89 protein-coding genes and 4 tRNA genes (1 of these 93 running past the window's edge) are annotated in these 115,343 nt (G+C 41.7%); 52 read left to right on the top strand and 41 right to left on the bottom strand.

The window, feature by feature from the left end; genetic code table 11:
* The 14 genes from tssH to L4D20_RS20195 form a co-directional block, all read left to right on the top strand.
* Positions 1-305, top strand: partial view of a type VI secretion system ATPase TssH gene (tssH, locus tag L4D20_RS20260; RefSeq protein ID WP_428803400.1) — the 3' portion only. The gene continues 2,314 nt to the left of window position 1, outside the view; 305 of the gene's 2,619 nt are visible here — the last part of the coding sequence; its start codon lies off the left edge, out of view; it ends in the stop codon at positions 303-305.
* 79 nt (positions 306-384) lie between these two features.
* A complete protein-coding gene (locus tag L4D20_RS20255) occupies positions 385-2,940 on the top strand; it encodes an MFS transporter (protein WP_428803399.1) in 2,556 nt (851 codons plus the stop codon).
* Positions 2,937-3,947, top strand: a complete 1,011-nt coding sequence (locus tag L4D20_RS20250) for an ABC transporter substrate binding protein (RefSeq protein WP_428803398.1) — start codon at positions 2,937-2,939, stop codon at positions 3,945-3,947. Before L4D20_RS20255 ends, L4D20_RS20250 begins: the two co-directional genes overlap by 4 nt.
* Positions 3,937-4,674, top strand: coding sequence for an ABC transporter substrate-binding protein (locus tag L4D20_RS20245; RefSeq protein WP_428803397.1), 738 nt, complete (start codon positions 3,937-3,939; stop codon positions 4,672-4,674). Before L4D20_RS20250 ends, L4D20_RS20245 begins: the two co-directional genes overlap by 11 nt.
* Positions 4,675-4,762: 88 nt before the next feature.
* Complete coding sequence (locus L4D20_RS20240) at positions 4,763-5,731, top strand: FHA domain-containing protein (protein ID WP_428803396.1); 969 nt, start codon at positions 4,763-4,765, stop codon at positions 5,729-5,731.
* Positions 5,728-6,210, top strand: coding sequence for a type VI secretion system lipoprotein TssJ (tssJ, locus tag L4D20_RS20235; protein WP_428803395.1), 483 nt, complete (start codon positions 5,728-5,730; stop codon positions 6,208-6,210). Before L4D20_RS20240 ends, tssJ begins: the two co-directional genes overlap by 4 nt.
* 85 nt (positions 6,211-6,295) lie before the next feature.
* On the top strand, positions 6,296-7,627 hold the full coding sequence (gene tssK, locus L4D20_RS20230; RefSeq protein ID WP_428803394.1) for a type VI secretion system baseplate subunit TssK: 1,332 nt from the start codon (positions 6,296-6,298) through the stop codon (positions 7,625-7,627).
* A gap of 4 nt (positions 7,628-7,631) precedes the next feature.
* Positions 7,632-8,852: a type IVB secretion system protein IcmH/DotU gene (gene icmH, locus L4D20_RS20225; protein ID WP_428803393.1), complete on the top strand. Its 1,221-nt coding sequence runs from the start codon at positions 7,632-7,634 to the stop codon at positions 8,850-8,852.
* A 25-nt stretch (positions 8,853-8,877) separates the two neighbouring features.
* Positions 8,878-12,261 carry a type VI secretion system membrane subunit TssM gene (gene tssM / locus L4D20_RS20220; protein ID WP_428803392.1) on the top strand — a complete coding sequence of 1,128 codons (3,384 nt, stop codon included), beginning with the start codon at positions 8,878-8,880 and terminating at the stop codon, positions 12,259-12,261.
* A 10-nt stretch (positions 12,262-12,271) separates the two neighbouring features.
* Entirely contained in the window at positions 12,272-13,009 is a 738-nt protein-coding gene (locus L4D20_RS20215; protein WP_428803391.1) for a protein kinase domain-containing protein, read from the top strand.
* Positions 13,010-13,290: 281 nt separating this feature from the next.
* Positions 13,291-14,262, top strand: a complete 972-nt coding sequence (locus tag L4D20_RS20210; RefSeq protein WP_428803390.1) for a tripartite tricarboxylate transporter substrate binding protein — start codon at positions 13,291-13,293, stop codon at positions 14,260-14,262.
* A 286-nt stretch (positions 14,263-14,548) separates the two neighbouring features.
* Positions 14,549-15,046 (top strand): tripartite tricarboxylate transporter TctB family protein, encoded by a 498-nt coding sequence (locus L4D20_RS20205; protein WP_428803389.1) that lies wholly within the window; start codon positions 14,549-14,551, stop codon positions 15,044-15,046.
* Positions 15,047-15,060: 14 nt separating this feature from the next.
* A complete protein-coding gene (locus L4D20_RS20200; RefSeq protein WP_428803388.1) occupies positions 15,061-16,587 on the top strand; it encodes a tripartite tricarboxylate transporter permease in 1,527 nt (508 codons plus the stop codon).
* 316 nt (positions 16,588-16,903) lie between these two features.
* Positions 16,904-18,415, top strand: coding sequence for an EAL domain-containing protein (locus L4D20_RS20195; RefSeq protein WP_428803387.1), 1,512 nt, complete (start codon positions 16,904-16,906; stop codon positions 18,413-18,415).
* Between the two features lie 3 nt (positions 18,416-18,418).
* Here the strand turns inward: L4D20_RS20195 and L4D20_RS20190 are convergent, their stop codons facing one another.
* Both L4D20_RS20190 and L4D20_RS20185 read right to left on the bottom strand, forming a co-directional pair.
* On the bottom strand, positions 18,419-18,841 hold the full coding sequence (locus L4D20_RS20190) for a DUF3859 domain-containing protein (protein ID WP_428803386.1): 423 nt from the start codon (positions 18,839-18,841) through the stop codon (positions 18,419-18,421).
* Positions 18,820-19,212, bottom strand: coding sequence for an ATP-binding protein (locus L4D20_RS20185; RefSeq protein ID WP_428803385.1), 393 nt, complete (start codon positions 19,210-19,212; stop codon positions 18,820-18,822). The genes L4D20_RS20190 and L4D20_RS20185 overlap by 22 nt, the downstream gene beginning before the upstream one ends.
* Before the next feature lie 131 nt (positions 19,213-19,343).
* Here L4D20_RS20185 and metA point away from each other — a divergent pair, with 131 nt between their 5' ends.
* The 4 genes from metA (at position 19,344) to L4D20_RS20165 (ending at position 24,456) form a co-directional block, all read left to right on the top strand.
* Positions 19,344-20,285 carry a homoserine O-succinyltransferase MetA gene (gene metA / locus L4D20_RS20180; protein ID WP_428803384.1) on the top strand — a complete coding sequence of 314 codons (942 nt, stop codon included), beginning with the start codon at positions 19,344-19,346 and terminating at the stop codon, positions 20,283-20,285.
* Between the two features lie 180 nt (positions 20,286-20,465).
* Complete coding sequence (pilW, locus tag L4D20_RS20175; protein WP_428803383.1) at positions 20,466-21,191, top strand: type IV pilus biogenesis/stability protein PilW; 726 nt, start codon at positions 20,466-20,468, stop codon at positions 21,189-21,191.
* A 57-nt stretch (positions 21,192-21,248) separates the two neighbouring features.
* Positions 21,249-22,127: an acyl-CoA thioester hydrolase/BAAT C-terminal domain-containing protein gene (locus tag L4D20_RS20170; protein ID WP_428803382.1), complete on the top strand. Its 879-nt coding sequence runs from the start codon at positions 21,249-21,251 to the stop codon at positions 22,125-22,127.
* A gap of 424 nt (positions 22,128-22,551) precedes the next feature.
* Positions 22,552-24,456 (top strand): putative bifunctional diguanylate cyclase/phosphodiesterase, encoded by a 1,905-nt coding sequence (locus tag L4D20_RS20165; protein ID WP_428803381.1) that lies wholly within the window; start codon positions 22,552-22,554, stop codon positions 24,454-24,456.
* A 228-nt stretch (positions 24,457-24,684) separates the two neighbouring features.
* On the opposite strand, the gene rlmF is transcribed toward L4D20_RS20165, so the two are convergent.
* Positions 24,685-25,722 carry a 23S rRNA (adenine(1618)-N(6))-methyltransferase RlmF gene (gene rlmF, locus L4D20_RS20160; protein ID WP_428803380.1) on the bottom strand — a complete coding sequence of 346 codons (1,038 nt, stop codon included), beginning with the start codon at positions 25,720-25,722 and terminating at the stop codon, positions 24,685-24,687.
* Between the two features lie 7 nt (positions 25,723-25,729).
* On the bottom strand, positions 25,730-26,230 hold the full coding sequence (locus L4D20_RS20155) for a YgjP-like metallopeptidase domain-containing protein (RefSeq protein ID WP_428803379.1): 501 nt from the start codon (positions 26,228-26,230) through the stop codon (positions 25,730-25,732).
* A gap of 158 nt (positions 26,231-26,388) precedes the next feature.
* Here L4D20_RS20155 and L4D20_RS20150 point away from each other — a divergent pair, with 158 nt between their 5' ends.
* Entirely contained in the window at positions 26,389-26,616 is a 228-nt protein-coding gene (locus L4D20_RS20150; RefSeq protein WP_428803378.1) for a glutaredoxin family protein, read from the top strand.
* A gap of 18 nt (positions 26,617-26,634) precedes the next feature.
* Here L4D20_RS20150 and L4D20_RS20145 read toward each other — a convergent pair whose 3' ends face one another.
* Complete coding sequence (locus L4D20_RS20145) at positions 26,635-27,504, bottom strand: LysR family transcriptional regulator (protein WP_428803377.1); 870 nt, start codon at positions 27,502-27,504, stop codon at positions 26,635-26,637.
* A 122-nt stretch (positions 27,505-27,626) separates the two neighbouring features.
* Between L4D20_RS20145 and L4D20_RS20140 the strand changes: the two genes are divergently transcribed.
* Complete coding sequence (locus L4D20_RS20140; protein ID WP_428803376.1) at positions 27,627-28,850, top strand: MFS transporter; 1,224 nt, start codon at positions 27,627-27,629, stop codon at positions 28,848-28,850.
* Between the two features lie 59 nt (positions 28,851-28,909).
* Positions 28,910-29,464 carry a DUF1415 domain-containing protein gene (locus tag L4D20_RS20135; protein ID WP_428803375.1) on the top strand — a complete coding sequence of 185 codons (555 nt, stop codon included), beginning with the start codon at positions 28,910-28,912 and terminating at the stop codon, positions 29,462-29,464.
* Positions 29,465-29,484: 20 nt separating this feature from the next.
* Here L4D20_RS20135 and L4D20_RS20130 read toward each other — a convergent pair whose 3' ends face one another.
* On the bottom strand, positions 29,485-29,889 hold the full coding sequence (locus L4D20_RS20130; protein WP_428803374.1) for a hypothetical protein: 405 nt from the start codon (positions 29,887-29,889) through the stop codon (positions 29,485-29,487).
* 185 nt (positions 29,890-30,074) lie between these two features.
* On the opposite strand from L4D20_RS20130, the gene L4D20_RS20125 reads away from it, so the two are divergent.
* Positions 30,075-32,108, top strand: a complete 2,034-nt coding sequence (locus L4D20_RS20125) for a metallophosphoesterase family protein (protein WP_428803373.1) — start codon at positions 30,075-30,077, stop codon at positions 32,106-32,108.
* Between the two features lie 61 nt (positions 32,109-32,169).
* Here L4D20_RS20125 and L4D20_RS20120 read toward each other — a convergent pair whose 3' ends face one another.
* From L4D20_RS20120 to L4D20_RS20100, 5 genes are all read right to left on the bottom strand, one after another.
* Positions 32,170-32,976, bottom strand: coding sequence for an MBL fold metallo-hydrolase (locus L4D20_RS20120; protein ID WP_428803372.1), 807 nt, complete (start codon positions 32,974-32,976; stop codon positions 32,170-32,172).
* Between the two features lie 181 nt (positions 32,977-33,157).
* Positions 33,158-34,480, bottom strand: coding sequence for a CoA-disulfide reductase (locus L4D20_RS20115; RefSeq protein WP_428803371.1), 1,323 nt, complete (start codon positions 34,478-34,480; stop codon positions 33,158-33,160).
* A gap of 67 nt (positions 34,481-34,547) precedes the next feature.
* Complete coding sequence (locus L4D20_RS20110; protein WP_428803370.1) at positions 34,548-35,957, bottom strand: cation:dicarboxylate symporter family transporter; 1,410 nt, start codon at positions 35,955-35,957, stop codon at positions 34,548-34,550.
* 24 nt (positions 35,958-35,981) lie between these two features.
* Entirely contained in the window at positions 35,982-36,365 is a 384-nt protein-coding gene (locus L4D20_RS20105; protein WP_248010210.1) for a RidA family protein, read from the bottom strand.
* A 25-nt stretch (positions 36,366-36,390) separates the two neighbouring features.
* The gene (locus tag L4D20_RS20100) at positions 36,391-37,065 is read right to left on the bottom strand and encodes a helix-turn-helix transcriptional regulator (protein ID WP_428803429.1); all 675 of its coding nucleotides are present in this window, start codon (positions 37,063-37,065) and stop codon (positions 36,391-36,393) included.
* A gap of 366 nt (positions 37,066-37,431) precedes the next feature.
* Here L4D20_RS20100 and L4D20_RS20095 point away from each other — a divergent pair, with 366 nt between their 5' ends.
* The 3 genes from L4D20_RS20095 (at position 37,432) to L4D20_RS20085 (ending at position 42,406) form a co-directional block, all read left to right on the top strand.
* A complete protein-coding gene (locus L4D20_RS20095; protein ID WP_428803369.1) occupies positions 37,432-38,262 on the top strand; it encodes a substrate-binding periplasmic protein in 831 nt (276 codons plus the stop codon).
* Between the two features lie 233 nt (positions 38,263-38,495).
* Positions 38,496-40,112 carry an MFS transporter gene (locus L4D20_RS20090; protein WP_428803368.1) on the top strand — a complete coding sequence of 539 codons (1,617 nt, stop codon included), beginning with the start codon at positions 38,496-38,498 and terminating at the stop codon, positions 40,110-40,112.
* Between the two features lie 704 nt (positions 40,113-40,816).
* Positions 40,817-42,406 carry an amidohydrolase gene (locus L4D20_RS20085; RefSeq protein ID WP_428803367.1) on the top strand — a complete coding sequence of 530 codons (1,590 nt, stop codon included), beginning with the start codon at positions 40,817-40,819 and terminating at the stop codon, positions 42,404-42,406.
* Between the two features lie 345 nt (positions 42,407-42,751).
* Here L4D20_RS20085 and L4D20_RS20080 read toward each other — a convergent pair whose 3' ends face one another.
* Together L4D20_RS20080 and L4D20_RS20075 are read right to left on the bottom strand one after the other, a co-directional pair.
* The gene (locus L4D20_RS20080) at positions 42,752-43,246 is read right to left on the bottom strand and encodes a hypothetical protein (RefSeq protein ID WP_428803366.1); all 495 of its coding nucleotides are present in this window, start codon (positions 43,244-43,246) and stop codon (positions 42,752-42,754) included.
* Positions 43,240-43,995, bottom strand: coding sequence for a winged helix-turn-helix domain-containing protein (locus L4D20_RS20075; protein WP_428803365.1), 756 nt, complete (start codon positions 43,993-43,995; stop codon positions 43,240-43,242). Before L4D20_RS20075 ends, L4D20_RS20080 begins: the two co-directional genes overlap by 7 nt.
* Before the next feature lie 346 nt (positions 43,996-44,341).
* Here L4D20_RS20075 and L4D20_RS20070 point away from each other — a divergent pair, with 346 nt between their 5' ends.
* From L4D20_RS20070 to L4D20_RS20060, 3 genes are all read left to right on the top strand, one after another.
* Positions 44,342-46,012 carry a zinc-binding metallopeptidase family protein gene (locus tag L4D20_RS20070; protein WP_428803364.1) on the top strand — a complete coding sequence of 557 codons (1,671 nt, stop codon included), beginning with the start codon at positions 44,342-44,344 and terminating at the stop codon, positions 46,010-46,012.
* Positions 46,013-46,646: 634 nt separating this feature from the next.
* Positions 46,647-47,447 carry a hypothetical protein gene (locus L4D20_RS20065; RefSeq protein ID WP_428803428.1) on the top strand — a complete coding sequence of 267 codons (801 nt, stop codon included), beginning with the start codon at positions 46,647-46,649 and terminating at the stop codon, positions 47,445-47,447.
* A gap of 129 nt (positions 47,448-47,576) precedes the next feature.
* A complete protein-coding gene (locus tag L4D20_RS20060; RefSeq protein WP_428803363.1) occupies positions 47,577-49,199 on the top strand; it encodes an MFS transporter in 1,623 nt (540 codons plus the stop codon).
* A gap of 139 nt (positions 49,200-49,338) precedes the next feature.
* Here the strand turns inward: L4D20_RS20060 and ihfA are convergent, their stop codons facing one another.
* The 3 genes from ihfA to pheS all read right to left on the bottom strand — a co-directional run bounded on the left by ihfA (position 49,339) and on the right by pheS (position 53,511).
* A complete protein-coding gene (gene ihfA / locus L4D20_RS20055) occupies positions 49,339-49,635 on the bottom strand; it encodes an integration host factor subunit alpha (RefSeq protein ID WP_102405695.1) in 297 nt (98 codons plus the stop codon).
* A 468-nt stretch (positions 49,636-50,103) separates the two neighbouring features.
* The gene (gene pheT, locus L4D20_RS20050; RefSeq protein WP_428803362.1) at positions 50,104-52,509 is read right to left on the bottom strand and encodes a phenylalanine--tRNA ligase subunit beta; all 2,406 of its coding nucleotides are present in this window, start codon (positions 52,507-52,509) and stop codon (positions 50,104-50,106) included.
* Between the two features lie 18 nt (positions 52,510-52,527).
* Positions 52,528-53,511: a phenylalanine--tRNA ligase subunit alpha gene (pheS, locus tag L4D20_RS20045; RefSeq protein WP_428803361.1), complete on the bottom strand. Its 984-nt coding sequence runs from the start codon at positions 53,509-53,511 to the stop codon at positions 52,528-52,530.
* A gap of 245 nt (positions 53,512-53,756) precedes the next feature.
* Here pheS and L4D20_RS20040 point away from each other — a divergent pair, with 245 nt between their 5' ends.
* Entirely contained in the window at positions 53,757-54,236 is a 480-nt protein-coding gene (locus L4D20_RS20040; RefSeq protein ID WP_428803360.1) for a GNAT family N-acetyltransferase, read from the top strand.
* Positions 54,237-54,334: 98 nt separating this feature from the next.
* On the opposite strand, the gene L4D20_RS20035 is transcribed toward L4D20_RS20040, so the two are convergent.
* The 11 genes from L4D20_RS20035 to uvrY form a co-directional block, all read right to left on the bottom strand.
* Positions 54,335-55,567 carry a hypothetical protein gene (locus tag L4D20_RS20035; protein WP_428803359.1) on the bottom strand — a complete coding sequence of 411 codons (1,233 nt, stop codon included), beginning with the start codon at positions 55,565-55,567 and terminating at the stop codon, positions 54,335-54,337.
* 7 nt (positions 55,568-55,574) lie between these two features.
* On the bottom strand, positions 55,575-56,327 hold the full coding sequence (locus L4D20_RS20030; RefSeq protein ID WP_428803427.1) for an outer membrane lipoprotein-sorting protein: 753 nt from the start codon (positions 56,325-56,327) through the stop codon (positions 55,575-55,577).
* A gap of 180 nt (positions 56,328-56,507) precedes the next feature.
* Positions 56,508-58,886: an efflux RND transporter permease subunit gene (locus L4D20_RS20025; protein WP_428803358.1), complete on the bottom strand. Its 2,379-nt coding sequence runs from the start codon at positions 58,884-58,886 to the stop codon at positions 56,508-56,510.
* 183 nt (positions 58,887-59,069) lie between these two features.
* Positions 59,070-59,858, bottom strand: coding sequence for a TetR/AcrR family transcriptional regulator (locus tag L4D20_RS20020; RefSeq protein WP_428803426.1), 789 nt, complete (start codon positions 59,856-59,858; stop codon positions 59,070-59,072).
* A 395-nt stretch (positions 59,859-60,253) separates the two neighbouring features.
* Positions 60,254-60,329 (bottom strand) — tRNA-Gly (locus L4D20_RS20015).
* A gap of 34 nt (positions 60,330-60,363) precedes the next feature.
* A tRNA-Leu gene (locus tag L4D20_RS20010) sits at positions 60,364-60,450 on the bottom strand.
* A gap of 106 nt (positions 60,451-60,556) precedes the next feature.
* Positions 60,557-60,632: transfer RNA gene (locus tag L4D20_RS20005), tRNA-Gly, on the bottom strand.
* A gap of 3 nt (positions 60,633-60,635) precedes the next feature.
* Positions 60,636-60,709 (bottom strand) — tRNA-Cys (locus L4D20_RS20000).
* 231 nt (positions 60,710-60,940) lie between these two features.
* Positions 60,941-61,498 (bottom strand): CDP-diacylglycerol--glycerol-3-phosphate 3-phosphatidyltransferase, encoded by a 558-nt coding sequence (pgsA, locus tag L4D20_RS19995; protein WP_428803357.1) that lies wholly within the window; start codon positions 61,496-61,498, stop codon positions 60,941-60,943.
* 48 nt (positions 61,499-61,546) lie between these two features.
* Positions 61,547-63,379: an excinuclease ABC subunit UvrC gene (uvrC, locus tag L4D20_RS19990; protein ID WP_428803356.1), complete on the bottom strand. Its 1,833-nt coding sequence runs from the start codon at positions 63,377-63,379 to the stop codon at positions 61,547-61,549.
* A complete protein-coding gene (gene uvrY, locus L4D20_RS19985; RefSeq protein ID WP_428803355.1) occupies positions 63,379-64,023 on the bottom strand; it encodes a UvrY/SirA/GacA family response regulator transcription factor in 645 nt (214 codons plus the stop codon). Before uvrY ends, uvrC begins: the two co-directional genes overlap by 1 nt.
* A gap of 494 nt (positions 64,024-64,517) precedes the next feature.
* Here uvrY and L4D20_RS19980 point away from each other — a divergent pair, with 494 nt between their 5' ends.
* Positions 64,518-66,881, top strand: coding sequence for a DNA polymerase II (locus L4D20_RS19980; RefSeq protein ID WP_428803354.1), 2,364 nt, complete (start codon positions 64,518-64,520; stop codon positions 66,879-66,881).
* Here L4D20_RS19980 and L4D20_RS19975 read toward each other — a convergent pair.
* Together L4D20_RS19975 and L4D20_RS19970 are read right to left on the bottom strand one after the other, a co-directional pair.
* Positions 66,844-69,015 (bottom strand): EAL domain-containing protein, encoded by a 2,172-nt coding sequence (locus L4D20_RS19975; RefSeq protein WP_428803353.1) that lies wholly within the window; start codon positions 69,013-69,015, stop codon positions 66,844-66,846. The genes L4D20_RS19980 and L4D20_RS19975 overlap by 38 nt on opposite strands.
* Positions 69,016-69,210: 195 nt before the next feature.
* On the bottom strand, positions 69,211-69,978 hold the full coding sequence (locus L4D20_RS19970) for a nucleotidyltransferase domain-containing protein (RefSeq protein WP_428803352.1): 768 nt from the start codon (positions 69,976-69,978) through the stop codon (positions 69,211-69,213).
* A 131-nt stretch (positions 69,979-70,109) separates the two neighbouring features.
* Between L4D20_RS19970 and efpL the strand changes: the two genes are divergently transcribed.
* Together efpL and L4D20_RS19960 are read left to right on the top strand one after the other, a co-directional pair.
* The gene (gene efpL / locus L4D20_RS19965; protein WP_428803351.1) at positions 70,110-70,676 is read left to right on the top strand and encodes an elongation factor P-like protein EfpL; all 567 of its coding nucleotides are present in this window, start codon (positions 70,110-70,112) and stop codon (positions 70,674-70,676) included.
* Between the two features lie 4 nt (positions 70,677-70,680).
* Positions 70,681-71,022 (top strand): HI1450 family dsDNA-mimic protein, encoded by a 342-nt coding sequence (locus L4D20_RS19960; RefSeq protein ID WP_428803350.1) that lies wholly within the window; start codon positions 70,681-70,683, stop codon positions 71,020-71,022.
* Between the two features lie 114 nt (positions 71,023-71,136).
* Here the strand turns inward: L4D20_RS19960 and yqfB are convergent, their stop codons facing one another.
* Positions 71,137-71,454: a N(4)-acetylcytidine aminohydrolase gene (gene yqfB, locus L4D20_RS19955; RefSeq protein ID WP_428803349.1), complete on the bottom strand. Its 318-nt coding sequence runs from the start codon at positions 71,452-71,454 to the stop codon at positions 71,137-71,139.
* Positions 71,455-71,636: 182 nt separating this feature from the next.
* On the opposite strand from yqfB, the gene hutC reads away from it, so the two are divergent.
* The 6 genes from hutC (at position 71,637) to L4D20_RS19925 (ending at position 79,109) form a co-directional block, all read left to right on the top strand.
* Positions 71,637-72,350 carry a histidine utilization transcriptional repressor HutC gene (gene hutC, locus L4D20_RS19950; protein ID WP_428803348.1) on the top strand — a complete coding sequence of 238 codons (714 nt, stop codon included), beginning with the start codon at positions 71,637-71,639 and terminating at the stop codon, positions 72,348-72,350.
* Positions 72,351-72,459: 109 nt separating this feature from the next.
* Complete coding sequence (gene hutI, locus L4D20_RS19945; RefSeq protein WP_428803347.1) at positions 72,460-73,725, top strand: imidazolonepropionase; 1,266 nt, start codon at positions 72,460-72,462, stop codon at positions 73,723-73,725.
* Positions 73,709-74,767: a formimidoylglutamase gene (gene hutG, locus L4D20_RS19940; protein WP_428803346.1), complete on the top strand. Its 1,059-nt coding sequence runs from the start codon at positions 73,709-73,711 to the stop codon at positions 74,765-74,767. Before hutI ends, hutG begins: the two co-directional genes overlap by 17 nt.
* 90 nt (positions 74,768-74,857) lie before the next feature.
* The gene (gene hutU / locus L4D20_RS19935) at positions 74,858-76,555 is read left to right on the top strand and encodes a urocanate hydratase (protein WP_428803345.1); all 1,698 of its coding nucleotides are present in this window, start codon (positions 74,858-74,860) and stop codon (positions 76,553-76,555) included.
* Between the two features lie 122 nt (positions 76,556-76,677).
* Positions 76,678-78,210 (top strand): histidine ammonia-lyase, encoded by a 1,533-nt coding sequence (hutH, locus tag L4D20_RS19930; RefSeq protein WP_428803344.1) that lies wholly within the window; start codon positions 76,678-76,680, stop codon positions 78,208-78,210.
* Between the two features lie 173 nt (positions 78,211-78,383).
* A complete protein-coding gene (locus tag L4D20_RS19925; protein WP_428803343.1) occupies positions 78,384-79,109 on the top strand; it encodes a DUF3581 domain-containing protein in 726 nt (241 codons plus the stop codon).
* A gap of 74 nt (positions 79,110-79,183) precedes the next feature.
* Here L4D20_RS19925 and L4D20_RS19920 read toward each other — a convergent pair whose 3' ends face one another.
* Positions 79,184-79,645 carry a methyltransferase family protein gene (locus tag L4D20_RS19920; RefSeq protein ID WP_428803342.1) on the bottom strand — a complete coding sequence of 154 codons (462 nt, stop codon included), beginning with the start codon at positions 79,643-79,645 and terminating at the stop codon, positions 79,184-79,186.
* A 129-nt stretch (positions 79,646-79,774) separates the two neighbouring features.
* Positions 79,775-82,804: a D-2-hydroxyglutarate dehydrogenase YdiJ gene (ydiJ, locus tag L4D20_RS19915; RefSeq protein WP_428803341.1), complete on the bottom strand. Its 3,030-nt coding sequence runs from the start codon at positions 82,802-82,804 to the stop codon at positions 79,775-79,777.
* A 208-nt stretch (positions 82,805-83,012) separates the two neighbouring features.
* On the opposite strand from ydiJ, the gene L4D20_RS19910 reads away from it, so the two are divergent.
* From L4D20_RS19910 to L4D20_RS19885, 6 genes are all read left to right on the top strand, one after another.
* Positions 83,013-83,696 (top strand): DUF3334 family protein, encoded by a 684-nt coding sequence (locus L4D20_RS19910; protein ID WP_428803340.1) that lies wholly within the window; start codon positions 83,013-83,015, stop codon positions 83,694-83,696.
* Between the two features lie 226 nt (positions 83,697-83,922).
* Positions 83,923-84,606: a DUF2786 domain-containing protein gene (locus L4D20_RS19905; protein WP_428803339.1), complete on the top strand. Its 684-nt coding sequence runs from the start codon at positions 83,923-83,925 to the stop codon at positions 84,604-84,606.
* Positions 84,607-84,768: 162 nt separating this feature from the next.
* The gene (locus tag L4D20_RS19900) at positions 84,769-85,794 is read left to right on the top strand and encodes a J domain-containing protein (protein WP_428803338.1); all 1,026 of its coding nucleotides are present in this window, start codon (positions 84,769-84,771) and stop codon (positions 85,792-85,794) included.
* A 166-nt stretch (positions 85,795-85,960) separates the two neighbouring features.
* Entirely contained in the window at positions 85,961-86,143 is a 183-nt protein-coding gene (locus tag L4D20_RS19895; protein WP_428803337.1) for a hypothetical protein, read from the top strand.
* 207 nt (positions 86,144-86,350) lie between these two features.
* Complete coding sequence (locus L4D20_RS19890; protein ID WP_428803336.1) at positions 86,351-86,740, top strand: hypothetical protein; 390 nt, start codon at positions 86,351-86,353, stop codon at positions 86,738-86,740.
* A 224-nt stretch (positions 86,741-86,964) separates the two neighbouring features.
* Positions 86,965-88,068 (top strand): phosphoribosylaminoimidazolesuccinocarboxamide synthase, encoded by a 1,104-nt coding sequence (locus tag L4D20_RS19885; protein WP_428803335.1) that lies wholly within the window; start codon positions 86,965-86,967, stop codon positions 88,066-88,068.
* A 138-nt stretch (positions 88,069-88,206) separates the two neighbouring features.
* Here the strand turns inward: L4D20_RS19885 and L4D20_RS19880 are convergent, their stop codons facing one another.
* Positions 88,207-90,090 (bottom strand): methyl-accepting chemotaxis protein, encoded by a 1,884-nt coding sequence (locus L4D20_RS19880; RefSeq protein WP_428803334.1) that lies wholly within the window; start codon positions 90,088-90,090, stop codon positions 88,207-88,209.
* A 246-nt stretch (positions 90,091-90,336) separates the two neighbouring features.
* Here L4D20_RS19880 and L4D20_RS19875 point away from each other — a divergent pair, with 246 nt between their 5' ends.
* A complete protein-coding gene (locus L4D20_RS19875) occupies positions 90,337-92,226 on the top strand; it encodes a DUF294 nucleotidyltransferase-like domain-containing protein (RefSeq protein WP_428803333.1) in 1,890 nt (629 codons plus the stop codon).
* A gap of 10 nt (positions 92,227-92,236) precedes the next feature.
* Positions 92,237-92,953 (top strand): 3'-5' exonuclease, encoded by a 717-nt coding sequence (locus tag L4D20_RS19870; RefSeq protein ID WP_428803332.1) that lies wholly within the window; start codon positions 92,237-92,239, stop codon positions 92,951-92,953.
* A 231-nt stretch (positions 92,954-93,184) separates the two neighbouring features.
* Here the strand turns inward: L4D20_RS19870 and L4D20_RS19865 are convergent, their stop codons facing one another.
* Together L4D20_RS19865 and gyrA are read right to left on the bottom strand one after the other, a co-directional pair.
* The gene (locus tag L4D20_RS19865) at positions 93,185-94,762 is read right to left on the bottom strand and encodes a BCCT family transporter (protein WP_428803331.1); all 1,578 of its coding nucleotides are present in this window, start codon (positions 94,760-94,762) and stop codon (positions 93,185-93,187) included.
* A 420-nt stretch (positions 94,763-95,182) separates the two neighbouring features.
* Entirely contained in the window at positions 95,183-97,846 is a 2,664-nt protein-coding gene (gyrA, locus tag L4D20_RS19860; RefSeq protein WP_428803330.1) for a DNA topoisomerase (ATP-hydrolyzing) subunit A, read from the bottom strand.
* A 281-nt stretch (positions 97,847-98,127) separates the two neighbouring features.
* Between gyrA and ubiG the strand changes: the two genes are divergently transcribed.
* The 4 genes from ubiG to yfaE all read left to right on the top strand — a co-directional run bounded on the left by ubiG (position 98,128) and on the right by yfaE (position 103,117).
* Positions 98,128-98,838: a bifunctional 2-polyprenyl-6-hydroxyphenol methylase/3-demethylubiquinol 3-O-methyltransferase UbiG gene (gene ubiG / locus L4D20_RS19855; protein ID WP_428803329.1), complete on the top strand. Its 711-nt coding sequence runs from the start codon at positions 98,128-98,130 to the stop codon at positions 98,836-98,838.
* Between the two features lie 474 nt (positions 98,839-99,312).
* A complete protein-coding gene (gene nrdA, locus L4D20_RS19850) occupies positions 99,313-101,595 on the top strand; it encodes a class 1a ribonucleoside-diphosphate reductase subunit alpha (protein WP_428803328.1) in 2,283 nt (760 codons plus the stop codon).
* A 110-nt stretch (positions 101,596-101,705) separates the two neighbouring features.
* Positions 101,706-102,839, top strand: a complete 1,134-nt coding sequence (gene nrdB / locus L4D20_RS19845; protein ID WP_428803327.1) for a class Ia ribonucleoside-diphosphate reductase subunit beta — start codon at positions 101,706-101,708, stop codon at positions 102,837-102,839.
* A complete protein-coding gene (gene yfaE / locus L4D20_RS19840; RefSeq protein WP_428803326.1) occupies positions 102,839-103,117 on the top strand; it encodes a class I ribonucleotide reductase maintenance protein YfaE in 279 nt (92 codons plus the stop codon). Before nrdB ends, yfaE begins: the two co-directional genes overlap by 1 nt.
* 53 nt (positions 103,118-103,170) lie before the next feature.
* On the opposite strand, the gene L4D20_RS19835 is transcribed toward yfaE, so the two are convergent.
* Positions 103,171-103,425, bottom strand: a complete 255-nt coding sequence (locus L4D20_RS19835; RefSeq protein ID WP_428803325.1) for a hypothetical protein — start codon at positions 103,423-103,425, stop codon at positions 103,171-103,173.
* Between the two features lie 254 nt (positions 103,426-103,679).
* Complete coding sequence (locus tag L4D20_RS19830; protein WP_428803324.1) at positions 103,680-104,915, bottom strand: CinA family nicotinamide mononucleotide deamidase-related protein; 1,236 nt, start codon at positions 104,913-104,915, stop codon at positions 103,680-103,682.
* A 190-nt stretch (positions 104,916-105,105) separates the two neighbouring features.
* On the opposite strand from L4D20_RS19830, the gene L4D20_RS19825 reads away from it, so the two are divergent.
* Positions 105,106-106,020 (top strand): DUF3943 domain-containing protein, encoded by a 915-nt coding sequence (locus tag L4D20_RS19825; RefSeq protein ID WP_428803323.1) that lies wholly within the window; start codon positions 105,106-105,108, stop codon positions 106,018-106,020.
* 201 nt (positions 106,021-106,221) lie between these two features.
* Positions 106,222-106,734, top strand: a complete 513-nt coding sequence (locus L4D20_RS19820) for a glycine cleavage system transcriptional repressor (protein ID WP_428803322.1) — start codon at positions 106,222-106,224, stop codon at positions 106,732-106,734.
* Positions 106,735-106,843: 109 nt separating this feature from the next.
* Here the strand turns inward: L4D20_RS19820 and nspC are convergent, their stop codons facing one another.
* The 4 genes from nspC to L4D20_RS19800 form a co-directional block, all read right to left on the bottom strand.
* Positions 106,844-107,992, bottom strand: a complete 1,149-nt coding sequence (gene nspC, locus L4D20_RS19815; protein ID WP_428803321.1) for a carboxynorspermidine decarboxylase — start codon at positions 107,990-107,992, stop codon at positions 106,844-106,846.
* Between the two features lie 82 nt (positions 107,993-108,074).
* Entirely contained in the window at positions 108,075-109,319 is a 1,245-nt protein-coding gene (locus L4D20_RS19810) for a carboxynorspermidine synthase (RefSeq protein WP_428803320.1), read from the bottom strand.
* Positions 109,320-109,413: 94 nt separating this feature from the next.
* Positions 109,414-112,302, bottom strand: coding sequence for a pyridoxal phosphate-dependent class III aminotransferase (locus tag L4D20_RS19805; RefSeq protein ID WP_428803319.1), 2,889 nt, complete (start codon positions 112,300-112,302; stop codon positions 109,414-109,416).
* A gap of 486 nt (positions 112,303-112,788) precedes the next feature.
* Positions 112,789-115,343 (bottom strand): hypothetical protein (locus tag L4D20_RS19800; RefSeq protein WP_428803318.1); only part of this gene is annotated, 2,555 nt, incomplete at its 5' end.

The following is a 115,343-nucleotide window of genomic DNA, read 5'->3' as shown; positions in this document are numbered from 1 at the left end:
ACTACCCTCTAAACGATGATGAACTGTCTAAAATCACTGAAATCTCGTTGAACCGAATTAAGAAGAAACTCGCAGAACAGTACCAAGCAACCTTTAACTGGGATGAGAGTTTTATTGAGTTCGTTGTCAATCGTAACAGTGATCCAACAACAGGCGGTCGTGCAGTCGAACAGATCATTAACCGCTCATTGATGCCAAAACTGGCGGAAGAGTGCATATCTCGATTAAGCAGAAATGAACCAATTTCAGAAGTCGCTGTTGTTGGCAGTAGCTCCCCTGAAGGTTTTACATTAACTATTAGTTAAAGAGATTAGCTATTAGTTAATGACATTAACTCCAACAAACAAGAACTAAACTTAGTATTGCATAGGGAATTAGCAGTAAATGACGGTAGAAAAGAAGCATGCAACAGAAACGGGACTAACACTCAAAGTGAAGCTTATTTTTGCTATCACTTCAGTGTTGCTCTTTTCTATCGTCTTAAACACCACTCTAAACTATCTCAACTTTGAAAAGAGACTGAATGAGACTTCAGACTCAACCTACCAAATCGTGCTTGAGGAAACTCATAACGACATAAACCAAGCAATCAGCCTTGGTTTACCTCTCGCCTCGATCACCAACATTCAAAACCTGCTTGAGAGAAGAATTAAGCTGGTTGAAGGAATTTCTCATATATCGGTGACTTCAGAGTCAGGTGACACACTTTTCGGTGCAGGAACGAAGATCGAAAAAACAGAACGTCAGTTAAAGCTTGATATCTATAACACCTTCAATGTTAAAGAGGGCGAACTGTCGCTTCATTACGAAACTGCTCCGCTCAATTTGATTAAAGCGTCTCTACTGAAAGAGCAAATATTCATTGCTGCATTCTGGCTTTTCATCACAGCAGGTCTTGGCTTTATTGCGGTTAAAAACTTATTGGATGTTTTTTTGAAAAAGGTTAGCCAAGCTCACTCTGTTCTATCATCCGATGATAAAGAGACTAGCTCACAGACATTAGCGAACATAACCAAAGCACATCAGATAATTAATGCAACTGCGGCTCGTTCGCAATGGGCAAAATGGACAGCGAAACACTTTCCTATCGTCATCATCAGTATCACCGTAGGCTTAACGGTGGTTGCTAATGTAGGGCTCTCCTATCAATCCATGAACTCTTTTTCATCAGTCTATGAAAACAAACTAGAACAAAAATCAAACCTCATTGGCGACACCCTCTCTAGTGTCATCGAACGCCTAGTAAACAATGACATTCCACTTAATCGGCTAAATGGTCTTGAAGAAGAATTTTCAATCTATACCCATAGTCATCGAGAAATTCTCTCAATATCTTTAATTAACAATGGCCAAAGTGCATATCAATATCCTGAGCACTCTGTCGGTGAAGGTAGCGTACACACTTCACCAATTAACAGCATCGATAATGTATACGTAAAAGTTGTGACTGATGACAACATAATCCTAAACTTACTTAAAGAAAGCTTTATGGATATGGTGACAGTATTAATTGCTTCCTGCTTGGTTGTTATAGAGATCATCCTTTTTACTTGTCATTTTCTAATATTAGCGCCTTGGCAACAGCTTAAGCAGGTTTTCATGGCCGTCAACCGTGACATTGTAAATCACTTAGCAACCATTATTTCAAAAGACGAAATAGGGTTGTTACTTAAGAAATTGAATAACAGTGTTGTAAAGCTCAACCCAAATCAGCCAAACAAGAATCTATTTGCGCTTGATTATCGTTTTATACGACTGCCACTCTTTTTACTGGTGTTTGCAGAAGCGTCTTCACTCGCGTTTTTTCCAAATTTTGTTTCTAGCTTACCCAATAACCTAGATTGGATACCTAAAAGCCTAGAGACCAGTATACCAATATCTTTGTTTATGCTCTGTTGGGCACTTTCTCTTCCATTTGCTGGCTATTGGTCTGATAAAGTAGGTCGACGAAAGTCATTAATTACTGGCGCTGTCATCACTGCTGTCGGCCTTTCTCTCACTGCTTTTGTTCCTAATATGCTGACACTGCTGTTTGCAAGAGCAATAACAGCCGTTGGGTACGGGATTGTCTTTATTTCAGCGCAAGGTTATGTCACCGATACAACACACGATGGAAACAGAACTAAGGGCATGGCAACCTTCTTGTCTGCATTCTTCTCTGGTTCACTGTGTGGTGCAGCTATTGGCGGAATCATGGCTGACAAGTTAGGTTTCTCTACCACCTTTTTGTGTGCCGCGATGCTTGCTCTAATGAGTGCATTGTTAGTCTGGATCTTTTTCACTCAAAGAGAATCTCAAAACAGCAGCAAACCAGTTCGTTTGTCTGACTTTAAAGTTCTGTTAGGTAATAAATACTTCGCTCTTATCTGCCTTTTCAGTGCAATCCCCGCAAAGATTGTTTTGACTGGTTTTCTTTATTATATCTGCCCTGTCTATTTACAATTTTTGGGAGAAAGCAGTTCTGTTTCAGGGAGAATTATGATGACTTATGGGCTTTCACTTATTGTCATCTCCCCTCTTAGCGCAGCCCTCGTTGATAAGTATCGCAACAAAATGGTGTTTATCGTCTGTGGAGGTCTGCTTTCTGCGGTCGCTCTAATCAATATTCTAATACTGCCGGGGACGTATGGTCTCTTAATGATCGTAATTTTCATCGGCGTCGCTCATGGCATCTGTGTATCACCTCAAATTCCACTCGTAATAGAGCTGCTCCGCAATCAAGGAATAGACAAGGGAAAAACAATCGGAATTTTCAGGCTAATTGAACGAATAGGCAATGTGGCGGGGCCAATATTGGCAGGCTTTATTCTTAGCTTATTCGGTTTTGAAACGACCATACTGATCTTTGGTTTGACTCTACTCACAAGTTCCATTGTATTACTTAGCCTCTATACGCTGTTTACCAAGTCAGACAAACAGCAGCTGGAGGCATCACAATGATTCGACCTTTGTTAGCCATATTATTAATCATGCTGCCATCGCTATATTCTCCTATTGTTTCAGCCTCAGAGAAGAGCCATGTAGTTATGTTGCTATGGCGAGGCGTGACTGATGCTGAGAGAGGCTTTATGGAGTACCTCTCCAGTAAAGTCGATGTCGAGTATACAATTCTTGATGCCAATCGTGACAAAGCAGCGCTGTCTGAAAATATTCGCTCTATCGACAAACTCGATGCGGATCTTGTTTATACCTTCGGTACAACCGTAACGCTGTCACTTCTTGGCACTATCGAATCTCCATCTAAATTCCGCTCAGGTAATATTCCTGCGGTATTTAGCATCGTGAGTGACCCTATTGGTTCAAAGATTGTTTCTGAAAAATCGGTTTCTAGAAACTTCACTGGCGTAAGCCACATTGTTCCTCATGACGTACAGTTTAAATCCATCAGCAAACTTGATGGAATAGAAGCAATTGGAATTATCTATAATCCACTCGAAAACAACTCTGTTGTCACCGCCGAAAAAATGTTGGCGTTATCTGAACAATATAATAAGCGTGTTGTTTTATATCCATTGACCATTAATCAAGGGCAACCTAGCTTAGATTCAATTGACGATATCGTAATCAAAATGGATAACGATGGTATCGACCTTGCGTATTTGCCGCCCGACTCATTTATCATTTCGTCAGCAAAACGAATTGTGAATACTATGCATAGTCATAAGATCCCGACGTTTTCGTCTACTGAAACACCTATTCGAAACTCCCAAGCGTTAATCGGGATTGTCAGTCGTTACTATAATGTTGGTCAATTTACCGCCTACAAAGCCGAACAAGTTCTCACTTCAAGCATTAATATGAGAAATATCAGTGATATTCCTATTGAGCCATTAAGTCAGTACTCATATATTGTTAACATTGGAGCAACTAAACAATTAGACTATTACCCTCCGGTATCGGTGTTAAAAATATCTGAACTTATAGGGAATAACAGTGATGATAAATAGGTTTGCCTTATTGATATCCTTATATATTTTAGGGATAACTAATTTAAACGCTGAAGGTGTGACTAGCCAAAGTAGCGTCGGTCAAAATAACTTTGGCCCTACTCGCTTGTTGTTAACAACTCAGGACTGGCCACCATACCAAGAGTATAAAAATGGGCAAATGCAAGGTTTAGCACTTGGTAAAGTAAAGTGCGCACTGGGAAAAATGAGCCAGCCTTATCAAATTACAATGACTTCGTGGTCAGAGGCTCAACTAAAGGTACATAGTGGAACACAGCATGGTTTCTTCGTCGCAACAAACACCCAAGAACGAGACGAATATGCGACTCTTTCAAACGCGATTTCTGAGCAAAAACTATATTGGTACTTCGGACCTGGTGTCCCAGCAAAAATCGACGAGCTTTCGAAGTTAAACCTTAAATTTTCAGCAAAATTTGGGTCAAACAAGTGGTTTTGGCTAAAACGTAATGGATATAACGTCGTAAAGCAGCCACGTGATGCTAAAGTATTATTAAAGCTACTAAAAAGCCGAGAAATCGATATAGCTTTAGAAGATAAGCTTGTTTTTGATTCTGAGATAAAAACATCGCAATTACCCACTGATTACTTTCAGTCAGAATTGCTAGAGACGAAACCCATGGGCGTCTATTTTTCAAATCGATTTTTAAGTAAGTACAGCGGTTTTCTAGATAAATTTAACCTTGCCGTTGCGAAGTGTGCAGAGTAGCAAATCAAAAGACAGAACTGCAAAGAATAGTAGCAGGCAATGCGAGGCCGTAATTAGTGAGAGACAATATGAATGAGAGACAGTACTAATGACTATTAGTGTTCATTTAATTTCTATTCCTGAAGATGAAGTAGTCACATCACGAGTTGTCTACTTACCTGAAAATGGAGGTGAGTTTGGCCGCTCTCCTTCTTGTGATATTGCTTTGCCAGACCAAAGTAAGCGAATCTCTCGCGTACACGGTCGCATTTCTCTAGGCGACAAAGGTTATGTCGTTTCAAATCTAGGTAAAAATCAATCTTCACTGAACGACAAGCCATTAGTTTCAGGTAAGGAGTATCCACTTAACGATGGTGACATCCTTGTTATTGAAAAATACACTATGTTGATAAGCACCTTAATGAGCAGTAATAACGATTTAAAACAACCTCAAGCAGATGATTTCAATTTAAATGAGCCTGCATTTTCGCTGAATCTAAAAGATGATAATGTCGACTTTCTGGATCAAGTAAGCGAGCCTCCAGCAAAACAGCGTAACGCCAGTTTCTCCCAAACGAATGTATTGAGCGACGACCCGTTTTCTTCTGACCCTTTTGAAGACTTCACGTCCGCTGAAATTGAACCTCACATCGATGTTCAAGCCAATGTCGAAATTCATGAGGTGAGCCAAGAAGAGATCCAGTCTTCAACATCTGATTTAGAGTATCTGCCAATTAGCAGTGGCGACCAATCGACGCAGTTAGAGGAAACACTGAATAAACTTGTTTCGTTAACAGAAAAGAATCAACAATACTTGCAGAACCCGCCTCTGCAACATGACATTCTTTTTGAAGCTTTAGAAAAAACTGTTGATCAGTTCCTTAATGAGTTTGCTCCACAACAGTTAGAGCATCAGTTTAATAATTATATCTCTGGTGGATTGTTCTCGAGTAAAGAAAAAAAGTACTGGCGTATATACACGAAGCACTTTGAGCATAGAAAAGATAACGGTGAGTTTCGACGTCAATTCAAAGCCCTCTTTATGGAGAACATGCAAAAACAGGGAGAAGAGAATTGAAAGCGCAGTGGTTAGCATTAGCACTCTTAGCAATATTTATGTTTGGCTGCTCTTCCGATCCAGTTCCAACTTACACATCGCATAGTTTCGCAATAAAAGCAGATGACACGATCAATCCATCGAATTCCAGTAAAGGCAACCCAGTCGTGGTTAGGCTTTATCAACTAAACGAAAAACAGGCGTTCTTACAAGCTCAATTTATTGAACTCTATAACCAAGATGAACAAGTGCTATCAGCGAGCCTTATTTCAAAACAAGTGCTCCCAATTGTAATGCCAACTAGTACCAGCACCATCGATATTGATATCAACAAAAATACATTGTTTCTCGCCGTGCTTGTGGAGTTTGCTGATTATCAACAAAGCGAACCTAAAGTAGTCACCGTACTACCTACCGATGAAGAGCAATATTTACAACTGAACTTATCGGGAAACAAAGCCGAATTTGAGGTTATTACTCCTGATACAGGATGGTGGTAACAGTCTATGAATATCAATAAAAAACAGTCTCTAAGAAGCAGTTAGTTTAAAGAAATAAGTTGTCTCAACGACATAGGGAAATAGCGTGGACGCATTTAAAAAAGTAGTATGGCAAGAAGGAATGTTTATCGCTCCTCAGCACTTTCAGCAGCAGGATCGTTATGTACAAAACTACATTCGCCAAAATGTCGAAACCCTTGCTGGTATATCTCCATTTTATGGTGTGACAGAGCTAAGCATCAACCATGACCTACTAAAAATAGGCAAACTATCAGTATCACACTGTAGCGGTTTATTCCCTGATGGTACTCATTTCGATTTGTTAAACGAAATAGTGATTGATATCCCGCAGGGTACAATTGAAACCATCGTTTATCTAGCATTGCCGATCTCACTGCAAGGCAATAATGATTACAGCCAGAAAAACAGCGACCAAAGCCGTTACCTAACTCAAGCGATCAATGTCTTTGATACCTCTACCTCTGAAAACGCAAATGTCGAAATAGATGTAGCATTACTCAACATCAGCTTAAAGTTTAACAGTGACGATGTATCTGGCTTTACCTTAATCCCTGTTGCTAAAGTACTTGAATGCAGTGAATCCGGTGATGTAGTTCTCGACCGCTCGTTTATACCAGCGAGCTTGCATTACGGGGCATCTCTACTTTTAATTGAGCGAATCAAAGAGATCCATGCCTTAACAAATAACCGAGCAAATAACTTAATCAAACGTATACAAGCCGGACAGGGGCAGAAAAGCGCTCAATCAATGATGCAAGACTACCTATGGCTACAGGTTCTGAATTCATGGCTTCCGTGGTTTGACTTAACCATTGCAAACCCTAAGCTACAAACTCATAAGCTATACAGTAAGCTAAAGCAATTTGAAGCTCAGGTATTGGCTCTTACGCCAGCACTACCCGATACCTGTAAGCCTCTAAGTCAGCACGATCTCTACGAATGCTTCAATCCGTTATTTTCCAATCTTCGAAATATGCTCACCCTTGTGCAGCAAGACTCTGTATTGGAATATCACTGGGATATGTCGTTATTTGAAAAGCGTCGCTTACTAAGAACCATCATTAAAGATACATCTGCCGTCGCAAATCGTCGCTTGGTGCTCAGCGTTAAATCCAACATCAATAGTAGCGACCTTAACGAGCTTTTCCCTGTATCAGCTAAGTTAAGCAGTAATACGCGCATTGTTGATATTGTTCGGAACTCATTGTCTGGAATCACAATTACGCCTTTACCACTCGCGCCTAGCGAACTGAAACCGATTCAAGGTGTTTCCTATTTTGAAATAGATAGCCTTGATAAAACCTGGACTGAAATGTTAGATAACCGAGATGCACTCGCGATGCACGTCGACGCCCGAATTTCTGAACTTGAAGTCGTGCTCTACGCATTAAGGTAACGATATGGAATTTGTAGACGAAGATACGCTTGTTTGGGATAAATCGAATCAGACTTTTTCAAAGCCTGAGGATATAGATACGCCGACACAACGTGTTCCAATTCATTCAGATTCAAATCAAACGGCCTTTTTGCAAAACTTTGATAAGGCGGAAAATCAGCTGTTGAATATCAGCAGCTCTCTTCTTGCGACGGTTCTTAAAATATCGACTATGCCAGAGCCGTATGATCTTACCTCTCTGCGAGAAGAGATCATTCATGACATCAACAACGTTAAAGAGCAAGCAAGCCAACTCAGCTATCCCATTGCAGTCATTGATAAACTCTGCTTTCTTTACGCAGTCGTCATTGATGAGTTGATAATCTACACTGACTGGGGCGAGCAAAAAGGATGGGAAAACAAAACTCTGTTAAGTGAATTGTTCGGTATGCGAAATGGTGGCGAGCTATTTTTCAACGTTACTGAAAAAGCGATTCGGCAACCACATAAAATGATCGATTTGCTTGAGATAATCTACATCTTTTTAAGCATTGGTTTTAAAGGTCAATTCAGAGAGCATGGCAGCGACCAACTCAAGACATCAATTCATCAGTTAGAGCAGTTGATTAGTCAGTACCGTCAATCCAGCCATATATACTGTCACACAAAAGTGTCATTACCCAAGATACGTAAACCCGCAAGAAAAAGCCGCTACGTTATCTCTACTGTCTTCTATCTAATGCTTATTTTGACAACCGTTGGGCTTACTCAGTATTGGTATAACGAGACTCACCCACAGCGAGCTCGTGATTTTTCCTACCTTGGAGATTTCAGCCAACGCTATATTTTGTCGAGCCAAACCAGCGATATTATTTATATCAGCACTGAGGAGGATATTGACAAGCAAAGTGAATATTCCATTAAAGCCATCAGTGTTAGTGACATGAGAGCCATTAACGCAAGTAACAGCAAAACCACAAGTGTTGAACCCACAGATAACGTGTTTAAGAGTGCCAGTAGCGAGATACCTTGGTTAGTTCAACTCGCAACATTTTCATCGAAAGCTAATGCATCCGCATTTATTAAACAGCTATCTGTCTCCACTTTTGAGCCAACTATCGACGAATACAAAAGCTATTTTCGAGTGATCGTCAGTGCGACATCGTCGACACAAGCGAAATCAATAAAGAAATGGTATCAAAGTAACGACAACATCAACGCCATCATCGTAAAGAACGAACAATAACAATTAAGGATGAAGTTTATCTATTATGCCTGATACGAAATCATCGCAGAAAAATAGCAAATCAAAGCGAGTGATCATCTCCTTTATCGTATCGCTACTTGTCTTGATTATAAGTGGCGTCACTGCGTGGGCCTTTAGTTGGCTTGCTCACTTGGTGGCTGTTATCTCTGTAAGTATGCTCATCGCATTGTTATTTGGCTTATTCACCTTCTGGTTAATGTCTCGGCCTAAAAAGAAAACAGCTGACGATAATCAACAACGAATTTTACTTAAAAAACGCCAAAAGCTTCTCATCACTCACTTTCACCGAATGATGAGAATACAAAGTCGGAAGAAGTTACGTTTAAGCCGTTACGACTTACCTATCTACTTTTTATTGAGCCAAAACCCTCAACAAGACAAACGAATAATCAGTCAAATGGGGTATGAAGCGTACAAGTTGGATGATTTTGGAAATGACATAGAGTTCCCTATCCTATTTTGGCAAAGCGAACACTCTATACTAATGTCAATTAGCCTTGGCGACGATCAACACCCCGAATACATTAAGACCCTTTGTAAATGTTTAAATAAATGGCGCCCTCGTCAGGCCATTAATGGTTTGCTGTTAACAACAGATATTGCTTCACTGCTGACTAACGAAGAGCAAGTCACTCAAAATGCTGATGAATTGAAATCCACGATTCAGACCTTTAATCACACGTTCGGTTTAAACTTACCAATTTATAATGTCATTACTAACATGGGCAGTATCAGCGATTTTTGTCAGTTTTTCTCTTCATTCGACGAATCCAAACGTAATGACGTACTTGGCGCTACCTTCCCACACCAAAAACATGGTGGCATCGATTCCTACTGGTTTTCAGACGAGTTTGATCACTTAACTACTCAACTGATTAGCAATGTAAATACCGCACTGGGTAATCAGCTCAATCAAGATTTCAGGAACTCTATTGTCTCTGCGCCTTTCCAGTTTGGTCTGCTGAAACAGCACTTGTGGACGTTCTTACAAAGGCTTTATCGAGGTGAACAATTAAGTGACGGCCTTCAATTTAGAGGTTTCTACTTCACTCATAATGGTACAGAACAGAATCAAAAAGACATTTTAGCAAGTGTTGTCAATCACTCACTTGGTAACGATGAGTACCTTTCCAACCCTCAACTCCCTGTTAACCAAACGCTTTTTTCACAACATTTAATGACTCATGTTGTGCTAAACGAACAGGAACTTGTTGGAGTCAATAAGCGTAGAGAAAATGCTCTCCTTTTTGCTCAAACTTTCTATAGCTTATTTTGGGCAGGGCTTTTGGTCGCAACTCTAACTTTGATTAAGTTCAACTTTGACGATCAAAGCCAGCGTGAGTTAAGAGCAGATCAACTACTCGAGCGTTACAAAGAAGCGATTTCAGCGTCTCCATATGACATTGAAAATATGTCAGACAACGTTCCTAACTTATATTCACTGTATCGAATCTACGCTCTCTATTTAGAACCAAAGCCTTGGTATAATCTTCCATTCCTACCCTCACCGACGATTGAAAAAGAGGTCGAGCAGGCCTACTTTAATGAATTAAAACAAGTTCTTATTCCTTCAATGGAAAACACGCTTGAAAAGGATCTGTTCGTATACGTTAACCTAGAAGACCAAGCTAAGACTCTAACATTACTTAATAACTATCGATTGCTGTTCAATCCAAATCGAACTAACGTCGAAGAGCTAAAAAGCTATTTTATTCACACACTCCAAGAACAAGGTGAAGCCGATAGTGTTAATACCGCCCAGCTTTCTCGTCTACTTAATGATGCATTTGAACAAAATCTAATTCCAGTAAAACCTAATGTGGCTCTTGAGTCTTTGGCGAAGAAAGTCATCAATCAAACTGGGGTCGAGATGTTGCTTTATGAGCACATCGTCAATCTAGATCGGTTCTCTAAGCGTGTTGACATAACCACTGAGCTTGGAAGTAACTTTGACCAAGTCTTTAGCTTCCCGCCTCAGTTCGTGGGTTATTTAGTTCCCTATTTATACACACCATCCGGGTTTAACGAGATTGATCTATCGGTTGACTCTCCGTTAGTTAAAGAGGCTATTCAGGCATACCAAGGGATTGCGGGAGCGGCACCAAGTGCACTGGAAATGTATCGTATTAGCCGTGACCTAAAGCAGATGTACCAGCAGGATTACATTAACTATTGGCGTTCGGTTGTTCAAAACATCGACGTAAAACCGATAAGCAACCCAAGTGAGCTACATCGGACCCTTACCGTTTTGGCAAATCCAAGTGAAAACCCACTTTCACTGCTTTACACCACGCTTGCTAAGTATACTTCCGTTGAAATCGAACCCGTTGCAGTAGAGGGCGAAGAAGCGGTCATCCCAGAGCAGGATACGGATAAGAAAGAGGCTGCTCGTCAAATATCACTGAGCTTCACTGCTGTACATGGTTTAATTACCGTTGATAAAGCCAATAACAAACCTATCGATTCTATATTAGCCTCGATTGCAGAGACTCAAGTCTGGCTAGACAAGTTCTATAAGAGTAATGAACCACAAAGCCTCGCATTTCAAACCTTGTCGGCCTCATTAAAAGCTGATAATCCAATCGGTTCATTAGCAACCGTCGCAACAGATCAACCTGAGTTGATGAAACAGATCCTTGATGGTATCAGTCAACAAAGTAACGAAATGCTGTTATCTCTGACTCATGAGTACCTGAATAGTTCGTGGGCATCTGAAGTCTATCAACCGTACGAACAGACTTTGGCGTCGTTCTACCCATTTAGCCGAAAATCATCGAATGATGCGAGCGTCGCCGATGTATTTGCCTTTTTCTCGAGTAATGGGATTTTTGATACTTTCTACGCAACAAAACTCAAAATGTTTACTGAGACAGAAGGGTCTAGTCCATTCTTACCGGGGCTATTACCTAGCTCTGGTTTGGCACTTGACCCAGATTTATGGCAAATGATCAGTAAAGCTAAGGATATTCAGCAAGCACTATTTCTATCCGATCCAAGTAAGGTTTCTGTCCAATTTCAGATTAAAGCGGTAGACATGACCCCTGATTTGACTGAGTTTTCCATTACCAATCAACAGACAATTTTTACCTATCGACACGGGCCAACATTTTGGAGCCAATTAACGTGGGCAGGAGAAGAACAACTTGAAGATGCGCTCGGTGTTAAGTTAAGTGCGCAAGCTCAATCAGTAGCTCAAGAAGAGTTTTCCGGGAACTGGAATTGGTTCAGATTAATAGAACCTAGAGTGAAGTCAGCTACGTCACAAAAAACCCAAATCCAATTTGATTATGGTGACAGTAAAGTAACCATAGCAATACGAACCCAAGGACAAGTGAACCCATTTGTGCCCGGCTTCTTCGCTGGATTCTCTTTGCCTAGTGGAATCTAACCTATTGGTAATGTCGACCAAGGAGAATACCCTCGTCGATGAGCGCTACATCAGTGCGGCCAAATTGCTAGAAAAAGATGGCTATCAATTTAAACGTGCTCTTCGAGAGCACGTTTATTTTGCCTCTTGTAAGCAATACGGTGACGTTGTCATCAAGTTTGCATCAAGCGTCCCTAGCCGACATGGCTTAAAGCAGGCTGCAGAGTTTCTAACACGCTTTCCATCTCAATATTGGCCCTCACTACTTGAATATAATGGACACAAGCAAATTGATTGGATTATTTACCCTTTTATCACGGGCCAGACATTAACCGAGCAATTAAATAGTATTACCGATACGAGCAATGAAGGAGAGTGCATTTCAACATCTAGACTCAATTCACTTGAATCAGCGGTGTATTCAATTCACAAGTATGGCTATGTACATTGCGACATCAAACCAAGCAATATATTGCTATTGGAATCTCAAGAGGTAATGCTTTTAGATTTTTCTTCAGTCACTGTAATAGGAACAGAACAGCACTCTCTTGCTTTCCAATTCTATAGCCCTGAGTTTTCAAAACCGCGTTCTAACCTCCCCCATCAAAAAAGCACAACTCATTACAACCCGGACCATCCTCATTCATCAGAGACCATCACAACGGCTGATGATTGGTATTCAGTTCGCGCAACACTTTCAAAGCTGTTAGAGCACTCTACTGTACCGGTTCAATCGTTACCGAGTCGCTACCACTTCCTAACACGCTAACAAGCACTACATTTTCTGTCTAATAATCAACACTCTACACCACCCAAAAAATGTAATTCCGGACAAACCCAACCAAGCGCTAGATCACCTTTTTTCGTGAACTTTATGAACAAAACCCTCTAAATGACCGATATTCTTTTTATCCACACATTGCAGACAAAAAATTAACATACACGTAACCTTAATCACATCTACATTGTTATTCCTCCTAACGATGTAGAAAAACATAACGATAAGTACGTCTCTATTCGATTCGTGCACCTACATAAGGAACGTGAAACATGTTTAAGGTATTAAAACCAACACTAGCGGCATCGATCATCGCTGCATCATTTTCTTTTGGCGCTATGGCCGCTGATATGGAAAAAATCCACTTCATCATCCCAGGTGGTGCTGGTGGTGGTTGGGATATGACTGCACGTGGTACAGGTGATGTTCTAGTTAAATCTGACATTGTTGAAAATGTATCTTTCCAAAACCTATCTGGTGGCGGTGGCGGCAAAGCAATTGCACACCTTATCGAAACAGCAGAGCGTCAAGAAGACACTTTGATGGTGAACTCAACACCAATCGTAGTTCGTTCACTTACTGGTATTTTCCCACAATCTTTCCGTGACCTAACACCTGTCGCAGCCACAATTGCCGATTACGGCGCTATCGTTGCTTCGGTTGATTCTCCATACAACACATGGGAAGACGTCGTTAAAGAATTCGAATCAAACCCTCGTAAAGTTAAAATCGCCGGCGGTTCTGCACGCGGTAGTATGGATCACCTAGTTGTCGCAGCTGCGTTTAAAGGTGAAGGTTTTGATGCTAAGAAAGTCCGTTACATCGCTTACGATGCTGGCGGTAAAGCAATGGCAGCATTGTTATCTGGCGAAACTCAGCTTCTATCTACAGGTTTAGGCGAAGTATTAGAAATGTCTAAGTCTGGCCAAGTTAAAATCATCGCAGTTACGGCTCCTGAGCGTCTTGCTGCAGCTCCAAACATTCCAACGCTAACAGAATATGGCAACGAAACTGTATTTGCTAACTGGCGTGGTTTCTTCGCAGCACCAGGCGCTAGCCAAGAGAAGATCGACGAATGGAACAAGGCTCTAACTAAGATGTACAAAACAGAGCAATGGGAAGTGGTTCGTGACCGCAATGGTTGGATTGACAACTACAAAGCAGACAAAGACTTCTATTCATTCCTAGAAGATCAAGAGAAACAGATGGGCGACCTAATGCGCGAGCTTGGTTTCCTGAAGTAACTGCTTTCCTTAAGTAAATAGTATTTAGCACTACTATATAAGGGCTGTATGCGACTCTATATTCGCTATAGCCCTTCATAACACCCAGTTTTGCCGTGTACGAGTTGAACCCCAAAACTCCTTTGTTTATTACATTGTTGTTTATGTATTTAAACATGTAAGCCCAATTGACTAGCAGCAATCAGCTTACTTTTTCGTTAGTGTTTAGGTCTTCAGTATAGCTGACAGCTACTCATTAACTTGCTCGTACGCGGCCTTTTATTTCCTCAAGCAAATGGAGTTGGATATGTCGGATTCGCCAACTAATTTTTTCAGTAAAGAAAACTTACTATGTCGCGATAGAGTCGGGGCGATTATTTTCCTTTTGGTCTGCCTCGTATATGGCTACCAAAGCACTCTCATTCCCCTTTTCCCCGGGGACGAATATGAACCTTTCACGGCTAGAACCTTACCCACTCTACTCACATTTGCTGGTATTGGACTTTCGTTGATCCTCTTAGTTACAGGACAAAAAGACCAAGATAGCGGGGCTGTTTCTGATTTTGACTGGAAGCTGCTTATCGCATTTTTATGCTTGATGGCTCTTTATGGCGTTGGGCTAACTTACCTAGGGTTTGTTCTTGCAACCAGCCTATTTCTGCTTGCAGGGTTTTACTTGCTCGGAGAACGTCGGAAATCAGTACTACTTGGCGCATCTTTTCCTTTTGTAATCGCCTTTTATCTACTTCTGACAGAAGCTCTTGATGTATATCTTGAGCCTGGTCTGCTATTCATTATCTGGTAATTAGGATTAACATTATGTTAGACGGAATTTTACAAGGACTCTCTACCGCAGTAATGCCAATGAACATCATGATGGTGGTAGTTGGTTGTTTTGTCGGTACTTTTATTGGAATGCTGCCCGGTCTTGGGCCAATTTCAGCCATCGCTTTAATGATCCCTATTACATACGGCTTAGACCCTTCTTCAGGTTTAATCTTAATGGCAGGTGTTTATTACGGTGCGGTTTTCGGCGGTTCGACTTCATCGATACTAATCAACGCTCCGGGTTGTTCATCCACAGTGGTGACTGCATTTGATGGGTATCCAATGGCCCAAAAAGGTCAAGCTGGAAAAGCATTAGCATTAGCTGCCTACTCTTCATTCACTGGTGGCACATTATCAGCAATCATGCTTTTAATCGCAGCACCTGCACTAGCAAGTGTCTCATTGAGTTTTCAATCTTCTGATTACTTTGCACTGATGATACTTGGTTTATCTGCCGTTGCCGCATTCGCAGGCCCAGGTCAGGTAATTAAAGCGTGGATGATGACCATTCTTGGTTTAATGCTATCAACGGTTGGTATTGATAAAGGCGTCGGCGTAGAGCGATTTACTTTCGGCTTAACTGATCTGATGGATGGATTTAGCTTCTTGCTTCTTGCAATGGCAACCTTCGCTCTTGGTGAAACTTTGATGGGCATATTGAAGCCACAAAAAGACACCAGTGATGCAGAAAATAAGGTCATGGCTGATATTGGTAGCATGAAGATAACTAAGGAAGAGTTTAAAGAAGTCGCTCCTGTTTCAATCCGTTCTTCTATTCTTGGTTTCTTTACCGGTGTTCTTCCAGGTGCAGGTGCGACAATCGCAGCCTTTCTAAGCTATGGTATGGAACGTAGTTTCGCTCCAAAAGATAAGAAAGAAGAGTTTGGTAAAGGAAGCATTCGCGGTTTAGTCGCTCCAGAATCAGCAAACAACGCCGCATCAAGTGGTTCATTCGTTCCGCTACTGACTCTTGGTATCCCTGGTTCAGGTACTACCGCTATTATGCTTGGCGCTTTAATCTCTTATGGTATCCAACCTGGTCCACGTTTATTTGTTGATCACCCTGATGTCTTTTGGTCGGTTATAATTTCAATGTACTTTGGTAACATTGTATTGGTTATTTTGAACCTTCCACTGATTCCATATATTTCAAAGTTATTGGCAGTACCAAGGACGGTTCTTCTTCCAATGATTCTGTTTTTCTCAATCACTGGTGTTTATTTAGTCTCATTTAATACCATGGACGTGTTCATTATGCTAATCATCGCTATGGCAGCGATAGCACTACGATTGGCCAATTTTCCACTAGCGCCCTTACTACTTGGCTTCATATTAGGTGGTCTAATGGAAGAGAATTTACGTCGAGCGCTAATGATCAGTGACGGTGAGCTAAGTTTCTTGTGGGAGCGCCCTATTACACTCTCATTCACTATAATTGCAGCGCTTGTTCTTGTTAGCCCAATAGTTATCAGCTTCATTAATAAGTTAAGAGCAACACCAAAAGAAGTAGAACAATAAATAAGTACTCATAAAAACAAGTAAGCATAAAAACAAAGGAGCATATACGCTCCTTTGTTTTTATTTACATGTTATCTTAAATAACCAATTTATTAATCAACAAGTTGCATCATCTGTATCACCCTAACCCTGACTCGCTACGACCTATTTTTGCATAAAATTAACTAACACCTTAAAAAATGAGACCTTAGTTCAAAGCGAAAGTGAGAATAGTGTCAGAATAATTTCTCCCTACTATTATTTTCTGTCATTTCTCTTACTATACTGTCACCTAGTAACACGCATTCTTCTCTCACCACACAGTCCAGCAGGCGTTATGACCATTAATTTATCATCGTTAGTCATACCCACTCCGCTTAAGCACTTTTTACTTATTGTTATCCTGCCTTTGGTAGCTATTACATCAACGTCTATCGTTGTTACTATGAACTCGATTCAACAAGAAATGAACGATAACGCCAAGGCTTACCAACTGTTATTAGTAAGTACGATTAGCGATCTTCAATCCGATAATCTTGCCGCAATAAACGAACCAATTGATTGCAACGAAATGCAAGAAAACCTGATGTTTGAAAATACATCAAGAGAACTTATCGTAGTAAAAAATGATATTGCGGTTTGCTCTTCTAAGCGCGGTATTATTAATATTGATTTAAGTCCATTTATAAAAGCAGAGGGTAACGATGATGGTGCCGCGTTCGTTGATATAAATAAAGATCCCTCGCAGCGAACCTTATTTGTTGTCAATACTGAAGTTAATGATAAACATTCCGGTATTTTCTCGATAGTAAATACAAATCACCTACTTGAAAAGTTTACAACGGTAGCAAATAGCCAATCTAGCTCCGTAACATTAAAGTTCCGAAACAAGTTTTATCCACATCATAGTTCTTTCTCCCCTAAGAATACCCACGCATACAGTCGATCTGAGCAATTTAATTTTGATGTATTAGTTGAAGCGAACTCTTCTTACGTGGCCAATAATCTAGTACTTGCATGTATCAGAGCCGTAGCGGTATCTCTGCTAGTATCTTTGATTATCTTCCTGTCAATGAAAGGTTTTCGTAAGCGTTCAACTCTAGTGGATGATCTAAAAAAAGGGTTAGTCCGTCATGAGTTTTTCCTATGCTACCAGCCACTCATTAATTCGGCCGATCAAAATATTGCCGGCGTAGAGGCTCTAATTCGATGGAATCACCCAAAGCTAGGCTTAATTCGACCAGACGTATTCATTCCACTTGCTGAGCAGCAAGGTCTTATTAATAGAATCACTGATTATGTAATTGAAACAGCGTTGCAAGACTTATCTGAACTTCCAAGTAACAAGCTTATTCACTTAGGGATTAACGTTCCACCAAGTTACTTGCACCAACACAAGTGCATTGATCTACTAGATTCATACAGAGAAAAGTTTTTTAAGATTGGATACATACTAACAATAGAAGTCACTGAAAGGCAGATGTTAGATGAGACTGGCCGAGATACGATTAAACGGTTAAGAACAAAAGGTATTAAAGTATCTATCGACGACTTTGGTACAGGGCACACGTCACTTTCTGTTCTTCAATCCATTAATTTTGATTACTTGAAAGTAGATAAGTGCTTCATTGATACCATTGGCATCGAATCAGTTAGTGCACCAGTATTAAACGCTATTATCGATTTGGGCCATAGACTAGGAGTAACCATCGTTGCTGAAGGGGTTGAGTCCATACATCAAGTAAACTATTTGGTTGATCAAAATGTTGCTGTTCTACAAGGATACTACTTTTTTAAACCACTACCTTTGCCTAAACTTAAACGCTTGTTTGAAGAGAAGGCAAGTTAGTCCTTAAAATCCGCGATGTTTCCAAAACTGTTGCTCATCTTTAGCCGTCAAGTGGAACGTTTTCTCTGCGACTACACGGCCTTGTAATTCGATCGTCATGCTCCACTTGCCAAGTTTATCTTCCAAAGGCTCCCAGACGGTGTCACCTAGGTAAAAGTCATAGTCGTTACTGTTGATGTACTCTTCACCAGTAAATGGTTCTAGAGGCTCTCCTTTTTTGCTCAATATACCGGGGTGATCAATACAGAACGAAAACTTTTCACCCTTCGCTTTTTTGATATTTATAATAAGGCCGAACTCAACATCAATCTCAGCAGGCACATCGGTTGTAAACTCTTGGATTTTCGGTAAGTGTTTAGAACGAGAATCCCACTGAGTATAGATTCCATAAGAAGTTATTTCGATTACTGGCGATCGTTTTGCCATTGCTGCCACCGTTTGTTCATTTTAAGAATTGTCTTTTTGTCCACACCATGAATATTTTCATACGCTCCCGTACATTCAACCACTTCAAACTTAATCCCATGCTGAATGGCCAATTTGTAATACGGTTGAATCTCCCAACGGCGCACAAACGTGTTGGATACAACGACACTGTCACCATTTAGCACAGCCTGTTCAACTTGGTTAAAGCACCACTGATGTGCTTTTGAAATCAGCTCTACATCATAACGGTATTCACCTTTAGCGTTTACAAAGTACATGTCTGCTTCAAAATGTGGAATATTCATTGAGTGTGCAAGTGTAGATTTCCCTGAGCCAGGTAAGCCACGGATAAGAGTCAACGTCTGAGTCATGATTAATATTTCATAGCGAGCAAGTATGAATAGTAACGCAATTTAGATTGAATTTGCTATCGACATCTCATTCCGATTGCGCTAAGTTTGGATGTATAGACGTCTAAAACAATAGCTAAGGGAGAAAAGCTGTGCCGATTAAGATCCCCGATCAACTGCCTGCATCCGATGTTTTAAGAGAAGAAAACATCTTTATCATGCCGGAATCTCGCGCCTCTACTCAGGAGATCCGTCCTCTAAAGGTGTTGATCTTAAATCTTATGCCTAAGAAAATTGAGACTGAAACTCAATTCTTGCGCCTATTATCAAACAGTCCACTTCAAGTTGATGTTGAGCTGCTGCGCATTGATGACCGCCCAAGTAAAAATACGCCGACCGAGCACCTTGATAATTTCTATCGTCAATTTGAGATGGTAAAAAACCGTAACTTCGATGGGCTAATTATTACCGGTGCTCCCCTTGGTCTCGTACAGTTTGAAGATGTGATTTATTGGGATCATCTTAAAACGATAATGAGTTGGGCAAAAAGCCATGTAACATCAACGTTATACGTATGCTGGGCTGCGCAAGCTGGACTAAAACTGCTCTACGACTTACCTAAACGAACCCGTAAAGATAAATTATCGGGTGTTTATCACCATGAAATTCATCAACCTTATCATCCTGTTTTACGTGGTTTTGATGACACTTTCTTAGCCCCTCATTCTCGCTATGCGGACTTTTCGACAGAATTTTTAGAAGAGCATACTGACCTAGATATTCTTGCAAGCTCTGATATTGCAGGCGTTTATTTGGCAGCAACAAAAGACAAGAGAAATGTTTTTGTTACTGGTCACCCTGAATACGATGCTTTAACACTGCATCATGAGTACATTCGTGATCTAGGAGAAGGCATGGAACCAGCGATGCCAATTAACTACTATCCGAATAATAATGCGGATAATAAACCCTGTGCGAGTTGGCGAAGTCATGGTCATTTGTTGTTTTCAAATTGGCTTAATTACTGTGTTTACCAACAAACACCTTACGATCTTGATAAGTTTAGTGAAGACCACTTTACCAAAGATGATTAGTCTTAGATTTATCGTCTAACCTGCTGTTACTTATTAAGTATTTGGTTAGTAACTAATGGATAAAACGGTCACAAATGTGGCCGTTTTTTTATGATTGCAAACTTGATCGCATTGTTTTTTATTAACCAATCATCGTAGAAGTATTCGGAATATTATGAGCTTGCTAATAAGGAGCGCTCAATGAAGAAGGTATTTTCTGCGATATCACTGCTGTCACTAGCAGGCTGTATTACAGTGACTGATGGTGGTGAACCGCCTACCAAAGCATCAACCATTGAAATGGCTGAGACACGCGTAGCTTTAGGATTAGGTTACCTAGAGCAAGGTAATATGATCAAAGCTCGAGAGAATTTTGAAAAAGCACTTCAACACGCACCCAACTACTATCGCTCGCAATTAAGCATGGCGCACTATTATGAATCAGTCGGTGAGCCACAAGCCGCAGAAAAAACTTACAAGCGTGCGCTTCGCCTAGAACCGAACAACGGCAATATACTCAATAACTACGGTACTTTTTTGTGCAAACAAGGAAGCTTCAAACAAGCCGATGACTACTTTAATCGAGCCATAAAGCAGCCATACTACTACCTGATTTCTGGCAGTTATGAAAACGCCGCTCTTTGTTCTTTAAAGGCAGGAGATATCGCTAAAGCTAAAGGTTATTTTGAGCGAACACTTGATCACGACCCGAACCGAGTAAGATCAACACTACAGTTAGCCAAAATCGAAATCGAACAAAACGAATTTACTGATGCGCGAATTAGATTGATGAAATTCCACCAACGCTATGGTTTACGTCAGCCCTCATTAACATTACTCGTAGAGCTTGAAACCCGAGCAGGAAATGCAGCTTTAATCGAAAAATATCAGCGTCAGTTAGATCAGCTAATCGCTCGAGAATCATAGAATCGCAACTTTCAAAAATACACGTTATTGCTGCCACAGACTAAAAGAGGAGATGATATGAAAAGGATAGTTTTAAATTTAACCATTTTTCTGTGTTGCCTATTTTCAACGGCTACCTTTGCATTTACGTCAAAAACAATCGACGCCAGCGGAATTGTAGGTACCTATTATTACCAAGAGGGCTCAAAAAACCAACCTGCTGTCGTAATATGGGGTGGATCTGACGGCGGTAACTTCGCAGCTAAATACCCTTTCGTCATGTCTAGTGTAATAGAACTAGTAGATAGTGGCTATGCAGTTATGGGGTTGTCTTATTTTGATTACAACTCACATAGCAATATTCCTGATAGTCTGACAAATGTTCCTTTAGAGTACTTCGATAAAGCTTTTGATTGGTTGGAAAGACAACCAGAGGTTAAAAAAGGTGGTATCGCTATTTATGGAACAAGCCGGGGCGCTGAATTGGCTTTAATACTCGCGACTCACGTTGATAAAATTAATGTCGTTATCGCTGGTGCACCTAGTTCATTCGTCTGGGGGTCGTTCGATCAAACTCAAACACCTGAGCAGTGGATGAATATGGTGAAAACGGATCCATGTAGACCAGCTTGGACTAAAGGTGGAAAACCCATTACAAATATTTGTCATAAGCAAATGCTTAACGTCGACCCTTGGTATAGCGTGATTGATTCGCCTGATAACGTTAAAGACAGTTTAATCCCAGTTGAAAATTCCTCCGCAGCCATTCTTATAACCTCTGGTTCTAAAGATGAAGTTTGGCCTTCTACTCGTATGGGCTGGCAGATACTTGAGCGACTAAAATCAGAGCAATATACGTACCCATATAAGCATATTGTCTACAATACCGGTCATTATGTTTACAACGAAAGCTGGAACGATGTACTCGCATTTATCAAAGAGCACCATACTCAATAGCTACTAAGCTTCAACTACCTTTCTTTCATAAGCCACTCTCGTTTGAGTGGCTCAGAACTCTGACATCCAATATACGAACAACAACTTACTATTAATAAAACGCTACCGTACTACACAATGCACCGAGAGCGTCTCAAGAACTCTTTGAATGTTCAATCAAAGAGGCATCTTATAAGTGAAATATCACGTTACATATACACCGGCTAAAAAATCAAACTGCACCTTATTTTAAACGATATAAATTGATAATCTCTACCATAGATATGGCCAAAAAGTTCTTTGTTACTGAGTGATATAACACTAATCATAAGCACGAAAGCACCTATAGATCTTGGTTATATTTATACCTTTCTTTCCAATTAATAAAAATTAGCAAAGTGCTGTAGTCGTAATACTTTGCTGAAAGTACGTCAGGCAGACCATCGTGATTTCATTACCTCAGCTACCTCAAAAATTACATACACCTATTTGGATATACAGCATAAGCGATGGGCGTGTTATCTTGGCTAATGACTCAGCATTAGATGTTTGGGAGTCCGATTGCCGTGAAGAGCTTTACTCTAGAGATCTTAAAAGCGAAATGTCAGAGGCTGTTTCAGCTACCTTGCTCTACTATCGCTCTTTATTTGAAAAAGGCGAATCTATACAAACTTGGTGGCACCTTTCTCCAAAAAACAAAGTTAAAAAAATCTTGTTCAATTTCTCGGGCATTGATTTAGAAAACGGTGAGAAAGCAATGCTTGCTGAGGTACTCGCTTTTAGCGAGCACTCAAATAACTCAATTTTATTTGATGCTGATGGAAGTACCATTAGCTTTAACGATTCATTCACTCGTTGCTATAAACCGACATTTACTACTCTAGGAGAGTTTGTCGGAAACAGTGCTCTTGCAGATTCATGGATAGATAGGATCAAGAAGGAAAAGGTAGTACATGCCGTCCACAAAAGTTTCATAGGAAAACGTAGCCATTGGTTTAATCTGGAAATACGTTGGCTAGATGACAAACAACAAGTTCTAATGAAGCTCATCAATATGGATGATGAAAAGCATGCATATCATGGGGCAATACATGAATCTGATCATGACTTTCTTACCCAAGTATTAAATCGGAAAGGAATTATTAAGAAAATTGATAGCTCTCCTTATGTAGAAAAATACAGCGTACTGTTCATCGATATTGATGGTTTCAAATTGGTCAACGATAGTTATGGCCATCCTGTTGGCGATCAACTGCTTCAAGAGATCACCCACAAGATAAAATCGATTCTCCCTTGTGGCGCAACCCTAGCCCGTTTTGGAGGTGATGAATTCATCATATATTTACCGGAAGTATGCGGAGTAGAGTTTGCCCAATTAGTCATTCATCAATGCAATCAGCCTATTGATATAGAAAAGATTGGCCGAATAAACGTAGGGTGTAGCATTGGCATCGCAAACTTTCCAGACCATAGTCAGTCTTTTGAACAACTCATTAATTTTGCAGATGTTGCGATGCTAAGTGCAAAAGAGCAAGGGCGTAACAGAGCACATCATTTTGCACCTACCATGCTCAGCGACCTTCATCGTAAATCTACGCTTCGCCAACAGATGGTCACAGCTCTCGAAGAAGATAAGTTTAACCTAGTCTATCAACCTATCTTTGATACAAAGAGCGGCCAACTATCTTCACTAGAGTCGCTAATGCGTTGGAATGACCCACTACTTGGTGATATATCACCTTCCGAGTTTATACCTTTGGCGGAACAATCGGGGCTGATGCCCTCAATAGGTTTGTGGGTGGTCAAAGCTGTATGTAAACAACTCAAAGATTGGAATAACAGCCGATACTGGGCTGTCCATATCAATTTAAGCTCGTATCAACTGTCAGAGGAATTTCCAGAACAGGTACTCGAAATTTTAGACCAGTTCAATGTGAAACCAGAGCAGATTATATTTGAAGTGACTGACTTACTCGTTATTGATGATAATGGGGAAAGCTATAAGTGCTTACTCGCTCTACAATCTAATGGCTTTAGTTTACAACTTGATGACTTTGGATCAGGGTTCTCAAACCTAGATAAGATAAATACTCTACCGATTTCTGTCATTAAATTGGATAAGCAATTTATGAATGAACTTAGCCCGTTTAACAGAGCGGTTATCAAAGCAATTAAGCTCGTTTGCGAAGCTAGGAACATTCCCGTTATTGCCGAAGGTATAGAAACAGCAGAACAACTAAATTATGCAAACGAAAGTAACATCGACTATTGCCAAGGTTTTTATCTAAGCCGCCCAGTTAGCCCGAATAACTTAGATCACTTCGTCACCGCCCAATGTTTCGTTCATTAGCAAGTACCAACGACGACGAAAGAAGCCTCACTGCTTCCCATTTTTCTTACCTTGTTTAAAGGGAGTGTTTATTTTCTTATACTCCCTATACAGAACGACAACGAAGAATAGCAAGCCAACAATGCCGATGAATCCGAATGAATATAATAAGCCATCGCAAAGCCAGTCAGGGTTACAAGGCATATAAATTTCAATATCCATCGCCAGTTACCCCCTATTGTTTAATGGTTAACTTTTTAGCTTCAACCACTGTTTTCGCTGAGTTTCGCTTTTAAATGTCCATGCAACGAACCGACTGATCTTTTGTCCTTGGCACATATCCACAATTTTCATTTCAACTGTGCCAATTGTTTCTAAGGTTTTCTGCATCCACTTTACGTTCTCTTTCTTTGAGATTAACGTAGTAAACCATAAGACCTGATCAGCGTACTGTTTACTTTCAATTGCCATGTTTTTAATAAATTCCGCTTCGCCGCCCGGGCACCAAAGCTCTGCTTTTTGACCACCAAAATTAAGCGTTGATGCTGTCGTTTTCTTATTGGCACCATCAAGCTTAAGCGTGCCTTTTTTAACTTTATTCGCCTTCAGATTTTTGATTTTTCGTTGGGTACCCTGCTCTGCATCTTGGAGGGATTTATGAAACGGTGGATTGCAGGTAGTTATGTCGTAAAACTCGCCTTTGTTGATGATATTTGCAAAAAATGACTGGCTGTTAGTTTGTAATCGGCACTCAACTTTATCCTTCAATTTCTGATTACGCTGCGCAATCTCATTTGCGTTCTGAACTGAAACCTCATCAACATCACTCGCTACACATTGCCACCCATAGTCAGTCGCGCCAATAATTGGATAGATGCAGTTTGCCCCTACACCAATATCAAGTGCTCTAACCAATGAGTGTTTAACTGTTTTGCACTCTTTAGATAATAATTCAGCGGCTCGGTGAATGTAATCGGCTCGACCCGGAATTGGTGGACAAAGGTAACCTTCAGGAATATCCCAGTCAGACACACTGTAATGATGAGCCAATAAAGCTTTATTGAGTAGCTTAACTGAAACCGGGTTTGAGAAATCAATACTCTGCTCGCCACGAGGGTTTAAAATAACACTCGCTTTTAGGTCGGGTAGAGCTGCTATAAGTGCCTCAAAATCATAGCGACCATGATGCTTATTCCGCTTGTGTAAGCCAACTTCGCTTTGAACGGTCTTTATCTTCATCGCTGAACTATCAGATTCATTCTTCGTTTTTTTTCTTGTTGGTTTCATATCGATATCACTTATCTTTTAGTTCTTGATAGATCATAAACATTCGAGCATCTAGTTCCAATTGATGGTAATCGGCTTCCATATGGCAGCAAAGTTGGTAGAAGGCTTTATCGTGACTCTTCTCTTTAATATGAGCGAGTTCATGGACAACGAGCATGCGAAGTAGTGGTTCAGGCGCGGTTCTAAATATGCTCGCGATGCGAATTTCATTCTTCGATTTAATCTTGCCACCATGAACTTTACTGACGTAAGTATGAAGGCCGAGCGCATTATTAATAATATGGATCTTGCTATCGTAGACCACCTTACTTAGTGGTGCCGTTTTTTTCATGTAGCGGTTTTTAATTGCCATCGTATATTCAAACAGCGCTTTTTCACTTTTGATAACATGGTTTTCTGGATAGCGTGATTCAAACCAAGCGACCAGTTTATTAGAAGAAACCAACTGTTCTATTTGAGAAACTATATGCTCTGGATAGCCCTGAACATAACGGAGTGAAGAGTGCATAGATAGGATAACGATGGTGATTAATGGCCGCTAAGTTTATCGGATTTAGCCCTTCGAATCATTGATTTTGTCAGCGTACTTTTCTCGATGAGTGTTTTCCGCTAAACTCCTGCGCTTAAAAGCTCTCCATGTACTGTTTAATCTATTGAGAATCCGTTATGAAACGTATAGTCCTTTATGTTGCCGATAAGTGTCCTCACTGCAAAGACGCTCAACGCTACCTTGACTCTAAAGGTTTAAAGTATCGTTTGACCAACGCAAAAATGCAGCGCGGAAGAAAAGAGCTACAAGCTATGGGTGCTCGCTCAATACCGGTTCTTAAAATCGGCGATCAAGTGATGGTTGGCTGGAATCAAAAGAACTTCGATAAGATGTACAGCTCCTAAAACGAGCTTCAATTTCCCCTAGACATACTGCTTAACAAAGTCGATAAACGTTTTATCGGCTTTCGATTGATATCCCTCTTTTCTCCATGCTAAAACGAGATCCATTTTTACTGGTTCTTCAAATGGAATGCCTACCACTCCCGGCTCGTGGTTTGTCACTAAATTTAATAAAGCTGAGATAGCAAACTCTCGTTTTACAATATTGAGTATCATGGGAATTAGGTTCGTTTCAAACGAGAACTTAAGGTCATAGTCTCCTTCTCGTGACACCTTATCGATGAAATCGCGATGGAAGTAACCGGGCTTAAACATTACCAATTCATGTTCAAAAAACTCAGGGTATGATATTGATTCGTGGTTAGCTAACGGGTGTTGTTCAGATACAACTGCTACCATCTCTCCTGTCATCAGATGATCGACTTCTAAATCTACCGGAATATCCTTATTTACAACGACGCCTATATCGAGTTCTCCATTTAATAACATCTCCCGAATCGATTGAGTTCCCGCATCCACTAGCGTGAGCTTTAGGTTTGGGTAAAGGGATTTAAACGCCATCAATATTTCAGGAAAGAAGTAAGATCCCATCATGCTAGGTGCGCCTAGACGTACCTCTCCTTTATCAAGCCCTATCAATTCATCCATGGCGAGCTTTGCATCATCCAGTTGCTGCAAAATACGTTTCGCATGATCTAGAAGCACTCGCCCTTCATGGGTAAGCTCTACTTTCCTGTCTTGCCGCTTAAATAGCATGACACCCAATTGCTGCTCAAACTTCTTAATAGAAATACTTAAAGCCGGTTGAGCGATATTCAGTGCTTTGGCTGCCATCGTAAAGTGCCCGTACTGAGCAACCATAGCGAAATGTTTCAGCTGTCTTGAATCCATGGTGATATATTATTTATATTGACTGAATATCATTAATATATTTTATTAATCGAAATTTCACTGCTAATTTGATCACATAGTCACTAACTAATACCCAGACGTATCAGTAAACAGGAACCCCCATGGTCGAATTTGGTAGCGCAAAATACCGAAAAATCACACTAAGCTTAGCGCTAGGTTCATTTTTAGTCTTTTGTAATCTTTACCTTTTTCAACCTATTCTTCCTTTGCTTGCAGATCATTTCTCTGTTTCTGAAACACAGATAAATGGTGTATTTGCTGCCTCGACGTTTGCCCTCTCCATTTTTCTCGTCCCTTGGGCTATTTGTTCAGAGTCATTTGGACGAAGAAAAGTGATGTTAATCGGGCTGTTTTCTATGCCTGTTATTGGCGCCATGATGTTAATCAGCGATAGCTATTGGGTATTACTCATTACTCGTGGCTTGATGGGAATAGCGCTTGCTGCCTTTGCATCTGTGGCAGTCGCTTACATGGTAGAAGAACTCAGCCCTGCTGCGTTTGGTCGCGCCATAGGAGGCTATATTGCTGCTAACTCTCTCGGTGGTATCTTCGGCCGGATTCTCGGCGGTACTTTAGCCGATTTATTTAGTTGGCAGTATGCTGTTACCATCATGGCTATCGTTACTTTTGTGGGAGCGATTATTGTTAGCGCTATTTTACCTCAGCAGGAAAACTTCACTCCGCAACGTGGGCTGTTCTTCCACCATAACCGAGCCTTAGTCAAACACATTAAAAACCGTACGATTTGGTTCGCTATGCTCATTGGCGGTGTGAACTTCGCACTGTTTGTTAACTTGTACTCAGTCATGGCGTTTCGCTTAGTCAGTGAGCCTCATAATCTTCCTATCGGTCTCGCCTCATTAATTTTCCTTTGTTACCTAGCTGGAACTATCAGCTCCAAACTAACCGGGCGATGGACACAATCCAAGCAGCCGCTGTCAGGTATGGTCACAGGTAGTATCATTAGTATGATTGGAATGTGGGTCGCTTTGAACGATACACTTCCTATGATGTTGATTGGGCTCTTACTGATTAGCTTTGGTGCTTTTTTCACCCACACGCTCGCCTATTCTTGGGTAAGCCAAAAGGCGACACACGCAAAAGCCACGGCTACCGCTTTGTATCTCATGCACTACTATATCGGGGGCAGTTTAGGCGGTTTCTTTCTGATCTATTGCTGGCAACACGGCGGCTGGATTAGCGTTGCAATGGGAGGCATGGTTTTATACGCGTTACTGTTCTCACTTTGCTACGCTCTTTATCAACGCACAAAAATTCAGGCAATTCAGGTCACAGATGCAGCGGCTAATACCGTCAGGCCATAGAGGCTATTCTTCGTCTCAATTTCTGCTATCCTGTTGCAAAAATTAGTTAAGAATCTCTAATGAATAAATATGAATTGGCTGAGAAGCAAACAGAGCAATGGTTAGTGGATGTAATTGTAGGGTTAAACCTGTGCCCATTCGCACACAAACCTAATAAAAATAAGCAGATCAAAATAGCGGTAACGCCTGCGACAACTGAAGAGAAACTTCTAGAATTTATCCTAGAGGAGTTTCAAATACTCGACAGCAAAGACCCTAAAGAGTTAGAAACTACACTCGTTGTTATCCCTGATATGCTTCAAGACTTCATGGACTATAACTTCTTTTTAGATTGGGTCGATGGTCTTATAAAGCAGCAAGATTATGAAGGCATCTATCAAGTAGCCACCTTCCACCCGAACTACTACTTCCATGGCACACAGCCGGAAGATACTGAAAACCTTACGAATCGTTCGCCTTACCCTACTCTTCATTTGATAAGAGAAGAGTCAATGGAAAAAGCGTTAAAGCACTACCCTAATCCTGAAGCGATCCCTGACACTAATATTGCTCGAGTTGAGGCTTTAACAGCACAAGAGAAAGCAACATTATTCCCTTACCTATTGAGTAAATAATCCCAATTTCGCTAGGTGTCTTATATGGTTGGCGGTTCAGAATTGAACTGTCGACCAGCCTCATAACCATTCATAAACAAGCAGCGATGGGTATACGCTGACTGCAACATAGCTGGCAAAGCCTCTTTTTCGTAGCGCTTATTGGCTCGCTCTATAAAATGACCGTATTCAGCTTCAGCGCGAGCAGTGATCAACTCTGACATATCCGTTGGGACTGCGTATTCAACCGCGATTTGTTTAAAATTGCTCTGGTGAACGTCACTTCTATCAAGTTCTAGATAGTTCGCAGCAACAAGGCATGTCGCTTCTTCACTTAGATCAAATACTACTTTTTCTTTATCGACATGGTTAGCTAATGCCGTTCCATTCATACTCATCAAAGTAGACATTCCAACACCAATCAACAGTAACCTTTTTGCACTCATTCTTAATAATCCTAAAGAGTTAGAGGGCGCATAGAATCACACTTAAATATGATGAATTTATTACAGTTTTAAGAGTTTTGAATAAGTATCACATAGAAGAATATCCGATTTAAAATACACAAATCTGTCATAAACAACTCCTAAGATGCCTCCTTCAAATTTTGTTGTATTGAAAAGAGTATCTTATGTTTCAACTACCTATAAAACACACAGCGATTGCATTTGCCGTCACAGCAATTCTAGCTGGCTGTAAAAGTTCAGATTCTACAAGTGAGCGAGACGATTCAAACCTTAGCCCTCACTCTGTGAAAGTGGGCTTGCTTCCTGACACTCAAGGCGGCGGTTGGAACGTTGCTGTTCACCCAATGGAAGCCGTTTTAGCCAAGCACCAAAAAGAAGGTGTGAACATTGTTATTCCAGTTGGCGATTTAACCGATAACGGCTCAACGCATGAATGGGAACAGTGGGTCGGTGTGGCTACTAAATATCGCGATGCCGGTATGGAGTTCTTACCTGTCATGGGTAATCACGAAACCAGCTGGGCTTACACCGTTGAGTGGATTGAGAATATGCGTCATTTCATTCCTGAAGATGCCGTTCACATGCCTTCAGCGGAGTGGCTAAACTACTACGTGGTACGAGACAACGTCTTAATGATTGGCCTAGCTTACTACAACCTGCCCATCGCATTTGGGTGGATTCAAGACGTACTGGCTGACAATGAAGGTAAGTTTGATCACGTTGTGATTGCAAGTCATGACGGCCTGATCGGCGCGAAGTATGGCGAAACACGTGAACAAATTGTAGAGGGAATCAAGGATGATAATCGTCTATTTGATGTCCATAAAGAGATCCGTGAAACCTTCGCAGAGCACGATGTTATTTGGGTTCAAGGCCATGAGCACATGTATCAACGTTCACAAATTCATGCTCGTGTTCTAGGTTCTAACGATCCCGGTGGTCGTTCAACCGTCGATACACTAGCGTCAACACCTAGTGGTGGCAATTACCGCATGCCCTCTTACACACAAATTATTAGTGGTAATGCCTCATACAAAGGTTACGAGTATCGTTACGGCGAACGAGAGTTAATTCAAGATGTCATTCAGCATAAAATGGCAACGTATGATACCAGTATGGATTCACACCATTACGATGCTAATGCGGCAATTCTAACATTTGATGGTCAACGTACTGATTACCATGCTTATTACGCACCGCATACAATCAAAAAGAACGAAGAAGGCCCTAAAGAGTTAGCCGATCCACAATGGACGTTAATGGATACCTTTAGCCGAACTCTAGAGCGTTGTGAAACCTTAGTGTATCCAAACTCAATCCCAGAAAGTCAACGCCCCATTCTCAACCATATTGTTGAGTACAAAACGGCGGATTGCATGGGAAGCAACGGCGAAACGGCGAAATTGATTGGTGGAACAAACAACACCTTTAACCGTGTCGATACAACTCAGCGTAATTTAAGCTTTCATGAAGGCTTAAAACGAGCAGAGTCAATGAACGACTTGATGCGTTTGAGCTATCAATTCCTATTCACTAAAAACAGCAGCTGGGATCCAAACCTTAATGCCGTCAATCGAATCATGCCGGGGGAAAACGGCGAGGATGAGTTCGGTGCTCGTAAAGGAACAGTTGTCATCCCAGCAACAACCATCGATATGAAAAAACACGTTACATTAAGTTGGGAGTCAAAAAATTCAAATACAGCGTCTGATATTTTAATAGTGAGTGGCATGCAGAACCATGGTGGTGTGTATCAAAATTCCCACGGTGGTGAGCATGATATATCTCAAGTATTCGGTTTAAATGGTTCAAGGCCTGATTGCGAATGGAAAGATCCTATCGACCCGAATTTCGAGCACTGTGGTAAATTACCGGTAGATCTTCCAGCTACAGCTACTCAAGGTTGGGATGTAAAAGAGATCATTGGTGATAACTACGGTATCGAATTTAAAACCGATAAAAACACTCAAGCAAACAATGTTCTCTTGGGTCAACGTATCAATGGTAGCTGGAGTCCTATTACACCAGCGCATTGTATTGTTGATCTACCGTGGGACGAAGACTTTGCTAACAACCCACCACAACTACCAAGCCCTAACTGTGGTGACTACCCTGTTGTGGGTTACGACAGCAATCACGAAAACCTTTGGTGGACAATTGCCAACAAAGACATCGAAATTGCGCTAATCAGAAAATAAAACAGGCAGATCAACCCGAACGTATTATGCGTTCGGGTTTTATTTTGTTCGTGGGTAAAGCCTACTGCATTTGTTGTGGTCTAGGTAACTGACAGGTTAAGTTGTACACCAACGCAGGGTTAATTAATTTGGGTTCAGCAAGTTGCTCATCTCTCTCTTCTCGGTGACAGACAAACTCTTGTTCTGTCGTCTCCTCTTGGATAAAACAGTTCTCATGCTTCTCTTCACCAATCGTTGTCATGTGGACCAACTCATCCACTGCTTTAGGATAGTTGTGACACAAATACACCTTAGTATCATCGTCCATATCATAGAGCTTGGTTAATGAATGAAACATCTGCTTCGCGCTACCTCCGGGGAAATCAGCCCGCCCAGTACCATGATGAAACAAAGAGTCCCCTACAAACACGGCATCTCCTACTTTGTAGGTCAGGTCAGAAGGCGTATGCCCCGGAGTATTGATAACTTCCAAGTCTGAATCGCCGAATCCAAGGTGCTCGTGATCCAACAAATAGTTTTCAAATTCGTACATCTCACTCAGTGCTAAATCGTCTTTCCACGTTGCGTATACTTCTTTCACTGCATCTGACACATGGATAGGTGCGTTGAGCTTTTCATGTAAGAAGAATGAACCTGTCAGGTGATCTGCATGAATATGTGTTTCTAGGATTGCTGTGACGTGTAATTGATGCTTTTCGATGTAATGCAGAATCATCTGAGAAGACTCAAAAGTCACTTCTCCTGTGGCTTCATTATAGTCTGCCACAGGATCTATAACGATCGCTTCATTCGTTGCAATGTCGGATACTACGTAGCTGATTGTGCCTGAAACGGGATGAAAGAAATGCTGAACTTTCTGCTTGGCCATGTCGCCCCCTAACGCTAAACGTTAATGCTTATAATGGATTAAACTGATACCGAGATCGTATTTATGAGTGTAGTTTGCAAAGCGATAATCGTCAGTAATTGAGAAAACTATCAACGAAAAAAAACCAGTCATGATTAATGACTGGTTTTTCAAATTTCATATCGAAGGTGATAATTTCTTTTTATTTCGCAACGTTACCCGCAACGTTTAGTGCATCCCATGTGCGAGCAAAAGGAGGCGCGTAAGCGAAATCTAAGTAACCTAGTTGTTGAGTCGTCATCTTAGCGGTAATCGCAACAGCTAACGCATTAATACGACCAACTGCACCTTTCTTACCGATAATTTCACCACCCAAAAGTACTTTTGTTTCAGGATGGTAGAGTACTTTTATCTTAATGTCTTCTTGACCCGGGCAGTAATCTGTTTGGTTCTTATCTTTGATGATAGACGTCTTGTATGCAATGCCATGCTCTTTCGCAACGACTTCAGAAATACCCGTACACGCCAACTCAAGATCCAGTACTTTCAGACACGACGAACCCAAGAAACCATCAAGGAATGTGTCTTTACCTGCAAGGTGATCCGCCATCATACGGGCTTGCTTATTGGCAGTTGTCGCAAGTGGAAGATAAACCATTTTATCCATAGCGATGTGATAGCTTGTTGCACAGTCACCAACCGCGTAAATGTATTCGTCTTCAGTTTGACCAAATTCATTCGTTAATAGAGCGCCATTATCATATTTCGGCAAATCAAACGCTTCTGTATTTGGCTTGAAGCCAAGTGACATAATAACAACGTCTGCTTTTACAACACCATCATCAGTCTGAATCTCGTAGCCACCGTCTTTAGCATCAGAGATGCTTTGAACGCTACAGCCTAATTTCAGATCAGCGCCACTTTCACGGATATCATCTTCAACCGTATCAATCATTTCTGGGCTAAATTGACGGCTCATTACCGTTGCTTCGCGCTCGATGATCGTTACGTTTTTATTTAGGTGTTCTGCTGCATCAAAAACTTCTAGGCCAATAAAGCCCGCACCGATGATACAAACATTATTCAGTTCTTTGTTTTTGAATGCTTCTTTAACGGCAAGTCCATCTTCCATGCTTGTTAGTGTATAAACATGCTCAGAATTGTACTCACCAAATTTAGGGATGATTGGACGAGCACCAGTACATACGATCAGTTTGTCGTACGCGAGTTCATATTCTTCTTGGCTTGTTTTAATCGAAACAGACTTGTTGGCTTTATCTAAACCGATAACTTGAGAGTCCAAACGCAAATCCAAACCTGAAGCAATGGCTTGCTCTGGAGTGCGTGAAATCAGGCGCTCCGTATCATCAAACATACCCGCTGTGAAATATGGCAAACCACAGCCACCAAACGAAACGTAATCACGTTTTTCGATAACGATGATCTCTTCACTTGGTTGATTTCGTTTATATTTTGCAGCGAAACTCATACCAGCGGCATTGCCACCTACGATTACTGTTGTCATCTTTTATTACCTATAAAAATTAAACAAAATTAGCTCCCGAAGGAGCTAATTTAAAGTTACATAGTGATTATGCAACTACTTCACTGTCTGAAGATGGATTCGCATGTTCAGCGTTATACGCTTCTTCATCCATCGTGCCATTCTTCTTAGCCGTTAGAACACCCGATAGCATAGAGCCAGAGATGTTAAGCGCTGTACGAGCCATGTCAATCAGTGCTTCAATCGATACTAGGATTGCAACAACGGTGATATCCAAGCCCATAATAGTCAGTACAGCAACTGCAGCGAATGTAGCACCGCCACCAACACCTGCGATACCGAAAGAGGCGATAGCGATTACAGCAACCAGTTGAGCGATGAATGCGAAGTCTACAGGAATACCCATAACTTGAGCAGACATGATAGCTAGCATTGCTGGGTAGATACCCGCACAACCGTTTTGACCGATACTTGTACCAAACGTTGCTGACATGTTTGCTGTTTCTTCATCGATACCCATGCGTTGAGTTTGAGTTTCAACGTTTAGCGGGATAGCAGCCATGCTTGAGCGAGAGCCGAAACCGAACACAAGTACAGGCCAAGTCTTCTTAACAAACTGCATTGGAGACAAACCAGTGAATGCAACCATACCGATGTGGATAGCGTACATTACAAAGATTGCAGCGTAGCTTGCTACAAGGAAGCGACCCATTTCAGCAAGAGCAAACAGATCGTTTGTCATCATGAACGTTGTCATCAGAGCGAATACACCATATGGAGTAAGCTTCAAGATTTCACGTACCATAGACAGTACAACTTCTTTTGCAGCATTGATGAAATCAACAAAGCTTTGTACTTTTTCAGGACGACGAGTTCTTACTTGTAGGATACAGTAACCAAGGAACATGCCGAATAGAACAGTCGATAGCGTAGATGTTCTTTCAGAGCCCGTTAGCATGTCGAAGATGTTCGCTGGGATAATAGATAGAGCAAGACTTGCTAGACCATTGTTCGCCATTGATTCTTGTGTAGAAGCAAGGTTTGCACCACGAGCGTCCATTGCTGCGCTTGTACCTACAGTGCTAACAAGTGCGTTTGCATCAATACCGAAGATGTAGATTGCAGCAACACCAATTAATGCAGAAAGACCACACGTTACAATAAGAACGCCGATCACTTTAGGCGCGATACGCGACAGTGCACCACCACCTTCTACGTTCATGATTGAAGAGATCATCGCTACGAATACAAGCGGGATAACAATCATTTGTAGAAGTTTGATGTAGCCTTTACCAAATACTGAGATTAACTCAGCGAAACCGTTTACTGCTTCGTTACCAAAGCCTAACGTCAGTTGAATAGCGCCACCAAACAGTAGACCACCAACTAAAGCGGATAGAACACGGAAATTAAACGTTTTTTTCTGTTTCTTAAATTTAGAAAGTATGACGTAAAAGGCAAAGAACAGAACACTAAGTGCGATAAATGTAAAACTCATAAGATACTCCAACCAACCCTGTGATTACTTACGATAAGCAATGGCTTCAACTTCAACCAATGCGTCTTTTGGTAAACGAGCAGCTTCAACACAAGAGCGAGCTGGTGCGTTTTCCGTTCCAAATACATCTGAATACACTGCGTTAAATGCAGCGAAGTTTTCCATGTCTGATAAGAAGCAAGTAGTCTTGATGACAGTATCAATGCCAGCACCACCCTCTTCTAATACCGCTTTTAAGTTTTCTAATGACTGACGAGATTGCTCAGTGATTCCACCTTCAACAAACTCCATCGTTTCAGGAACTAAAGGAAGTTGACCTGAACTAAATACCAAGTCAGCAAATGTCGCACCTTGTGAATACGGCCCGATAGCTGCTGGCGCTTCGTTGGTATTAATGATTTTCTTCATTATTGATACACCTATATTTTGATTATTAATTGATTAAAATTTCTGATTTGAATTCGCGTAGATATTTGTAAATCGCTTGGCGCGTAATGCCCAAACGTTCTGAAACTTGTGTGGTTGTTTCCTTTAACTCGAAAACACCGTTATCAAAAAGACGTTTTGCTATTGCTTTATTGCGCCCTTTAACAGAGACAGATGAATCATTATCAATCTCTTCAATAACACTGCTTAACGCTTGCTCGATAACATCAGTAGCGTTAGTACTAAAATTTTCATTGACCATAGAGGTGGTCACCGAGACATCGGGCATTAATGTTTTAATGATTTCTGGAAACGGGAACGAAAGATTCATATTGATACAAAGCATGCCAATCGCTTTATTGTCGTAACCCGCCAATATGCAAGTCGTTGACTTTAAAAGTGAGCCATCGCAGCTATTAGTGAAGTAACTCTTTGGTGATACGACGCCTGAATTTTCATAATCACGCCACATTTTCAAGCCAAGATCGGTAATTGGAGCGCCAATTGCACGACCAGTATGATGACCATTAACGATCTTAACGACAGACTCTTCGAAGCTTTCAAACGAATGAATAACCACCTCACAGTGAGGGCCGATCAGATCGGCTATGGTATCTGCCAAGCGAAAGTAGTTAATCAAAGACTCTCGATCTTGTTGAGAAAACATCACTTGCTTTAGCATTTCACTCATCCGTTTACATTAATTTACTCTATGAGGGGTAGACTACCCAATTAGTAGTAATTCGGCAAATTTCAGTAAACTATTTTCAACTAATAAAAAGTCTAAAATTGAGCTACATCAAGGTATTTAGTGCTGATTTTAATCAATTAATTGATAAAGATCTCACTAATAGTGTGGATATAGTAAAGAATTGTTACCTTTACCAAAGTTTACAATATTAAACTATTAAGGATAAAAGTGACGCAAAATGCGCCCCAAAGTGGCCTTAATACCACCAAAAATCACTTTGGGTCGCTTGCCTATTGAGAAAGTGAGCAACTAAAGTTAACAATATTAAACAGACTTCCTCATAGGTTGAAATAAAGAATGACTTTAAGAAAGTACCGTTATTACAGCGTTTCTTTATTCTCGACTTGTATACTGACGATGCCTCTTCTTTGCTATGGCTCTAGCCTAACCTCATCAAACACTCATTCGATTAATCGCGAAGGTGCGATTAACATTAACGCTATCGATTGGTGCCCTCAGCTATGCAATCATAAAGATCAACAAGGCTATGTCATGGATACGGTCAATGCAGTTTTCATTGATAGCCCTTATTACATAGTTTCTACCACTTATCCTTGGAGTCGCGCTATTCAAGGCGTCTTCGAAGGAAAAGCGCTCGCACTTCTCTCTCCAGCTAAAAGTGAAGCGCCTGGTCTTCGCTTTCCTAATAATCCAATCGGCGTACAGAGGATGTGCTTTTTCGCCAGTCGTTCATCGTCTTGGCAATATGAAGGATTAGAGTCGCTTGAAGGGTTGCGTATTGGTATCGCTTACGATACCTCAATCGCCGAATTGAATGATTACGTCACTCACAATAAAGGTCAGTTTAGCTTCTTTCCTTATGATGATGACTTTATTACACGTAATTTAAATATGGTAAAACAAGAGAGACTCGACACCTTCCTTTTTACTTATAACTCAACCATGTACACGATTGCACAATTAGGTATGGGTGAAGAGATAAAATCAGCAGGCTGTGTCTCAGCAGAAGCGATTTATATGGCTTTCAGTCCCGATCCGGAACAAGCAGAAAAGGTAGATAAGTTAATAGAGTATTTTGATACAAAGATGGGAGAATTACGAAAAACAGATGCAATAGATACGATTATGAAAAAGTATGGGTTGATAGATTGGCAGCCCTATCTATAACAATAGAATGCCTAAAAAACCCAGCCAGAAACCAAACATTCACCTTCTACAAACAAGCAACATATTCCAACACAAAAAGTGACACAAAAAATATAAAACTCGTTTATTCAAAGACTTAGAAAGCCCATTTAAGTTCATTTTTTGTCGTTAGCCTCAGCGGTCATTCAACTGAATAATACCCACGAAAAAATCAATAACGACACCAATTAATCTGAACCTCTGAGGTACACCCAATGAGCACGACTCTCGAATCCAACAACCAAGAAATTACCGGCAAAACAAAATGGCTGAGCTTAGGTATTCTTATTCTAGCTCAACTAGGAACGATGCTAGATAACAGCGGTTTCGCTGTTGCTACGGAAGCACTAATCTCACAACTTGGCGCTACCATGCCAGAAATCCAATTTGCTAACGCTATGTACCCGCTGATTGCTGGTGCGGGTATGGTTGTTGGTGGCCTTACAGGTCTATTCATAGGCTGGGGCCGTCAACTTCGATTAGGTGCACTTCTACTTGCTGCTTCTGCTTTGATTGCAGCATTTGCTCCTAATATGGACGTGCTAATTTTTGGTGGTCGTGTAGCAGCTGGTCTTGGTGCGGTATTCTTAGTACCTTCAATCCTTGCGCACGTTGCAGGCCTATACCAAGGTAAAGACCAAGCAATCGCGTTTGCTGGTATCGCTGGTGCCGTAGGTCTTGCAACAGCTGTTGTTCCTCTAGCAATGGGGGCGGCACTTGACGCATTTGGTTTTACTCCTTCATTTATGGGTGTTACCGCTTACTTCATCATTGTGTTCCTAGCGACATTCAAGCTAGATGCAATGCCTAAAACGAAGTTCGAAGGTAAATTCGACCTAGTCGGCGTAATCCTTTCTTCTACTGGTCTACTAGCAACAATCGTTGGTCTACTTAAGATTTCTGAGTGGGGCCTAATTGCACCAATTTCAGACACTAGCATCATGGGTATTTCACCTGCACTTCCGCTAGTTGCATTCGGCGCAATCACACTGTTCATTCTAATGAAGTGGGAAAAGAGCTTCGAAGCGAAACACGGTACAGCACTTATTCCATCGACGTTTGTTAAGAACAAGCAAGTACTTATCGGTCTTTACCTGTGTGCTATCGTATTCCTAATGTTCGGTTCTCTGTTCATTAACATCGCTTATGTTCAAGTTGTTGGTGGTGCTTCTGCAATGGCCGCAGGTCTTCTTATGACTATGTTCGCTGTTGGTATGATTATTGGTACCGTTGTTGCTCCGGCTAAAATGGCTAACATGACTGTTCGTTCAGTTTGTCTACTAGGCTTCGCTATCTCATTCGTTGGTCTGGTTATCGCTACATTTGGCTTTACTGAATCAGGTGTTAACCCGCTACAACATGCTGGCCTAGCTATCTTTGGTTTTGGTGTTGGTCTTCTTATGACTCAAGCGTCTATCACAGTAACAAGCGCTCTAGAGCAGCGTGATGCTGAGCAATCTGGTGGTATCCAAGCAACTTCGCGTAACGTAGGTCAAGCATTTGGTGTAGCGGTACTGGGTTCTGTGCTTATGTTCTCACTTACAGGTGAAATCAAAGACAACGTAACAAACCACGCTGCGCTATCGGCTGAAACAAAAGAAGCAGTACTTGCTATCCCTGCTCTACCGTTTACAAGCACGACTGATTTTGAACTTTTACTTGCTGAAGTAACTGAAAGCAAAGAAGAAGCAAATATCATCCTTGCCATTAACTCAGAAGCTCGTCATAGCTCAGCAATCAAAACAATGTTTGCTCTTATGCTTATCGTAGCGTCTGGCCTAGTGATTTGTCGTGGTCTTCCGCGTAAATCTCTGATGCAGAACAAAGCGTAGTGATGCGGTAACCACAGCCCAAAGCTTTAAAGGCTATGCAGTTCAAGTTAATCCCTATCACAATGTGGTAGGGATTTTTTCTATCAAACGATTCTCCTAGCCTTTGATTGCATCCTCGAACAACGCATCAATCTAAAGTGCTCTCCATCCACTTAAACATCATTGATGCCTGTTAATACACTAGGTTGAGCGAGATCCATCAGCAATCGAAAGCACGCCTCCACTGCGTGACTCCCTATCAAACATGCCTAACCGTTAGCCTCAGTATAAAGGTTTAACACTCATCAGAAACCTTCGATTTATGTTGGCACAGAGCCATAAAAATTCATCAATAGGCTTCTTTTACGCGTAAATACGATTAAAAACATTCAGTAATCAACGAAAGATAACCATAAGCACCCTCAAAAGAAAACACGCTAAGCCATTGTAATCAGGCAAGTTAATAATGATAAAATATGACTTAGATTTTGTCTCATTAGTTTGGTTTCCCAACTCATTTCATATCGTTAGTATCCAATCGTACTTTGAAATCCAATACACAGACGGCTGAAGAACTATAGATTCTCAACGGATCAGTTCACAACCAATAAATTTAGTGACCAGCATAAGCGATATCGACAATGCCTATTAAATTTTTCAAGAAACTATTCGCATCAAATAATGAGCAAAGCTCATCACCTATTCATCAAGTGGAGACTTCTACAATGCCTAATCAATCCCTATTTTTTGGCGGCTCAATCATTACAATGAACGACGATCAACCAACGGTTGAAGCGCTTTTAGTTGAAAATGGTAAAATCACCGAAACAGGCAATAAAGACGCACTAGTCGCACAGTATCCAAATGCCACAATGGTTGACCTAGAAGGTCAAACTTTGATGCCGAGTTTCATTGAGAATCACTCTCACATTCTACTTTGTGCAAACATGGAACAAATGACTGACCTAAGCTTCTTCAAGTATCAGGTTCAAGAAGAGATGATGGCTGCTTTCCGTGCGATGACACCAAACAAAGACGGTTGGTTGATGGGTATCGGTTGGGATGTGAAAAAACAGGCTATCCCTACACTTGCTGAAATCGATGCAGCACACCCTGACCTACCAATGTTTATCACAATGCAAGGTCACGGCGGTTGGTTAAACAGCAAAGCGTTTGAAGAGCTAGGCATTACTCAAGAGAGCGAAGCTCCACAAAACTCTCAATATGTAAAAGACGCTGACGGCGAATTTACAGGTATGATTTTAGGTCAAGCCGCTGTTATGCAAGCTTACAAAGGAACATTCCCTGCCCCGTTAGCTGAAGACGTTGTAGCGGTATCTGCGAAGTACGCAGAAGAAGGTATCACAACAGCTTCTGATCTTATGATCATGGCACCAAAGAACTTAGCGACGATGGTTGAAGCGTCAAAAGACGAGCAGTTTAAAGTTCGTATCGTTGGCGGTATTGTTAACAACTTCCCTGAATTCCCTCAAGTCATCAGCCAAAAAGATGAATACAAAACGGACAAGTTCCGCATTGGCTTCCTAAAAGCATTTACTGACGGTTCAGTTCAGGGCGGCAATGCATCAACGGCAATTGAATACCAAAACGAAGAATTCAAGAACATGCCTCGTCCTCTTTGGGGAACACAAGATATGTTCAACCAAACAGCTCAAGCGGCTACCCAACTAGGCGTAGACTTCATATTCCACGCAAATGGTGAATTAGCACTTGAAGCAGCACTTGATGCAGTAGAACACGCACGTAACTCTGCAAAAGAAAATGGTATTGATGTTTCAAACTTCATCTCATGCGCGCACCACCTGTCGCTAACAACTCCTAGCCAATTCGAACGTATGGTTGAGCTAAATACCCGCCCAAGCTTCATCATGGGACACCTATACTGGACTGGCGGTCAAATCATTCACGATTATTTCAAAGCAGATGATCTTCACCACACATTTAAAGTAAAAACAGCTATCGAGAAAGGTCTGCGCCCGACTCTACACAACGATGCGCCTGTTACTCCAACCAAACCTTGGCAGTCAATTAAAGCAGCCGTCACTCGTGAAACATACTCTGGTGACGTTCTAAACGCTGAAGAAGCTATTTCAGTAGAGCAAGCTCTAAAAGGCTACACAATTTGGGCTGCTGAGCAGTTTAAAATGGAAGCTGATCACGGCTCTCTAGAAGTTGGTAAAGTTGCTGACATGATTATTGTTGATAAGAACCCGCTAAGCATTGAAGCTAACGACCTTGATACTGTTAAAGTTCAGGCGACTTACATGCAAGGTGAAGTTACTTACAAAGCGTAATAGACCGCTAGACAGCATGTAAAAGTCACATGCAAGTAAGATAATTAAAATCCCAGCCTCATTACGGTTGGGATTTTTTTGGGTTTTATTCACATGTAACGACTACAGGGTGATTAATTATACGAGTACTTTCTATCTTCTATCTTCTATCTTCTATCTTCTATCTTCTCGTTTTGCTTATCGTACATCACACAAGACTAGTCACTTTATTTCTCATGTATAGCTTATTTTTATATTAGTCGATTACAAGCCGTAGATATAAAAAAGCACCGCATCAAACGACTGCAGTGCTTTCCTATCACTTCAATTTATGGCGACATTACGACGCCTGTAATCGATGGCTTTTTACCGTTCACGTTTAAGTACAACTCGAAGCTTCTCTCCAAAACCCAACTTCAAGTACAAAAACATTTCATCATTGCTAATCGACCAAGCCGTTCCACTAATTAATGTCCCCTGTGCTGGTAGATCTCGCCCAATATAATCTTCTAATTGCGCTTTATCGGAATAACTAGGATTTAACAGTGAAAATATCAGCTCTTCGTCATTTCTCTCAATAATCATAACGTCGACAGTAATGTTACCCTTTAACACGTCACTACCGTCGTCAATTGAACTTAGACTAGAAATGAGTCTCGCACTCTCGTTACTCGCGTTATCAACGATGAGTTGCATGTCAATTTCGATTTCGCGTTCTGGATATTGCACAACGGTGCTACCAGTCCAAATACCCAGATGAGGCTTTGTTGGCGTATACGTTATTTTTTGTACAAACATACCCATAGCAGCGAAAATCAGCCAAAGAGCAACAACAATAATATACTTAAACTTCATTAGCATTTTGTTGCCCCATCTTGGCTTTCACAGAGAACAATTTCATTATTGTCTTCAATATATATGGTCATGTTATTTGTACCCGCATCTCGAGAAAACACAGGTGACTGTAATTCACTTGCTGTCATCTGCTCCGCTTCGTAGGTTGTCACCTCTTTTAATTGATAGCCTTCATGGCCAATTAACATCGATATGCCATAACCAACGATAAAGGCAATAACACAACCGCTAGTGACCGCCGCTCCCCAAAATCGCTGCTTAGTTTTTGTCGTTTCTAACAGTTGTTTTACCGCGGCTGGATTTTCAAAACGCTTAAGCTGGATTTCATCACTTTTAGAAAGGCCTTTAAAATTGTGCTCACCACTATAATGTTGTGCCATAAGGTGAGGGTTAGCATTTGAATTCACATCAGTTTTCTTTTCAATCTCTACCTGATCGGGTGGCGATGATAGTAAGTACCCTTGTTTAGAAATAGTACGAATAAGAGAGCGATTATTATCTTCCAGTGATTTCCTTAATCGTTTGACGAGCTGATTGATTGTCGCATCCGTTGCGTAGGTATTTTGATACAGCTTCTCAACGATTTTTTCTCTTGACGTTACTTCAGGAAAGGTCTCAATTAAAACATTAAGTAAAGCTGACTCTTTAGAGCGTAGCTGGCATAAAGAGTCATTTTTTGAAATAACGCCAGAAGTCATTGAGTATAGATAATCACCGACTTGATATACGGGAGCTTCGAGTTTTAGTTTGGTCATATAATAATTCTATCGAATGCGATATCACATATTATTCCATTTATTTTTATTTTATTCATAAGTAATCATTGCTCCTTTGATATTCATCACGACTATAAAGGTGATTTTTTATCAAAGCAAAATAGTATTTTTTATTTATACTTCAAATGACTCTCTGACGCCTAACATGCAGCACGAGCACCCTCAAAACACCATATCACAAACCTCGTAAGCCATTGATTAAACAGAATTAAAAAATGACACAATGTGACTTACATTATGTCCGATTAGTTTCCTTTAATGAATTCACACGCAGGAATAATATGAGTGTGTGATTCATATAACAGTCAAAAAATAAGGGTAACCTATGACCGACTCTACAAAGAAAGAAGCAAAGCAAAACATGGCGAGCACGCCAGAAGAAATGGTAAAAATTCTTGCTAACGTATCATTTTTGAAACCAGAAGAATTGTCACAACGTGTTCAAGCGCTTCATGAAGGCCACTTTCCGACTCTTTCTATGGATGAAAGCCCTAGACCATACCTTGATGCAAGTGAAGACCCTCGTGGTGATATCAACGCTGATGACATTGAAGCATTCGCTATGAAGCTTGTTGATATCTCAAAGAAATCTCGTGAAGATGGCAACATTCTTTGGGGCCGTATTCAAGGTACAAAATACGAAGCAGAAGCACAGACTCTTGTTGCTGATACTCTACGCTCATACGGCGTTGAAGATGTGCGTGAAGACTTTTTCCCTATCCGTAATGCACAATGGGAACCTACTAAGAACGAACTAACGGTTATTGCTTCTAACTCTTTAGAAGAAGGCGAAACCGAACACAACTTCGAATACGCAGTTACTCCTTTCCCTTCTGGTTTAACGCCTGAAGCTGGTATTGAAGCTGAAGTTGTTTACGTTGGTCAAGGCACTGCTGCTGAGCTAAACGGTCGCAACCTTGATGGTAAAATAGTTTTACTACAATGCGATTTCTCAGCTGGCGGCCCAATGTACTCAACGGGTCGTACTGCATACTCTCGCATTGCGGCTGGTACGTACGGTGCTCCTGCAGGTATCGTTGCATGGTGGACCCTACCTGGTTCTAAGCAAACAGCAACACGTATTGGCGCTATGGGCGGCGGTGACAGTGTTGGTGAAGCTCTACCGTGGATCTCTATTGGTTACGACGATGGTTTATACCTTCGTAAACTAATCGATCGCCAAACAGCAGAAGAGCCAGTTAAGCTACGTATGTGTGTTCAAGGTAAGATGGAAGATGGCCGTCACCGTAATTCATCAAACGTTTATGGCTTTATTCCTGGTACAACAGGTAAGTCAGTTGTGATGACATTCCACACGGATTCATACTTCTACGGTTTGCACGACAATGCTGGTACCGCTGCAATGGTAATGGCAGCTGCTAAGCACTATGCGAAGCGTCCTCTTGAGCAACGTGGCCACGGCTTAGTTGTCCTTTCAGTTGGCGATCACGAACACCCAGGTGTTGGTGCTACCGATAAGTTCATTGAGCAAAACCACGAATTCGTACGTGATGAAATGCTAATGGTACTTCGCCCTGAAAAGTTAGGTCTTATCGCACTAACTAAAGAAGGTCCAATCCAGAGTAAGAGTAACCAAGCAATCCCTGCAATGCAGATGATTACTAACAAAGCTCCATTACTTCTTAATGTATTCGAGCAAGCAGTAAACACCTACGCTCTTCCAACAGCAGATTTTTACTATCAAGATCCTGCTGCAGATGAGACTCACTTCCACCCACCGTTTACTAAGTTTAATGACTTAGATGCAATTTCGACGGGTTGGGCGATTTCGAGCTACTCTTACCACTCAACGATTGATTACGATATGGGCCTAATTAGCTTTAAGCTTTTAGAGAAGTACGCTCGTGCACATATCTTCATCATTGATGCATTAGCGGATGCAACTAAAGAAGACATTAAGAAAGATGGCCATGAACTGCCTACTAAATCTATCTACTCTTCTGACCTATTCAAGTACTTTTACGGTAACTTCTAAACCTGTCGTCTGAATAGCGTTTCAATAATATAAGGCTGCCACTTTTGGTGGCCTTTCTCGTTTTAATAACACTAAGAGATAATTGAGGTGTGTAGCCAGCCAACAATAGTAAACGCCAATGTGTTAGTGGCAATGGGCTGTAAATCGTCCAAATGCCCTTTTATATGTGAGTCATTGATACAAGTGAATCAACACCAAAAAAGCTTATCCACATTAATATTCCTTTTCATAAATTCAAACACACCGTTCAATCATTGATGGTACGAAACGAAAACCCATAATAAGCTGTGGTATCTGATCAAGTATTTTAAAATTAGCAGTACTCCCCTCTAGAATTAGAGTATGCAACCAGAATCAGTTCATTACAGTTATTTTAACAATCATACAATTAGTTACGATTAACTCCTTCAACCTCTGAATTATTATCTCCCTTCCCTTCATGTCATAACAACTCTAATCCCTTGATTTATATTGACATAAAAGCAACAAAAAGTGACTTATCTTTTGTTGCTTTAGGTTTGTTTCGTACGTATTACAGCAACGGTAATATCGCCTTGTTTTCAATCTGCATCTGACTATTTGATCACATCTATTTGTCTTCTCTTGTCAGGTAAGTATAAAAAATCCAAGGTGAATAAAAATGAAAAAGATATATCTAGCAGCCCTACCTCTTACTCTATGTATGAACCAAGCAGTGGCTACAGAAGGCGAAGAGGTTCAAGATATGTCAAACCCTCTAGCTGTATACACGCAAGGCGGTATCGGTTTTAGTAATAAAGGCGTTAACCTAAAAGTCGGCGCAACTTACACGACTGGTGTAGACACTGAGATGGGCATGAACATCTTAGAAATAAAAGGATTTGCTGGTGATATTCTGGGCTGGGATGGCTCTAGCAAGCGTAATGACACAGTAGACTCTATTCGCTACCGTGATTTCGTGGTTGACCTAACGAACGGTCGTGGCACACAACTAGACATCGCTTACTCAACGTCTTCTGACGCAAATGGCGGCGCAGCCGAAACAGGTACGGCTTCTTACTCAATGATTCAAGCGCTTCCTGCTCTTGGCCCTGTAAGCTTCTTCCCACTTGCTGGTGCTGGTTTGATGTTTGGTAACAACCTAGATGAAAAAGGCCTGACCAACAGCAATGGCTACTCCATTCCTGGTGCATTTGGCGTTGTCGGCATGTACACCAAAATAACTGTAACTGATAAGATTTGGTTAAACTTCAACCCAATGTACATGCAAACCTTGTCTGGTTCAGACATGTTTAAAGACTACGCATTTGCGGGTGATGACAGCATCTTAACGCATGAGTTCACAGCTTCGTACCAAATTCAACCTCGCTTCAATGTTCGTTACTTTGCAAACTGGAACGAGCATGTTGATTTTGCAGATGGTGACCACCGAGTAGAGTTTAACTACCAATTCTAATCTACCTAAAAAGCTGGCCTATGTGGCCAGCTTTTTTCAATTTTGGCTTTAATAAAAATGCATAAATACATTGTACGTGACAAAAATCGATTTCTTGTTCAGTTTTAAAACTGAGGTGGATTATTACCTATGACTGATATTATTTATAAAAATAAAACTCTACTACTCTTCTCTCTCTGCTTGGCGCAATTTAGTTTAGCGTCTGACATAGCAACCTTCTCGATTGCCACTAGCGCTCTCATGTCTCACTTCAACGCCAATGGTAACGACCTAAAAACTGCCGGTGCGGTATACCCGCTAATAGGCGCATCATTCATGCTCATTTGTAGCATGATAGGGTTATTCATTGGCTGGCGACGCCTACTCATTTTCGGTTTCTTTATTGGGTGTATATCTACTGCTTGCCTTTTATTAGCCCCATCTGTTGAATTCTTAATCTACGTTGCTCGTCCCTTATCTGGGCTGGCAGGCGCATCTATTCTCCCAGCGGCTCTTGCACTGGTTATCGGACACTACTCCCCCAAAGAACGCGCTGTGATATTCGGCTCAATGGCCGCAGCTACGGGAGTTGCCGCGGCATTAATCCCTTTAGCTTCCGGCTGGCTATTTGATACATTCAGCTGGAGAAGCGGTTTTTATCTTCAAATGGCGGTATATCTTGTTGGCTTACTTTGCTCGACCTTTTGGATCCCACCGCTATTTAACGCGAAACCAAAAAGATTCGACTACTTTGGAGCCCTGTTATGCTCGAGTAGTTTAATCTTGATTGTGTGTGCATTGTTGGCGATACCAAACTGGGGACTGATTACCAATTCATCTAGTTATAATTTGCCTCAAGTTTTTGGTTCCATTAGCCCTGCTCTTTTAATGTTATTCGTTGGTTTGGTCGTGTTTTCACTCTTCTTACTTCACGAGCTTAAATTTGAACAACGATATGGCACCGCTTTATTACCTATCTCTTGGTTAAAAGAGAAAGAGTTATTGAAGGGATTAAGCCTATTACTGATTATGTACTCTATTTTCGGTGGGTTTAACTTCTCTGTTGTTGCTTACCTGCAAATAGCCGCTGATTTGTCCGCCATTAAGACTGGTTCAATCATTTTAGTTTTCGCTGTTGCGATGATAATGTCCTCAGTCGTCGCTCCTATTGCTTTCAAAAATCAACTGCCAAAATTTTTATGTGCTATTGGCTTTGGTCTATTTTTTGTTGGTAGTTATTTGCTGAAAATTTCAACTAGCGAAGGTGACATATCTTCAGTGATCTACCTAGCGATGAGCATTTGTGGAATGGGCATTGGTATTCTTTCTTCTCAAACTCCAATTGTTATTACTCAAGCTATTGGAGAGAAAGGGGCTGCACAATCAGGAGGAATACAGGCTACAACGCGCAACATAGGGCTTGCCTTAGGTATTGCTGTGGTGGCTGGCTCTGGGCAAGCAATGCTTGAGAATCACGTTAGAGAACAAATCAGCGATAATCAGCACGTATCGGAGTCCGTTCAACACTTAGTGCTTGAAGCCAAATCAATTCCCTACGCTAATGACCTAATGGTGATCGAGTATTTTCAAAAATTGGGGACTGAAAATGACGAGATTAATACGATAGTTGCAATTAATAATGATTCAAGAAACCTCAACTTCACCACCTCAAATAGAGCTATGTTGATACTCGCTATTCTCGGAGTATTGATTTCACTAAGGTTGTCTCAAAGTGCTTCAAAAGAGATAGACCTCATTAAAACGACAAGTTAAGCCCTATTAATAAAATCGACAGAAACTAAAAAGGAGTGCATATGCACTCCTTATTCATATCGATCTATAGCTTAGTCGCCAAGCGACACGTCACTCTTAGGCTATAAAAAGACCACGCTATGCGTGGTCAATTGATCAGCTACTTCTCAACTTTAATGTTTTCAACACGGGCTTTTAGTTTTTGTCCCGGTCTAAATGTAACAACACGTCGAGCAGTAATAGGAATGTCTTCGCCAGTTTTAGGATTTCGACCCGGACGTTCACTTTTGTCTCGTAGATCAAAATTACCAAAACCAGACAGCTTTACCTGCTCGCCACTTTCGAGTGCCTTTCGAACTTCTTCAAAAAACACTTCAACCGTTTCCTTGGCATCCCGTTTACTGTATCCAAGTTTTTCAAACAGGTTCTCAGCCAAATCGGCCTTTGTGAGCGCCATAAAACTCCCCTTAAAGCTATGTTTAACATTGCTGCTATGTGCAGCGCCAAAGCATTTTGCCTAGCCAATCAACAACATATCGGCTTTACCTTGGAAAGTGTATGCCAAGCTTCTGATTTTCGCCAACTTTTTTATAACTCGATCATAAGACAAACTAGTTTAAGTCACGTTAACCGCTCAACACAAAAGAATTAAATACCAAAATGGACATAAAAACACGAACAATAAAGAATAAAACACCAGAACAAAACAACCAAACAGACCAATGTGCCATTTCGGTAAAATTAAGTTTTTTTGCATTTTTTTGAACTAAAAGGACAGATTCCGTTAAAAATTAGCACCTTAGTAGTATCTGCATTTTAACTTTAACTTATTAATAATCAACAAGTTTCAGATAAAAAAAGAGCCTACTAAAAAGTAGGCTCTTTACTAAATTTCTGAAATTTCTTCAGTCGCGTTTCTTAAAATCTAGTCGCGTAATGCTGCGCCAAATTGCTCTGAAATTTTTGCAACAATAGCATCAACGCTACCAGCGATATCAGCTTCTTCAAGTGTGCGCTCTACAGACTGAAGTGACAGTGCGATAGCAAGGCTCTTCTTGCCTTCCTCAACGCCCTTACCAACGTAAACGTCGAACAGCTTAGCGTCAGTTAAGAACTCGCCACCAGCTTCTAAACATGCATTAACTATGTCGCCAGAAGCAACTGCTTCATCAACAACAACAGCAATGTCACGACGGTTAGCAGGGAACTTAGATACGGCTACCGCTTCTGGGATAACACGAGTATCAATAGCAGACCATTCGATCTCAAACACAACCGTACGGCCATTCAGACCAAACTTACGCTCAAGCTCTGGGTGAACAGTGCCAATCACACCGATCTCTTTGCCGTCTACGATGATTGCAGCAGATTGACCAGGGTGTAGCGCTGGGTTCTTCTGTTTGCTTTCAACCGAAAGTGCAGCAAAGCTGAATGCTTTCTCATTTGAAGACAATTCAAGTACTGCTTCTACATCGCCTTTAAGGTCAAAGAAGTCAACCGTGTTAGTTTCAATGTCCCAGTGCTCTTCACCGCGTGTGCCAGCAATAACACCTGCAAGCATAGGCTCTTGGCGCATACCATTTTCTGCAGACTCACATGGGATGAAACGTAGACCGTATTCGAACAAACGAACACGAGACTGTTGACGCTTCTGGTTGTGTACAACCGTGTTTAGCAGGCCTTGAACTAAGCCAAGACGCATTGCTGCCATATCCGCAGAGATTGGGAATGGAAGAATCAGTGGCTCTACATTTGGAACAACCAATTTCTGTTGCTCAGGCTCTACAAAGCTATATGTGATTGCTTCATGGTAACCACGGTCAACAAGAAGGTTACGTACGCGCTTAAGCGGTAGGTTTGCTTCTTTGTGATCGTTCATTTTAAGTGCCGCAGCAGGCGCTTGATTTGGAATGTTATCGTAACCGTAGATACGGCCCACTTCTTCCACAAGATCTTGCTCTATAGCAATATCAAAACGCCATGTTGGTGCGACTGCAGTCCAACCTTCAGCCGTTACTTCAACAGATAGGCCAAGACGCTCTAGAATCTCAGCTACGTCTGCATCTTCAATGTGATGACCCAGTAGGTTATCAAGCTTAGTGCGACGCAGTGTTACTGTGTTTGCTTTTGGCAAGTCAGCTTCAGACTCAACAGCAACAACAGGAGCAACTTCACCGCCACAGATTTCAACAAGAAGCTCTGTTGCGCGTTCCATTGCATTTGTTTGTAGTGCGTAATCAACACCACGCTCAAAACGCATTGAAGAGTCAGTGTGTAAACCGTATGCACGAGCGCGACCACGAATATGGTCAGGTGCAAAGAATGCACACTCTAGTAATACGTCTTTAGTTTCAGTCGTCACACCTGAGCTTTCACCACCAAAGATACCGGCAATCGCTAGCGCTTGGTTATGATCAGCAACAACAAGTGTTTCTGCGTTTAGTTCTGCTTCGTTTCCATCTAGAAGAGTAAGCTTTTCGCCCTGCTCTGCCATACGAACTACGATTCCGCCGTCAATCTTAGCAAGATCAAATGCGTGCATCGGCTGACCTTGCTCTAGAAGAACAAAGTTTGTGATATCAACAACTGGGTCAATTGAGCGAATACCACAACGACGCAGTTTCTCTTGCATCCATAGTGGAGTATCAGCTTGAACGTTTACGTTCTTAACTACACGACCAAGGTAACGAGGACATGCTTCTGTCGCTTTTACTTCGATAGAAACAACATCATCAATCGCTGGAGCAACTGCTGTCACTGCAGGCTCTATTACGTCTGCACGGTTTAATACGCCAACTTCACGAGCCATACCGCGAATGCTGAAACAGTCAGCACGGTTAGCAGTTAGATCAACGTCAATTGTAACGTCGTTAAGTTCTAGAAGCTCGCGTACATCCATCCCTAGAGTAGTGCTTTCAGGTAACTCAAGGATACCGTCAGACTCAACGTCAATACCTAGCTCAGAGAAAGAACAAAGCATACCGTGTGATGGAACACCACGAAGTTTCGCTTTCTTGATTTTGAAGTTACCAGGAAGAACTGCGCCTACCGTTGCTACTGCTACAGTTAGACCCAAGCGACAGTTAGATGCACCACAAACGATGTCTAAAAGCTCTTCTTCACCGATATCAATTTTAGTTACTTGAAGTTTGTCTGCGTCTGGGTGCTGACCGCACTCAACCACTTTACCAACTTTAACGCCAGTAAATTCGCCAGCTACAGGAAGAACATCGTCTACCTCTAGGCCAGCCATTGTAATTTGGTGTGTTAGCTCATCAGTAGTTACTGAAGGGCTAACCCACTCACGAAGCCATGATTCGTTGAATTTCATAGTGTCTTTACCCTTGAATTACTTGAACTGTTTAAGGAAACGTAGGTCGTTCTCGAAGAACGCTCGTAGGTCGTTTACGCCGTAACGAAGCATCGTTAGACGTTCAACACCCATTCCGAATGCAAAACCAGAGTATTTCTCAGGGTCGATACCCACACTACGAAGTACATTAGGGTGAACCATGCCACAACCTAGAACTTCAAGCCATTTACCGTTCTTACCCATAACGTCAACTTCAGCTGAAGGCTCAGTAAACGGGAAGTAAGATGGACGGAAACGCACTTCAACTTCTTCTTCAAAGAAGTTACATAGGAAATCGTTCAAGATACCTTTTAACTGCGCAAAGTTAACGTTCTCATCAACTAGCATGCCTTCCACTTGGTGGAACATTGGCGTGTGAGTTTGATCGTAATCGTTACGGTAAACACGACCCGGTGCAATGAAACGGAATGGTGGTTTACCATTTTCCATGGTACGAATCTGAACACCAGATGTGTGAGTACGAAGCATAAGATCAGGGTTAAAGAAGAAAGTATCGTGATCAGTACGTGCTGGGTGATCGTCTGCGATATTCAATGCATCAAAGTTATGAAACGCATCTTCAATCTCAGGACCAGATTCAGTGCTAAAGCCTAGCTCACCGAAAAACTGTTCAATACGTTCAACAGTACGAGTAACTGGATGCAATCCACCGTTCTCAATGCGACGACCCGGTAGGGTTACATCGATAGTTTCAGCTGCAAGTTTTGCTTCTAGCTCAGCGCGTTGTAATGCGTCTTTGCGAGCAACGATTGCTTGCTGAACTGCGCCTTTCGCTTTGTTGATCTCTTGACCAGCAGTACGACGCTCTTCAGGTGGTAGTTTACCAAGGCTTTGAAGCTGAGCTGTAAGCTCGCCTTTCTTACCTAAGTACTGAACTCGCACTTCATCAAGTGCAACCAATGACTCTGCCGCGTTAATCGCAGTAGTAGCATTAGCAATAATCTCTTCTAGATGTTGCATCGTTTCCTCATCTACCTATGGCTCCCTACATTGGGAAGGCATAAGTGGTAGTGTCCATAAGGGTCCCTGCAAGGGATTCTTGGGCATTTTCAAATAGCTGTACATAGTATCGAAACCACCATCTAAAGCCAAATTGAATTACCTATATCTCAATCTATTGATGAAAAAAACATCGTCAATGATTGAAAAACTCGTTAAGCACTCCCATTAATCTTATACATCATCATTTTGCATCAGAGTCCCTTATGCTAATCATCAAAAAATTACAGCCAGAGCACGACAAATCCATACAAGAGATCATTACTAAAGTCGGCGAAGAATATGGAGCCATTGGGGAAGGCTTTGGCCCTGGTGATGCGGAAGTTTCGAATATGAGCGCGTACTACACAAAAGAAAAACGTAGCCATTATCTAGTCGCAACTGTAAACGAAGAAATTGTTGGCGGTGGAGGCATTGCACCGTTTAACGATTCTGACGACACCTGTGAACTAAAAAAACTATTTTTATTATCAAGCGCACGTGGATTAGGCGTAGGAAAACAATTAACCTTAGAGTGCCTAAGTTACGCGAAATCACTCGGTTATACGCACTGCTACCTTGACACATTGTCTAGCATGAAGCCTGCTATCTCTTTGTATGAAAAGTTAGGATTCGAACATTTGAATAAGCCTTTAGAAGGTACAATCCATAGTAAATGCGATGTATGGATGATTAAAACCCTCTAAGTCAACGATCCCTAACTATTTGATTTAACGTAACCCTATAGACTCACAGTCACGAATACTCAAGAGTAAGGCATCTTCCAATGCCTTACTCTTTATACCTAAAAATAGTACTCTAATGACACCTCTACAAAATCATCTTTGCGAGCGAAAAAGAGCAAATCGGTCGGTGTTTCATTTTCAAATAACCACGCATCTACTTGCCACTTCAGTTGATTGGTAATTCGGCTTGAAGCTTCCAACTTTGCGCTGTACACATCGCTATGATCTAAGTCCTGAGTAATACCAGTCAACACCTCAGTACCGTCTTCATCATTTAACGCCAATCGAACACCTGCAAAAATATCATTCTGATTTGGCGTTTGAGCATTGTTTCCACGGCTGTCATACAGATACTCTGCAATCAATCCAACATCCCAATACGACTCAAACGGCCCAACGATGGTGTATTCAAACCCAGTTGCAAGACCCGTATGATTATCAAAACTATCACGATAGATTGATTCAAGCTTTAGCAGCCAATCTCCGACGATACCCTGTACATCCAAACCAACTTGGCTCATTTGTGCGTAATAGGGCTGTAGTGTTACCGGAGATGAGCCCATGTTTAACTGGTAATACGGATCACGGTTAGTCCCATAAAAATAACTAAGACCGATATCCCAATCCCCCAGCATTTGGCTGTAACGAAAAGCAGTATCTATGTGCTTCTCTTCTCGCGACGATTCGTACAATGCCTCATTTGACACGGGAAGCGTGGGCCGAATTCTCCCATCAACACCCGCGAAAGTCCGCTCACGAAAATAGGGAAGAACCAAAGCGTCTAACGTGCCCCACTCCTTGATAGAGGTAAAGTGAACCATTGGCTGACCTAGTTTATCTTCACTATCCAACGACTCAATGGCGTCAGCTTGGTTAATGACATCCACCAAATGACTTGATTCAGTCACGCCCCAAAACACTTTACCTACGCCAGCACGCAGTTCGTAATCGTCCCAGTAAGTCAGATACAGAGCTTCACGAATATCCCCATGTGTTCTCTCATCATCCAAACTGTCTAGGCGATAAAATGGAGTAAATGTGAAACTTCCATTACTTTGTTCTGACTGCCAATAAAACTCGGGGGCAGCAACAACGGAAGATTGCCCTTTACCCTGCCCTTGTTCACCTGACGAGAAAAACTGACGATGCTCTACATTCACTTGACCACCCACTTCGATCTGGTCCGCGAGGCCAAGCGAATCATTGGCGTGACATTGTAACGCCAGAAGTCCGCTACTTGCGATGGCTAGCGTCGCCCCTAACTGGTTTAACGACTTTCGACTCCTTTTCATATCGTTACTACCTTATGCGTTTCAGCGTGTTTTTCTGAAAGTCACTGTCATTAAGACCCGTTTGAAATGCAAGTTCACTCGTCGTCAATACAGTGCTTTTACCCGTTTGGTGGTTTTGCATCGCCATCGTGTGTGCGCGCCAGTATTGATCCAGATATTGCTTATAGTCAGTAAACGTTAAAGTCTTCAGCAGTGCGCCTTTACGGTCATAAAACTCAACTTTTAAAGGGCGATATTCCAGTTTCTCTAGCCAAACAACTTGCTTGGTGTAACCGGAATTCTTGTCTGTTGGTATCTGCTCTAGAATAAAGACCTCTGTACCGTCAATTACTTCATCATTGAGAAAATTAAATGAGTACTTTTCAAGTTCAAACGAGCTTAAATCTTCGTAAGCAAACTCACTTCCCATAAAAGGACCGGATTTATTTCTAGAAGAGATACGCTTCACGCGTTTCAAAGCGGGTAAATATAGCCACTGGTCATCGGCTTCAACAGTATGTGAGTGATTCAAGAATGCCGTACCTTTCACATCTCGTGGCTCTTCAAAAATAGTTAGCCCTTTGTCGCCATCACCTTTAACTTCTAATGATTTCAGATGCATCAAACGTGTACTACTTTCTCCTTGGGCATTTTTTAGTAACATCTGCATCGTTGCTACTGAATCACCCCATCCTTCATCTCGATTTTTTCGCTCTGTAGCGATCTCTAAACCTATCTCTATATTTGCTGAAGCAGGTAGTGAAGCACCAAAAGAGGCCATAACGACCAAAGTGGCTTTAGCTATCCAAGATGGTATGTATTTATGATTTAGTTGAGTATTTAATACGTTCATCATTCATTCCTTGTATTCGTCTAAATTCAATCGTTTGATGCCCATGTACGCCAATTCACTTTCTATACCTATAATCAATTGCTTACATGGACACTGATTCAGAGTTTTCTATGCGTTGGTGATCGGTTTATTGGGAATCAAAATCTCTTGAGTTTCAGGCGCTTCAAGCTCGCGTTCGTACTCTTTGTTATCGAACAGCATCAATAAAGTTGGTAAGAATAGGAAGTCCACCACCAAAGCAATAAAGACAACAATCGCACTGAGTAAGCCCATATCTGCATTGAGTCTGAATGAAGACATAGCTAAAACCGAGAACCCAGCAACCAGCACTACAGTGGTGATCCAAAGTGCTCGCCCTACTGTTTGAAATGCATAACGAACGGCTTGTTCAGCATTCTGTCCTTGCTTTCTAGCGCGTTGATATTTAGATAAGAAGTGAACCGCATCATCAACAACAATGCCGAGAGTTAATGTCACTACAACTGATAAACCTAGGTTAATTTCACCTGAGACCAACGCCCAGATACCAAAACCAATCAGAGCTGGAGCTATGTTAGGCACAATGCTGATGATGCCTAATCGCAAAGATCGTAACGCAAAGATCATGAGTGCAGAAATCAAAACAAGCGTGATTGGTAGTGTTGAAAGCATGCTCGCCATGTTGGTTTCACCAATGTGTGCAAACATCAGTGACGGACTAGACGCAACGACTTCATATTGTGGCGCATTGGTTTTAAACCATTCGTACATCCGTTCTTCTAACTCGACCAACTCAACGCTACCAAGGTTATCAATCGTTAAGACCATTTTGATCGACGATTTATCGACGTTGATCTGGTTGTTCAGATCCAAACCATAAGGCAGAGACATTTCATACAGCAGCAAGTATTGTGCGGCTAATTCTCTATCCAAAGGTAATTGGTAGTAGCGATTATCGTCGCCGTGCATATTTTTATTCAGGCGTTTATATACATCAGATAACGTCGCAACATGGTCCGTTTCTGGTTGAGAACGTAGCCAATCACTAAAGTCTCCGACTGTCTGTATAAACGTGGGATCAGCGATACCTTGTGATTCGTTTGTCTTGATCGCAATGCTTATGTTAGTCATACCGCTGATACGTTCTTCCATAAAATCAGCAGCACGACGAAACTCACTTCTTTGATCAAAATATTTAACTGAGTCGTCATTCACTTTATTAAGAGGAATCAAAACGGCTGAGAACACAATGGCGAGCACAGATAACGGTAAAAGAGCTTTGCGATTATTCACGACAAAGTTACCCAACCCATCCATAAATCGATTTGAAGCGGTGTTCTGAATTTCTTTCACTCGCATAGGCAACCACTTCAACATAGCAGGCAATAATGAGACAGATAAGAAACACGCTATCATCACACCAAGTGCAGCCAAGTTACCAAAATCTCTGAGTACCGGTGAGTCTGACATGTTCATCATTAAGAAGCCGATGGCGGTGGTAACAGACGTAATAAGAATGGGCATGAAATTTACGGCAATGCTTTGATCAATTGCGTATTGCTTTGAATAACCGTTCTGCATATTGTGACGCATGGTTGCAATAACATGGACACAATCCGCTACTGCCAAAGTCATCACCAGAGTTGGGATATTAACCGTTGCCGTACTAAGGAACATACCAGCCCAACCAGACAGACCCATCGTGGCTGCAACTGACCCGATAATAATGACCAACGTTGCGATAACGCTGAATATCGATCTCAACATCACGGTCAGAAACACTAAAATTACGACCAACATGGCTGGAACCAATGTCGATGTATCAGACTGAGCCGACTGCATAAACGCATTGTTCATCGCTATGATGCCGGCTTTGTGAAACTCAACATCCGGATATTCAGTTTGATAGTGGTCAACGATTTGATTAACGCTCGCGATGACCTCTTGAACTTCCGCTGTTTTATCTACTTCTGGAAGCTGAACCGTCACATTGACAACGGTGACATCACCTTTGCTAGAAATTGCAGAATTAACTAAAGCAGGTTCAGTCAGCGCAATGCGTCGAATCTTTTGAATCCGTTCCTGGGTTAAGGCATTTCCCTCATACAACAAATCTTCGACAATAAGATCGTCTTCTAGTGCTTCAGTATGTTGAAAATTAGCTAACGAATCGATACGGCTTGAGTAAGGAACTTGCCAGGCGTCTTTTGTTATATCTTGAACCAGTGTCAGCATTTCAGGCGTGAAAATATCACCTTGTTTAGGAGCAATGACGATGGATAAATTATCAGATTTTGCGAATGTCGTTTGAATCTCATCAAACGCTACAAGTTGTTTATTTGAACCTTCGAAAAATATATTGTAATCACCCCGAAAGTACAGATTTTTTGCACCCAAAGTAGCGACAATAACGAATGATATGGTGGCAAATATCACCCAGAAAGTGAGCCTTGTTGGTAGTGTAAACCAAGCATTTATGTTCTTTAGTGGTGGATTAGATGGTTTCATCACAGTCTCCGTTTGTGACGTTTCGTCAACTATCGCCATTAAAAAACCAGTTTGTTGACTGGTTAAAAAGCGACACTAGCGTATCAATAAAGACCATTAATAAAATACGGACTTATTGACGAATCGTCATAAGCGGTGATTTAAAAACCCATTTAAAATGGGTTTTAGTAATGAGAGGTTTAGTTAACGCCCAACTGACTCTAAATAAGCCACTTCTTCACTAAACAACTCGCGCTCTACGCGACGCCAGGTTTTGCGGTAATCCCATTCCGTAGATAGAGGTTTCCAACCTAGGCCATCAAGCAGCATGTTTGCATTATGCAGCACCGAAAACGGGTCCTGTAAGCGACTGATACAATGGCTATTAGACGCATTCTGCGTTAATGCATTGGAACCAAATGCTATTGACCAGTTTGCAAATACTATCGCATCAGAGCCTACTCCTGGAGAGAACTTTAAGTCGCCAATTTCAGCGGCTAAATTGGTTAATTCGTCTGCTTGAGCGATAACCATCTCTTCCAGTTTATTTAACTCGGTAACTCGTTCTGGTAAAGCTTTTTCTAATACCCAAGGACTCTTGGCCATAATTGCACATGTTGACAGCACTGGCTCCGTTCGAGCATAAATGCGAAGAGCAACATGCATTGCAATGACTCTCTCTCTGGTATTACCTTCAAACTCACCAATGCGAGCAAACAATAGAGCTTCAGTTCTTAACGAATGTATACATAGCGCTAAAATAACATCTTCTTTACTGCAAAAGTGATTGTAAATCGTACCCTTAGAGTATGGGCTAGCAGCAGTCAGCTTATCCATTGTTAGGTTTCCAAATCCTTGCTCTTGAACAAGTTCTTTTGCCAACAAAGTTAACTCGACTTCTCGATCTGCAATCGCCTGTTGTTTTTTGGACAAACCAAATGAACAACCCTGCGACTTCTTTTTATCACTTTTATTACAGCTAAAGCCAAACATGTTATTCAATCCACTTTCGTTAATACCTCTAGACTCTCTAATTGTAACACGAATGCAAAATGTGTGTACCTCACCTTTTATGACTATCCGTCACTTTTGACACATCGTCATAATAGATCATTCATTGAGCATATCAAGTGTTTTTTGGTTATTTATTTGTGACGGTTATTATTGTGCGAAATCTAGTCATCTCTATGAGTGACTTTTTACAAGTCCAAATAAAACGTTCGTAAGTAAAACAACTAGGAAAAGTACACAACTAAACTATTGAGTCTGCGGCGTAAAATAAGAAAAGATCGAGAAAAAGAAATGTTCAATCCGATAACATTAGCATCCTGAATAATGAGTCAGATACAAAAAAGCCCTAGCATTTCTGCTAGGGCTTTCTGTTTATTTGGAGCGATACATCGGGTTCGAACCGATGACCTCAACCTTGGCAAGGTTGCGCTCTACCAACTGAGCTAGTATCGCATTGCTACATTCGAAGAACGTAGACTTGAATAGATGGTGCCCCGGGCCGGACTTGAACCGGCACAGCGCGAACGCCGAGGGATTTTAAATCCCTTGTGTCTACCAATTCCACCACCAGGGCACGCAAAACTTGTTGCGATGCTTCTAATTAATGAACTCTTTCGAGTCAGTTAGACACCATCTTGATACCGCGTTACATTAAATGTAAACGCCACATCGTTTATATTTGGAGCGATACATCGGGTTCGAACCGATGACCTCAACCTTGGCAAGGTTGCGCTCTACCAACTGAGCTAGTATCGCAAATGGAGGCGCGTCCCGGAGTCGAACCGAGGTCCACGGATTTGCAATCCGCTGCATAGCCACTCTGCCAACACGCCGCCTAACCTCAATCATCACGCTGTTTAATGCGTTCCTCTTGGGTACGGGATGCATTCTACGGATTCAGTCAGATGAGTCAACCCTATTTTTTATTTTTTAAATCGTTTGGCTACTTTCCATTCAATAGAGCTTATTTTGAACATTTTCATAGCGATAATTAGCTGAAATTTAGGAAGTAAACTAGTTAAAACTTAGGAGAAAAACAAAAAACGGGCCAATGCCCGTTTCTTCTATTGATGCTCTTCGCTAAGTAAATCGTCTTTCGCGGCCATTAAGTACTGCATCATTGACCAGAACGTCAAAATCATCGCTATATAAATGGCGGCGTAGCCTAACCAAATCATCCAATCGTCGTATTGCCAAATGAGAACCCAGAGTGCAAACATCTGAAAACCTGTTTTGACCTTCCCTATCCAAGAAACGGCAACACTGGCCCGTTTGCCAATTTCAGCCATCCACTCTCGGAGTGCTGAGATAATGATTTCACGAGCAATCATTACAACGGCAGGGATAGTAATCCAAAGCGTATGGTACTGATCAGTGATCAATATTAATGCCGTCGCAACCAAAACTTTATCCGCGACTGGATCGATAAAGGCACCAAAGCGCGAGGTTTGACCAAGCTTTCTCGCAAGCATGCCATCAAGCCAGTCAGTAAACCCAGCCACCCAGAATATCATGGCTGCTGCAAAAGGGGCCCAAGTGTAGGGTAGATAAAAAGCCACGACAAATACTGGTATAAGAAAAAGTCGTAGTAGAGACAAAATGTTAGGGATATTAAAACGCATATTTTTATAAGCTCTTATTCATTGCGCGTTTATGTTGCGGGATTTTTACTATTGTTTCAATGCTTGATAAATGTTTTCTGCCAAAGAATGGCTCACACCCGGCACTTTGGCTATTTCTTCGACAGTTGCACGCTTTAATTCCTGCAACCCCCCCATATATTTAAGCAAAGATTGTCTACGTTTAGGTCCTACCCCTTCAATCCCTTCTAATGGACTGGTTCGACGAGTTTTACCACGTTTAGCACGATGACCAGCGATGGCGTGGTTATGGCTCTCATCTCGAATATGCTGCATTAAATGAAGTGCAGGCGCATCACTTGGAAGATGGAACTCTTCACCTTCAGTAGTAATCAACGTTTCAAGACCTGGCTTTCGAGTGACTCCCTTTGCAATACCAAGTAATTTCGGGCGCTTAGGCCAATCATCCCAATATTGACTTACGATCTCTAGTGCACGATTGAGCTGGCCTTTACCACCATCAATAAAAATAATGTCCGGGATCTTATCAACATCAAGCTGCTTTGAATAACGACGTTCCAAGACTTGGCCCATTGCAGCGTAATCATCACCGCCCGTAATCCCCGTGATATTGTAACGACGATATTCTTGTTTGACTGGCCCTTCGTGATTGAATACAACGCATGAGGCTATAGTGCTCTCCCCCATTGTATGAGAGATATCAAAACACTCCATGCGTGAAATACTTTCGACGTTTAACACCTCCCTCAGGGCTTTAAAACGCTGAGAAATCGTCATCTTATGGTTTATCTTGGTTGTAATGGCCGTTAGTGCATTAGTATTGGCCAATTTTAGATAGCGACCACGTGTACCTGTTGCATTAAGGTGGAAGTTAACCTTTCTACCTGCAATGCCCGTCAAAGCTTCTTGAATGGATTCGGTTTCTGTTACTAATCCGCCATTAAGCACAATTCGATTCGGTACTGAACGCGCTTCATTGTGGCTCAAATAGTATTGACTAAGAAAACTGTAGAACACTTCTTCTTGAGTCGTATTGTTCGGAATCTTGGGGAAATGGCTTCGGCTGCCAAGGACCTTACCTTGGCGTATCATCAAGATATGAATACAGGCGATACCATTCTCTTGAGAGAAGCCTAAAACATCCATATCTTCCATGCTATCGTCAGACACGAACTGCTGCTCTTGCACTCGACGAATTGCTTGGATTTGATCTCGAAATTTAGCGGCATCTTCAAAATTAAGTGTAGAGCTCGCTTGTTCCATTTTGCTGATCAGTAGTTCAAGTACCTGCTGATCCTTTCCTTGCAAAAAGAGACGTACATAACCCACTAATTCGTCGTAATCTTGATTCGAGATGATGCTAGAGACACAAGGCCCAGCACAGCGTCCAATCTGATACATCAAACAAGGGCGAGTACGGTTGCTGTAAACAGTGTCCTCACACTGCCTTACTGGAAAGATCTTTTGCAAGAGATGAAGGGTTTCACGAACCGCTCCTGACTCAGGGTATGGTCCAAAATACTCCCCTTTTCTTTTCTTAGAGCCTCTATGCATCGAAAGTCTTGGATGCTTGTGAGAACTAATAAAAATATAAGGGTAGGATTTGTCATCACGCAGTAATACATTGTATTTCGGCAAATACTGTTTGATGTAGTTATGTTCGAGGATAAGAGCTTCTGTTTCCGTATGAGTAACGGTCACATCAATTTTATCAATGTTAGATACGAGTGCTTTCGTTTTCTCACTGTCGACGGTTTTTCGAAAATAGCTCGTAAGACGTTTTTTAAGATCTTTTGCCTTACCCACATAAATGACAACAGCCTCGGCGTTATACATACGATAAACACCGGGCTGATTTGTGACAGTTTTTAGAAAGGAAACAGAATCAAAAGATGTGGACACTATAACGTCTCTGTATCGAGCATCCCGTGCCTTATCGCTAAGTGAGTCAGTTCGACGTCCCCACTGATATCTAATTTATTAAATAGACGATAACGATAACTATTGACTGTTTTAGGGCTCAAATTCAATTGCTCAGAAATATCTGTCACCTTTTGACCTTTAGTGATCATCATCATGATCTGAAGCTCTCGCTCCGATAGATCGGCAAAAGGGTTCTCAGAAGCAGGTGAGAATTGACTCAAGGCCATTTGCTGTGCGATTTCAGGGGAAATATAACGTTGACCGCTATTCACCATCCGAATTGCATTGACCATTTCATCGGGGCCAGCACCTTTTGTCAGGTAGCCTGCAGCTCCGGCTTGCATCACTTTTGTTGGAAACGGATTCTCCGTATGAACAGTCAAAACAATGATTTTAATGTCTGGATTAAATCGAATGATTTTTTTGGTCGCTTCAAGGCCACCAATACCAGGCATATTCATATCCATTAAAATGACATCAACATGATTGTTGCGACACCATTTTACTGCATCCTCACCGCTCTCAGCTTCCCCTGCTACGTTCATACCACGGACGTCTTCAATAATACGTCGTATCCCTGTGCGAACCAGCTCGTGATCATCTACAAGGAAAACACTTATCAAACTTGTATCTCCACACTCGTTAATTGGCTCTGCACCCACCTAAGGTAGTGGATAACAGCTTCGTTACTTATTTTTCTTAGCTACTTACTTGCATAGTTACCTGTTTGCATAGTTACCAATATTTTAGCCACTATGCCTACTCATTGCTAAGTTTAACTTATTTAGGCAACCAAGGTTACTCTGATAGCCAAAGTAACTCTGAATATGTGCCCAAACACTAACTTTAGCAAGTATAAGTTCACTAACTAATTCACTCAATCCATATGAAACTAGGATTAAACGACCCAAGTACACTAACAGAAATTAAAATTGAAAAGGAGATCTTAGTCCGACTATTTAGTCTTTTTCCCTGAGATATAAACCACTTGGTTAATATACAAACAAAATAAATTCATTGATCGGGATATACCTTCCTCTCTCATCTAAGTTTGTTACTATATCTCGCATTCGAACGTATCAGTACATTGATACATACACAAATTAAGGCTAATTTTTTGAGTGTATCGCAAGGCTTTCTTTTAACCCGTCAAGCTAGGGATATTGCTAATCAAACTCAAATAGAGTTATGGCTAGCAACGCCACAAGGCCCCACTCAGTTGATCGTCACTCAAGAAAAACCAGTATTTTTTATCCACCAGCATCAAGAAAAATCGGCACTGACATTATCACAAAAAAAACAGCTAAATGTGACATACAAACCATTAGCACTACAAACCTTTAATTCAGAACCTCTCACGGCTTGTTACTGTAATACCACTAGAGAAAGTCAACAAGTTGCTTCGATTTTAAATAGTAATGATATCACTACTTTTGAATCCGATATTCGCCTTGCAGATCGCTATCTCATGGAGCGATTTATACGTGGAGGTGTCGAATTTACTGGCAAGACATCCAACAATCGGTCATATACAAAAGTTACTCAAGCTAAATGTCGTCAAGGCAATTACTCTCCAGAGCTTAACGTTGTCTCTCTAGATATTGAGTGCTCTGAAAGAGGTATTCTCTACTCCATTGGGCTCGACAGTGTGATGGACAGTCGAGTTATTATGATTGGTCCAGAAGAGCCTAGCGAGACAAATATAGAGTGGGTAGCCGACGAGTCTGAACTGCTGAAAGCACTAATTTCTTGGTTTGAACAGTTTGACCCAGATGTGATCATTGGCTGGAATGTTATCGATTTCGATTTCCGTTTACTGCATAAAAGAGCTGAATTTAATAATATTAAACTTGTCCTTGGCCGTGCGAAGCAATTAAGTTATTTCCGAACCTCTTCGACCACTCAACAAAGCTTTATTACGATTCCCGGCCGCGTCGTAATGGATGGCATCGACACTCTAAAAACCGCTACCTACCACTTTCGATCTTGGTCCTTAGAGTCCGTTTCTCAAGAAATGCTTGGTGAAGGGAAAGATATACATAATGTTCATGACCGAATGGATGAGATCAATCGAATGTTCCGTCATGACAAGCCTTCGCTTGCCAAATACAATTTACAAGATTGTGTCTTAGTTAATCGCATTTTCACTAAGACCCACCTGCTTGACTTTGCCATTGAACGGTCACGTTTGACGGGTGTAGAGCTTGATCGTATTGGTGGTTCTGTAGCGGCTTTTACAAACCTTTATCTACCACAGATTCATCGTTCAGGCTATGTAGCACCGAATCTGGAACCAGAAAACTGGATAGCTAGCCCCGGTGGCTACGTTATGGACTCACAGCCGGGCCTGTATGATTCTGTTTTAGTTCTCGACTTTAAAAGCTTATATCCATCGATTATTCGCTCTTTTCTTATCGACCCAATGGGGCTTATTGAGGGATTAAAGCAGGATATTGGGACGGCTGATGAAGAAGCTGTCCCCGGATTTCGTGGCGGTCAGTTCCACCGTACCGAGCACTTTCTTCCACAAATGATCGAAACATTGTGGCAAGCCAGAGATGTTGCGAAGAAAAACAACGAAAAGGCATTTTCTCAAGCCATAAAAATCATCATGAACTCATTCTATGGTGTACTGGGCTCTTCTGGTTGTCGCTTCTTCGATACAAGGCTTGCTTCAAGTATCACTATGCGTGGGCACGAAATCATGAAGCAAACTAAAGTACTCATTGAAGAAGAGGGTTACCAAGTAATTTATGGAGACACAGACTCCACGTTTGTCTCTCTTAATGCCGTTTGTACGCAGCAACAAGCTGATGAAGTAGGTCTCAAGCTCGTCAGTAAAATCAACACTTGGTGGACAGCACATTTAATGGATGAATATCATTTAACATCCATCCTTGAGCTAGAGTACGAAACTCACTATAGAAAATTCCTGATGCCGACCATACGCGGAGAAGAAAAAGGATCGAAAAAACGATATGCGGGTTTAATAGGGAATGGAGAAAGTGAACAGATCATCTTCAAAGGATTAGAGAGTGCCCGAACAGATTGGACTCCTTTATCTCAGATGTTCCAACAGCACCTATATCAACTAATTTTTCATGGTGATTGTCCTAAGCAATATGTCGCTCAATTCGTTGAAGACACGTTAGCCGGTAAATATGACGACCAATTGATCTATCAAAAAAGGTTGCGACGTAAACTGCACGAATATCAAAAGAACATCCCACCTCAAGTTAGAGCAGCAAGGCTAGCCGATGATATCAACCAACAGCTTGGACGTCCTTTGCAATACCAAAATAAAGGAAGAATTGAATACTTGATTACGATTAATGGGCCTGAGCCAAAAGAGTATGTGAAAAGTGCGATTGATTATCAGCACTATATCGACAAGCAACTGAAGCCCATTGGTGATGCAATCCTTCCCTTTATTGATATGGATTTCACTCGCTTAACAGAGCGTCAATTTGGTCTATTTTAGGGCTATTAGTTTCCCTTACCCCACTTTGAAGCACATCATCAGTTCGCTCAATGGCGCTATTACTGTTCCTATTTAGTATATAGGCTTCAAGCTTCTCATAGGACAGCGATTTACTGTAGTACCAGCCTTGAATTGAAACCCCATCTTTTCTAGGGATATTGTTTATTTGCTCGATAGTTTCAACACCTTCAATGACCGTCGCTAACTCTAATTCTTCTGCAACACCCAACAACCCATGAAATACCTTACGCCCTTTTTCTCTATCTAGGGCCAATGCAAAACTTCGGTCAATCTTAATCGCATCAATATCATATAAACTTAAGTAACCTAATGATGAAAAGCCTGAGCCAAAATCATCAATATAGATACTGGCGCCCACTTTTCTAAATGCGTTAATCGCACTTTGAATTGCCCGATGGTCTTTGAGCAAACTCTCTTCTGTTATCTCTATATGAATGTATTGTCCAACAGGCGAAATATACCGACATAGCTCCTCAACAAGCGTAGGATTTAGCAATGTTTCAGGGGTAATATTAACACTCGTTTTCACCGCCCAACCTTGTGAGCGTGCTTTCTTCACATCACTAACAACCTGTAGCACTGCCCATCGGTCAATCTCCTTCATCATTCCTGCTTTCTCAAACCAAGGTAAGAAGCTACCTGGGTACTCTTTGTTACCCTGAGCGTCAATCGCCCGAATGAGCGCTTCACAACCTGTAACTCGGCGAGTCTTAGCACAGATTTGTGGTTGATACTCTAAACAAAATTCTTTTCGGCTAATACTTTCCAGCTTTTGTTCTAGGCCTACTTGACGCTGCCTAGCACTGCGAGCAGCCGCAACTCTGTCACTTTTTAGAACCAGAGCTTCTTCTTTTCGACGCGAGTAAACGGTATCAAGAGAGTTAAATTGGATCGTTTTCTCGTAATTATCACGATTCATTGCTAACACAAACGGGCTATAAACAAGTAATGAAACCACAATATTGATCATCTGTAACAGAGGAGCATTAACGTCCCCTCCTGTGACTAGCCAAGAGTTAAAAAAGATAGGACTACTAAATGGAAGCGCAGTCACCGGCACAGAAACATAGCCCAATGAAATGGTCATGTACGCAATAAGTAAGTTTAGAACGGGCGCGAGTATAAAAGGAATAAACAACCGCGGATTAAATATGATGGGGAGGCCAAATAAGAGTATTTCATTGATATTGAGTAAACCCAATGGAAGACTTGCTAAAGCAATTAGGCGCATTGGTTTTTGTTTAGAAAAAATCAGCAAAGAAAGAACAAGGCCAAGCGTTGCACCGCTTCCACCAACAAAAACGAACGCGCCCATAAATGAAAAGTTAACGGCATAATCGCTAATATTGCCCAATAAAGCATTATGCTCTGCCATGGGGATCGCTTGCTCTAGTATCGATATCCAAGGAAGCAAAGCGTAGTACCCGTGGATTCCAATAAACCAAAGTAACGAGTTAACGGCTGAAAAAACCACACCGAAAAACAGAGGCGAATCATCATAGTTTACCTCCATAAAAGACAAGATGTTTGCTGCATCAAACGCCAGAACGACTGCGCTATTAACCGAAATTACGGTTATGCCCACCAAGATGGAGGGCAAAATCAGATTAAGTGATTCTCTTACTATCTGACCAATGTGATTACTAGTGACAATCTGAAAAAGACGATGGCGAAAAAAAGCAGCCAAAAGCGGAATGGAATAAAGTGGAGTGACGACTGAAATCACCAACTCGACTACCTCTCCACTTTGTGTTCCTTGGAAAAGTCGATTAAATATGGCCAAGTAGACAATAGAAATCAATGCCACAGGTGGGCGTGGTAATCGCCAATGCATGGCKAAAATATAAGAAAGTGCTGCGGTCAGTAATATTGGGAAAAGGTCGTTGAGATAATAATAGATTCGGTAACACATCTCTATCCAAGGCTGATTAGGACCAAGAATAAATTCGCTCACTGAACCTACAAAAAGCAACAATGATGAAATCATCAGACACGGTAGAATCCAAAGTAAGCCCTCTCGAATTGCCTGAATTTGAACCGCTAAGGTGCGATAAATCTTACCAAGAGATTTTTTAGTTTCTACTTTAGAATCAGAGCCTTTCATTACATCCATTAATATGCACTTGGTTTCTATTGAAATCGGTGACACAGTAACGAACTATCTATTTTTACTCAATATATTTGCGTGGAATATCAAGATTAAGACAATCCGATGTTCCCATATAGTGACTAAGTGTGATTTTGTACGCAATAATATTGCAACGCTCTCAACATAAACGCCAAGTGGAGCGCCCTTTAAAGCCGACTGTTAGCCAATTCTAAATTCAGTTTTTTTATATTGGTCCACCAGCCAATTCCCAAAACTGTCTAATATCCCAACGACTGAGCGTTTAGGAATTATCCTATCGCTAAGTAATATATTAAGCCTCTCAATATCAACCGTTCTTTCTGGATAAAAACGTAGAAATTGCTCACCGCACTTTACGGGGTCATCAAACCACATTTTGTCACGATACATAACGAGTGAGTGACTAGCGCGCAGCAGTTTTTTAGCGATGATGTTCTGCGCTTTGATCTGCTCTTGTGCAGAACTTGAACGGGCTATCTTGTTTCTATATACCGCGACCCAATCTTCGACGTCCATATTCCAATGCTTAGCAATCTCCCAACTTGGTTCATAATCACCAAAACACTCAGATAAATCAGTGCCATAAATACACACTGAACAGTGCTTCAATTGAAAACCCCAAGAAAATATGCTGTCTAACGTCGCGACTTCAGAGCTCAAGACCGTTTTAATCGACACTTCAGCAATGTGAGGGAAACTCTGTTGAAATCGCCATTTTATCGTATTCAATAATGTTGTTTTTGTATCACTGAATGTTCGCTCAGTAACAACAATGACATCAATATTCGACTTACCTGGCTTTGCCGTCTTTCTTGCGACACTTCCGTACAAATAGACGCTATGCAAATTCTGCCCTAGCCCACCTCTTAAAAACTTAACGAGATCGTCAATAGCAGTTTGGTATTCAATTTGAAAAGGTTTCTTAGGGTCAATAACAGAAAGAGTCATGAAAAGTATCAGTTATGTTCAATAGTGGAATCAAACTCAATGGTCGCTCAGAGAAGGAATTCAATCAAGATATTCCTTCTTCTAAGTTACTTGTTATAATGGCCGCAATCTAAATACAAAGGATCCCTCTGATGCCTAGAGCTAGTGAAATTAAAAAAGGTTTTGCCATTGAATCAAACGGCAAAACACTACTTGTTAAAGAAATTGAAGTAACCACTCCAGGTGGCCGTGGCGGAACGAAGATCTACAAAATGCGCTGTACCGACCTAGCGACAGGTGCTCGTGTTGATGAGCGTTTAAAAGCTGACGAAGTAATCGAAACAGTTGAGATGTACAAACGCCAATCAACCTTTTCATACGTAGATGGCGATGAGTATATCTTTATGGATAATGAAGATTACACACAGTACACATTCAACAAAAGTGACATCGAAGATGATCTGATGTTCATCAACGAAGATACACAAGGCATGCACGTTGTTATTGTTAACGACAAAGTCGCTGGCCTTGAATTGCCTTCAACAGTAGAAATGGTAATTGAAGAGACAGACCCTTCAATTAAAGGCGCTTCTGCTTCTGCTCGTACTAAACCTGCACGCTTTGCAACTGGACTAACGATTCAAGTACCAGAATACATAGCTACGGGCGATCGCGTGATTATCAACATCGCTGAACGTAAATACACGAGCCGAGCGTAATTCTATGACTGTTGATAATAACGATTCTGAAAACCTGATTTCGTACGATGATGCTATTGACGTTGCCTACGACATCTTCTTAGAAATGGCGCCTGACAATCTAGAGCCTGCGGACGTAATATTGTTCACCGCTCAGTTTGAAGATCGTGGCGCAGCCGAGCTTGTAGAAACTGGTGATGACTGGGGACAACACGTTGGCTTCGACGTCGACAAAGAGGTCTTTGCTGAGATTCGCATTGGCCTAGTTAACGAAGAGAGTGACGTTCTAGATGACGTATTCGCTCGTATGCTTGTTAGCCGCGATCCAGAAAATAAGTTTTGTCATATGCTTTGGAAGCGTGATTGATTACTAATGTAATTATTCATCATAGTTAGCTAATTAAAAAGCCGATCTGGTTTCAATAACAGATCGGCTTTTTTAGTGCTATCGGTTTGAACTAGCGTTATCGAATAGCGGTGACTATTTCGCTAATTGGTAGCTAATGACATACAACTGTTCAACACCCGGATAGATATCATTGATGACGCCTTTGAGCACTTCTAGGGTCATGTTTTCTTGTTCTGCATGAAAGTCTGTTAGCTGACTAAACAATATTGGCTCTACAGAATCGATTTTTAGCTTACAGAACCATCGACCCTCTTCGAGGGTGTTTACATCAACGACAGTGCCAACCTTATAATCGCTCTCACTTTCATCACGAATCGTGATCGTTTTCGCACCAGATAAAATATCTTTTTCAAACCTTTCGAAAAAGGTCATTTCTGTAGGGTAAGACATATTCATTTCTCATTATTCTTAGTCTATTTGGTGGGTCGAGTAGATACAACCAAACCAGTTTAGCGATGGTGTTACTATAACGGTAACAATCTCTTGTTAAGCATCATAAATATCTTAACGACAGTTGCAATCCCTTACTAATTAACTCACTATTTGTATAGTCAATTAATTAGAGTGTTTTTATGCCTGCTTCTCCGTTATACATCCAGATTAAACACTATATTCGCGATAAAATTGACTCGGGGCAGTGGCCCGTTGGGCATCGAATCACTACTGAAATTGAGCTAACCAAGCAGTTTGATGTCAGCCGTATGACGGTAAATAAAGCGATCCGAGATTTAGTCAATGAAGGAAAGCTGCAGCGGAAACCCCGCACCGGGACTTTCGTTTGTAGCGTTCCAGAGAAAGCTCAGTCCCCCCTTCTTGATATTCGCAATATCGCTGAAGAAGTTGAACAAAGAGGCAAACAATATCGTAATGATGTTATTGCTCAGATTTCAATAAACGCAGACGACAGAATTGCTACTCAATTAGGCATCATGCTTGGGAAAGAAGTTTTCTTTAGTAAAATCATCCACTTTGAAGGTGACGTGCCAATTCAATTGGAATTACGTTGGGTAAACCCAATCTACGCCCCTAATTATCTTCTACAAGATTTTTCAGCAATGACACCTAATCAGTACCTTTCTGATAACTGTCCCCTCAGTGCCATTGAACATACCGTTGAAGCTGTTATGGCTGAAGAGGAGGTACGTGTAGCGTTGTCTATGAGCAACAGTGAACCATGCCTACTTCTTAACAGACGAACATGGAGTAAAGAGAACCTCATTAGTACAGCATTACTCTATCATCCGGCCTCTAAATACAAATTAAGCTCTAAAGTTCTTCTAGACTGAAGCATTTTCGACTTCTTTCCGATCACATTTTCATAACATGACTCTTGCTCTGATGTTCATCTTGAACTATTAATTGTATATACATTTAAAGTATCAGTTAGGGCAACACATGAATTCGGTTAGCGAACTTACTCTTATCAACGCTTGTTTAGTCACAATGACGCCCGGTGCTATGGGTTACCAAATAAGCTCTCCTAAAACGGTACAACTGAAAGCCGGTAAGATAGTTTCCATTTCAAATAGTGAGTTAACCTGCAAAGAAGTTAAAGAAGAGGCTCCACAACGCCGCGTTTATGACTGTAAAAATAGACTTGTTACTCCGGGATTAATTGACTGCCATACCCATTTAGTTTTCGCAGGAAATCGATCCAATGAATTTGAAATGCGCCTAAATGGTGTTCACTACACTGAAATAGCGAAACAAGGTGGCGGCATTTTATCAACCGTTCATGCCACTCGTAATGCAACTGTTGAACAGTTAACTGAATTAGCACTGCACCGCCTCATTGGCCTCACGAATACAGGTGTTACATCCGTTGAAATAAAATCCGGCTACGGCTTAACGCTCGATGATGAAATCAAAATGTTACGCGCCGCCAAAGCACTTGAACATCACATGCATGTTAAAGTCGAAACCACTTTACTAGCAGCGCATACGACACCTCCAGAATACAAAGACAACCCAGATCGCTACATTGATTTAATATGCGAAGAGATCATTCCACTTGTTGCGGAAGAAAATTTAGCTTCGTCTGTCGATGTATTTTGTGAATCCATTGGATTCAACTTGGCTCAAACAGAAAAAGTATTCCGTGCTGCTAAGCAGTATGGTCTTCATGTAAAGGGGCATACAGAACAACTTTCGAACCTTGGTGGTAGTGCCCTTACGGCCGCCTTTAATGGCCTATCGGTTGATCATATTGAATATCTTGATGAAAAAGGGGTTGCAGCACTTGCCCAATCAAATACGGTCGCGACACTTCTTCCCGGCGCTTTTTATTTCCTACGTGAAACACAACGTCCGCCCATCGAATTGCTCCGTCAACACAACGTTCCAATGGCAATTGCCACTGATTTCAATCCAGGCACCTCCCCTTTCGCTGACTTGACTATGATGATGAATATGAGTTGTACGTTATTCGGCCTAACACCAGAGGAAGCATTACGAGGAGTAACCTGTAATGCAGCAAAAGCGATAGGCCATAGTACGACTCGAGGTCAAATTGAAGTAGGTTTCGATGCCGATCTAGCAATATGGGATATATCTCATCCAGCGGATCTCAGTTATCAAGTTGGTATTCCTCGTTTAGCTGCTCGCATCGTTGATGGCGTACTAAGTAAAGACGGAGGCAGCTGTTATGACATTGGTAAATAAAACGACTGAGCAATCTGCGAACAAAAAATCACACACTGTGACTAATCAAGATTTCCATTGGCAAGGCAGACACGATGGCGAGGATGGAGAATTAGGAAAGCGAGTTCATCATGTCATCAAACAAAAGCAAGCATGCGAGCTTCACGCGGTTAAAAATACGATAAGTATTCTTGGCTTCGCTACCGATTCGGGCGTTGCTCGAAATAAAGGACGAATTGGGGCTAAAAAAGCACCCGATCTTATTCGCAGAGCACTCGCAAATATGGCGTGGCATAAACAAGTGTCGATCGTTGATCTGGGTAATGTCATTTGTGAAGATGATTTGCTTGAAGAGAGCCAAGAACAAGCCGCTGAAGTGATTACAGAGGCACTAGAACATACACCAGTAATCACCCTTGGTGGTGGCCATGAAATTGCATGGGCATCGTTTTCAGGTTTGGCGCGTTACTTCCAAAATACCAAACCAGATTCTAAGCCTAAAATCGGAATCATAAACTTCGACGCCCATTTCGATTTACGCGCTTTTGAAAGTGATCATGCCGATATCAAGCCCAGCTCTGGTACACCCTTTAATCAGATTCACAAGTATTGTCAGAAAAATGAATGGGATTTCCATTATGCCTGCTTAGGAGTAAGCCGCGCTAGTAATACAACAGCGCTGTTTAAAACCGCGGATGAACTTGGGGTTTGGTATGTGGAGGATAAACAATTATCTCACATGAACCATATTTATCACCTTACTCAACTTCAACACTTTATCGACAATTGTGACTATCTGTACCTAACCATCGACCTAGATGTTTTTCCTGCTTCAACGGCTCCAGGGGTTAGTGCACCAGCGGCTAGAGGAGTAAGTTACGAAACATTAGCTATGTTTCTAGACCGAATTCTTCATTACCAAAATAAGCTGATGATTGCCGATATAGCGGAATATAACCCAACTTATGATGTCGATAGCCAAACCGCTAGACTGGCTGCCCGACTCTGCTGGGATATCGCTAATGCCATGGCTGATCATGTCTCTTCCAAGCAGACTGAGTAATTACTAGTAACTAGTTTCAAAGACCACAGAACAAACCAATAACGTATAAAACCATAATAACCCTACAACCTATTATAAAGGAGCCTCAACATGACGGAACGCCAGACTGTAGATAAGCGTCTCGACACATCTCGAACTATTCGTGCCCCTCACGGCACACAACTTCGTGCAAAATCATGGCTAACCGAAGCACCACTTCGTATGTTAATGAACAACCTTGACCCTGATGTTGCAGAGCACCCTCACGCTTTAGTCGTCTATGGTGGTATTGGCCGAGCAGCCCGAAACTGGGAGTGTTATGACAAGATCGTCGAAGTGCTAGAGAGACTCGAAGATGACCAAACGTTACTGGTACAGTCAGGTAAACCTGTTGGCGTATTTCCAACGCATAAGAACGCACCAAGAGTACTTATAGCTAACTCTAACCTTGTCCCTCACTGGGCTAACTGGGAGCACTTTAACGAGCTCGATAAGCAAGGTTTGATGATGTATGGCCAAATGACGGCGGGTAGCTGGATCTACATTGGCTCACAAGGCATCGTTCAAGGTACATACGAAACCTTCGTTTCCATAGCCAAGAAGCACTTCAATGGAGATGCTAAAAACCGTTGGATTCTCACTGGCGGTCTTGGCGGTATGGGTGGTGCTCAACCTCTAGCTGGAACAATGGCTGGATTCTCAATGATTGCGGTTGAGTGCGATGAATCAAGAATCGATTACCGACTTCGCACAGGTTATGTCGATAAAAAGGCCACCAGCGTTGATGAAGCACTGGCTATGATTTACGAATCTGACACTCCCATTTCTGTTGGACTACTTGGTAACGCTGCCGATGTATTCCCTGAATTAGTGGAACGAAACATCACCCCAGATGTTGTAACCGATCAAACATCGGCTCATGACCCCTTAAATGGTTACCTTCCACAAGGCTGGAGCATGGAACACGCCGCTTCAGTGAGACAGGAAGATGAAGCAAAAGTCGTCAAAGCAGCTAAGCAGTCTATGGCGATTCAAGTTCAGGCGATGCTCGACCTACAAAAACGTGGAGCGGCAACACTTGATTATGGTAATAACATCCGTCAAATGGCACTTGAAGAAGGCGTAGAAAATGCCTTTGATTTCCCCGGGTTTGTTCCTGCCTACATCCGACCTTTATTCTGTGAAGGCATAGGTCCTTTCCGTTGGGTTGCACTATCTGGTGATCCAGAGGATATCTACAAAACTGACCAAAAAGTAAAAGAGCTTATCCCTGATAACCCTCAACTTCATAACTGGTTGGATATGGCACGAGAGCGTATTCAATTCCAAGGGCTGCCTGCCCGTATCTGTTGGGTTGGTTTGAAAGATCGCGAACGCTTAGGCCAAGCATTTAATGAAATGGTCAAAAATGGTGAACTAAAAGCGCCCGTGGTTATCGGACGAGACCACCTAGACTCAGGTTCTGTGGCTAGCCCAAACAGAGAAACTGAAGGCATGATGGATGGATCTGACGCGGTTTCTGATTGGCCATTAATGAACGCGCTTCTTAATACTGCAGGCGGTGCAACATGGGTATCGCTGCACCATGGTGGCGGCGTTGGCATGGGCTTCTCACAACACTCCGGAATGGTTATTTGTTGTGATGGCAGTGACGATGCTTCTGAGCGAATTGCTCGCGTTTTACATAACGATCCAGCAACCGGTGTTATGCGCCACGCGGATGCCGGTTACGATATCGCGAAGCAATGTGCCGCAGAACAAGGGCTGGATTTACCAATGCTTAATGAAGAACTTAGAAAGCTTAAATAAGCAGATTTAGCTAAATCGGTGGTTCTCTACAAAGGAGAACTACAAACGACTATCTATCGTTGTCGATTAATCATATTCAATCGACAACGACACAATAGAGATTAATTAAAGGATTTATGAAGATGTTAAACCTATTGCTACAGCCTGGGCAGATTAGCTTAAAAGAGCTTCGTCAAGTCAGCCGTACCCCGGTAAACCTTGCTCTAAACCCCGATGCCATTGAAGGAATCGAAGCAAGCACCCGAGTTGTAAATCAAGTTATTGAAGAAGACCGTACGGTCTATGGCATCAACACTGGCTTTGGTTTGCTCGCCAATACGCGTATTGCTCCTGAAGATCTCGAAACGCTACAAAGAAGTATCGTTCTTTCACATGCTGCAGGCATTGGGAAGCTAATGTCAGACGAAACGGTTCGTTTGATGATGGTACTTAAGATCAATAGCCTTGCACGTGGCTACTCTGGCATTCGCCTTTCTGTAATAAATGCGTTAGTCGAACTTGTGAACGCACAGGTTTATCCTTGTGTTCCACAAAAAGGCTCGGTTGGGGCATCAGGGGATTTGGCTCCTCTTGCACACATGAGCACGGTATTGCTCGGTGAAGGCGAAGCAAGACACAACGGCAAGATCATATCAGGCCTTGAAGCACTGAATATCGCAGGGCTATCCCCTATCACGTTAGCTCCTAAAGAAGGGCTTGCGCTCCTTAATGGGACTCAAGCTTCAACAGCCTTTGCTCTTGAAGGTCTGTTTGTAGCAGAAGATTTGTTCGCCTCAGCGACTGTATGCGGCTCAATGACGGTTGAAGCAGCATTAGGTAGTCGACGTCCATTCGATCCTCGTATCCACCGTGTGCGTGGACATAGGACTCAAATGGACGCAGCTGAAGCATATCGACATATATTAGATAACAACAGCGAAGTGGGAGAATCACACACGGCTTGTGAAAAAGTACAAGACCCATACTCTTTACGTTGCCAACCTCAAGTTATGGGGGCGTGTTTACAGCAAATCCGTCACTCTGCTTCAACACTTGAAGTCGAAGCTAATTCAGTATCCGATAACCCATTAGTTTTTGCTGAAGATGGAGACATTATTTCAGGTGGTAACTTCCACGCTGAACCAGTAGCCATGGCAGCTGATAACCTAGCGCTCGCGATTGCTGAAATAGGCAGTTTGTCTGAAAGACGAATGGCTCTACTTATCGACAGTGCGCTAAGTAAGCTGCCACCGTTCTTAGTTGACAACGGCGGTGTTAACTCTGGGTTCATGATTGCCCAAGTAACAGCCGCTGCACTGGCTAGTGAAAACAAGACACTCGCCCACCCTGCTTCTATCGATAGCCTACCAACGTCTGCGAATCAAGAAGACCATGTCTCGATGGCGACTTTTGCAGCGAGAAGGCTCAAATATATGGCTGAAAACACGCGTGGAATCCTGGCAGTGGAGTATCTATCAGCAGCACAAGGTTTGGATTTTAGAGCACCTCTAAAATCTTCGCCACGCGTTGAAGAAGCTAAGGCGATATTGCGCGAGAAAGTCTCGTTCTATGACAAAGACCGCTACTTCGCACCCGATATTGAACAAGCAAACTCACTGCTCAAGCTTGCTGTTCATAACCACTTAGTGCCAGAGCACTTATTTATCAGTTATTAATTCACTGCGCCTATCTGTTAGTTAGCACCCATAACTAACTCACAAAAAAGGCTCATAATCAGTGAGCCTTTTCTTTTAACTGTTTGATTTAAATCAAAAGCAGACTGGATGGACCATTATAATTCCTATTTTCCTATATAATCCGCGTCAGTTTTTACTACCAGTTGTAGATTATGTTTCTGACTCCTTTTGTTTCAACTCAAGACCATCAATTCAAATTCACACGTGAGCAAGCAAGCCACTTTGCAAAAAAAGTAGCGGGTGACTTTAATCCACTTCACGATGAAGACAACAAACGTTTTTGCGTTCCTGGCGATCTCCTTTTTGCAGTATTGCTACAAAAAGAAGGCATCAGCAAGAAAATGCGTTTTGATTTTTCAGGCATGGTGAACGATGGCATCGAATTGAGCATTGAAAACAAATGCGAAAAAGAGAGTGCATTGGTTGATGAGAAGGGAAAAGAGTACCTTCATATGAGCCGCGAAGGTGACGTTAGCCATAACGCTGCATTTATCGAACATGTCGTGAAAAATTACGTACAGTTCTCTGGCATGAACTTCCCGCATATCATGGTGCCGTTAATGGAAGAGAAGCAGATGATGATCAACTGCCAACGTCCATTAGTTATCTACGAGAGCATGGAAGTTGAATTTGACCGATTAGATTTAACTCACCCAGAAGTTGACTACACTGGCGCAACGTTCGATGTCGATGGCAAGCGCGGTATCGTAACCCTTAACTTCGACTTTAAAGAAGATGGTGTTGTTGTCGGCAAAGGCGTTAAGCGCATGGTCGCAAGTGGACTAAAACCATACGTTCAAGAGTCAGTCGATGATCTTGTAAACCGCTTCAACGAGCGTAAAGAGATGTTCTTAGCTCAGTTTGCAGCGGCTGCGTAAGCTCGTAAAAACATAGAATTAAAAACACCCGCCAATTGGCGGGTGTTTTGTTTTCAGCTATTAACTCAATTGAACTAAACCCATCGCCTAACCCGCTGCTTATAATCCACATACTCTGCACCAAAAATCCTTTCCAACGCCCTCTCTTCGGGCTTAATTTGAAAATGATTCATATACAGTACAAAGCAATAGCTCATCGCTAAACTTATCCAGTTCTGTTGCCAATAACCGATGCCAAATAGAAAGATAAACAGTCCCAAATACATCGGGTTTCGAGTATAAGAAAAGATGCCGCTGTCCACGATAGAAGAAGCGGTTTCTGGCTTCACAGGGTTCACTGTGGTTTGAGCACGGCGAAACTCTCGTACACCGGATAAAGCGATTACCGTCGCGATGATGAAACAAGCTAAAAACACGACCCACGCGAAAGGCAGAGAAACATGAGCAAACAACATGTTTTTTTTCATGTAACTCATCATTAAGGCCACAATTAAAAATACGGCTACTGGTGGGATCTTCAGCTCAAATTTATTCATTTATTGCTCTCTATATCCTATTCAAGTGGCTAAGTGTTTGGTTATTTGTGCTCAATAAAAATAGCCCAGAATTTTCATCTGGGCTAATTGTCTATCTAACTATTCACTTAAACATCAAGCGCTAGATCTTTATACTATTTCTAGCAAAGCTTGTAATGGATGCTTCACTTTTTCTTGTTCAAAGCGCTTTACTTGGCTTCGACATGAATAACCAGTAACCAAACATCTATCCGAAGGAAGATCTTGAAGCCTTGGTTTCCAGCTTAACTCATAGATATCTTTTGATATCTCGAGCTTATCTTTCTCGTGTCCAAACGTGCCAGCCATACCACAGCAACCTACAGGTACAGTATTCAGTACACTGCCGAAGTGAGTGAAAATTTCACCCCACTCTTTTTCAGCATTAGGCATTTTGGTCTTTTCAGTACAGTGAGCAAGCAAGTACCAAGGTTGGGTAGTCGGAGAAGGCTGACTTTGAATATCCGCTAAACGTGGTAATAGCCATTCGTGAACCGTCAATACATCAAAATCGCCACGTTCTTTACCCAAAACTTCGGTATATTCATCTCGGTAGCAAAGCACCAAAGCTGGATCGACACCAACAAGCGGAATCCCGAGATCAGCCACCAACGATAAAAATGTTGCGGTGTTTTTAGCATTAGAAGCAAACTGCTGTAAGAACCCTTTGACATGTTGCGCTTTACCATTAGGTTTAAATGGTAATAACACAGGTGTCTTACCTAACTTCGAAACTAAGGTAATAAAATCAGCCACGACTTCAGCATCGTAATAGCTGGTGAATGGGTCTTGGACAATCAAAACATGATTACTTTTCTCTTGTTTTGATAGACCAGCTAAACGTTGTAAATCGAACTTATGAGATTTCTCGAACCTTGAAGCGAGCGTTGGCACTGACATCAATGGCGTGTCGACATAACCAATGCTTTTCTCAGTGATCGTTTTGACTAGTGGAAGGTTGATAACCGCATTGACCACTTTTGGCGCTTTTGCCATAAGGGGTAACATAGTTTCGATGTTGGCAACCAAGTAATCTTTAGCCGGGCGCTGATAACGTGTGTGGTAAAGATTTAAGAAACGAGATCTAAAACTCGGTACATCCACTTTAATTGGGCATTGGCTTGCACATGCTTTACATGCCAAGCATCCGTTCATCGCTTCATAAACTTCGTGAGAAAAATCATACTCATGGCGCTGATTAACTCTATTTCGCACACGTTCAATCAGCGACTTAATACTTAGGCTACCAGATACAGTTTTCTGCTCTACATCGAGGATATCGATGCCCTGCTCTGTCAATTGGCGCAACCATTCTCTAACTAAACCTGCACGCCCTTTTGGCGAATGACGTCTGTCCGCTGTCACTTTCATCGAAGGACACATTGGTGAAGCAGCATCGTAGTTAAAGCACAAGCCGTTACCGTTACACTCCATCGCCTGTTTGAAACTGTCTCGCACTTCTACATCAATTTGGCGGTCATAGTATCCGCGCTTAGTGTCAGACACCTTTACAAGCTCGGCGTTACTATCTAGTGGCGTACAAACCTTACCAGGGTTCATTTTATTGAGCGGGTCACAGGCTTTCTTTACACGGCGAAGTTCATTAAAAAGCGTCTCTCCAAAAAACTCAGGACCATATTCAGACCGATAGCCTTTCCCATGTTCACCCCACATCAAGCCGCCATATTTGGCCACAAGCTGAACAACCTGATCGGATATTTGATGCATCAAACGTTCTTGTTCTGGATCGCACAAATCTAATGCGGGTCTAACATGTAGTACTCCCGCATCGACATGGCCAAACATGCCGTAATTAAGCTCTTTCTCATCCAACAACTGACGAAACTCAGCAATAAAATCCGCTAAGTTTTCAGGTGGCACACAGGTATCTTCAGCAAAAGCGACCGGCTTAGCTTTACCTTTTACTGCCCCAAGAAGACCCACAGCCTTCTTACGCATGTTGTATATCTTACTGATACTGCCAATATCACTGCACGTCTGGAAGCCGATGATTCCGGCTTCGCCATTAAGCATCATGCTTTCAATCTGCTCGGTTAACGCTTTGACTTGAGAGGCAACGTTTTCTACATCATTCCCCGCAAATTCAATGATATTAATGCCAAGCATCTCTTTATTTGGTACATCACGTAGTAGATCACTAACGGTATGCCAAACAATATCTTGCTTTGCTAGGTTTAGAACTCGGGAATCAATCGTTTCAACCGATAGTGCATTAGCTTCAACCATAAAGGGAGCGTTGCGCAGTGCCGCATCAAAACTCGAATACTTAACGTTCACTAACGTACGTGCTTTAGGGATTGGGGTCAGGTTTAACTTAGCTTCGGTAATAAACGCCAAAGAGCCTTCTGAACCACAAAGTACACGAGTAAAATTAAACTGATCATTTTCGTCGATCGCATTCTTTAGATCGTATCCCGTTAGGAATCGATTTAACGCTGGAAACTTATCCAATATTTGTTCGCGATTGTCTCGGCAGACTTTTTCAGTTGCCTCTAAAGCTAGCGACGCTTGAGTTTCAATATCTGGTTTACCAAGGGAAAGATCGGATTCAAGTAGACTGCCATCAGAGAACACAGCTTGAAGAGACAAAACATGATCAGAAGTCTTACCGTATTTCAACGATCCCTGCCCTGATGCATCCGTATTCACCATGCCGCCAAGGGTGGCACGATTACTCGTTGATAATTCGGGAGAAAAGAAATATCCAAACGGACGAACAGCATCATTTAATTGATCTTTAATGATACCTGTTTGAACTCTGACCCAGCCCTCTGCTTGATTTACCTCTAGTACCTTATTCATGTAGCGAGACAAATCAACAACGATACCTTTGGTTAATGATTGCCCATTAGTTCCGGTACCACCACCACGTGGAGAAAATGTAATGCGCTCATATTCAGGTTTTGAACTAACCTTACCTATAAGAGAGACATCTTGAGTGGTTTTTGGATGTACAACAGCTTGTGGTAATTGCTGATAAACACTGTTGTCTGTAGAAACGGCTAATCGACTGGCATATTGAGATTCAATATCACCAGTGAAACCAGAATGTTTTAGTTCTTTTAAGTAGCTGAGTACGACTGGGTCGACATCAGTTTGAGATTGAAGTCTTGGTAACATGTGCTTCCTGCCCCTACAGCGCTGATCCAATCAGCTATGGGTAATTGTAATTATATATTTTTTGAATTACGTCACTTTACAACATTTGAAAACGTGATCAAAACAGATTCTCAATCATAAAATGAAACTAATGCTTTCTTTTTTAAAACTTAAGCTTATAAATGTGCAATGCATTCAATAAATAGCCTTGACGTAGAGTGAACATATAATGAAAAAAAATAAAATTGTAACCACTGAGGATATCCTTCTCAAACTGTGCCAATCAGTAACTGGCGTATTAACCTCAGCGACTGACTCAAAAATCTCTTACTCAGCAATGGTTCAAAAGATCAATAAGACGAGCTTAAAGCCAGACTTCGGCTGCTTTGTTCTTTTTGATGGTGGTTTCTCAGGATTGGTAGTTATCAACTTTACGGCTAAAGCTGCATTAGAGGTTTATACCAATTACATGCGTAACATGGGTATGCCTGAAGAAGAACTGGCCGTTCTACACACTTCTGATGAAGTGGGTGATGTACTTGGTGAATTAATGAATCAACTTGTTGGTGATTTCACCAGTAAAATCCGCAAAGAGCTGCAAACCAACATCACTCAAAATCAACCTAAGATGCTCGCCTTAAACAAACAGGTGATCTTATCGGTTGATACAAACCTAGATCGCCCTCAAGCACGACGAGTGAGTTTTTCTACCGCAGAAAACAACATCTTCTATCTAGAGCTCGCAATGGATAAAACTGAGTTTATTCAGTTAGAAGAATTTGAAGTAGCTGAAGACGAGAGCCCTGATTCAATTCTTGAAGCAACTCAGAACAATATGAAAAGCAAAAAAGAGAAGCCAGCAGATAACAACGGCGATGTTGCTAACGATTTGTTAGATGAGCTCGGTATCTAAACACAACATCATATCCCGTAGCTAGCTTACATACTCAACAAGTAGCAACCCCTTACTTTACTCAAGCTTTTGCTCTTGATTTAAGTAAGGGGTTTTATTTTTCCACATAAAGAACCCGCTCTTGGAAATTTCTTATTGGTATTCTTATCAGAGATATTCAGTTTTTGGTCATAAAAAGGTAATATGGCTGACTTTGTAAAAATCGCCTCGACCTTATTAAATATCGATGAATAAACAAAAAGCTTTAAAGAAAATAGCTAAGTGCTTAGAACTTGGTAACTCAGCAAACGTAAACGAAGCCGCTAACGCCATCAAAATGGCACATAGCTTGATGCTTAAGTATGGACTTGATAAAGACGACATCGAATTTATCAAAATGGGTAAGACACAATCATCTCATCTGTTACCTGCAAACATTAGCTCTACACTGTTACGAGTGATTCGAGGAATCAATACTAAGTTTGGCGTCGAAGCGGTTCTGCTCAATCACAAGGGCCTTAAAAGGGTTGAGTTTATTGGCGAAGCCGACAGGGCAATCTTTGCCGCTTTTGCCTTTGACATTATTTACCGCGAGATGAATGAACACACAGGTCAGTTTCGTAATAGCTTCTCTGGCAGTGGCACAGCTTCAGCAGAGGTGACTCGCCGCGTGAACTCGTTTGTTTCTGGTTGGGTGGAAGGTGCGTTAGAGAAACTACCCATTATTACGCCTGATGATGAGTCGAACAACAAGATCAATAACTACATCGATAAAGAGTTCGAGAATATTGATCGCGAGACATTTAAACAACAGCTGAAAGAAGCTATGAAAAACCTAACTGCTGATTATGAAGTTGGGCTAAAGAAAGGTCGTAAGCTCTCTGTAAATCGACCTATTGATGGTGCCCAAGCACCAAAAAAATTGAGATAAGCACAATCGCGTTAGTTAGCTGATATGAAAGCGATCTACTAACCCTAAGGGCTTTCATATCAGAGTGACTTCATCGTTTTATACTGCTTGTGGTTAATCTCAACTAACCTTATAGGATTAAGGCACTTTCCATCAGTACCGACTCTTTAATTAGCAAAGGAAATGCATATCTTGAAGTCGCTGTTCTCAACGTTATTATTGCTGCCAGTACTGCTGCTACCAATTACTTGCTTCAGTAACACAATTTCAGATCTCACACCTTTAGCTGAGCAAAATAATGTTTCCGCTCAATTTGATTTAGCGAACACGTACGCTAATTCTTCGGCTGAAGAAGACCTCAATCAAGCATTTTACTGGTATCAACAAGCTGCAAATCAAAACCATATTCAATCTCAATTTTCGTTAGCAACGCATTACCTCAAAGGAATAGGAACAGAACCTGACCTTAACCAAGCTTTGTATTGGCTCACCAAACTTGCTGTTGAAGGCAATATCGACGCTCAAATAGCATTAGCCACAATCTATGAGAAACACCCAGAAAAACCAAAGAACCTCGACATGGCCGAACTTTGGTATCTTGTCGCGCAGCCCAATAGTGAAAAGGCAGAATCAGGTTATAGCCGAGTATTGGAAGCTAAATTCAATCAACGCAAGGCACAACAAGTCTCATCCCTGGATCAACTAGATGTTGCTTTTGAAATGAGTGATGTAACTGTTGAGTCAACTTCTACATCACCAAAGCCTAGCGATCAAACTTATTCCAACCCTCTTATTGTTATCGGCATCATTATTATTGCCGTTCTAATTTCAATCACGGTTAAACGACGTAAACGTAAAAAGCTGAGCACAGACCTTAACCAAAAACAGATCCTAAAGGAAACTACACAAAATCAAGCACTAATAATTAAACAGCAGAAGCGACAACTGGAAACTATGTTTCATCAGGTTAAAAAGTTACAGCAATCAAATCAAAGAGCACCAGATGCAGATAAACTGACCATCGCATGTGCCATTTTCGGTTTTAAAGCAACAAAACTTCCAGATCAAAAACAGATTAAAGTTCGCTATAAACAATTATCTAAGTTGTATCATCCCGACTTAAGTGGGAGTGATGAAGAGATGAAAAGACTTAACAGTGCGCTAAAGATAATCATTACTCACACTAAAAAACCAACCAACGTTAACTAATTGTTACATTTCGTCAATATTTGTAAAACCCCCGCACATCGCCATAAATAAGCTGCGCAAGCGATTCCCCTCTCACACAAGTAACAAAACTTTAACTTCAAAGGGGGAAATATGTCATAATGCTTTTGGAAAATAGATGGCGAACTCAAACAAGAGGGAGAAAATAATGTTCAGCTCAGAAGGTACTTGTGACTGGTGTAAAAAACCTAGCGTACTCACTCAACTTAACTACATTGACGGTAAGTCTAACAACTCATGCAAAGACTGCTACGATCTTGCAGCACTGGATGTCCGCCAATTTAATATTGCTGAACAACGGCAGCTAGAGCGACAAAGCGTTCACTGCTGACAGCTACCACCATTTTCTGACTAACAAAAGCCACTTAAAGTGGCTTTTTCGCTTTCTACTGTTACTAAACCCCATTCGTTGCATAAAAAACACACTCCCAATCTAATCGAAATCACACTTTGTTCATTAAAACGTCAGTTTTAGCTTGATCCTTGGATAAAATAAAACTACTGTATAGGCATACAGTATGTATAAAAGGACAGGATAATGTTGCAGCAACAGACTAATCAATACTCAAAATTCAATACCCTTGCCCAACCAACAAGAGCAATGATTATTGACGATTCAATCATGTATCGCCTATCTGGTTTATCCAATAGCCAACAATGGATTCTTTTTACCGCAGAATGTCCTCGTCCTAACCTTGAGCAGTTCTCTTCATCAAAAGTGAGCTGTAATAAAATTATTCATATGAAACCGTCGCAATCGATGACTGAGTTAGAAACCGTTACCAAGGCTATAAAATCAGGTAACGCGAGTGCAGTCGTCGCCTCTAATAGCATTGATCATATTAACCAAGCCCTATTACAATCTTTAGCATCACACCATGACTGTGAAGTATTTTTCGTTGAAGGCAGAGGCCAAAAGTACCATTAACAAGTTCGACGTCTTTTCACACTCTTTCGCCTCACACGTTGAGGCTTTTTTCTTTTTCCTCAAATATATTCAAGCCAGAACAAGCAATAGGCAAACGTTTGCTTTTTAAGTGATGAGCTTGAAAAGTTCTGGTATGATGCATTCCATATTCACTGTCTAGGTCGCGTCTTTTAACGTACTTAGGCACATTCTCAATGTGACGTTTAATAAAATAGGAATGTCTAATGAGCCTTGCTGATCAAGTCTTAGCCGTCAATGACGATTTACCAATTCGCACTAACAAACCTGTTCACAGCGGTAAAGTCCGCTCTGTTTACTGGTTAACTGAAGAAGACAGTCAACGTCTTATTCAAGAAAAAGGTTATGATGTCGCTCCCGACGCGCCTTTAGCGATTATGGTAATCAGTGACCGTATTTCTGCGTTTGATTGTATTTGGCATGCTGAAGGTGGCCTTAAAGGAGTACCTGGAAAAGGTGCTGCACTGAATGCGATATCTAACCATTGGTTCGATCTGTTTAAGAAAAATAACCTTGCTGACAGCCATATTCTTGATATTCCACATCCGTTTGTTTGGATTGTTCAAAAAGCAAAACCAGTCATGATAGAGGCTATATGCCGCAACTATATCACTGGCTCTATGTGGCGAGCGTATGAGAAAGGCGAACGTGAATTTTGTGGTATTGAGCTTCCAGAAGGGCTTGAGAAAGATAAGGTTCTTCCTGAGCTTCTAATTACTCCGTCAACCAAAGGGATTCTTAAAGGTATCCCTGGTGTTCCTGAAGCCGATGATGTCAATATCTCACGTAAGAATATCGAAGATAGCTATGCTGCTTTCAATTTCTCTGGCTCAGATGACATTACAAAATACGAGACTCTGCTAAAGGAAGGTTTTTCTGTAATTAGTAAAGCTTTGGCTGAAGTAGACCAAACTTTTGTCGATACTAAGTTTGAGTTTGGCTATGTGAATGACGCTGCGGGTAATGAAAAACTTATTTATATGGATGAAGTTGGCACGCCTGACTCTTCTCGCATTTGGGACACCAAAGAGTATCAAGCGGGTAATATTGTTGAGAATTCGAAAGAAGGCTTCCGCCAGTTTCTTTTAAACCATTTCCCAGATCCAGACATCCTTCTTAACAAAGAACGCATGCCAGAAAGAGAAGCCCTAGCGCGCAACAATGCCTTACCAAATGACGCATTGATGGATATTTCTAAAACATACATTAGCATTGCCGAAAAGATTACGGGTAAACCTTTACACCTAAGCGCTAACCCTAAGCAAGAGATCATCGACGTACTTCGTGAACAATATGGCTTGATTGACTAAGGTCTACTTAATTAGAAGTTATCTATTTATCTCAACATCGAGCTAAAATAGCAATTGATAAAAAAGCGCCCGTTATTGCAACGGGCGCTTTTATTTTTGGTGGACACCACTTCCTATAAGAAATGGGCTCCAACTAACTTATACTTTAAATCGACCAATTTCAGTTTGCAGCTCATCAGAAAGTTGTGACAGCTCTGAAGCTTGCACTGCTGCTTGTTGTGCTTCAGATGACAATTCATTGGAAACATCACGAATCCCAATGGTGTTTCGAGAAATATCGGAAGTAACCGTTGCTTGCTCTTCTGCAGCTGATGCAATCTGAGTGGCCATATCATTAATCAATTTAACCGACTGTTGGATCTGATCAAGGCTAACTGCCGCAAGATTAGCATCTTCAACGCTCGTCATCGCAAGATCACGACTATGATTCATGATACTTACCGCTTTCGTGGTTGTTTGCTGCAGTGTATCAATCATAGTTTGAATTTCAGTGGTTGAGGCATGTGTACGCTGACTCAATACACGAACTTCATCAGCAACAACGGCAAAACCACGGCCTTGCTCACCAGCACGTGCAGCTTCAATCGCTGCATTCAACGCCAGTAGATTCGTTTGCTCTGCAACACCTTGGATGGTGGCAATGATGGAATGGATACTGTTTGCGTGAAGCTCCAATTCTTGCATGATATCGGTAGCAGCTTGTACTTCAGATTCCAAACTGTTGATCGATTTGTGTGTTTGCGTAACGCGTGAGCTACCGTGCAAACATGCCGTTACGGCCTGCTCTGATTGCTGAGCAGTATGTTCAGCATTACCAGCAACTTCCTGCGTAGCTGCGCCCATCTGATCAATAGCAGTAGCCACCATGTTGATGTCATCTTGCTGCGAGACAATACGTTGGCTTCTTGTTTGTGACTGTGACAGTGTCGATTTTGCTTGATTAGCTAAAGATGAAGACACTTCTTCTAACCTAACAACGACTTGATGAGTATTTGCTACAAAAGTATTGAAGTCTTTTGCGATTTTACCTACTTCATCATCGTATCTTGGCGTAATTCGTTGGGTTAAATCAGCCTCTCCACTTGCAATATTTTCCATCGCATCAGAAACACGGCCAAGATCTTTAAATAGGAAATTCACCAATAGAGAAACGGCAACCGCGACAAAGCAGACAACAACAAACGCAGTGCCAATAAGGCTCATCAACAATGACTTACTTGATGCTGCTTCTGTTTCGTAATCCATGGCAATACCAAATATCCAGCTAGTACCTTGAACTGGATAGAAATAGAGTAGTTTTTCTTTTCCATCGACGAATATGCGTTCTACTTGGTTTTGTCTAATTGCAGTTTCAATCGATGACATAGAAAGATTGTTAGATAAACGGGAGAGCGGTTGAAGAGTTAGGCTTTGATCAGGGTGAACTAAGAATGTGCCATCAATTGATTCGATAAGCATTGCGTACGCATTTTGGCCTACATCCAGGTTGATTAAATCCGTCACTAGCTGATCAATAAGAACATCTGCACCAACAACACCTTTTAATGTCGAGCCCTGATAAATAGGCTCCGCAATAGTAACGAGCAATTCGTTAGTGATCGCATCTTGATAAGCCGTCGTCACGATTTGCTTGTTAGCAACTAATGCGTCTTTATACCAAGGTCGTTCTCTTGGGTCGTACCCTGCTCTATTTCGTTCAGGGTGAGAACGAAGCATCTCGCCTTTTACCGTTCCAAAAAAGATATCATCAAATCCACCAGAAACACGAGCCTGCTTCAAAAACGGTACAACATCAGGTTGATTGATGTTGTCGTTAAACGCAGTTGCTATGTTCTTACGAATCTCAACCCACTCAGAAATACCTTCAGAGGCAGTTGAAGAGATACTTTCAGAGCGGGAATATATGTTGGTACTTGTTTCATCTAAAAGTTTAATTCCAGATAAAGAGGTAAGGATTATCGCCATTAAAACAACGGCGGATACACTGCAGGCTGTTAGTTTATGTTTTAGGTTAAGTTTCATATCTTTTCAACTCAGCGAAATAAAGCGAGATAGTACAGATTACTTGCGGTAGATGCACTAAGTAAGATCAATAATGTTATCTCTGTTAAGTAGTTATTAGTTATTGATAGTTATATTTAATTTACTTAATTTGTGATCACTCATTCTTGCTTAAATTATAAACAACCGTTTTAGTGGGAACAGACAAAAAAGCGCAGATCAGCAAAATAATGTACTATATAAAAAACGACAAAACGGAATCATACAATGGAAGCAGAACTACTTGAAATTCAAAACTTTCTATCCCAACGCCCTCCATTTGATGACTTACCACAAGAAGTATTAGAACACGTCACGAAACATGTAGAAATTTCTTACTATCGACAAGATACGCCTATCATCCACTTTGGCGATAACATCCATGACTTATACATTGTTCGAAGCGGGATAGTCGAAGTTTTCCGACGTAAAGGTGAGCTATATAATCGACTAGACGAAGGAGCTTTGTTTGGCCAGATGGGGCTTTTAACTAATAACAAAGTAAAGTTCCCCGCAAAGGCGATTGAAGACACATTGCTCTACTGCCTCCCCGAGGCCATTTTCCAAGAACTGTACGATAACCATGACTCGTTCGCTGATTTTGTGGAAGTAGAAGACAATGCTCGTTTAAGACAAACCGTTTCCAACACTGAAGATGAGAATGATTTAACAACATGTAAGGTGCGTTCGCTTCTTACCCGCGATGTGCTATTTATTGCTGGAACAGAAACGATACAACAAGCCGCAATAAAAATGGCTGAAGAGCATATCTCTTCACTGCTTATTATTGACCAAAACAAACTCGACGATGATGAAAATGACGATAGCCCTGTCCTAGGTATAATCACTGATAGAGACTTATGTACACGGGTGCTAGCAGAGGGGCGCGATCCTAATGAAGAGGTCGCTAATGTAATGACAACTGAAGTCATATCCCTAGATCATAACGCGTATGTCTATGAAGCGATGCTAACCATGCTTCGTTACAACGTTCACCATCTACCAGTGCTAAAAGATCGCCAACCTATCGGCATCATCGGTGTTACTGATATCGTTCGCTACGAGTCGCAAAACTCCCTACTCCTAGTGAGCAGCATTTTCCAGCAACATACCATTGATGAGCTGGTTCAAATATCGGAGCAAGTAAAAGACAGCTTCGTACGGTTAGTCAACGAAGATGCAAACTCTCATATGGTCGGCACGGCAATGTCGGTAATTGGGAGGAGCTTCAAGCAACGTATTATTGAACTAGCAGAACAGGAATTAGGCCCAGCCCCAATTCAATATTGTTTCCTTGCACTCGGCTCTATGGGCAGAGATGAACAACTTATCGTTACCGATCAAGACAATGCAATCATCCTAGACGATAGCTATGTTCCGGAAAAACATAATGCATACTTTGAAAAGTTTTCAAACTTCATTTGTGATGGCTTAGCTAAGTGCGGCTATACCTATTGTACCGGCGATATTATGGCAACAAACCCAGAATGGCGTATGACACGCAGGGAATGGGAGGATTGCTTCTCTGACTGGATAGATAACCCGAACCCTAAAGCACTATTAAATTCCTCCATATTTTTCGATCTTGATGGGGTTTATGGTCGCTTGAAGTGGGCGGAGCAACTAAATAGCTTTATTATCCGCCGCGCCAAAAAGAACAATCGCTTCCTAGCTTGCCTTGCTCGAAATGCATTAAACCGAACGCCACCACTTGGGTTCTTCCAAGACTTTGTTATGGAAAAAGATGGGCGTCATAACAATTCAATTAATTTGAAACGTCGTGGGACCGCCCCATTGGCAGACCTTATCCGTGTACATTCTCTTGCCGTTGGCTCTCGCTCGAGAAATTCCTTTGAACGATTGGATGACATTATTGATGCGGGTATCTTGCCAAAAGGAAGAGCTCAGGATCTGCGTGATGCAATGGAGTTCATTTCAATGGTCCGTATTCGACATCAAGCTATTGATGTAGAAAATGAGATTGAACCGGATAACAATATTGAACCTGAAAATCTTTCTGATTTTGAGCGACGAAATTTGAAAGATGCCTTCCAAATATTGAGTAACGCGCAAAACTTCTTGAAGTTCCGTTACCAAGCTAACAATAGCTTCAAGTAAGGGAGGAAGCATGAATCACTTTACTCGCAAGCCAACCATTGATTGGACACTAAAGCTAAAAAAGCATTTGGCATTAGCAAAACACCCAGTGCTTCAGCGCTTCTACGAGCAGCCTATTCCAGACCAAAACACACCGATTAACGAAGTGGAGTTTTTGGCTGTTGATTTTGAAACTACCGGGCTGGACTCAAAAAAAGATGACATTATCACCGTCGGATTAGTGCCATTCACACTCAATCGAATCTATCTCAATAGAGCTAAACACTGGACCGTAAGGCCTAGAAAACAGTTGAACGATGATTCAATTGTTATCCATGGTATTACTCATAGCGATATCGCTGATGCGCCCGATTTAACTGAAGTTATCGAAGAGATACTCGACAGTATTTCAGGGAATATTCTTGTTGTTCACTATAACCGTATAGAACGAGAGTTTTTAGATAAAGCGCTTCGAGCAAGGTTTAATGAAGGTATCCAATTTCCAGTCGTCGACACGATGCAGATAGAAAGTAATATTCAAAAGCTTTGGGCTGGAGGCTTCTGGAATATGATGAAAGGAATGAAACCTCAGTCAGTAAGGCTTGGGCAAAGCCGTATCCGTTACGGATTACCGCCCTACACGCCTCACCATGCATTAACAGATGCAATAGCGACAGCAGAACTTTTACAAGCACAAATAGCCTACCACTATAACCCAAATCAGCCCGTTAGAGATTTTTGGTTATAATTGCTGTTGGTTATAATTGCTTCTGATTACAATAAACTTTGGTTATAGGTACTTTTAATTACCGATGTTTTTAAGGTCCTGATACAAGCAGTTAACTCAGCCTCAAAGGTAGTACGTACCCTCGAAATGCTCTCTTAAAAAGCACGCATAAAAAAACTCTAGCATGGCTGCTAGAGTTTTTTCTATTTGGTGATATTGGGGTTTATTCCAATGTCACCTTATCAATTCGTATTAGCGCTCAAAACGCTCAGTACGCATACCCATCAGCAAGCTAACACACATCATTAACAAGATAACGGTGAATGGCAATGCCGTTGAAATGGCCCCGGCTTGAAGCGCTTGTACGGCTTCTGTACCACCGATCCACAATAGAGCTACAGCAATCGCACCTTCCATAAATGCCCAGAATACACGTTGTAAAACTGGTGCATCAACTTTACCACCAGCAGTAATACTATCGATTACCAACGAACCTGAATCTGATGAAGTAATGAAGAACACAAGAACAAGCAACACAGCTACAACAGATAACAAAGAACCAAGTGGTAACAGGTCAAACATCTGGAACATCGCTAAAGATACATCGGTTAGACCTTCTGTACCCAGTGCGCCAACACCATTCTTAACTTGGTCAATCGCCATGCCACCAAACGTAGACATCCAAAGAACTGTGAATGCTGTTGGTACAAGAAGAACAGCTGTAAGGAATTCACGAACAGTACGACCTCTTGATACACGAGCAATAAACATACCTACAAATGGAGACCAAGATACCCACCAAGCCCAGTAGAATACAGTCCAACCTTGGAACCATGCTTCATCTTCACGCCCATGAGGGTTACTCAGTGGAATGATATTTTCAACGTAAGCAGATATTGTCGTTGGTATAGAACCAAGTGTCACCGCGTAGCCTATTAAGCAGACAGCGACGACCAGTACAACAGCTATTAGCATGTTGATATTACTGATGACCTTAACACCACCATCAATACCGCGAACCACTGAAACAACAGCCAGCAAAGTAACAATTGTGATAACGATGATTTGAAGCGTTAACCCAGCATCTACGCCAAATACATGGTGAATACCACTCGCAGCTTGTTGTGCACCTAAGCCTAATGACGTCGCCAAACCAAATAGTGTCGCCAATACCGCTAAGATATCAACAATATGTCCAGCCCAACCCCAAGCTCTATCACCTAAGATAGGGTAAAAAATTGAACGGATAGAAAGCGGCAAGCCCTTATTGTAAGCAAAGAATGCTAAAGACAGTGCAACAACGCTGTAAATCGCCCATGGGTGTAAACCCCAGTGATACATGGTTGCGCCTAAAGCAAGTCGCGCTGCTTCAGGTGTATTCGCCGCAACATTCAATGGCGTTTCATACCAGCCAGTGAAATAGGCAACTGGCTCTGCAACACTCCAGAACATCAAGCCAATACCCATACCCGCTGCGAATAACATCGAGAACCAAGATATTAGTGAGTAATCGGCAGTCGCGTCTTGACCACCAAGGCGAATTTTACCGAATGGAGAAACAATCAGCGCTAAGCAAAATAGAACAAAGATGTTACCTGACCAGATGAATAGCCAATCAAATGCACCAATAATTTTCCACTTAACACCATCTAAAGCAGCTTTTGCGGTTGCAGCATCAGCAAATAAAACGGCAATTAAAAACAGTGCAATCAATCCTGCACTGATACCAAATACAGGGTTATGTACATCGAACCCCCACTTTTGAACATTATCTTGTCCAACGGTGTAGTCAGTACTATCAATACTGTACTTATCAATCCCTTTAGTCATTATTCCTCTCTTAAGCTTGACTCTTAGCCGTTAAAATACGACCAGTAAAAATCACCAAAACATTATCTTTAATGGTTTCTAGTGGTAATAATTTATTTCACTTATTAATTAAATGTATTGCCATTATTGGATTCAGCAGTACTACAAACGAATTGACGTAATTTTACTACAAAATCCTCACTAATTTTAGGTTAAAGCTCTAATAATTTTCTCACTGACAAGCAATTGGCTATAAATAAAACAAAACCTTAGTTTAATTCTAGACCGATCTTACAGGTAAGTTAAATATAGGAATGACAGATTAACTTACTTATTCAAATTCACTGCTTTCTACAAGTAACGCACTTCGTTAGCACTTTTAACACACATAAAAAAACCGAGCTATTAAGCTCGGTTTTTAGATTTAGGCTTGATGAACGATTACTCGTCGTCAGACTCTACATCAGCTTGGTCAGCTTCTTCAGATGGTGTTTCACCTGTCGGAGCACCACTTTCAGTTGAAGTTGTATTCTCATCTGAGTTTTCTTCTGATGACTCGTCATCGAGCAGCTCAGCTTCTTCAACTTCATCGATACGTTGAAGACCAACAACATTCTCATCTTCAGCAGTACGAATCAGAGTAACACCTTGAGTATTACGTCCAACTTGGCTTACTTCAGAGACACGAGTACGAACCAATGTTCCAGCGTCCGTAATCATCATCATTTCATCGCCTTCTTCAACTTGAACAGCGCCAACAACTGGGCCATTACGGTCTGAGACTTTGATTGAAACAACACCCTGAGTTGCACGACCTTTCGTCGGATACTCTGCTAGTTCTGTACGCTTACCGTAACCATTTTCAGTTACCGTTAAGATTTCACCTTCGTTCGATGGAACAATCAGTGAAACAACTTGATCGCCTTCGCCAAGCTTCATACCGCGAACACCGGCTGCAGTACGTCCCATTGCACGTACTTTATCTTCACTAAAGCGAACCACTTTACCTGCTTTAGAGAACAGCATGATGTTGCTGTCACCATTGGTGATATCAACACCAATCAGTGAATCATCATCACGAAGGTTTACAGCAATTAGGCCGTTTGCACGTACGTTAGCGAACTGATCTAGTGACGTTTTCTTAACCGTACCATCACCTGTCGCCATGAAGATGTATTTTTCAGGGCTGAATTCAGATACTGGTAGAATCGCAGTAATACGCTCATTTTCTTCTAGAGGAAGAACGTTCACGATTGGCTTACCACGTGCAGTACGGCTAGCTTGAGGAAGTTGGTATACTTTCAAGCGATACGTTTTACCACGAGTAGAGAAACATAAGATATTGTCATGAGTATTAGCAACAAGCAGACGCTCGATGTAATCCTCTTCTTTCATCTTAGTTGCACTCTTACCTTTACCACCACGACGCTGTGCTTCGTAGTCGCTTAGTAATTGGTACTTCACGTAACCTTCATGAGAAAGCGTTACAACAACGTCTTCACGAGCAATAAGCTCTTCCATGTCAATATCGTGGATTGCCGCAGTAATTTCAGTACGACGTGCATCACCAAAGTTATCTCTTACTAGCTCAAGCTCTTCACGGATAACTTCCATCAAGCGCTCAGTATTTGCAAGGATATGCATTAATTCAGCAATTTCGTCTAGAAGTGCTTTGTACTCATCTAGAATTTTTTCATGTTCTAGGCCAGTTAATCTATGAAGACGAAGCTCCAAGATTGCTTGTGCTTGAGTTTCCGTAAGGAAATATTGACCATCACGGATACCGTATTCATCTTCAAGCCAATCAGGGCGAGCAGCATCAGTACCAGCACGCTCAAGCATTGAAGCGACATTACCAAGATCCCAACCGCGGCTCACTAGTCCAGCTTTCGCGTCAGCTGGTGTAGGTGCGTTTTTGATCAGTGCAATAATGTCATCAATGTTTGCAAGAGCAAGTGATAATGCTTCTAGTATATGCGCACGTTCACGAGCTTTTTTCAACTCAAAAATAGTACGACGTGTAACCACTTCACGACGGTGATCAACAAAGCACTTCAACATATCTTTCAAGTTGAATAGCTGAGGTTGGCCGTTATTAAGCGCAACCATGTTAACGCCAAACGTCGTTTGTAGCTGAGTCTGTGAGTAAAGGTTGTTTAGTACAACTTCACCAACAGCGTCACGCTTACATTCAATAACAATACGCATACCGTCTTTATCAGACTCGTCACGTAGCGCACTGATGCCTTCTACTTTCTTGTCTTTAACAAGCTCAGCGACTTTTTCAATCAAACGAGCTTTGTTCACTTGATACGGTATCTCAGTAACGATAATTGTCTCTTTACCGTTTTTCTCCGTTTCAATCTCCGCTTTAGAGCGCATATAGACTTTGCCGCGACCAGTCTTATAAGCGTCAACAATGCCCTTACGGCCACTGATTAACGCTGCTGTCGGAAAGTCTGGACCAGGAATATAGTCCATTAGCTCATCAATAGTGATGTCTTCATTATTGATGTACGCTAGACAACCGTCGACTACTTCCGTCAAGTTATGCGGAGGAATGTTGGTTGCCATACCTACTGCGATACCAGAAGCACCGTTAACCAATAGGTTTGGAATCTTAGTCGGTAGAACCGCTGGAATTTGCTCTGTACCGTCATAGTTAGGAACGAAATCGACAGTCTCTTTATCGAGATCAGTCAATAGCTCACCCGCTATTTTCGACATACGAACTTCGGTATAACGCATTGCCGCCGCTGAGTCGCCATCGACAGAACCAAAGTTACCTTGGCCATCGACTAGCATATAGCGTAGTGAAAACGGCTGCGCCATACGAACGATAGTATCGTACACTGCGCTATCACCGTGTGGGTGATATTTACCGATTACGTCACCTACCACACGGGCAGATTTTTTGTATGATTTATTCCAATCATTACCAAGTACATTCATCGCGAATAAAACGCGGCGGTGTACTGGTTTCAGGCCATCACGCACATCTGGAAGAGCACGACCAACGATGACTGACATCGCGTAGTCAAGGTATGAACCTCGAAGCTCATCTTCTATGTTTACCGGCGTGATCTCTTTAGCTAGATCGCTCATAGAGCCATTATCCCTCTATATTTTGATCGTATATTGATACGTACAAGGTCCGAAAATATAACACACTATTTGTCTATTCGGCATCACTTTCCCCTACCTTTTATCATGTTGTGAGCTTGGTTGTGAATCAAGTGCTGAGAATTTGCACACTTCCCTGTTACCTAGTTGATTAATGGTTAAATTTTACTCATTTAATGACGAAAAACGGCTTGGCTATAGTCACATCTACATAAGTGGTTATAATGCAGGCAAGTGATTAGAATATTATTGAAGTACGGATTATGACAACAAAACAAAATGTAGACCCGAGTGAAATCAAAAAATTTGAAGACATGGCATCAAGATGGTGGGATTTAGAGGGTGAATTTAAGCCTCTGCACCAAATTAACCCGCTTCGCCTTAACTATGTTCTCGAAAAATCAAACGGTCTATTTAGTAAAGTTGTTTTGGATGTCGGTTGTGGCGGTGGCATTCTTGCTGAAAGCATGGCAAAAGAAGGCGCTGTAGTTACAGGGCTAGATATGGGTAAGGAACCATTAGAAGTTGCTCGACTGCATGCATTAGAAACAGGCACAACACTTACCTATATTCAAAGCACCATAGAAGATCACGCTATTGATAATTCTCAAAAGTATGATGTCGTAACCTGTATGGAGATGCTAGAGCATGTACCTGACCCTCTTTCTGTCATTCAATCGTGTGCAAAACTAGTAAAGCCCGGTGGGCACGTATTCTTCTCAACACTAAATCGTAATTTCAAATCATATCTATTTGCAATTGTTGGCGCGGAGAAATTACTGAAGATTGTTCCGGAAGGTACACATCATCACGAGAAGTTTATTCGCCCATCAGAACTGATAAAAATGGTCGACCAAACTGATCTCGTCGAGCAAGGAATCACCGGTCTTCATTACAATCCGTTAACAAACAGTTATAAACTTGGGCCAAATGTCGATGTGAATTACATCGTCCACACCCAAAATTCAAACTAAGCAACAATCTTCTTTCTGATTATCTTAGATTTACACGTATAGGTGACATTGTAGCAATGTCACTTATTTCACCGCTTATTGCTTGGTTTTTGTGCGTTAGATTCCAATTCATACAGCTCGATTTAATCCTCGTGTTTTATCTAAAGATCAAGAAAAATATTTTTGTTTGTGGCTACATTTAAACCGATTACAAAACTGTAACTTTTCATGGTCAACTGCTCTCTTTCTTCATCGGTAAGTAGTCACTTACTGTTTTTTTTAATTTTGTCAGTTATCCACAAGTCATCCACGAACTCCACCTTGAAAAACCTATCACATAGCACTATCTTGTAACTCGCATGACGAAGCACCCCTATATGTTGTGTTTTCAACTAGAATGTGTAGAGAGAGCTTGATCACAAAGCCAATACATTATTTATGAGAAATCACATAGAAATATAGCTTTCATCAGTTTTGTTAGGGAACGAAATCAGAATGAATCAACAACTCACTGTCACCAAGCGTGATGGACGTAAAGAAAACATCGATCTCGAGAAGCTACACCGCGTGATCACATGGGCTGCAGAAGGCCTACACAACGTATCTGTTTCACAGGTAGAACTAAGAGCTCACATTCAGTTCTACGAAGGTATAACGACTTCTGACATCCATGAAACAATCATCAAGTCTGCTGCAGATTTAATCTCAGAAGAGACGCCTGATTATCAATATTTGGCTGCCCGCCTAGCGGTTTTCCATCTACGTAAGAAAGCCTACGGCCAATACGAGCCGCCTACGCTTTATGATCACGTTTCTAGCCTTGTAGATGCAGGTAAATATGACAAACACCTTCTAGAAGATTACACGCAAGCTGAATTCGAAGAGCTAAATAGCTATATCGATCATAAGCGTGACTTAGACTTCTCATACGCAGCAGTTAAACAGCTAGAAGGTAAGTATTTCGTTCAGAACCGTGTTTCTGGCGAAATTTACGAAAGTGCTCAGTTTCTTTATATTCTGGTTTCTGCATGCCTGTTTGCTAATTACCCTAAAGAGACGCGTCTTAGCTATATTAAGCGTTTCTATGATGCAACTTCGACATTCAAAATCTCATTGCCAACGCCAATCATGGCTGGCGTGCGTACTCCTACACGCCAATTTAGCTCATGTGTTCTTATTGAATGTGGCGATAGCTTAGACTCAATCAATGCGACAGCAAGCTCTATTGTTCGTTACGTATCTCAACGTGCAGGTATCGGTATCAACGCTGGTCGAATTCGCGCATTAGGTTCTGAGATTCGTGGTGGCGAAGCTTTCCACACTGGTTGTATTCCGTTTTACAAATACTTCCAAACGGCTGTGAAGTGCTGTTCTCAAGGTGGTGTTCGCGGCGGTGCTGCGACTGTTTTCTATCCGCTATGGCACGGTGAAGTTCAATCACTGCTGGTTCTAAAAAATAACCGTGGTGTAGAAGAGAACCGTGTTCGTCACATGGATTACGGTGTTCAGTTAAACAAGCTGATGTACTCTCGCCTAGTTCAAGGTGGCAACATTAGCCTATTCTCACCATCGGACGTTCCAGGACTCTATGACGCTTTCTTTGAAGATCAAGATGAGTTCGAGCGTTTGTATGTGAAATACGAAAACGATCCTTCAGTTAAAAAAGAGTCGATTAAAGCGGTCGAGTTATTCTCTCTTCTAATGCAAGAGCGTGCTTCAACAGGTCGAATTTACATTCAGAACGTTGATCACTGTAATACTCACAGCCCATTCGATTCTAAAGTTGCTCCAGTTCGCCAATCTAACTTATGTTTAGAAATCGCACTGCCAACCAAGCCACTTTCTAATGTAGAAGATGATCAAGGTGAAATTGCCCTTTGTACGCTTTCTGCCTTTAACCTTGGCGCTATTAACGAATTAGATGATTTAAAAGACCTATCAAACTTGGTTGTTCGTGCTCTTGACGCCCTATTGGATTATCAAGATTACCCACTACCAGCAGCATATAAATCGACAATGAACCGCCGAACCCTTGGTGTGGGCGTTATCAACTATGCGTACTATCTGGCGAAGAATGGCGTTAAATATTCAGACGGCAGTGCAAACGGTCTAACTCACCGTACATTTGAAGCAATTCAATACCATCTATTGAAAGCCTCTGTCGAGCTAGCAAAAGAGCAAGGTCGTTGCCCTTCGTTCCACGAAACAAACTACGCGAAAGGTTTGCTTCCTATCGATACTTATAAGAAAGATATCGATCTCGTGTGTGAAGAGCCACTTCATTACGACTGGGATGAGCTTCGTTCAGAAATTATGGAGCATGGCCTTCGTAACTCTACGTTGACTGCATTGATGCCTTCTGAGACATCTTCTCAGATTTCAAATGCAACAAACGGTATTGAACCACCGCGTGGGTATGTTTCTGTTAAAGCATCGAAAGACGGCATTTTGAAGCAAGTTGTTCCTGACTTCGTTAATCTCAAAGAGAACTACGAGCTGCTTTGGAATATAGGGCCAAACGATGGTTACCTTCACCTAGTAGGTATCATGCAGAAGTTTGTAGACCAAGCTATTTCAGCGAATACAAACTACGACCCAAGTGTTTATGACAGTGGTAAAGTGCCGATGAAGAAGCTTCTACAAGACCTTCTTACAGCATATAAATACGGCGTTAAGACACTTTATTACCATAACACCCGAGACGGTGCTAAGGACGAGCAATCAGATTCGGTTGCTGTTGAAGAGGACGATTGTGCAGGTGGCGGTTGTAAGATCTAATCTACAATCACTCTCGCTAATGTAATTGCATTGGTAATACAATCTACAACAACCCTATGATTTAACGCCTCTCTTTAAATAGAGAGGCTATAAAAGGAATTGAGGCATTTATGGCTTACAGTACTTTTTCTCAAAATAAAAATGACCAATTAAAAGAACCAATGTTTCTTGGTCAATCAGTAAACGTTGCTCGCTATGACCAACAGAAATTTGAGATTTTCGAAAAACTGATTGAAAAACAGTTATCCTTCTTCTGGCGTCCAGAAGAGGTTGATGTATCAAGTGACCGTATCGATTACAACAAGTTACCTGAGCATGAGAAACACATTTTCATCTCAAACTTGAAATATCAAACATTGCTTGATTCTATCCAAGGACGTAGCCCTAACGTTGCCCTTCTACCTCTGGTTTCATTACCAGAAGTTGAGACTTGGATTGAAACTTGGTCTTTCTCTGAAACGATTCACTCTCGTTCGTACACACATATTATTCGTAATATTGTTAATGACCCAAGCGTTGTATTTGACGATATCGTTGAAAATGAACATATCCTAAGCCGTGCTAAAGATATTGCTCGCTACTATGACGAGTTAATTGCGCTGACAAACGATTTCCACCGCTACGGTGAAGGCACACATGAGATCAATGGTGAGTCGGTAACCGTTTCTCTTCATAACCTTAAGAAGAAGTTGTACCTTTGCCTAATGTCTGTGAACGCACTTGAAGCTATTCGCTTTTATGTCAGCTTCGCTTGTTCATTTGCATTCGCTGAGCGTGAACTTATGGAAGGTAACGCTAAGATCATCAAGCTAATTGCTCGCGATGAAGCACTTCACCTTACCGGCACTCAGCACATGCTGAACATACTGCGTAACGGTCAAGATGATTTCTCATTCATGCAGATTGCAGAAGAGTGCAAGCAAGAGTGTTTCGACTTATTCAAAGATGCAGCAGAGCAAGAAAAAGAGTGGGCAGAATACCTATTCAAAGACGGCTCGATGATTGGTCTTAACAAAGACATTCTTTGCCAGTACGTCGAATACATCACAAACGTTCGTATGCAAGCTGTCGGACTTGGTGTGGCTTACCCTGAAGCAACATCAAACCCTATCCCTTGGATTAACGCTTGGTTGTCTTCTGATAACGTACAAGTTGCGCCTCAAGAAGCGGAGATTAGCTCTTACTTAGTTGGCCAAATTGACAATGAAGTTAGCGCAGATGATTTCGAGGACTTCGAACTGTAATGGCCCAACTTAAAATCAACAAACTCACTACTATCGAGTCTAATTCCTCAAATACTCTATTAGAGTCGCTAGAGTTAGCTGGGCTTGAACCAGAATATAATTGTCGAGATGGGCACTGTGGTGCTTGTCGCTGTACACTAGAATCGGGTGAAGTGGAATTTGTTGGTTTTGCTATGGCCTATACAGACAAGAACGAAATTCTACCTTGTATCTGTAAAGCCAAAAGCAACGTCGAGCTAAGTAATGTTCGTTACCGATTAAAAGAAAAACGAGCGTAATATCTGGGCAAACGAGTCTTGCCTTAAAACGCTAGGTTAATCACAAAGGTCAGCTATAAGCTGGCCTTTTTAATACCTTCAAGAAAAGCGTCAGCGGTAAACATCGAGACAGGCTTGTCCGCAATTTCTCGGCCATCATCATCAAACAAAGACAGGCGATAGCCCTGTGCAGTTTTGTAGTTATCATCACTTGGTGCATGCAGCCAATCAGATGCAACATTGCACCCTTCGCTGCTAAGTGCCTCACCTAAAACAACTTTTTGGCTTGCTACTTGATACCAAACTAATATCTTCGATTGAGAAAACATACTAACCTCCTTGATAGAATGCTTGAACGAGATGTTAGTGTACAAGTAATCTTGAACATTAGTAGCCTCAAATGTGGGACAAATTCTCGGTACATTGAAAATCATCGACTTACATTTAGACGATTTGTTTATAAGAAATAAAAATGAACAGGTCTATGTAATAAGGTTTAGTATCATCACTTTATTACTGCACGCCACACTGTGGAGGTTTGACAAAGGCCACTTTTGATATAAGTAGCCTTGTAAGTTTTTGATTATATTAAAGCAGAAGGAATAAACATATCTTTCAAAGTCGTCACTGAACTGTACTGAATAAACATCGGTTTTGCAGAAAGGTAACGTCGAAGCATATCGGCAGCAATCGTCGCGATAAGCTCTTTTTGCTCTTCCATTGAATAATGACGATTAAACTGAAGCGTTTGCCCCCACTCCCCTTTTGACGTCGATAACGCAATTGAAAACTGGTTTTCTTCCAATTTTCCGGTTACAAGAGAGACATCTGTTGAGCATTTTTCTCTTGTCGCTCCAGCAAGTGCAAATGTCGCAGCCAATGGGTTTTGTTCTTGGCTTGAAACATCCAGTGAACTGCTCATGATCCACGAATGTCCACAATATGGGTTGGCATCAGTATTTGAATGTAGCCAGTTAGACAGCCAGCCATGAGTCGATTGTTCTGAAATGGATATAGATTGCTTTTTCTCAGCAATCAAGTGACCTAAGTGAGCAAGCATATTCTCATCGACACTCACTACATTTGACTCAATCAGCTTATAGATCATCTGTAATACGCGGACTCGGGTGTCCAAATCTTCTTTGGGCGCGAACAACTTCACTTCAATGAATGGAAGGTATGAGCGATAGCCAATCATGTAGTCTTTTGGAAGCTGTATTTTATCCAATTTATCTGACAATACTGATTCTGAGGTTCCTAAAGTATATAGACGGCTACAGCTAAAGCTTTCATGATCAGGAAAACGTTGCTGCATATCCGGCAGGATTTGAGTTTCAGCCATCAACTCAAACTCTTTGGGAACGCCAGGTGTAAAGTAAAACAAGCAGTCATTTATATACATTTGGAAACCGCAAGCCGTGCCAATCGGATTATCAATGATTGTGGCACTTTGAGGAAGCATCGCTTGTTTCTTATTACTTTCCGGCATCGGCACACCACGGGCATTGAAGAATGCCTGCAGCGTCTCAAGCCACTCAGGAAACAACGATAGATCTTCACCAGCAGATGCTGCAGCCGCTTCTGATGTTAGATCATCACTGGTTGGCCCAAGGCCGCCATTAACAATAACGACATCACAATTGAAACTTAACATAAGGATTTCTTCTTTAAGCGCAACCATGCTGTCACCAACAGTAGAGCGCTTATACATTGAAAAACCATTAGCAAAGAAGAGTCTTGATAACCATGCAGCATTAGTATCGACAATATCTCCGTAGAGAACTTCTTCTCCTGTGCTAAGCATTGCGATTTTTGTCATTAACATTACCTATTTTTCTAGTTTTATAACTCATCATCACATACTTTACGCTAAATTATGTAACGATTACTGTGACACTGTAAAAATATCCTTATAACTAAGTAAATTAGTTCATTTTGTGGTTTCTATTGGCTGCTCTTTATAAGATAATTGTGACTAGGATCTTAAAAATCATAATAATGGAGCCACCGTGCTAAAGAAAAACATCGCTGCAATGATGTTATCGTTTTCCGCTTGTGCAAACGCCAACAACTTTAACGTCAATCAACATATCGAGTTTTCCTACACGGTCGATTGTGAAAATAGCTTCTGTATTAATGATAATACCTACTCATACCAGCCGAATCTCTTTCATGAGCAAGAGAGTTTTGCCCTCGCATTAAAAGAACCAGAACTCAAAATTGAAGATCCGGGTTTACCAAAATACCTAGTTTTACAGGATGAAAAAGACTGGGATTACCTAATGGGTCAGACCTATACAATTTTGGGACTCAGCGTTGCAACCGTTGGCCTAATGACTCTGCTGCCTGAGTCCATTACAAAATGGGATGAAGATGCTCGTGATATGAGCGAGCTTGGAAGTAAATGGAAAGAAAATATCAAAGCTGGTCCAGTATGGGATCGCGATGAGCACTTCCTAAACTACGTTATGCACCCATATTTTGGCGGTGTTTACTACACAGCTGCGAGACACGCCGGCTTTAATGAATTTGAGTCATTCCTATACTCTGCCACTATGTCGACTTTCTTCTGGGAAATGGGTGTAGAAGCATTTGCTGAAGTACCATCATGGCAGGATATTTTCGTGACACCATTCTTTGGTGCGGTTGTCGGCGAGATGATGTTTGAAGCCGAGCAAGACATTGTTAACAATAACGGTGGTGAAGTTTGGGGTTCTGAAAGGATGGGTAGTTTCACTCTATTTTTCCTAAACCCTGTTGGTCACATTCATGGATGGGTAACCGATGCTTGGGGCGGCAGTGCTGAATTCCAATACAGCAGTACACCTTGGTTCGGTAATTCCGGCGCAGCAGCATTTGCTATGGACGCAGGCGCATCTTATGACCGCCAGTTCTACGGTGTAGAGCTAAAAATCGGTTTCTAGACCATTACAGCTAACCAGAAAAATTCTCATAAAGCGCCTTATACAAGGCGCTTTTTTGTGCCCGACAACTCGTTCTAGCGTCTGAAAAGTTGCTTTACCTTCAAAAATTGACATCCATCAAGTCTTTCCTAATATTTGCTTCTACACTGAAACTATCAATTATTTTAATTAGTTATACTCACTTGGCGTAGGAGATCCATCATGAACACCACATTTATCGTGAATTTTGTCGGGAAAGCCACGCCCGCAACAATTAAACACTTTGCTTCTGTTACTCATGAAAACGGAGGGAAATGGTTGATCAGTAAAGTTAACTTTATTGAAGACCAAGTTGCCGCAGTGATTAAAGTTCAACTCCCAGAAAAAAACTCCGAGATCGTTCAAAAGGCGTTCCAATCACACTCAGACTTACTGGTTCAAATCGTCAATTCTGAGGCTAATCCACACCGTGAAGATACAATTTTTCAACTTCGCCTAGATTCTAATGATCGTGCTGGGATTGTGAATGAAATTACTCACGTACTAGATGGTCAAGGGATTAGCATTTTGGATATGGATTGCCAACGAGTCTTTGTTGCGGGTGGTGGTGGTGTGAGTTCTAGTTTATTCACCGCTAATTTAGCCGTACGTCTACCTAGTGAAATGCAAATTGAAGATGTTGCCAATGAACTTGAATCATTAAGTGAAGATACTCGAGTAATCTTGGAAGTTTAACTAACAAAATCAATTCTAATCACTTATTAAAGAAACAAAAAAGAGCAGCGATGGCTGCTCTTTTTGATTCATAGCTAATAATTAACCTTAATCACACTAGATCAAAAAACTAACTCACACGCCATTGAGATAACGAGCGTTTAAAGTCAGCATAATCAAACTCATTAAGCTTTTGAATCTCACCACTTGATCGTTCACAGTAGATAGAAGGCATCTTAAGTCCGTTAAACCAGTTCAACTTTACCATCGTGTACCCTGCACTATCTAAAATGTGCAAGCGTTGGCCTATTTCAAGTGGCTCATCGAAGTTCGCAACACAGAACTGATCGCCAGCTAAACATGAGCAGGAACCAATAATATACTCGTGCTCACCTTCTTCATTCGCTTCTAAGATCGTTGCAGGCTCATCGTAGATAAGGGTATCTAAACGGTGAGCTTCTGTTGCTGAATCAACTATTGCCGTTTTCTTCACATTCTCTACAACATCGACAACGGTCACAACCAGATCAGTTGTTTTGGTAACAATCGCTTCACCCGGCTCTAAATAAAGCTGAACAGAGTGTTTTTGTGAAAACGACTTTAGTGCTAAACCCAGTTTTTCGATATCATAATCTGGCCAAGTAAAGAAGACTCCACCACCTAAGCTTACCCAATCAAGCTTGTCGAGTTGATCACCAAACTGCTCTGAAATTGAATCAAGAAGTGCAGAAAATGCATTCACATCTTTGTTCTCACAGTTCATGTGGAACATAACACCATCAATGGAATCAAATACTGCTGTATCAATATGATCCGCCTGAACCCCAAGTCGAGAAAATTGACGAGCAGGGTTCGCTAGATCTTGCCCTGCATAGCTAACACCAGGATTCAAACGCAAACCTATCGACGCCTTCCCTTCGACAATATGACGATGGGCAGCAAGTTGTGTTTGAGAGTTAAAAATCAACTTATCACAAATATCCGCGACTTCACGCACGTCATCTTCACTATAGCCAACACTGTAAGCGTGAGTCTCGCCACCGAAGGTCTCATGACCCAACTTAACTTCATAGGGGCCAGAACTCGTTGTTCCATCTAGGTACGGCTTAATGATGTCAAAGACGCCCCAAGTGGAAAAACATTTCAGCGCCAATACCAGCTTCACACCTGAGATCTCTTTCAGCTGTTTTGCTTTCTCAAGGTTGGCTATTAACTTATCTTCGTTAATCATGAAGTACGGTGTTTTTAAGTCACCTACTTTGAAATCGTTAGTATTCATCTTTCAATCACTTTTAAATCGAACAAAGCCGACGCAATCGCATCGGCTTAGAGTCTAATTTACTCTATAGGAGTAAGTAGAATTACTTCAGCTTATTAATGATAGGCTGACCAGGTTCTAGCTCTTGTACATGCCAATCAAGACCAAGACCCGGCATTGTCTCTAGGAATGGGTCTGGGTTTAGCTGTTCCATGTTAAACACGCCCTTATCTGCCCATTCACCACGGAAGAACTGAAGTGCAGCAGTAATGGCTGGAACACCCGTTGTATAAGAGATAGCTTGGTGCTCTACATCTTTGTATGCGACTTCGTGGTCAGCGTTGTTGTAGATAAATACGCTGCGTTCTTTGCCGTCTTTTTTACCTTGAACCCAAGTACCAATACACGTTAAGCCTGTGTAACCCGGAGCTAAAGACGTTGGGTCTGGTAGTAGTGCTTTAAGAACGTGTAGCGGCTGAACCACAGTACCGTCATGAAGAGTCAATGGATCTGTGCTTAATAAGCCAATGTCACGCATGCAGTTGAAGTAGTTTAGGTAAGCATCACCAAAACCCATCCAAAACTCAATACGCTTAGCTGGAATAAACTCTTTCATTGAACGAACTTCGTCGTGAGCCATTGAGTATACTTTATGAGAACCACAGTTCGGAAAATCAAATTCAAGCATACGTGAGTGACATGGAACTTGGTTCCACTTCTCATTTTCCCAATAGAACGAGTCACCTTGAATCTCAAGCATATTCGTTTCTGGGTCAAAGTTTGTCGCGAACTTCTTACCGTGGTCGCCTGCGTTAACATCCATAACATCGATAGAATCGATTTCATCAAATAGGTGCTTAACTGCATACGCAGCAAAGATAGAAACAACACCTGGATCAAAACCCGCACCTAGAATACCGGTGATGCCTGCTTCAGCAAACTTCTCGCGGTACGCCCACTGCCAATCATAAGCTTGAGGTACTTGTTGGCCTTCAGAGCACAGGTCTACGGCTACCGATGTATCAAGGTACGATACTTTCGCTTGGTAACACGCTTCCATGATGCCCATGTTGACCCAAGGAGGACCAGCATTGATGACAAGATCCGGCTTCACTTCTTCAATAAGAGCAACCAGTGCTTCAACATCATCAGCGTTAACTTCGCGTGCTTCTAATTTCTTAGTCGTGTCTTTAAGGTTATTTCTTCCCTTAATTGACTCGATGATTTTTTCACACTTACTGAGCGTACGAGAAGCGATCGTAATATCGCCTAGAACTTCGTTGTTTTGTGCTGCTTTATGCGCAACAACCCAACCAACACCACCTGCACCAATTTGTAGAATTGCCATTTTTATCTTTACCTTATTCTTTCTAATTCGATTACTTTTTAAAGAGGCTCACATATGAAAAAGTCAGCCTCTCAAGTGATTCGTGTTCTAAATACTAATCAGCCAATTCAACCACTAACTGACTAATATCTTTAATTAACCTTTCAAAATCTGCCAACGTTAGACATGGATTTAGAATCGTAAACTTAAGGGCAGAGTGTCCTGCAACAACTGTTTCACCTAATACTGCAACACCACGTACCAATGCTTCGATTCGAACTTTCTGATTTAGCTTGTCTGCCGAACCTTCGCAAGTGCGAGTTGAACGGAACAGAACCGTTGATAGAGATGGATCCGCTAATAGTTCAAAATCATCATGTGCACGAACCAACTCTGCAACTTCAAGCGTTTGCTCGATAATATGGTCATACATATCACCAAGAGCTTGAGGGCCAACGTTCTGCATAGTCATGAAGACTTTCAGTGCATCAAATCGTTTCGTCGTCGCGATTTGTTTATCAACTAAATTTGGCAGTTCATCATGCTCACGGTTTAAGTAATCAGCATGGTGAAGCAAGAACTTAAATTGAGACTTATCTTTTAGCAGCAACGCACCACAGCTGATTGTTTGATAGAACAGCTTGTGGAAATCCACGCTCACAGAGTCAGCACGCTCAATGCCCGCTAGGCGATCTTTGTGGCTGCTAAGAATCAATGCACCACCGTAAGCACCATCGACATGGAGCCATAAATCGTGTTGTTCGGCTGAATCTGAAAGTACGGTTAAATCATCAATCGCACCATGATCGGTTGTACCAGCGGTACCAACCAGTGCAAATGGAATCAACCCTTGCTCTTTTAAATCAAGAATCGTTGACTCTAACGCATCAGTGTCCATTGTGCCGTTAACATGTGCAGACACAGTGACAACTGATTTCTCACCTAGTCCCATCCAGGAAGCGGACTTTTGAACAGTAAAGTGTGACTTTTCTGAACAGATGATGCGTAGTTTATGTGCGTAGTCAGGAAGACCCAATTTCTGAATTGAGTGCTTTGAAAGCTTATCGGCAATCCAGTCACGAGCTAACAACAGACCCATCTGGTTGCTTTGAGTTCCACCACTGGTGATGATCCCGTCGGCTTGATTGCCTAGCTCGTACTTTCCACACAGCCAATCAACAACACGTTGCTCAACATACGTTGCAGAAGACGCTTGATCCCATGAATCCATAGATTGATTCAATGCTGCGATCATCGCTTCAGCCGCAATAGCTGGCATCATAGGCGGAGTATGCAGATGAGCAATACAGTTAGGGTGCTGAGTGAAGATAGAGTTTTTCACGACTAGGTCGCTTGTGCTCTCAATGACATCTTTTAAACTTGCATTCGCAGAGTCTAAACAAACCGAATTAATTTGAGCTTCAAGAAGCTTTGGATCCATACCCGTGTATGGCTGCTCAACCTGCTCAAAAATTTGCTTTAGCGTATCCGTCGCATGATTCATTACCGCAGCGAACTCATCAGCGCCATTTTCGCCAGCATGAATGAAGTGCTGCTTCCACTTTGCGTTGTCTTCAACTGCTTCACGCTTGCCACCACCGGCAGCAAGAATCGCCTCTTCCATAACACGAAGAGCAAAATCAATTTGTTCAAACGAAATAATCATTGGTGGAAGGAAACGAATGACAGAACCTTCACGGCCGCCTTTCTCAACCATCAAGCCGCGCTCTAGAGCTGCACGTTGAATAGCCAGAGTTAAATCACCATCAGCTTCAGGTTCGCCAAACTTGTTGGTGCTTCCATCTGCTTTTTGGATTTCCATACCCAGCATCAAGCCTTTTCCACGAACTTCAGCAACGCAATTCACACGCTTTTGAATGCTTTCAAGACCCATACGGAAGTATTGACCCGCAATATTTGCATGCTCAACTAAACTATCACGTTCGATAATTTCTAGTGCCTTAGCACCGGATACCATAGCAAGTTGGTTGCCACGGAAAGTGCCCGTGTGCTCACCCGCTTTCCATGTATCAATTTCTTTATTGAAAACAAGAATAGACATTGGCAAGCCGCCGCCAATCGCTTTAGACAGGCACAGAATATCTGGAGATATACCCGACTCTTCAAACGCAAAACGGTACCCAGTTTTGCCGACACCACATTGAATTTCATCAAGAATAAGTAAGATGTCATGTTCGTCACAAATACGGCGAAGCTCGCGTAACCAGAATGCAGGAGCAGGTATCACCCCGCCCTCACCTTGTACTGGTTCAACAATGATTGCCGCAGGTTTCATGATTCCCGCTTCATCATCGTTAAGCAGACGTTCCATGTAACGAATGCTTGCTTTCGCGCCTTCATCACCACCTAAACCAAACGGGCAGCGTAAGTTATATGGGAATGGCATGAAGTGAACATCGGACATTAAGCCTGTACGGCGCTCTTTGGTACTCAGGTTACCCATCATACCCATGGTGCCATTTGTCATGCCGTGGTAAGCCCCACGGAAAGCAAACATGGTATTACGTCCGGTGGTTTGCTTAGCGAGCTTAATTGCTGCTTCAACAGCGTCTGCCCCTGAAGGACCACAAAACTGGATTGCAGAGTTATGAGAGAACTCTTTCGGCAAAAATGCTTTTACGCGTTTGATAAAGGTATCTTTCGCGCTAGTTGTCATATCAAGTGTTTGATATGGCAAGCCTAGATCAAGCTGTTCTTTTAACGCTTGATTGATTTCTGGGTGGTTATAACCCAGAGACAAAGTACCTGCGCCAGCAAGACAATCTAAAAACAATTGTCCACGGGTATCTTCAACAAGCGCGCCATGTGCTTGTTTGATCGCGATAGGTAGACGTCTTGGGTATGAACGAACTTCAGACTCATGCTCTGCTTGATCAAGCAGTATTTGGTCTGGAGTAAGATCATATAGACCTTCTACGTTAGGTACTTTGGTAGAAAAAGTGGTTGCGATAAGCGTGTTATCGACTTCAAAAGCTGTGCTCATTGTAATTCCCTAAAAATAGAGGATTTGCGCTCTTTTCAACACCGGTTGATAAAACAAGAGGCAAAGCAATACCTTCCGAAAACATCCATACGTTCGGGATTTAGATAGTGACCATTAGAAATGGTAGATTTGGAGATCAGGAATTCAGGGTTCGGTGATGCTACTGACGTGAAGTACAGGGCACTTAGGAAGTACGAAGCTGATTAGACTGTATAAGTTAAAAGTATTCAATGTTGGGTTTCTCTCTCATCTGTTGCAAAGGCAACAAAGTTATCCCGTCTATCAGCAAATGGCTTGCTGATACCTACCCTACGTAACGAAACAATCAGCCAGAATGTTCGTTGCGCGTATCCCCCAGTGCAATGCTTAAAATACAGCTCCGAGATTGCGCGGGAAAATAACACAATTCCAAAGAGTCTGGCAACTGTTTTTACTAATGAATTTGTAAATAAAAAGCTGGTCTCTCGACCAGCTTTGAAGTGACTACTACGCTGCATCTGTTTTGAGTATTTGTGATAAGAGTTCTAACTGATCAAGTTCAGAGTTCGCAGGAATGAAATCATCCAATATAGTGGCTCCATCTTCGATAACAATAGTTTGAGTAACCTCGATATCGTCAGAGTTTGCCGCATTAACCGTTAACACTACATCGTCATCGACAACGCTAGCGGTTACAACATCCATAAGCTCACCAATACTAACCTCTGGGTCATCATCCAACACCCCTGTGAGGTCTATAAGGTCTTCATAAAGCGTGAAGTTTTCAATCGTATCTTCACCGTTATCAATAGTCGTGTCACTCCATTTGAAGGCGTCTGTATCTTCAGTACCGGACAACAATTCATCTTCCAAACTCGCTGCATGTTCAACATATGGAGGAATCGTAACAGTTGCTTCTTCACTGACCAAGCCACCGGTATCTATCGCTAGGTAAGTGAAACTATCATCTTCCGTAATGGCTTCTTCGCCTGAGAGATCACGAAGCACCCAGTTACTACCAGTTCCTTCCATAACCATACCTACTATTGGGTTATCTTCTGAAGTGTAAGTAAACTGTTCGTAAAACTCCTGACTTCCTAGATCAGAGCTTTTATTATATTCAACCGTCTCTTCTGTACCATCTTGTAAAGTATAAGTGACCAAAATAGAAGCCCCTCTAATAAAGGCATTTTGCATACCATCAATCCCAAAAGTGACTGTCTCTAATGGATTTTCGGATAGATTAATAACAATTTGTTCTTTAGGGTTCATACCCTTACCATGATTTTCAGCTAAGCCAAAACCTTTATGATTATCTGGGTGTTCATACTGTTTAAACTCTGCTTTCCCTTTGCTGTTGGGGTTATTGTCAATAAGTGAAATCAATATTGTAGCGCCATTTGAAAGTTCAAAACTACGCTCGGTGTTAGACTCCCAATCACCCCAATTATAAGGCCCCTCTACTGAGTCTAAATCTTCTGGCATACCGCCCATCACAAAGGTATCACCTTCATCTTGCTCGTACTCAATTTTGCTAGGGTCCAGAATAGTACCGCCATCTTCTTGAGTATAGAGATCATTTATCGTTAACTCTCTTCGTACATCTAGACCATCAATTTCTTCGGTGTAGAACAACGTACCTGTTGTTGGTAATGAAGTGATCATCACCATCACTGATTCAGTGTTACCCGGGATTGTTTCATCAAAGTCCCAGATGTGATCGAATTCAGGGTCATCAGAGTCAAAGACGATTGGAATTGGCGAGTCAGGGTCTCGTAGATAAGCCTCAAAGTCTTCGGCTTCTGGAGCCGCATTTTTGTTGATAATGGTGCCGCTACCACTAGCATCCAGATCTAGATCGTGGGGAAGATCACCTATATCTCCAGATACATTGACATCAAGAGCGAAGGTCTCAGCCTCCTCGTTAATACCATCGTAATGGGTTCCGACACTGACGGTTAAATTCAAAATGTCTCCTGCAAAAAAGAGGCTTCCTCCATTCTCAATATGCTGGATATGTTCAACATTATCATCATCGGTATAAGAAACAGTTAGATCCCCTACGTCTGTAAAGTCAGCAAGGTCGGCACTGCCTTCAACATTGAGGTTGAACGTATATTCTAGTTCTCCATCAACTTCATTGCTGAGCTCAACGCCAAAGACTGAACGCTCCCCTTCGATAACATCCGGTGAATCACTGACGGTTAATGTTGGTTTGTCTTCGAAGTCTGGGTCATCTTCACCATCCAGCTCATCGGTAATGGTCGCGCTACCGTGGCCATCAAGCGATAACTCATCAAGCTCGTCACCAATCTCACCGTCAACATGAACATCAAGCCCAAAGCTCTCCGTACCTTCAAAGATATCGTCATTAAACGTATCAACACTCACTGAAATGTTGTAAGCATTACCCGGAATGTCTACCGTGCCATCAACTGCAGATACGGCGGTTGAAGGCGAAACTGCATCGTCACCCTCACCCACGGTGTACGTCACTGTGAGCTCGCCGTTTGCTAAGAAGTCCGCCATCTCAGCGCTATAATCTACTTCATCCTCGCCATCACCATAACCTTCGACATTGAGGTTAAAGGTGTAAGTGAGTAAACCATCCACTTCTTTATCTAATTCAACGTTGAAGGTCGCTGTTTCCCCCTCAATAGTTTCGGCGTTACCTACCGTAAGTATCGGCATATCGGCGTTGTCTTCACCATCGAGATCATCAACAATCGTCGTATTACCCGCACCATTCAGGTCAAGCACTTCACCTTCGTCACCTATCTCGCCATGGACATTCACATCAAGACCAAAGCTCTCTACCCCTTCAAAGATCTCATCGTTCAACGTGCCAAGACTGACACTGATTTCTGTGGCGTCACCCGGTATGACGAGATTGCCACCATTGGCAATGGCAGGCGGTGTTTGTAGTACTCCATCCCCATTGAGGTAAGTCACCGTGAGGTCGCCATCGGCCAGAAAATCCGCCATTTCCGCGCTGTAATCCCCATCTAAATCAATGGTGAATGTGTAGGTTAAGTCGCCATCGACCTCTTTATCCAGTGAGA

It is taken from the genome of Vibrio kyushuensis (assembly GCF_050337325.1).
Lineage (GTDB): Bacteria > Pseudomonadota > Gammaproteobacteria > Enterobacterales > Vibrionaceae > Vibrio > Vibrio kyushuensis.
This window is presented reverse-complemented; position numbering and strand designations above follow the sequence as displayed.

What these genes read in the sequence shown, in the direction of transcription:
- L4D20_RS20255 (WP_428803399.1), top strand. Translation starts at nt 385, where the DNA reads ATGACGGTAGAAAAGAAGCATGCAACAGAAACGGGACTAACACTCAAA.
- L4D20_RS20250 (WP_428803398.1), top strand. Translation starts at nt 2,937, where the DNA reads ATGATTCGACCTTTGTTAGCCATATTATTAATCATGCTGCCATCGCTA.
- L4D20_RS20245 (WP_428803397.1), top strand. Translation starts at nt 3,937, where the DNA reads ATGATAAATAGGTTTGCCTTATTGATATCCTTATATATTTTAGGGATA.
- L4D20_RS20240 (WP_428803396.1), top strand. Translation starts at nt 4,763, where the DNA reads ATGACTATTAGTGTTCATTTAATTTCTATTCCTGAAGATGAAGTAGTC.
- icmH (WP_428803393.1), top strand. Translation starts at nt 7,632, where the DNA reads ATGGAATTTGTAGACGAAGATACGCTTGTTTGGGATAAATCGAATCAG.
- tssM (WP_428803392.1), top strand. Translation starts at nt 8,878, where the DNA reads ATGCCTGATACGAAATCATCGCAGAAAAATAGCAAATCAAAGCGAGTG.
- L4D20_RS20215 (WP_428803391.1), top strand. Translation starts at nt 12,272, where the DNA reads ATGTCGACCAAGGAGAATACCCTCGTCGATGAGCGCTACATCAGTGCG.
- L4D20_RS20210 (WP_428803390.1), top strand. Translation starts at nt 13,291, where the DNA reads ATGTTTAAGGTATTAAAACCAACACTAGCGGCATCGATCATCGCTGCA.
- L4D20_RS20205 (WP_428803389.1), top strand. Translation starts at nt 14,549, where the DNA reads ATGTCGGATTCGCCAACTAATTTTTTCAGTAAAGAAAACTTACTATGT.
- L4D20_RS20200 (WP_428803388.1), top strand. Translation starts at nt 15,061, where the DNA reads ATGTTAGACGGAATTTTACAAGGACTCTCTACCGCAGTAATGCCAATG.
- L4D20_RS20195 (WP_428803387.1), top strand. Translation starts at nt 16,904, where the DNA reads ATGACCATTAATTTATCATCGTTAGTCATACCCACTCCGCTTAAGCAC.
- L4D20_RS20190 (WP_428803386.1), bottom strand. Translation starts at nt 18,841, where the DNA reads ATGGCAAAACGATCGCCAGTAATCGAAATAACTTCTTATGGAATCTAT.
- L4D20_RS20185 (WP_428803385.1), bottom strand. Translation starts at nt 19,212, where the DNA reads ATGACTCAGACGTTGACTCTTATCCGTGGCTTACCTGGCTCAGGGAAA.
- pilW (WP_428803383.1), top strand. Translation starts at nt 20,466, where the DNA reads ATGAAGAAGGTATTTTCTGCGATATCACTGCTGTCACTAGCAGGCTGT.
- L4D20_RS20170 (WP_428803382.1), top strand. Translation starts at nt 21,249, where the DNA reads ATGAAAAGGATAGTTTTAAATTTAACCATTTTTCTGTGTTGCCTATTT.
- rlmF (WP_428803380.1), bottom strand. Translation starts at nt 25,722, where the DNA reads ATGAAACCAACAAGAAAAAAAACGAAGAATGAATCTGATAGTTCAGCG.
- L4D20_RS20155 (WP_428803379.1), bottom strand. Translation starts at nt 26,230, where the DNA reads ATGCACTCTTCACTCCGTTATGTTCAGGGCTATCCAGAGCATATAGTT.
- L4D20_RS20150 (WP_428803378.1), top strand. Translation starts at nt 26,389, where the DNA reads ATGAAACGTATAGTCCTTTATGTTGCCGATAAGTGTCCTCACTGCAAA.
- L4D20_RS20145 (WP_428803377.1), bottom strand. Translation starts at nt 27,504, where the DNA reads ATGGATTCAAGACAGCTGAAACATTTCGCTATGGTTGCTCAGTACGGG.
- L4D20_RS20140 (WP_428803376.1), top strand. Translation starts at nt 27,627, where the DNA reads ATGGTCGAATTTGGTAGCGCAAAATACCGAAAAATCACACTAAGCTTA.
- L4D20_RS20135 (WP_428803375.1), top strand. Translation starts at nt 28,910, where the DNA reads ATGAATAAATATGAATTGGCTGAGAAGCAAACAGAGCAATGGTTAGTG.
- L4D20_RS20130 (WP_428803374.1), bottom strand. Translation starts at nt 29,889, where the DNA reads ATGAGTGCAAAAAGGTTACTGTTGATTGGTGTTGGAATGTCTACTTTG.
- L4D20_RS20125 (WP_428803373.1), top strand. Translation starts at nt 30,075, where the DNA reads ATGTTTCAACTACCTATAAAACACACAGCGATTGCATTTGCCGTCACA.
- L4D20_RS20120 (WP_428803372.1), bottom strand. Translation starts at nt 32,976, where the DNA reads ATGGCCAAGCAGAAAGTTCAGCATTTCTTTCATCCCGTTTCAGGCACA.
- L4D20_RS20115 (WP_428803371.1), bottom strand. Translation starts at nt 34,480, where the DNA reads ATGACAACAGTAATCGTAGGTGGCAATGCCGCTGGTATGAGTTTCGCT.
- L4D20_RS20110 (WP_428803370.1), bottom strand. Translation starts at nt 35,957, where the DNA reads ATGAGTTTTACATTTATCGCACTTAGTGTTCTGTTCTTTGCCTTTTAC.
- L4D20_RS20105 (WP_248010210.1), bottom strand. Translation starts at nt 36,365, where the DNA reads ATGAAGAAAATCATTAATACCAACGAAGCGCCAGCAGCTATCGGGCCG.
- L4D20_RS20100 (WP_428803429.1), bottom strand. Translation starts at nt 37,065, where the DNA reads ATGCTAAAGCAAGTGATGTTTTCTCAACAAGATCGAGAGTCTTTGATT.
- L4D20_RS20095 (WP_428803369.1), top strand. Translation starts at nt 37,432, where the DNA reads ATGACTTTAAGAAAGTACCGTTATTACAGCGTTTCTTTATTCTCGACT.
- L4D20_RS20090 (WP_428803368.1), top strand. Translation starts at nt 38,496, where the DNA reads ATGAGCACGACTCTCGAATCCAACAACCAAGAAATTACCGGCAAAACA.
- L4D20_RS20085 (WP_428803367.1), top strand. Translation starts at nt 40,817, where the DNA reads ATGCCTAATCAATCCCTATTTTTTGGCGGCTCAATCATTACAATGAAC.
- L4D20_RS20080 (WP_428803366.1), bottom strand. Translation starts at nt 43,246, where the DNA reads ATGCTAATGAAGTTTAAGTATATTATTGTTGTTGCTCTTTGGCTGATT.
- L4D20_RS20075 (WP_428803365.1), bottom strand. Translation starts at nt 43,995, where the DNA reads ATGACCAAACTAAAACTCGAAGCTCCCGTATATCAAGTCGGTGATTAT.
- L4D20_RS20070 (WP_428803364.1), top strand. Translation starts at nt 44,342, where the DNA reads ATGACCGACTCTACAAAGAAAGAAGCAAAGCAAAACATGGCGAGCACG.
- L4D20_RS20060 (WP_428803363.1), top strand. Translation starts at nt 47,577, where the DNA reads ATGACTGATATTATTTATAAAAATAAAACTCTACTACTCTTCTCTCTC.
- ihfA (WP_102405695.1), bottom strand. Translation starts at nt 49,635, where the DNA reads ATGGCGCTCACAAAGGCCGATTTGGCTGAGAACCTGTTTGAAAAACTT.
- pheT (WP_428803362.1), bottom strand. Translation starts at nt 52,509, where the DNA reads ATGAAATTCAACGAATCATGGCTTCGTGAGTGGGTTAGCCCTTCAGTA.
- pheS (WP_428803361.1), bottom strand. Translation starts at nt 53,511, where the DNA reads ATGCAACATCTAGAAGAGATTATTGCTAATGCTACTACTGCGATTAAC.
- L4D20_RS20040 (WP_428803360.1), top strand. Translation starts at nt 53,757, where the DNA reads ATGCTAATCATCAAAAAATTACAGCCAGAGCACGACAAATCCATACAA.
- L4D20_RS20035 (WP_428803359.1), bottom strand. Translation starts at nt 55,567, where the DNA reads ATGAAAAGGAGTCGAAAGTCGTTAAACCAGTTAGGGGCGACGCTAGCC.
- L4D20_RS20030 (WP_428803427.1), bottom strand. Translation starts at nt 56,327, where the DNA reads ATGGCCTCTTTTGGTGCTTCACTACCTGCTTCAGCAAATATAGAGATA.
- L4D20_RS20025 (WP_428803358.1), bottom strand. Translation starts at nt 58,886, where the DNA reads ATGAAACCATCTAATCCACCACTAAAGAACATAAATGCTTGGTTTACA.
- L4D20_RS20020 (WP_428803426.1), bottom strand. Translation starts at nt 59,858, where the DNA reads ATGTTTGGCTTTAGCTGTAATAAAAGTGATAAAAAGAAGTCGCAGGGT.
- pgsA (WP_428803357.1), bottom strand. Translation starts at nt 61,498, where the DNA reads ATGCGTTTTAATATCCCTAACATTTTGTCTCTACTACGACTTTTTCTT.
- L4D20_RS19970 (WP_428803352.1), bottom strand. Translation starts at nt 69,978, where the DNA reads ATGACTCTTTCTGTTATTGACCCTAAGAAACCTTTTCAAATTGAATAC.
- efpL (WP_428803351.1), top strand. Translation starts at nt 70,110, where the DNA reads ATGCCTAGAGCTAGTGAAATTAAAAAAGGTTTTGCCATTGAATCAAAC.
- L4D20_RS19960 (WP_428803350.1), top strand. Translation starts at nt 70,681, where the DNA reads ATGACTGTTGATAATAACGATTCTGAAAACCTGATTTCGTACGATGAT.
- yqfB (WP_428803349.1), bottom strand. Translation starts at nt 71,454, where the DNA reads ATGTCTTACCCTACAGAAATGACCTTTTTCGAAAGGTTTGAAAAAGAT.
- hutC (WP_428803348.1), top strand. Translation starts at nt 71,637, where the DNA reads ATGCCTGCTTCTCCGTTATACATCCAGATTAAACACTATATTCGCGAT.
- hutI (WP_428803347.1), top strand. Translation starts at nt 72,460, where the DNA reads ATGAATTCGGTTAGCGAACTTACTCTTATCAACGCTTGTTTAGTCACA.
- hutG (WP_428803346.1), top strand. Translation starts at nt 73,709, where the DNA reads ATGACATTGGTAAATAAAACGACTGAGCAATCTGCGAACAAAAAATCA.
- hutU (WP_428803345.1), top strand. Translation starts at nt 74,858, where the DNA reads ATGACGGAACGCCAGACTGTAGATAAGCGTCTCGACACATCTCGAACT.
- hutH (WP_428803344.1), top strand. Translation starts at nt 76,678, where the DNA reads ATGTTAAACCTATTGCTACAGCCTGGGCAGATTAGCTTAAAAGAGCTT.
- L4D20_RS19925 (WP_428803343.1), top strand. Translation starts at nt 78,384, where the DNA reads ATGTTTCTGACTCCTTTTGTTTCAACTCAAGACCATCAATTCAAATTC.
- L4D20_RS19920 (WP_428803342.1), bottom strand. Translation starts at nt 79,645, where the DNA reads ATGAATAAATTTGAGCTGAAGATCCCACCAGTAGCCGTATTTTTAATT.
- ydiJ (WP_428803341.1), bottom strand. Translation starts at nt 82,804, where the DNA reads ATGTTACCAAGACTTCAATCTCAAACTGATGTCGACCCAGTCGTACTC.
- L4D20_RS19910 (WP_428803340.1), top strand. Translation starts at nt 83,013, where the DNA reads ATGAAAAAAAATAAAATTGTAACCACTGAGGATATCCTTCTCAAACTG.
- L4D20_RS19905 (WP_428803339.1), top strand. Translation starts at nt 83,923, where the DNA reads ATGAATAAACAAAAAGCTTTAAAGAAAATAGCTAAGTGCTTAGAACTT.
- L4D20_RS19900 (WP_428803338.1), top strand. Translation starts at nt 84,769, where the DNA reads ATGCATATCTTGAAGTCGCTGTTCTCAACGTTATTATTGCTGCCAGTA.
- L4D20_RS19895 (WP_428803337.1), top strand. Translation starts at nt 85,961, where the DNA reads ATGTTCAGCTCAGAAGGTACTTGTGACTGGTGTAAAAAACCTAGCGTA.
- L4D20_RS19890 (WP_428803336.1), top strand. Translation starts at nt 86,351, where the DNA reads ATGTTGCAGCAACAGACTAATCAATACTCAAAATTCAATACCCTTGCC.
- L4D20_RS19885 (WP_428803335.1), top strand. Translation starts at nt 86,965, where the DNA reads ATGAGCCTTGCTGATCAAGTCTTAGCCGTCAATGACGATTTACCAATT.
- L4D20_RS19880 (WP_428803334.1), bottom strand. Translation starts at nt 90,090, where the DNA reads ATGAAACTTAACCTAAAACATAAACTAACAGCCTGCAGTGTATCCGCC.
- L4D20_RS19875 (WP_428803333.1), top strand. Translation starts at nt 90,337, where the DNA reads ATGGAAGCAGAACTACTTGAAATTCAAAACTTTCTATCCCAACGCCCT.
- L4D20_RS19870 (WP_428803332.1), top strand. Translation starts at nt 92,237, where the DNA reads ATGAATCACTTTACTCGCAAGCCAACCATTGATTGGACACTAAAGCTA.
- L4D20_RS19865 (WP_428803331.1), bottom strand. Translation starts at nt 94,762, where the DNA reads ATGACTAAAGGGATTGATAAGTACAGTATTGATAGTACTGACTACACC.
- gyrA (WP_428803330.1), bottom strand. Translation starts at nt 97,846, where the DNA reads ATGAGCGATCTAGCTAAAGAGATCACGCCGGTAAACATAGAAGATGAG.
- ubiG (WP_428803329.1), top strand. Translation starts at nt 98,128, where the DNA reads ATGACAACAAAACAAAATGTAGACCCGAGTGAAATCAAAAAATTTGAA.
- nrdA (WP_428803328.1), top strand. Translation starts at nt 99,313, where the DNA reads ATGAATCAACAACTCACTGTCACCAAGCGTGATGGACGTAAAGAAAAC.
- nrdB (WP_428803327.1), top strand. Translation starts at nt 101,706, where the DNA reads ATGGCTTACAGTACTTTTTCTCAAAATAAAAATGACCAATTAAAAGAA.
- yfaE (WP_428803326.1), top strand. Translation starts at nt 102,839, where the DNA reads ATGGCCCAACTTAAAATCAACAAACTCACTACTATCGAGTCTAATTCC.
- L4D20_RS19835 (WP_428803325.1), bottom strand. Translation starts at nt 103,425, where the DNA reads ATGTTTTCTCAATCGAAGATATTAGTTTGGTATCAAGTAGCAAGCCAA.
- L4D20_RS19830 (WP_428803324.1), bottom strand. Translation starts at nt 104,915, where the DNA reads ATGACAAAAATCGCAATGCTTAGCACAGGAGAAGAAGTTCTCTACGGA.
- L4D20_RS19820 (WP_428803322.1), top strand. Translation starts at nt 106,222, where the DNA reads ATGAACACCACATTTATCGTGAATTTTGTCGGGAAAGCCACGCCCGCA.
- nspC (WP_428803321.1), bottom strand. Translation starts at nt 107,992, where the DNA reads ATGAATACTAACGATTTCAAAGTAGGTGACTTAAAAACACCGTACTTC.
- L4D20_RS19810 (WP_428803320.1), bottom strand. Translation starts at nt 109,319, where the DNA reads ATGGCAATTCTACAAATTGGTGCAGGTGGTGTTGGTTGGGTTGTTGCG.
- L4D20_RS19805 (WP_428803319.1), bottom strand. Translation starts at nt 112,302, where the DNA reads ATGAGCACAGCTTTTGAAGTCGATAACACGCTTATCGCAACCACTTTT.